This window comes from Oligoflexus sp., from assembly GCF_035638955.1.
Taxonomy (GTDB): domain Bacteria; phylum Bdellovibrionota_B; class Oligoflexia; order Oligoflexales; family Oligoflexaceae; genus Oligoflexus.
Window position 1 is genome coordinate 57672 of sequence record NZ_DASQYZ010000309.1, and the last position, 103241, is coordinate 160912.

The 103241-nt window shown below is 53.3% G+C and carries 79 protein-coding genes (1 of these 79 only partly in view); 38 read left to right on the forward strand and 41 right to left on the reverse strand.

Features of this window, described 5'->3' with window-relative positions:
• Together VE954_RS28280 and VE954_RS28285 are read right to left on the reverse strand one after the other, a co-directional pair.
• Positions 1–642, reverse strand: the beginning of a protein-coding gene (locus tag VE954_RS28280; RefSeq protein ID WP_324959222.1) for an RsmB/NOP family class I SAM-dependent RNA methyltransferase. Its footprint begins 645 nt before the window's first position; only the first 642 of its 1287 coding nucleotides appear in the window; it begins with the start codon at positions 640–642; its stop codon lies off the left edge, out of view.
• Positions 639–1385, reverse strand: coding sequence for a dihydroneopterin aldolase (locus tag VE954_RS28285; RefSeq protein WP_324959225.1), 747 nt, complete (start codon positions 1383–1385; stop codon positions 639–641). The genes VE954_RS28280 and VE954_RS28285 overlap by 4 nt, the downstream gene beginning before the upstream one ends.
• Positions 1386–1554: 169 nt before the next feature.
• On the opposite strand from VE954_RS28285, the gene VE954_RS28290 reads away from it, so the two are divergent.
• The 3 genes from VE954_RS28290 to VE954_RS28300 all read left to right on the forward strand — a co-directional run bounded on the left by VE954_RS28290 (position 1555) and on the right by VE954_RS28300 (position 4448).
• Positions 1555–2322 (forward strand): methyltransferase domain-containing protein, encoded by a 768-nt coding sequence (locus VE954_RS28290; protein WP_324959227.1) that lies wholly within the window; start codon positions 1555–1557, stop codon positions 2320–2322.
• Positions 2319–3287 (forward strand): tRNA 5-methoxyuridine(34)/uridine 5-oxyacetic acid(34) synthase CmoB, encoded by a 969-nt coding sequence (cmoB, locus tag VE954_RS28295; RefSeq protein WP_324959229.1) that lies wholly within the window; start codon positions 2319–2321, stop codon positions 3285–3287. Before VE954_RS28290 ends, cmoB begins: the two co-directional genes overlap by 4 nt.
• 69 nt (positions 3288–3356) lie before the next feature.
• Positions 3357–4448, forward strand: a complete 1092-nt coding sequence (locus VE954_RS28300) for a D-alanine--D-alanine ligase family protein (protein ID WP_324959231.1) — start codon at positions 3357–3359, stop codon at positions 4446–4448.
• A 19-nt stretch (positions 4449–4467) separates the two neighbouring features.
• Here VE954_RS28300 and VE954_RS28305 read toward each other — a convergent pair whose 3' ends face one another.
• Both VE954_RS28305 and VE954_RS28310 read right to left on the reverse strand, forming a co-directional pair.
• On the reverse strand, positions 4468–5160 hold the full coding sequence (locus VE954_RS28305) for a leucine-rich repeat domain-containing protein (protein ID WP_324959233.1): 693 nt from the start codon (positions 5158–5160) through the stop codon (positions 4468–4470).
• A gap of 183 nt (positions 5161–5343) precedes the next feature.
• The gene (locus tag VE954_RS28310) at positions 5344–5871 is read right to left on the reverse strand and encodes a hypothetical protein (protein ID WP_324959235.1); all 528 of its coding nucleotides are present in this window, start codon (positions 5869–5871) and stop codon (positions 5344–5346) included.
• Between the two features lie 100 nt (positions 5872–5971).
• Between VE954_RS28310 and VE954_RS28315 the strand changes: the two genes are divergently transcribed.
• Complete coding sequence (locus tag VE954_RS28315; RefSeq protein ID WP_324959237.1) at positions 5972–6160, forward strand: hypothetical protein; 189 nt, start codon at positions 5972–5974, stop codon at positions 6158–6160.
• The gene (locus VE954_RS28320) at positions 6157–7767 is read left to right on the forward strand and encodes a M28 family peptidase (RefSeq protein WP_324959239.1); all 1611 of its coding nucleotides are present in this window, start codon (positions 6157–6159) and stop codon (positions 7765–7767) included. Before VE954_RS28315 ends, VE954_RS28320 begins: the two co-directional genes overlap by 4 nt.
• Here VE954_RS28320 and VE954_RS28325 read toward each other — a convergent pair.
• Together VE954_RS28325 and VE954_RS28330 are read right to left on the reverse strand one after the other, a co-directional pair.
• Entirely contained in the window at positions 7764–8387 is a 624-nt protein-coding gene (locus VE954_RS28325; RefSeq protein ID WP_324959241.1) for a hypothetical protein, read from the reverse strand. The genes VE954_RS28320 and VE954_RS28325 overlap by 4 nt on opposite strands.
• 91 nt (positions 8388–8478) lie before the next feature.
• A complete protein-coding gene (locus VE954_RS28330) occupies positions 8479–8955 on the reverse strand; it encodes a hypothetical protein (RefSeq protein WP_324959243.1) in 477 nt (158 codons plus the stop codon).
• Between the two features lie 53 nt (positions 8956–9008).
• Here VE954_RS28330 and VE954_RS28335 point away from each other — a divergent pair, with 53 nt between their 5' ends.
• From VE954_RS28335 to VE954_RS28355, 5 genes are all read left to right on the forward strand, one after another.
• Positions 9009–10433, forward strand: coding sequence for a lipopolysaccharide biosynthesis protein (locus tag VE954_RS28335; protein WP_324959245.1), 1425 nt, complete (start codon positions 9009–9011; stop codon positions 10431–10433).
• The gene (locus VE954_RS28340) at positions 10430–11035 is read left to right on the forward strand and encodes a hypothetical protein (RefSeq protein WP_324959248.1); all 606 of its coding nucleotides are present in this window, start codon (positions 10430–10432) and stop codon (positions 11033–11035) included. The genes VE954_RS28335 and VE954_RS28340 overlap by 4 nt, the downstream gene beginning before the upstream one ends.
• Before the next feature lie 73 nt (positions 11036–11108).
• Positions 11109–14015: a PD-(D/E)XK nuclease family protein gene (locus tag VE954_RS28345; protein ID WP_324959249.1), complete on the forward strand. Its 2907-nt coding sequence runs from the start codon at positions 11109–11111 to the stop codon at positions 14013–14015.
• A 101-nt stretch (positions 14016–14116) separates the two neighbouring features.
• A complete protein-coding gene (locus VE954_RS28350) occupies positions 14117–17452 on the forward strand; it encodes a UvrD-helicase domain-containing protein (protein WP_324959251.1) in 3336 nt (1111 codons plus the stop codon).
• Between the two features lie 123 nt (positions 17453–17575).
• On the forward strand, positions 17576–17833 hold the full coding sequence (locus VE954_RS28355; RefSeq protein WP_324959253.1) for a hypothetical protein: 258 nt from the start codon (positions 17576–17578) through the stop codon (positions 17831–17833).
• Positions 17834–17948: 115 nt separating this feature from the next.
• Here VE954_RS28355 and VE954_RS28360 read toward each other — a convergent pair whose 3' ends face one another.
• Both VE954_RS28360 and VE954_RS28365 read right to left on the reverse strand, forming a co-directional pair.
• Positions 17949–18371 carry a hypothetical protein gene (locus tag VE954_RS28360; protein WP_324959255.1) on the reverse strand — a complete coding sequence of 141 codons (423 nt, stop codon included), beginning with the start codon at positions 18369–18371 and terminating at the stop codon, positions 17949–17951.
• Positions 18372–18561: 190 nt separating this feature from the next.
• Positions 18562–19356, reverse strand: a complete 795-nt coding sequence (locus VE954_RS28365) for a response regulator transcription factor (RefSeq protein ID WP_324959257.1) — start codon at positions 19354–19356, stop codon at positions 18562–18564.
• A gap of 225 nt (positions 19357–19581) precedes the next feature.
• Between VE954_RS28365 and VE954_RS28370 the strand changes: the two genes are divergently transcribed.
• Positions 19582–20244 (forward strand): response regulator, encoded by a 663-nt coding sequence (locus tag VE954_RS28370; protein ID WP_324959259.1) that lies wholly within the window; start codon positions 19582–19584, stop codon positions 20242–20244.
• Positions 20237–22390 carry a response regulator gene (locus VE954_RS28375; RefSeq protein WP_324959261.1) on the forward strand — a complete coding sequence of 718 codons (2154 nt, stop codon included), beginning with the start codon at positions 20237–20239 and terminating at the stop codon, positions 22388–22390. Before VE954_RS28370 ends, VE954_RS28375 begins: the two co-directional genes overlap by 8 nt.
• A 103-nt stretch (positions 22391–22493) precedes the next feature.
• Here the strand turns inward: VE954_RS28375 and VE954_RS28380 are convergent, their stop codons facing one another.
• The 3 genes from VE954_RS28380 to dusB all read right to left on the reverse strand — a co-directional run bounded on the left by VE954_RS28380 (position 22494) and on the right by dusB (position 26754).
• The gene (locus tag VE954_RS28380) at positions 22494–22967 is read right to left on the reverse strand and encodes a hypothetical protein (RefSeq protein WP_324959263.1); all 474 of its coding nucleotides are present in this window, start codon (positions 22965–22967) and stop codon (positions 22494–22496) included.
• Positions 22968–23111: 144 nt separating this feature from the next.
• Entirely contained in the window at positions 23112–25508 is a 2397-nt protein-coding gene (locus VE954_RS28385) for a hypothetical protein (RefSeq protein ID WP_324959265.1), read from the reverse strand.
• Between the two features lie 127 nt (positions 25509–25635).
• Complete coding sequence (gene dusB / locus VE954_RS28390) at positions 25636–26754, reverse strand: tRNA dihydrouridine synthase DusB (protein WP_324959267.1); 1119 nt, start codon at positions 26752–26754, stop codon at positions 25636–25638.
• Between the two features lie 162 nt (positions 26755–26916).
• On the opposite strand from dusB, the gene serS reads away from it, so the two are divergent.
• The 5 genes from serS to VE954_RS28415 all read left to right on the forward strand — a co-directional run bounded on the left by serS (position 26917) and on the right by VE954_RS28415 (position 34598).
• Positions 26917–28236 carry a serine--tRNA ligase gene (gene serS / locus VE954_RS28395; protein ID WP_324959269.1) on the forward strand — a complete coding sequence of 440 codons (1320 nt, stop codon included), beginning with the start codon at positions 26917–26919 and terminating at the stop codon, positions 28234–28236.
• A gap of 69 nt (positions 28237–28305) precedes the next feature.
• Positions 28306–30684 carry a response regulator gene (locus VE954_RS28400; protein WP_324959271.1) on the forward strand — a complete coding sequence of 793 codons (2379 nt, stop codon included), beginning with the start codon at positions 28306–28308 and terminating at the stop codon, positions 30682–30684.
• Between the two features lie 111 nt (positions 30685–30795).
• Positions 30796–33009 (forward strand): MBL fold metallo-hydrolase, encoded by a 2214-nt coding sequence (locus tag VE954_RS28405; RefSeq protein ID WP_324959273.1) that lies wholly within the window; start codon positions 30796–30798, stop codon positions 33007–33009.
• Positions 33010–33065: 56 nt separating this feature from the next.
• Complete coding sequence (locus VE954_RS28410; protein WP_324959275.1) at positions 33066–34070, forward strand: NAD(P)-dependent alcohol dehydrogenase; 1005 nt, start codon at positions 33066–33068, stop codon at positions 34068–34070.
• Between the two features lie 393 nt (positions 34071–34463).
• A complete protein-coding gene (locus tag VE954_RS28415) occupies positions 34464–34598 on the forward strand; it encodes a hypothetical protein (protein ID WP_324959277.1) in 135 nt (44 codons plus the stop codon).
• An 89-nt stretch (positions 34599–34687) separates the two neighbouring features.
• On the opposite strand, the gene VE954_RS28420 is transcribed toward VE954_RS28415, so the two are convergent.
• From VE954_RS28420 to lysS, 5 genes are all read right to left on the reverse strand, one after another.
• Positions 34688–37399 carry an amidohydrolase family protein gene (locus VE954_RS28420; protein WP_324959279.1) on the reverse strand — a complete coding sequence of 904 codons (2712 nt, stop codon included), beginning with the start codon at positions 37397–37399 and terminating at the stop codon, positions 34688–34690.
• A gap of 96 nt (positions 37400–37495) precedes the next feature.
• Positions 37496–38386 carry a hypothetical protein gene (locus VE954_RS28425; RefSeq protein WP_324959281.1) on the reverse strand — a complete coding sequence of 297 codons (891 nt, stop codon included), beginning with the start codon at positions 38384–38386 and terminating at the stop codon, positions 37496–37498.
• 184 nt (positions 38387–38570) lie between these two features.
• Entirely contained in the window at positions 38571–39509 is a 939-nt protein-coding gene (gene rfbD / locus VE954_RS28430; RefSeq protein WP_324959283.1) for a dTDP-4-dehydrorhamnose reductase, read from the reverse strand.
• Between the two features lie 22 nt (positions 39510–39531).
• Positions 39532–40023, reverse strand: a complete 492-nt coding sequence (locus VE954_RS28435) for an LEA type 2 family protein (RefSeq protein WP_324959286.1) — start codon at positions 40021–40023, stop codon at positions 39532–39534.
• Positions 40024–40052: 29 nt separating this feature from the next.
• Positions 40053–41642: a lysine--tRNA ligase gene (lysS, locus tag VE954_RS28440; protein ID WP_324959288.1), complete on the reverse strand. Its 1590-nt coding sequence runs from the start codon at positions 41640–41642 to the stop codon at positions 40053–40055.
• Between the two features lie 129 nt (positions 41643–41771).
• Here lysS and VE954_RS28445 point away from each other — a divergent pair, with 129 nt between their 5' ends.
• Both VE954_RS28445 and VE954_RS28450 read left to right on the forward strand, forming a co-directional pair.
• Positions 41772–42086, forward strand: coding sequence for a DUF1820 family protein (locus VE954_RS28445; protein WP_324959290.1), 315 nt, complete (start codon positions 41772–41774; stop codon positions 42084–42086).
• Positions 42087–42234: 148 nt separating this feature from the next.
• Positions 42235–43647, forward strand: coding sequence for a hypothetical protein (locus tag VE954_RS28450; protein ID WP_324959292.1), 1413 nt, complete (start codon positions 42235–42237; stop codon positions 43645–43647).
• A gap of 6 nt (positions 43648–43653) precedes the next feature.
• Here VE954_RS28450 and VE954_RS28455 read toward each other — a convergent pair whose 3' ends face one another.
• Both VE954_RS28455 and VE954_RS28460 read right to left on the reverse strand, forming a co-directional pair.
• Positions 43654–45369: a GMC family oxidoreductase N-terminal domain-containing protein gene (locus tag VE954_RS28455; RefSeq protein ID WP_324959294.1), complete on the reverse strand. Its 1716-nt coding sequence runs from the start codon at positions 45367–45369 to the stop codon at positions 43654–43656.
• Complete coding sequence (locus VE954_RS28460; RefSeq protein ID WP_324959296.1) at positions 45366–47150, reverse strand: alpha/beta hydrolase; 1785 nt, start codon at positions 47148–47150, stop codon at positions 45366–45368. Before VE954_RS28460 ends, VE954_RS28455 begins: the two co-directional genes overlap by 4 nt.
• A 275-nt stretch (positions 47151–47425) precedes the next feature.
• Here VE954_RS28460 and VE954_RS28465 point away from each other — a divergent pair, with 275 nt between their 5' ends.
• Positions 47426–49369 (forward strand): sensor histidine kinase, encoded by a 1944-nt coding sequence (locus VE954_RS28465; protein ID WP_324959298.1) that lies wholly within the window; start codon positions 47426–47428, stop codon positions 49367–49369.
• Here VE954_RS28465 and VE954_RS28470 read toward each other — a convergent pair.
• The gene (locus tag VE954_RS28470) at positions 49366–50094 is read right to left on the reverse strand and encodes an FHA domain-containing protein (protein ID WP_324959300.1); all 729 of its coding nucleotides are present in this window, start codon (positions 50092–50094) and stop codon (positions 49366–49368) included. The genes VE954_RS28465 and VE954_RS28470 overlap by 4 nt on opposite strands.
• 234 nt (positions 50095–50328) lie before the next feature.
• Between VE954_RS28470 and VE954_RS28475 the strand changes: the two genes are divergently transcribed.
• From VE954_RS28475 to VE954_RS28490, 4 genes are all read left to right on the forward strand, one after another.
• On the forward strand, positions 50329–51465 hold the full coding sequence (locus tag VE954_RS28475; RefSeq protein ID WP_324959302.1) for a hypothetical protein: 1137 nt from the start codon (positions 50329–50331) through the stop codon (positions 51463–51465).
• Complete coding sequence (locus tag VE954_RS28480) at positions 51410–51955, forward strand: hypothetical protein (RefSeq protein ID WP_324959304.1); 546 nt, start codon at positions 51410–51412, stop codon at positions 51953–51955. Before VE954_RS28475 ends, VE954_RS28480 begins: the two co-directional genes overlap by 56 nt.
• Positions 51956–52259: 304 nt before the next feature.
• A complete protein-coding gene (locus VE954_RS28485) occupies positions 52260–53963 on the forward strand; it encodes a hypothetical protein (protein WP_324959306.1) in 1704 nt (567 codons plus the stop codon).
• 128 nt (positions 53964–54091) lie between these two features.
• Positions 54092–55570 carry a hypothetical protein gene (locus VE954_RS28490; protein WP_324959308.1) on the forward strand — a complete coding sequence of 493 codons (1479 nt, stop codon included), beginning with the start codon at positions 54092–54094 and terminating at the stop codon, positions 55568–55570.
• 902 nt (positions 55571–56472) lie between these two features.
• On the opposite strand, the gene VE954_RS28495 is transcribed toward VE954_RS28490, so the two are convergent.
• Both VE954_RS28495 and VE954_RS28500 read right to left on the reverse strand, forming a co-directional pair.
• On the reverse strand, positions 56473–59760 hold the full coding sequence (locus VE954_RS28495) for a hypothetical protein (protein ID WP_324959310.1): 3288 nt from the start codon (positions 59758–59760) through the stop codon (positions 56473–56475).
• 707 nt (positions 59761–60467) lie between these two features.
• Complete coding sequence (locus VE954_RS28500; RefSeq protein WP_324959312.1) at positions 60468–60647, reverse strand: hypothetical protein; 180 nt, start codon at positions 60645–60647, stop codon at positions 60468–60470.
• Between the two features lie 269 nt (positions 60648–60916).
• On the opposite strand from VE954_RS28500, the gene VE954_RS28505 reads away from it, so the two are divergent.
• Entirely contained in the window at positions 60917–61750 is an 834-nt protein-coding gene (locus VE954_RS28505; RefSeq protein ID WP_324959314.1) for a M23 family metallopeptidase, read from the forward strand.
• A 23-nt stretch (positions 61751–61773) separates the two neighbouring features.
• On the opposite strand, the gene VE954_RS28510 is transcribed toward VE954_RS28505, so the two are convergent.
• Genes VE954_RS28510 through VE954_RS28520 form a run of 3 tightly spaced genes read right to left on the reverse strand, consistent with a single transcriptional unit; the run spans position 61774 to position 63040 of the window.
• A complete protein-coding gene (locus VE954_RS28510; protein ID WP_324959315.1) occupies positions 61774–62100 on the reverse strand; it encodes a hypothetical protein in 327 nt (108 codons plus the stop codon).
• Entirely contained in the window at positions 62097–62591 is a 495-nt protein-coding gene (locus VE954_RS28515) for an RNA polymerase sigma factor (RefSeq protein ID WP_324959317.1), read from the reverse strand. The genes VE954_RS28510 and VE954_RS28515 overlap by 4 nt, the downstream gene beginning before the upstream one ends.
• A 5-nt stretch (positions 62592–62596) precedes the next feature.
• Positions 62597–63040 (reverse strand): Spy/CpxP family protein refolding chaperone, encoded by a 444-nt coding sequence (locus VE954_RS28520; RefSeq protein WP_324959320.1) that lies wholly within the window; start codon positions 63038–63040, stop codon positions 62597–62599.
• Between the two features lie 234 nt (positions 63041–63274).
• Between VE954_RS28520 and VE954_RS28525 the strand changes: the two genes are divergently transcribed.
• Positions 63275–65152 (forward strand): adenylate/guanylate cyclase domain-containing protein, encoded by a 1878-nt coding sequence (locus VE954_RS28525; protein ID WP_324959322.1) that lies wholly within the window; start codon positions 63275–63277, stop codon positions 65150–65152.
• Here the strand turns inward: VE954_RS28525 and thrS are convergent.
• On the reverse strand, positions 65142–66929 hold the full coding sequence (gene thrS / locus VE954_RS28530; protein WP_324959324.1) for a threonine--tRNA ligase: 1788 nt from the start codon (positions 66927–66929) through the stop codon (positions 65142–65144). The genes VE954_RS28525 and thrS overlap by 11 nt on opposite strands.
• A gap of 362 nt (positions 66930–67291) precedes the next feature.
• Here thrS and nadA point away from each other — a divergent pair, with 362 nt between their 5' ends.
• Positions 67292–68338, forward strand: a complete 1047-nt coding sequence (gene nadA / locus VE954_RS28535; protein ID WP_324959326.1) for a quinolinate synthase NadA — start codon at positions 67292–67294, stop codon at positions 68336–68338.
• Between the two features lie 162 nt (positions 68339–68500).
• Here nadA and VE954_RS28540 read toward each other — a convergent pair whose 3' ends face one another.
• From VE954_RS28540 to VE954_RS28550, 3 genes are read right to left on the reverse strand one after another with little or no spacing between them, the layout of a single operon-like run.
• Positions 68501–68959 (reverse strand): LEA type 2 family protein, encoded by a 459-nt coding sequence (locus VE954_RS28540; RefSeq protein ID WP_324959328.1) that lies wholly within the window; start codon positions 68957–68959, stop codon positions 68501–68503.
• On the reverse strand, positions 68956–70557 hold the full coding sequence (locus VE954_RS28545) for a GMC family oxidoreductase (protein ID WP_324959330.1): 1602 nt from the start codon (positions 70555–70557) through the stop codon (positions 68956–68958). The genes VE954_RS28540 and VE954_RS28545 overlap by 4 nt, the downstream gene beginning before the upstream one ends.
• Positions 70557–71132, reverse strand: a complete 576-nt coding sequence (locus tag VE954_RS28550; protein ID WP_324959332.1) for a hypothetical protein — start codon at positions 71130–71132, stop codon at positions 70557–70559. The genes VE954_RS28545 and VE954_RS28550 overlap by 1 nt, the downstream gene beginning before the upstream one ends.
• Positions 71133–71294: 162 nt before the next feature.
• On the opposite strand from VE954_RS28550, the gene VE954_RS28555 reads away from it, so the two are divergent.
• On the forward strand, positions 71295–72134 hold the full coding sequence (locus VE954_RS28555; protein ID WP_324959334.1) for a hypothetical protein: 840 nt from the start codon (positions 71295–71297) through the stop codon (positions 72132–72134).
• Position 72135: 1 nt separating this feature from the next.
• Positions 72136–73536, forward strand: a complete 1401-nt coding sequence (locus VE954_RS28560; RefSeq protein WP_324959336.1) for an MBL fold metallo-hydrolase — start codon at positions 72136–72138, stop codon at positions 73534–73536.
• On the opposite strand, the gene VE954_RS28565 is transcribed toward VE954_RS28560, so the two are convergent.
• A complete protein-coding gene (locus tag VE954_RS28565; RefSeq protein ID WP_324959338.1) occupies positions 73531–74853 on the reverse strand; it encodes an SLC13 family permease in 1323 nt (440 codons plus the stop codon). The two genes, VE954_RS28560 and VE954_RS28565, sit on opposite strands and share 6 nt — an antisense overlap.
• Before the next feature lie 169 nt (positions 74854–75022).
• On the opposite strand from VE954_RS28565, the gene VE954_RS28570 reads away from it, so the two are divergent.
• Positions 75023–75478, forward strand: coding sequence for a YaiI/YqxD family protein (locus VE954_RS28570; protein ID WP_324959340.1), 456 nt, complete (start codon positions 75023–75025; stop codon positions 75476–75478).
• 25 nt (positions 75479–75503) lie between these two features.
• Here VE954_RS28570 and VE954_RS28575 read toward each other — a convergent pair whose 3' ends face one another.
• Complete coding sequence (locus VE954_RS28575; protein ID WP_324959342.1) at positions 75504–76556, reverse strand: serine/threonine protein kinase; 1053 nt, start codon at positions 76554–76556, stop codon at positions 75504–75506.
• A gap of 243 nt (positions 76557–76799) precedes the next feature.
• On the opposite strand from VE954_RS28575, the gene VE954_RS28580 reads away from it, so the two are divergent.
• Complete coding sequence (locus VE954_RS28580) at positions 76800–77441, forward strand: SH3 domain-containing protein (protein WP_324959344.1); 642 nt, start codon at positions 76800–76802, stop codon at positions 77439–77441.
• Between the two features lie 57 nt (positions 77442–77498).
• On the opposite strand, the gene VE954_RS28585 is transcribed toward VE954_RS28580, so the two are convergent.
• Positions 77499–80753 (reverse strand): DEAD/DEAH box helicase, encoded by a 3255-nt coding sequence (locus tag VE954_RS28585; RefSeq protein WP_324959347.1) that lies wholly within the window; start codon positions 80751–80753, stop codon positions 77499–77501.
• A gap of 443 nt (positions 80754–81196) precedes the next feature.
• On the opposite strand from VE954_RS28585, the gene VE954_RS28590 reads away from it, so the two are divergent.
• Together VE954_RS28590 and VE954_RS28595 are read left to right on the forward strand one after the other, a co-directional pair.
• Positions 81197–83197, forward strand: a complete 2001-nt coding sequence (locus VE954_RS28590; protein ID WP_324959349.1) for a M13 family metallopeptidase — start codon at positions 81197–81199, stop codon at positions 83195–83197.
• A 133-nt stretch (positions 83198–83330) separates the two neighbouring features.
• A complete protein-coding gene (locus VE954_RS28595; protein ID WP_324959351.1) occupies positions 83331–84710 on the forward strand; it encodes an AarF/ABC1/UbiB kinase family protein in 1380 nt (459 codons plus the stop codon).
• A gap of 14 nt (positions 84711–84724) precedes the next feature.
• Here VE954_RS28595 and VE954_RS28600 read toward each other — a convergent pair whose 3' ends face one another.
• From VE954_RS28600 to VE954_RS28625, 6 genes are all read right to left on the reverse strand, one after another.
• The gene (locus VE954_RS28600; protein ID WP_324959353.1) at positions 84725–85825 is read right to left on the reverse strand and encodes an amidohydrolase family protein; all 1101 of its coding nucleotides are present in this window, start codon (positions 85823–85825) and stop codon (positions 84725–84727) included.
• Positions 85826–85937: 112 nt separating this feature from the next.
• A complete protein-coding gene (locus VE954_RS28605) occupies positions 85938–86471 on the reverse strand; it encodes a GNAT family N-acetyltransferase (RefSeq protein WP_324959355.1) in 534 nt (177 codons plus the stop codon).
• A 50-nt stretch (positions 86472–86521) separates the two neighbouring features.
• The gene (locus VE954_RS28610; protein WP_324959357.1) at positions 86522–88411 is read right to left on the reverse strand and encodes an LTA synthase family protein; all 1890 of its coding nucleotides are present in this window, start codon (positions 88409–88411) and stop codon (positions 86522–86524) included.
• Between the two features lie 114 nt (positions 88412–88525).
• Positions 88526–88912, reverse strand: a complete 387-nt coding sequence (locus VE954_RS28615; RefSeq protein WP_324959359.1) for a DUF2784 family protein — start codon at positions 88910–88912, stop codon at positions 88526–88528.
• Complete coding sequence (locus tag VE954_RS28620; RefSeq protein WP_324959361.1) at positions 88912–89289, reverse strand: CoA-binding protein; 378 nt, start codon at positions 89287–89289, stop codon at positions 88912–88914. Before VE954_RS28620 ends, VE954_RS28615 begins: the two co-directional genes overlap by 1 nt.
• 15 nt (positions 89290–89304) lie before the next feature.
• Complete coding sequence (locus tag VE954_RS28625; protein WP_324959363.1) at positions 89305–92076, reverse strand: 7TM diverse intracellular signaling domain-containing protein; 2772 nt, start codon at positions 92074–92076, stop codon at positions 89305–89307.
• A 323-nt stretch (positions 92077–92399) separates the two neighbouring features.
• Between VE954_RS28625 and VE954_RS28630 the strand changes: the two genes are divergently transcribed.
• Entirely contained in the window at positions 92400–93152 is a 753-nt protein-coding gene (locus VE954_RS28630; protein WP_324959365.1) for a GGDEF domain-containing protein, read from the forward strand.
• Here VE954_RS28630 and VE954_RS28635 read toward each other — a convergent pair whose 3' ends face one another.
• From VE954_RS28635 to VE954_RS28645, 3 genes are all read right to left on the reverse strand, one after another.
• The gene (locus VE954_RS28635) at positions 93153–93713 is read right to left on the reverse strand and encodes a c-type cytochrome (protein ID WP_324959367.1); all 561 of its coding nucleotides are present in this window, start codon (positions 93711–93713) and stop codon (positions 93153–93155) included.
• A 34-nt stretch (positions 93714–93747) separates the two neighbouring features.
• Positions 93748–95799, reverse strand: coding sequence for a cbb3-type cytochrome c oxidase subunit I (locus VE954_RS28640; RefSeq protein WP_324959369.1), 2052 nt, complete (start codon positions 95797–95799; stop codon positions 93748–93750).
• Between the two features lie 198 nt (positions 95800–95997).
• On the reverse strand, positions 95998–97407 hold the full coding sequence (locus VE954_RS28645; protein WP_324959371.1) for a sigma-54 dependent transcriptional regulator: 1410 nt from the start codon (positions 97405–97407) through the stop codon (positions 95998–96000).
• A gap of 240 nt (positions 97408–97647) precedes the next feature.
• Between VE954_RS28645 and rlmM the strand changes: the two genes are divergently transcribed.
• From rlmM to VE954_RS28665, 4 genes are all read left to right on the forward strand, one after another.
• Positions 97648–98733 carry a 23S rRNA (cytidine(2498)-2'-O)-methyltransferase RlmM gene (gene rlmM, locus VE954_RS28650; RefSeq protein ID WP_324959374.1) on the forward strand — a complete coding sequence of 362 codons (1086 nt, stop codon included), beginning with the start codon at positions 97648–97650 and terminating at the stop codon, positions 98731–98733.
• Between the two features lie 144 nt (positions 98734–98877).
• Positions 98878–100068: a glycine C-acetyltransferase gene (locus VE954_RS28655; RefSeq protein WP_324959376.1), complete on the forward strand. Its 1191-nt coding sequence runs from the start codon at positions 98878–98880 to the stop codon at positions 100066–100068.
• Positions 100069–100116: 48 nt separating this feature from the next.
• Positions 100117–101142 (forward strand): L-threonine 3-dehydrogenase, encoded by a 1026-nt coding sequence (gene tdh, locus VE954_RS28660; RefSeq protein ID WP_349263843.1) that lies wholly within the window; start codon positions 100117–100119, stop codon positions 101140–101142.
• Positions 101143–101439: 297 nt separating this feature from the next.
• The gene (locus VE954_RS28665; protein WP_324959380.1) at positions 101440–101814 is read left to right on the forward strand and encodes a PilZ domain-containing protein; all 375 of its coding nucleotides are present in this window, start codon (positions 101440–101442) and stop codon (positions 101812–101814) included.
• A 179-nt stretch (positions 101815–101993) separates the two neighbouring features.
• Here VE954_RS28665 and VE954_RS28670 read toward each other — a convergent pair whose 3' ends face one another.
• Positions 101994–103127: a WD40 repeat domain-containing protein gene (locus VE954_RS28670; protein ID WP_324959381.1), complete on the reverse strand. Its 1134-nt coding sequence runs from the start codon at positions 103125–103127 to the stop codon at positions 101994–101996.
• Positions 103128–103241 lie beyond the last annotated feature (114 nt).

The following is a 103241-nucleotide window of genomic DNA, read 5'->3' on the forward strand; positions in this document are numbered from 1 at the left end:
ACGGGCCTGATCCAATTTCCAGGCGGGACCGTCTTCCACCCATGTGATGCCCTGCTCTTTCAGTTCGCGCCGCGCGAATTCGATCCGAGTCGGTTGATTGACCCGCAGCCAAAGCGGAGCCTTGGCATTTTGGGCAGCAAGAAAGGCTTGGCGCTCATCCGGTGACCATCCACTCATGGTGGTTCGACGTTCCAGCATCGGTGCATAAAATGCGGGAATGCCCCAGCTGGCCAGCGTCTGCGCCTGTTTCAAAACTTCGATACGCTGCTTTTCATCGGGAAAACGCTCGTCCAGTGGATCCTGACGTTCCACACTCAACCAAAAAAAGAGTCGTTCGGTTGGCAATTCACGGAGCTCATTCCAATCCCCAGCCCCCGCAGGAGCTGCAGCAGGAGATGCTGCAGCAGCTCCTGCTGCAGCATCGGCTTCAGCCAGCACGGCTAAAGGTCCCAGGCGCAAGGCAGCAAACACAGCATCGGCATACCACTGACGATCTTTTTTCCCGAATCGCTTTTCACCGCGAAAGACCTGCGCCAGCCACCGATCCACCTGGGGCAGCGTGCGGCTTTCGCGCAACTGATTCCAAATGCGATAAAGATGCATCGTGCGAAGATTTTCGCTAAAAAAAAGTCGCGCTGTCATAGAAAGGAGGATTGCAGAAGACTGAGGGAAGCTGTGGCGCCCGAAAGCTGACGAGCTTTAGGATCACGACGCGCCAGAGCCAGGAAGGATCGCGGCTGTTCCGTATCATTCGCTAAAAATTGTTCGCCCAATTCCTCGCCGCTGAGTTCTTCGGCCGCTGTGAGCGCTCGTCCTGCTACCTGAAGGCCCGCACTCCCAGCCATGACTGCTGTTACATTCCAGCCGGGCAACCAGGGCCGTAGATTGGTCTGTGGCGGTACAATCCCACGGAAGAGCGAAGTCTCGGGCGCGGCGAAGATCATGTCCCAAGTGGGAATATCCTGGGTCGACACGGCTTCACTCTGTTCGCGGAAAACCCGAATGGAAGGAATGCTCAAGCCGCGCAGAGCTTCCGGCTTCACAATCTCAACCTGGACAGCTTCACAGCTGGCCCGCAGGATATCCAGCGGGTGCGTAGACAGTATAAAGGACGCCAACGCTTCAGCAGCACTTTCGATGAGGCGAAAGTGTCCTTGCGTCAAAATAAAATTTATTTCTTTAATAAGAGCTGCGTAATCAACGCTCTGGCTCAATTGCCCTGATTTTGCCGCCGTGCTGGTGTCAAGATAGAGCACCAGATGCAGACGCAAAGGCTGTGTGCGCAGCTTTTCTTCCGGATAAATGCCAATAGTGCACGGAACGACAAAATCCTTCAAACGAATTTCGTCGAGTATGCGACCGGTTTTTTTTGAGCGTACGCGCATGAAGCCTCTCCCAGGGCCATGGTTGTATTACGCCCCTTCCCTATTGGCAAGCTGACCTTAATCAGGCTTGTGAAAAAGTCAGCATGACAAAGGATCAGCTGACTAGGCAAGTCGGGAACGCTGTGATAAGTTGCCGCCGCATGCTGCTCAAAGATGGAGGCCAACATCCATGGAAACCGCACCAAGACCGGATATCAAGCTCATCAGCCAGGATGATCGCATTTTTGCCGGCTCCAGTTACCCCAAGCCCTTTGCCTTTAACAAGGAAGTCGCGCACGTCTTTGATGACATGGTGCGCCGTTCCATTCCACTTTACGTGGATGTGGTCCGTGCCACGGCCGATTGGGTTCAACACTTCTATAAACCCCAAACCGCCATCGTCGATATTGGCTGCTCCACCGGCACGACGACTCATCATGTCGCGCAGATCTTGCAAAAGCCAGCCCAATTCCTCGCGGTTGACCTTTCTGCATCCATGGTTGAAAAGGCCCGGGAGAAACTCGCCGACCTGCCGCCACGCCATCAGCTCACCCTGCTGTGTCAGGATATTCGCGAGACGCCTCTGCCCCGGTCGTCGGTTGTGATCATTAACTATAATTTGCAATTTTTACCGGTCGCGGACCGTCTCAGCCTGCTGTGCCGCATCCACGAAGCCCTCGTCCCGGGCGGCATCGTCATCATTAGTGAAAAGGTGCGATCCGCAACGCCCCAGTTCCAGGAACTGACAACCGCCATTTATGAACGATTCAAAGAGGAGCAGGGCTACAGCCGCACTGAAATCGAAAGAAAAAAGGAAGCCCTGGACCATGTCCTCGTGCCGTTCACCGAGCAGGAGCATCGGCAAAACCTGACTCTCGCGGGCTTTACAGCCATGGATTCCCTGATGAAATGGAATAACTTTCTCACCTTGATTGCTCAAAAGGAGCCCAAGCCTTGAAGTCTGCCTCAGAAACTGGCTGGTGGTCCCTGATTCAGGATGTGGGCGTTCGGCAGCAGATTGCCGACCTTCGCGAAACCACTAGACCGCGCCTTCTGGAGCCACGTTGGGCCGCAGAGCGGGCGGCGGTCGCCTCGATTCAGGATTTACGGGCCGCCTCTATCAAGACTGACGGCCCCTCTGTTACCATTGGCGGCGCCTCGGAACTCGGTCCAGCCGAGCACGACCGTCTGGACCAAGCCCTGCGGGCTTTCATTCCTTGGAAAAAAGGTCCTTTTTCAATCTTTGGTCATGATATTGATGCGGAATGGCGTTCGGATTGGAAGTGGGATCGCTTTTGGCCTTACATTCGTACGCTGAAAGATGAAGTCGTGGCGGATATCGGCTGCAACAATGGCTACTTCATGTATCGCATGCTGGACGCTGGCGCCAAACATGTGGTCGGCTTCGAACCCATGGCCCGTCACGCTTTAAACTTTGAGCTGCTGCAAAACCTCCATCCCACGCCGGCCCTTGATTTTGAAATGCTGGGGGTGGAACATATCGAACTTTTCCCCGAGGTCTTTGACACCATTTTTTGTCTTGGCATTCTCTACCATCACACCGATCCAGTCGGTCTTTTGCGAAAGTTGGCCAAGGCCTTGAAATACCGCGGGCGTCTTTTCATCGACTGCCAGGGCATTCCTGGTGACGATCCCGTGGCCCTGACCCCAGCTGGCCGCTATGCCGGTGCGGGTGGCGTCTGGTTTTTGCCGACCCGGAGTTGCCTTGAAAACTGGATCAAGCGGGCTGGCTATACGCGGATCCAATGGATTCACGCCGCCCCTCTTTCTCCAAGCGAGCAGCGGGCCACAGAATGGGCGCCTCTGCGGAGCCTTCCGGAATTCTTGCAGACCGATGATCCTACGAAAACCATCGAAGGGTACCCCGCACCCGAACGTTTTTATGTAATGGTGCAGCTCTGACTCCAGGTTTTCATTGAGCCTCCTGGCTACTGTTCGCTACAATGAGCTGTTGATCAGGAGGTTGACCCGATGCCGCAAAAAATCAAGGCCGTTCTTATCTATGGTGGGCAGTCCACAGAGCACGAAGTATCCCGCCGCAGCGCCGCTTATATTTGGAAGAATATTGATCGGCAAAGGTTCGACGCCTTTGCCATCGCCATTGATAAAGATGGCCGCTGGCATGCTCAGAACCGCCAGGAATTGGAACGTTCGTTGCCCACGGAAATGCCTCTGCATGCAGGCGATCGAGCCGATCCTGAATCGAAGGAGCTGCTCAAAAAAATCTGGACCCAGGGCGGGGATAACAGCGACCTCGTGGTCTTTGAGATCGTCCACGGCACGACCGGTGAAGATGGTATGATGCAGGGCTTCTTTGATCTGCAGCGCATCCCTTACGTGGGACCCGGCATTCTGGGTTCGTCCGTGGCCATGGACAAGGTCGTCGCCAAGCAGTTGGTGGAACATGCCGGCGTTCCTGTGGTGCCTTATGTCTCCCTGCGGCTTCATGAGTGGCTGGAGCGGAAATCCGATGTGCTGAAGGAAGCCGTGCAGAAGCTTCAATTCCCGATGTTTGTGAAACCGGCCAGCCTTGGCAGTTCGGTCGGAATCAACCGGGTCGAGAATCAAGCGTCCCTGGAAAAAGCCATCCATCACGCCTTGGAATTTGATGATCGCGTGCTGATTGAAACCGGAGTGAACGCCCGTGAAATTGAGTATGCCTGTCTTGGGGGCTATGCGCCCAAGCTCACCTTTCCGGGTGAAGTCGGAGTGGCCACGGGATTCTATAGCTATGAAGAAAAATATTCGTCTGGCAGCAAGGCCGAGGTTTTGGTTCCAGCCCCTCTTTCCAAGGAACTGGCCGATCAGGGTCGCGAGATCAGTCGCAAGGTTTTCCAGGCATTGAATCTTTATGGGCTGGCTCGGATTGATCTCTTTCTGGATAAAACGACCCAGAAATTTTATTTCAACGAAGCCAATACTCTGCCAGGTATGACAGCCATCTCACAATACCCCAAGCTTTGGGAGCATGAAGGCATGACCGGCAAGGAGCTTATTTCGCAGCTCCTCGACACCGCCTTGGAACGTCGAAAAATTCAGGTCGGATTGAAGCGTAGTCTTTAAGAGAAAGCGGGCGCCGGCATCAGTCGGCGTCCAGGGTCATGCTCTCCGCATCGGCCTGCACAGGCGGCGCGACCGGCGCCTGCAGAATAACCTTCATACGTTTCTGCAGTTTCTTGACGATGGGATCCTGGGCATCAATCGGGTTCCCGGTCAAATCCAAGGTTTGCAGATGCTGCAGGCTTAACAGAGGCTCCAGGTCATAGACATCATTATGGCGAAGGGAAAGTTTTTTCAAACGCGGTAGCTTTTGCAGAGGCTGAAGATCGTTGACGCGGTGACCATCCAGATTCAGTTCTTCCAAAAATGGCAAGGCGCGTAGAGGCCGAATATCCTGAACCTTGAGAACGCCTGCACTCCGTAGAGTGAGTTTACGACTCTTTTGCAGGATTTGCTCCGCTTCCTCACAATCATGAGCATTCAAATCATTGAGTATGCGTGAAACAGTGTGTTCCTGTTCATAATCCCAATTATGCTCACGACAAAAGGCGCTGAGCGTGACCGGGACACAGGCTTTGCTGGTGGCATCGAGTTGCTGCCCGTCGGACCAACATTGCTCCCGGGTTGGTGGCAGGGTGCGACAGGTTTCGCTCTCGGCATCCCAAACAGCCCGGGTACCGCAGGCTTTTTCCAATTTCGGGGCGGGGGCTGGGGCCTGCTGAGGCGCCAGGGTCAACTGCGTTGCAAGAAAGAAAGCCAGTGAAGTCGGCAGCATGTTGGTTCAATCCTCGACAAGGGAATCTGATATCGGCTGACTTAATAATGATGCCAGACACCCCATGATTATTGCATGAGAAAATGGAAAAGACCGAAGGCTCGTCCTACGAACAGGACGTTCCAACTCAGAATTTCATGCATGGATCAACAAACTGGCGGGGATTAGTGGGCCAGGGTCGTTTCAGTCCAAGGATAGCACATATTGGGGTTCGGTCATGGCTTCATCGGTGAGGGTATTGCCCCAATTGATCTTGATCAAAAGAGTCAAATCCTTGGCTTTCTCAACGGTAAATGCCTGGGACAGAGTCAAGACGGGGTTACTCAGCGTCATGGTGAGAGACTTGTCTTCGGAATCACCGCCGATCACGTCCGGAGCAAAGGTCAGCTGAATGCTGCTGTAACTGGTTCCTTCGAGTTCAGCGATTTTTTTCGAATAGATCAGCTGCTCACGATCGACGATACGAAAAATCTTTTCTTCTTCGCTATCAAAAAGATTACTGCTCGTGGCGCCATCCTCACTGACAATATCGATTTTCAAAAGCTGGTAGGTTTGAAAATTCGGATCCTGGGTTCCGGTGGCACCTTCTGGCGATTTGCTCACGCCGTACATTTCCACGGAAAGAAGCTGATCTTCCGTTAAACTCCCACACCCCAGCAGCAGCAGGTTCATGCATAAAAACAGAAAATTGGTTATGGTAAGTTTTGTCACATCAGCCCTCCTCCTCTCCTATCGGCCGGATCAGCAATCAATTGATAGATCTGCTACAATACCCCAGGAATTCCGATGTTTTTAAGGGAGCAGCACAACCATGCAATCCGCCGTGAAAAGCGTTTGGATCCTGGTTTTTATCATAGCGGCCTTGTCCTTGGGACATTGCGGTCGCAAATCAGGCTCGTCCAAAGACGACGAAACCCAGAATATTCCATATATTCCAAACGCTTGGGACGGTGAAGAAGACTGGTCCGGCAACGCGCTTCAAGTCGAGGACATTCCATGAAAATACTAGCTGGCAGCCTGATGCTCCTATCGCTGACCGCAAGCGCCGCACCTCTACGTTTGGAACCCAGACACCCAAGCAGCAAAAACCTGATCTGGACCGATGGTGTGATGCAGATCACAAGACCGAACCCAGCCGACGTCCCCAAGGTTGGTTACGCCATCGTCAAAGCGCGCCCTTCGCCAGCTCTGCATCGTCTTCTGCCCAAGGGATATTCCCTCGCTCCCCTGCCGCAAACCTGGGATCTGAATTATTATGCGGTCCCTCTCGATTCCGTGAGCCAGCTGCAGGACCTTGCGATCTGGGCTCATGAGAGTACAGGCATGTGCGGCAGCATTGAATTCGTGCGTGGTCATTCGCTCATCACAGCGTCCACCCAAATTTATCCACCGATCTATGGTTCACGCGCTGTCTTTGATGAAGCCAAAACCTGGATCGAAACGGTTTCGCTCGCCGCCATGGATCAAACCATCGATGCGCTCACAGCCCTGCCCTCGCGCCATTTCCGGCACCCTCAGGGCGAGACGGCTCACACCACGGTGCGGCAGATCTGGGAATCGCAGATGGTGTCCGCACGATGGACGATCACCGAGGAAACGCAGCCTCTCAGCAATCAAAAATCCGTGGTCGCGCGCTTGGAAGGGCTCACGAAACCCGAAGAAACCATTATCATCGGTGCGCATCTGGATAGTATCCTTCGGTCGGGCAGTAATTCGGTGGATCCTTCTCCCGGAGCTGATGATGATGCTTCAGGTGTCGCAGCTTTGACTGAAATTCTGCGGGTGATTGAAGCGGGCCAATTGAAGTTCGATCGCAGCATTGAACTGCAGGCCTATGCCGCGGAAGAAGCCGGCCTGGTGGGCAGCAAGGAAATTGCTGTGCGTTACGCAGCTGCCGGTAAAAAAATCGCGGGCATGTATCAAATCGATATGGCTTATTACAGCAAAGCCGGCGCGAGCGGCATCATTCATCTGCTCCAGGATTATACCAGCCGTGACCTGCGGCGGCAGGCGATTGACTGGATTCGCCTTTACCTGGGACCTGTTTATAAGCTTGGCTTTCTACCGCGCGGGTCGGCGTCTGATCATAAATCTTTTTACGATCACGGTTATCCAACCATTTTTCCTTTTGAGGATCCTAGCGGTCATAATCCCTATATTCATAGTGGGAATGACACCAGGGCTCAATTCGATGATGGTCTCCTGCAACGTCGCGTCACGCAACTCGCCCTCCTCTTCACCATTCATCAAGGTGGGCTCCAATCCTTGGCAGCAGCCTATGAGCCTTTGAAAAAGGACCAATTGCCAGAAGACCTGCGGCAGGGTCTGAAAATCGCCATTCAAAATATTGATGCGCAATACTATGTTTCCGTCAGTGGTCCGCTCAACGCCAGCACTCTGGAGTTTTGTCAAATTGATGATGGCGGGAATCCACACTGCGCGCAGGAAAGAGCCACGTTGGGGGCAGAGGCCAGTGGATCCGCGCGCAAGTTTTTTTACAGCACAGCGGCTTTACCGCTGGCGGCGGGACAGAAGTGGCGAGTGCTGGCTTATGATGCTGCTGACGATCTGATCGCATGGCGACAATTCAGCTTGAAAGCGCCTTAAAAATCCATCCAAAGTGCGAAGTGCGGCATGATAAAGTCGTCGGATTCCTTCGAGGGCAAGGACTCCGTCGCACCATTGTAAATCCGCTTCTTATAGTCCATGTGCAGGACGCTCAGCAAAGGGCCCACGCGCATGTTGCCAACCTTAAAACCGTAACCAAGATCCAGAAGATAGGCTGACTGCGCTGGGTAACGCGTCCCTGTGGAGCTGCTGCTGAAACTATTGCTGAGTTTGTCGGTAATTTTCTTTTGGCCACCGATCAAAAATGTAGCGTGAGCCACCCATTCGTTCACCGAAGCACCGAGCGAAAGACCCGGTCCGCTATACGTTTCCGTTGTGGTGAGTGATGTGCTGTTGCTGGAATCGCTTGTGCGTTGTTCCATGCTGCCCTGCAAATACTTCAAACCGACACAGAACCAATCCATCCGGTAGCAGAAGCCCAGCGCCGTGAAGGTATAATTAGTTTTGGTTTTCACAGTATAGGGCTGATCATCGTTATCGGTGAGGCTCCGCTCACCGCTATCATTCATATAAAAGAGAGCTAATTCACCCGTCAGGCCATCGGCCCGAGCCATGGGTCCCCAAGCGATACAGAACAAGGCTAACAGCCACCGCACCATCGATTGCATCCTCCATCAAGAATCTGATGGTGCATCGGCACGCTGGTTGGATTCCTTGACAGGCAAATGGTGCCTGGTCGTCAGGAGGATCTTACGGAAGATCCTGTGGACCCGAAAGCGGAACCGGCTGCTGGATCAACCACTGGCGAGCCTTGTCGGGATCCGTAAAAAACCGCTGATCGGAGCGGCCGATTTTCATTTCATACTGGCCCATTTTATTCTCGTCATGATGGACGTTGGCAAAGGCAAAGCAGCGTTGGCTCCGCTGCAAGGTCACCGAAAGCTTCCCAGGATCATCGAAAAGATCAGCATAGGCAGGACGCATGCCATGACTTAAGAGAATATGGGGAATCACCAGCCGCATGGCCTTATGCGCTTCGATATCCACCGGCTCGAAACCTTTGAGATCCAGCAAGAGCCGAAAGGCACGACCATCAGGAATGCGCTCCAGCGCTGCATGCAGGTTTTTTTTCCACAGTAGGACATCCTCCCGTGTCACCGAACCCTTGAGTTCCGTTTGCAGAATGGACAGGGTATCATCCCAATGTGAGGCATGATGGGATTGCATAAGCGGTCTCCTCCAGCAGAGTGTTGCCTCACACTATCTGATCAGGGGGTCTGATGTCCATACATCGTCGACGGCTTGGCATCAGCATCGCCTCCGGCCTTCTCATGGAAGGATTGAATAAAATCTCGCCACTGCTGATTCTTTATCATGCGCAGAAATACCTGGGACTGGCGGCCTTTGGTTCCGCACAATTTGGAATGGCCTGGCTGGAAATCATGCAACCCTTGGTGGCTTTTGGTTACACCAGCTACGCTGTGGCTTCCATCAGTCGCGGGCACGAGTCCGCTCCCCTTCTGTCCCATATTACAAGCTTGAAACTCGTCCAGATGCTGCTCGTTATGCTCGGGGCCTTTACCTTTGGTCTTTGGCAAAACTCCGGGCATCCTCTGCAGGAATATTTTTTATTGCTCGTCCTGCTCCTGACCGGGACGGTTCTGGATGCCTCATGGCTGGCGCTGGCGCGACAAAAATTGGCTTATTTTTCAGCGTTGGGCGGTTTGTTAAGGCTGGCGAGTCTCTTGGCTATTTTTATGTGGGTCCGTGCGCCCGAAGACAAACAGCTCTTCATGTTACTCCAAATCATACCGAGCGTTCTGATGGCCATGGCCACAGCCTACTTTGCGTGGACCAGGCTCGGCTGGTCCCCCATCAGCAAGACCTCGCTGCCCGCCATTGTACGCTTTGCTCTGCCGTTTGCCGGGATCAGCCTGCTTATGGCCGTCTATGATCGCTTTGATTTATTTCTCATGGAACGCTGGTTCGGTTTGGAAGCCGCCGGAGCCTATGCCGGTCCCGCAAAAGTTGTTCAGAGTCTGGCGGCCTTGGGTACCTCGGTTGTCGCCGCTTTTTCAGCTGAAATGGTCCAGGTCAAGGATCGTGATTCCCTGGCTCGTCATACGGCCTTGAGCCTTTGGTGCATGCTGGCGATCGCCACCCCGATCGTCTTCGGATCTCCCTTTGTGGAAACCGAAATCATGGGTCTTCTGTTTACGCATGAGTCGGCCGCCGCGCACGGAATTTTCAGTTGGCTTACCCTTGGCATCATCGGTCAGGTCTTTATCACAGTTTTCGGTCTTCAGGTCTTACAACTCAAGGGCGAACCCTGGCGGCTTTTTCTCTGTCTGCTGCCCGGACTTGCGCTGGGTCCGATGTTTGCCTGGTTTCTGCGAAATACTTACGGCTGGCAGGTTATGGCCTGGGCCGCGGTGGCAAGCAAAGGACTTGCTGCCCTTCTGGTGGTGAATGCCGCTCGATCGTTCGTGGGACCTGTGCCCTGGTCACCTATTCTGCGCACTCTTGCAGCTGGTGCTTGCATGGCCCTGGCGTTATATGGGATCGTGCTGCAAGGAATCATCCTGAATTTGATAGTCGGCGGAATCGTTTACGTGAGTTGTCTGGCTCTTTTGAATCGACAAAAGGTTGCCTGGGTGCTGAGTCACCCGAAAATAGCCCGCACCTGGCGAGGAATACTTGGATGAAACAGGTTGCCGTCTGCCTGATTTGGCAGAATGGAGACGAAGCGGATCTTCAGCACGTGCTGGAATTCACCGAGGTTGTCCCACGCGTATACGTGGTCGATCGACGAACCCGCGGTGAAGCGTATGCATCACTGGACGACCCGCGCGCGCACTATGCTCCTTTTCGGCAAAAAGTTTCCTTGGGCACTGCCCTCAATCGAGGACTGAGCCTGGCTTATGAAGAAGGTCGGCACTGGCTGTGGATATTTGATGGCGCCACTCTTGTGTCCCGTGAGCAGCTTCAGGTCTGGAGTCAAAAGGCCTCAGCTCCCACCGAACTCTACCGTCCGCGCGATGCCGAGGAGACGCCGAACCTTTTACGCAGGCCGGGTTGCGGACTGCTGGTTTCGGTACCTGTGGCGCGTTCTCTGGGCGGCTGGGACCCTCAATTGCCGGCGCAGCTGGTCCTTGCGGATTTTTATGCGCGCTTCAAAGCGGCCGGTTGGGCCGCAGAAAATGTCATTGAAGTCCAGTATAAGCAGTCTGGACTGGGACTTGACCCTTGGGACACGGCGCAAAGTCTGTGGATATTGATGCAGCGGCGATTTTTTCGCAGGTCATAAAAAGCCGCTGATGATGTCCCACGCTTCTGTTATCGTGGGTCCCTTATAAGCACAATCGGGAGTGCATTCGGCTATGGCAGCGAGCCTTCACATATTTTCGCCCGAAGTCTGTTTGGCCACGGAACTGATCCACGAGCTCAGCCAGTGGAACCAGGAACGCCTGGCCCAGACCCTTCTGATTGTGCCCACCCAAAGGCTTGGCACGTATATCCTGGCGGGAATTCTGGAGCACCATGCGGCGATACGCACGCCTGGGATCATCACGCTCGAAAAACTCCTGAGCCAGCAGGCTCAGCTGCCCAACGTGGCTTTGGTGCCCGATAGCGCTGTGGAATTGATTCTGCATCAGCAGCTGGATAAAGGAAGCTACACCCAACTGCAGGTTGGTCACGAGCGGGAGCTTCGGCTGCTCCATAACGAACTCCATGAACACGGGATCCGCGATGAGGCTCTGGATACTCTGGAGCGCGTGATCGCTGAGGATATTTATAAGAGCGAGGACCATCTCGGTTCCCTGCATGTGCGGGCTCGCGAAATCAAAATGATCCTTAAGACTCTCGACGACATGCTCCAGGAACGTGGTCTGATGACCCGAAGCGCTCTGCTCGCGGCCTGTGCTGAAAACATCAGCAGCTCCTGGTCCGAGCAAAGTCTGCAGCCCTATCAGAACGTCTTGTTTTGCGCCTATACGAGTGTGGCCAAAAGCTGGCGCTCCGTTTTGGAAAAACTTCTGCAGGATGATCGCGCTTCGTTTTGGCTTCATGAAGCGCCTGACCTTTATCATCATACAAGTCCGCTGAAGGAACTGGTGGCCTGGATTCGTAGCCAGGTCGGTGCCGTCCCAACCTCCACCAGCCGCGTCCCACCGCGACCACCTATGCTGCCGAAAGCCTGGACGGCTGTTTCACCTATGGAAGAGGCTCGCTGGGCCATAAGCCTGGCTCAGCAGTGGATTCAGTCCGGTTTGCCCCCCCATGAAATCGCGATCCTGATTAGCAAGGAAAGCACCTATGCCGGACCTCTGCGGTTTTTCGCGCGTGGCATGGATCATTGCAATATTGCTTTGGCGCAAAGTTTTGCATCGCTGCTGCCTGGCCGATTTTTACAGCTGGTGCATAGCCTCTTTCATGGAGAAGAGGAATGCAGCCATCTTCTGGCCCTCATTCAGCACCCTGCGGTTGAACAGTGGATCCGTGACAATTCCAATGCCCCGCACGTTCTGGAGCGCTTGCGCGAGGGCCTTCTGAAGGCTGGTATACCAAGTGAATTTGCTTTAATCAGTCAGGAGCTCCCTGATTCGCTTGGCGAAATCATTAAAAAGCTGTTGAATCTATTTGCCGTCTTCAAGCCCGAGCGCCAGGCCAAGGTTAGCGTTTGGCAGCATGACCTGGATCAGATGGTCAAGGATTTCGATATTTTTCATTGTTCCGAAGAGGCCGACATTCTGCAGTCCGCCGAGGATCTTTACGCCAGCTTCGTCGACTCCCTGCGGGTTCTTGATAGCGTGAGTCATGGCCTCATGAGTGGCCGTTTCTTTTGGGACCTGGTCACGCGTCACCTTCTCGGAGGGGATGTGCGGGGCACCGGGGAACCGCTCGCAGGGCTGCAGATCCTGAGCATACCGGAAGCGCGGTCGATGCCTTTCACTCGGGTGATTCTGGTCGGCTGCCAGGAGGGATTTTTCCCCCAGGCCTTGCCTCAGGATGTGTTGCTCGATAACTATTTGAAAAAATCGATGGGGCTGCCAGGCTGGGAAGTTTTGGAATCGATGGAAGATCAAACCTTTCATCTTCTGCTGGCGCGCATTTCGCAAATGGTGCTTCTGCGTTCCAAACGCCGCGGCGATGAACTTGTGGTGCGTTCGCGTTTTACCGAAGGGCTGATGGTGCAGCATCGTTTGGAAGAAGAAGATCTGCCGCTTTGGATTGAAGCCTTTGCTGTTTCCACCGAAGGCCTGCCGTCCCTGCCGGATGAGCTCGAAGGCCAAATACCCGTCGATTATGAAGAGATTTGGGCCAACATGAGCGCCAGTCGTTTGGAAAAACTCATTCGCTGCCCCTACGCTTTCCTTCTCCATCATTTGCATGTTCAGGATTTTCGCCCTCCCCCTTGGGACGGTGATGCTCGCCGGGAAGGTGTCTGGCTTCATGCTGTGCTTGAAAGTTTTTTCAGCGGTGTTTACGAAGGCAAAAGACTTCTACCGCCGTGGGATGTCACCGGTGAGGGCTTTGCCGAGTCGGCTTTGACTCGCCTGATGACTCTGACGGAACTTCTTTCTCCCACCGAAATGAAAGACAGCCCAATCAAGCGGCATCTGGAGCAGCATGCCTGGCCGCAATTCATCGCCCATCTGCAGCTGCTTGGCGCCGATAAACCAGGCAAGCGCAGGGAAAATCGGCGTGAGGTTGGATTTGGACCTGGCACCCAGCGGGAAGTCAAAATTCAGGTCGGCGACCGCTGGCGTCTTCTGATTGGTCGGATCGATGCTCTTGATCGTTTCGATGATCTGACGGTTATCACCGATTACAAGCGACGCAAAACACCGGCGATCAGCGCTTCGGAACGGGGGCTGTCGCCGCAGCTCGGCATTTACGCTTTGGCATTATCCTGTTTTGACCCCATGTTGAACGAGCAGCCTCTGGTGCTCGGCTACTGGAATATTTACGAAGGCCAGTGGAAATCGCATGGCATGAATCAGGCCGCCCGCGATCATGATCTGGCGCGACTGCTGAGTTCCCGGCAGACGCCGGATGTCGAGGCTTTGAAGGACGGAATTAAAACCAACTGGCTGTGGCGCGAAGATGAAATCCGCCGTCGCGAACGCTTTTTCGCCGATCCCAGTGCCTGCGAACTTTGCATCTATGATGGTATCTGTCGCAAAGAGGACCCTCGTTCGCGGCGGCGCATCCAGCAGCAAAATTCCTGGGCGCAACGTCTCAAAGGTCAGGTTCACGAAAGGGACGCCGATGCTGCTGAATAATCCGCAGACTCCGTGGGCGCACGCGTCTCACAAAAGCGACGTTAGTCTGGTCGGTTGCATGCAGAATCCGTGGGCGCTCGTCCATCACGAAAGGGACGCCGATGCTGCTGAATAATCCGCAGAATCCCTACCGCAGTTTTGTTGTGCGAGCTTCCGCGGGCAGTGGCAAAACCTGGCAGCTATCCCGACGTTTTTTGCAGCTGGTCGCTGCCGGGGCCCATCCTGGATCCATTCTTACGGTGACGTTTACGCGCAAGGCTGCGGCTGAAATGCGGGAACGGATTCTCGATAGCGCCGCGCAGCTGCTGATGGATGAGGAGCAGCGGGAGTCCTTTGAAAAAGACCTCTTCAGTTTTTATGAGCATATGGACCGCACCGAACCAGGCCGCAAACTGCCTCCACCGCGCGGGGCGGAAGCGGCCGCTCGCCTGATCCTGGCCAGCACCCAGTCCTTACGCATTGCCACCATCGATTCGATCTTTCTGGAATGGATCCGTAAGTTTCCCTTCGAAGCTTCGGCAGGCGGAGCGCTGCGCATTCCAACTGGGTTTGATCTTTTGAGCCCGCGCGGTGAGGAGCGCCTGCTCAGCAAAGCCTGGTCGGCGCTGATGAAGGAAGCACAGAAACAGGGCCTGCTCAAGGAGTGGCTGCCCCATCTGTCCACCGATTTTCACCTGCTGGATATTCATAATCGCATCAAAGAGCTGAGTCGCCATGAATCCTTTCTGTGGCTCGTGGAAAAACAGATCAAGAATGTCTACCTGCAGCATCCCGTGCCGGAAGTCCTGCAGACGAGCTATCTGGCAGCGGTCCGGAGTGCCCTGGAGGAAATCGCATACCAACTGCCACCGGATCGCATGAGCCAGGCGCTCGCCGCCATCCATTCTGATGATCTACCGCAACTGCAGGAATTGCGGATTTTGAAAGGCGACGGGACGGTTCATGGCGGTACCTTTCGAGGCAAAAAAAAGGAAATGCTGGCGACCGCCATCGAAACGGTGGACCGTGCGGCTCTTGAGTTCCTCGCCGAGCAACAGAAGTGTCTCCTGAATCAACGCGGTGACCTGCTGTTTCGAATCTTTCAACTTTTTGATGCCGAACGGCGACGTGGGAAAGAACAAACACGCAGTCTGGCGTTTACCGATCTGATCAAAGGCGGCTACCACCTGTTCAGCGAGGCCGAAGCCGCTGGTATCAGGTTTCTGCTGCACCGCAGCATTCACCATCTTTTGTTGGATGAATTTCAGGACACCAGTATTCTCCAATGGACAGTATTTCGTGCCATGGCTACTGAGATGCTGTCAGGCAAAGGCCTCGAAACCAAAGATTTGCTGCCTCCGTCTGTCTTTATTGTCGGTGATGCAAAACAATCCATTTACGGTTTTCGCGAAGCCGAAGCTCTGATTTTGGATGAAGCGGCGCAGCATCTGAGTCAGCGCTCAGCCGCAGCTATTAACCTGAGCGTGAGCTACCGCACAAGTCCGCTGCTCTTGAATCTGGTCAACCGGGTTTTCTGCGATCGCATGCGCGACTTCCCCGAACATGCAACAGCAGTTGATCCGAAAACGCAGGCCGTCCTGGTTCCTGGGCCGGCGAGCGTGACTGTGGTTCCGCTCTTTTGCAAAAGTGAAAGCTGTGAGGATCCCGTTCAGGCGGAAGCCCAGTTCCTGGCCGAGCAACTGGCAGAATGGATTCATGGCCCACGACCCAAGATCATCTACGACAAAAAGCAGAAAGGTCTGCGACCTTTGCAAGCGCGTGACTGCGCTGTGCTGTATCGCGCCTCAACCCAAGCAGCGATCTATGCTGAGGCCCTGCGTTCAGCGGGGTTTGCTGTGCGCATGGAGGAAGGCCAGAGTTTTTTTGAAAGACTCGAGATTCGTGACCTTGTGGCTTTGTGCCGTTACATGGCCAATCCCTCCGATACGCTGAGCCTGGTTGAACTCCTGAAAAGCCCGCTCATGGCCATTCCCGATACCTTGCTGCTGGAAGGGCTGAGCCTGTTTCCCGCGCACAAGGATGAAAGTCGTGTCGAGCGGCACCAGATGCTTCTTGAGTGGTTTATGGAGCGTGGACAGGCGATGGCCGGACAGCTGCTGAATGCTTTGCAGCGACGTCAAACGCAAAGACCCGCTCTGTTCTTGCAGGATTGGATGCAAGCCATTGATTTTCCGCGACGCTATGCCACTGCCTTCGGTGATGAGGAAGGAACCCTGGCTCAAGCCAACGGTGCCCGTTTTGCCGAACTCCTGTTCGAATTGGAAGGAGCAGGCGTTTATGATTGGTATCCGCTACTCGATCGTCTGGAACAGCTCGCGGCGGAAAAAGCCATTGGCCTGGCCGAAGTGTCGAGTGACGCGTTGCAGCTCATGACCATTCATAAGTCAAAAGGTTTGGAGTTCCCTCTGGTCATGGTAGTGGGAACGGGTGAAGAATGGGATCGCACCGATCCTTATTGGGCCAAGGTGAAGGATCATTCCTGTGGAACCGGTGTTTTTTATGTGGGTCGTAAGACCGACCAGCCTGCTCAAGATGAGCATATGGAAGGGATTCACCGGCAACTCTTGCAGGAATCAACCGCTGAAAATTTGCGGCTCCTTTATGTAGCTCTCACGCGTGCCCAGTATAGTCTGGTTATCTCGGGTCATCAAAGAAGGCCGCATAAACCAGTGGATCTCACCTTTCACAATCTCATCGATTCGGCCGCTGTGGCGCTGGGTGCCATCCAGAAAAAGCGCGGCAGCATCGAGGTCAAGGAATTGACACATGCAGGGAGTGTCCCTGCGGACACACCTATGGCCCGTCCCGAAGAGAAGGACATTAAAAATTTTTGGGCCTTGCCTCCGCTTCGGGGTTTGGGTCGTGATGAGATCCGAACGCTCGCACCAGCCCGCCTTCTCCAGGAAGGTGGCTCGCATTCTCATAAAGAAGCTCATCCTTATGCCACCAGCTTCGGAAGCTTCGTGCATATGGGTTTGGAAGCTGAATTGAAGAACCAATTCTTCGATGCCGAGGCGGTGTGGATGAGCCTGCGGGCGCAGCATCCCTTTACTGAATATAAATTAGCATTAGGCATGGCTCAGGCCAAATTGGAAAAGATATTGCACTCTCAACTCTGGAAGGCTTTGATCGCTGATTCTGTACAGACCTGTGCAGAGATGCCCGTGGCCTTCGTCAAGGATCGACAGTTGGTTCGTGGAGTCATTGATCTTCTTCTCATAAAACCAGACGGCTCACTTTTGATTGTCGACTACAAAACGATTGCAGACGTACGCTCGGGTCAGGATTTTACGGCTCTGATTGCCGAGAAAAAATATGATCAACAGCTTGCCCTGTATGCCGAAGCTGTCAAGCGTCTCAACCCCGGTAAAGTTGTTCGTGCGGCACTTTTATTCACGGAACTTCCGGAAATTGTAGCGATGGACAATCATATTTAGCAGGAAGGTTTTGAGAACGGACTTGTCCTGGGTGGGTGACCACCCTAATATGTCACCACTAAGATCAAATCACACTAAGACGAAACTCGCCGCCAGCCGGCGCGCCTAAACCGTGAGGAGACTATGGAAGGTCGCGTCATTTTAAAAAATCAGGATATGGTTGCAGTCCGCGTGATCGATGGAACGTACAGCGTGTTTCGTTTGAAATCGCCATGCTCCGTCGAAATCGGCGATGTCTTCCTAGGTCCTCTTTCTGCACTGGGTTATCAACTTCTATTACACAGTGGCACTGATGCCATTGTCGAAGCTCAGGTTAAATTAGCAGGCAGTCAGGTGGCCGCCAAAACCAAGCAATTGGTCGGCATGCGGCGTCGCAGTTGAGTGTCAGCTGAGCGACCTGGATTCTTTCGCTCGCTTACGCAAGCCATCCATGCAAAGGGCCCGGGGTTTTCGTCCCGAGCCCTTTTTTTTGCAAAAGATGATGTCGTCCGCGCGATCAGCCGCGCTCCAAAGCCATCAGAAAGCGGGTACGGGGTTTCAGCGGTTGCTGGAGAGCCTGGACCATACGCTCAAGGACGACATGGGCTTCCTCGGACACACGATAGCTGTCCACCACACTATTCGGAATCAGATGACGAGTGTCATCCGAATCATCGTCGTGCGTGAGCAGGATCATCGGCAGGGATTGAAAGAGCTTCTCCAGATATTCAGCCAATTCCAGGCCGGATAAGGGCTGCATATCATCATGCACAATCGCGGCATCATACTCACGAATGCGGCCCAAATAGCCAACGTCATGCATGGATGAAAAGTAATCCAAACGGTGCCCCTCAAGGGCGGCGGCTGCCATGTAGTGAGCGGCAGTTTTGCCGTCACCACCGAGCAACATGAACTTCCAGGGAGTCTCACTGGGTCTCATGAACGTCTCCTCTGCGAAAGGGGCTGGACGCACCCTGCCCTGAGTTATGGAATGATCTGCTTAGAGTTTTAGGCAACAGGGGCCGACCTGTCCACGATAAAGGGGACGGAATCTGCATCTGAGGCGATCTTAATTCCTACCGTCCGGTAGATATTTTCAGTGGAATTCCCTAGAGGTGGGAAAGACCAGCTCAGTAGCTGGTCGTCTTTGCTTTGCGGGTGGACTTCAATTTAGCGTCGAAATCGTTGAGTAGCGTGCGCTCCGCTTCCTGGTTACGCATGCGCAACACCATGCCGATACCATAGATGGAGTGGAGTTCGACATTATCACTGACTTCACGCAGCGCCCGACGCACTTCAAATATTTTGCGATCCAAGGCGTTGTCGCTCACAGCCAGGGAACCCCAAAGCTCGCGCTTCAAAACGTCCTTGGGTACGATGGTGCCGTGAGCACGAATCAATTCGGCGAGCAAATCGATCTCACGTGCTGAAAGAATCAATTGGCTTTTGCCGCCGCTAATCGTTTTGTGCTTCAGATCCACTTTGAGATCGCCGAACTTCAAAAGATTCATGCGATTCTTATCGTTCAGATCTTCAATTCGAACGCGCAGACGGGCTACAACTTCCGCCGGTGATATGGGCTTCCGCACAAAATCATCGGCACCTGACGCCAGAGCCTGGCTGATGCTCGCATCCGACTCATCACCACTGATAACAATAATGGCCGTTGTCGGCCAAAGCGCGCGTAAACGCGGAATGGTGTCGAGCCCGCATTCGCCCTTGAGGTGAATATCCACAAACGCGCCAACTGGCGACATTTCACCCGCACACTCAAGGAGCTGCTCACTCTGGGTAAAGGCAAAATTTTTCAATCCCAAGGTTTCCTCAATGATTCTGGCCATAACCGGATCATCATCAAGCGTCACAATATAGGGTATTTGTGAAAGATCCTTGAGTCGCGACAGCATGTGCTGCTGGTTTGCCATATAAAAAACCCTCATTCTTGCAATCACCACCTCTGTTCTACAGGATTCCGAAGCCGAGTTCCAACCCTTTCAACCTGACAAACCGGGTGCCTAACCCAGGTTTTTCCTATTCTTTGCAGCCCTTACCAATACAGGGTTTCGCAGAACCGATGCGGCGCTTATCAAGTCCCGGCCTTCCATGCCGATACTATAATCGAAATGGTCTATCCAATGAGAGGACTTGCCATGACCGAGGCCGACCTGGAAACCAAAGCTGCGGAAGGGGACACAGAAGCCCAGTGTTCGCTGGCTTTTCTCTATGAAATCGGCATAGAACGTGAGCAGGACTATCGAAAAGCCGCGCATTACTGGCAGATGGCAGCCAACGCGGGCCGACAGCTTGCCATTGATAAGCTCGAGTTATTATTGGCAGAAGGAAAAATTCAGGCCTCTTGGTTGGAACCCGCCCAACCCCAGGCCGCTGCACCTCGTGCGCCGGCTGAACATTGGGCTGGGCTTGAAATGGCGCCGAAAGTCCTCATGGCCGATGATGAAGAAGAATTCCGAATCCTTATGGGCGAAGTTCTGGAAACATCAGGTTTTCGCGTCGTTCACGCGCTTAACGGTGAGGAAGCTGTTCAGAAAGTGTTGGCCAACCCTGACATCAAGCTCATCATCACCGACTTGAAAATGCCAAAATTAAATGGTTTGCAATTTGTTAAGACCCTGCGGCGTATGCAGCTGGCTGAATCCGCCCGCATCATCGTCATGACAGCCTTTTCCCAGCCCGCTTTGATTGCCGAAGGTAAGAAACTGTCCATCGACGCCTGGCTGGTCAAACCGGTTCGGCCCGAGTCTTTGGTCGAAACGGCCAAACGTCTTCTGGAAAGGAAATCCAACGTTGCCTAATCGCTTTGAAGAAAAAACGATGCGCTGTCTCGCCATTTCGGCGAGTAGTTCTCAGCGTCAGTTGCTTTCTTCAGTGCTGAAGGAACTGGGTTTCAGCAATGTGGTTGTGGTCAGTGATATCAAGACCTGTTTGGAAATGATGGAAGCCGAGGAAGTCGGTTGGATCATAGGTCCACTCCAGGACGCCAATGATTGTTCCATTCTGCAGTTGCTGGACGTCATCAATCAGCAGCCTGTTCTGCGTCATGTGAAAGTTTCCATCCTTCGTGATGAGGATCAAGAGCTATTACCCAAAGCCTTTGCCATGGGGGCCTTGTCCTGCCACAAATTTTCCATGACACGTGAAGCGTGTCATCCCGAGTTGAAGAAACTCCTCGAGCGGCTCATTTCATATGAATATGACTTTATTAAAGTGGCCGCGAGCTACCTGCAGGAATACCTGCAGGAAGTGCGTGAGTTCGGTGATCTGCGCACGTTGTTCTCGGGGCTTCTGCAGCTTTATCCTGGCAATCTTGATTATATGCTCTCTCTGGCCCATGCCCTGCTGTCGATGGGTGAAATGGATAGCGGCCGCGTAGTTCTTCATCAGGTCAAGGTTACCGGCACAGACAGGTTGCAACGCGTCCAGGAGCTGACTCAGGAATTTTTCGGCAGTACTGACCTGCCCGATGAACCCGAAGTTATCCTGGCCGAACACTTTGGTTTCCGTACATGCCTCGTGGTGGATCCTACGCCCGAATCCCTGGAATTGATGAAGAATACGCTTGAGAGCCTCGGCTTTGCTGAGGTCGTTTGCCATCGGGATCCTCTGAACGCCCTGAAGTGGTTGCGTCAAAACAAAAAAGTGGATCTCATCGTCTGTGAATGGAAACTCCCGAACCTGCCGGGTCCGGTGTTTCTGTATAAACTTCGTAATCGCCTGGGATTGAATATTCCCCTTTTGGTGATCAGTGAATCGATCGAACAGCGCGAGGTCCCCTTCCTCAGCGAGCTGGGCGCCAGCCGCCTGTTGCAAAAGCCGATCGATTCCAGAAAATTGAACGAAGGCATCATCTGGACGTTGCAGCAACACACCAACCCGACTGATCCCTTTGTGATCAAACAGAAGCTCACCATTGCCTCGAAACGCCATGATGTGGCCGAGACGAAAAAGCTGAGACAACTTTATTTTGATCTGCCTACGCTATTGGAGGCGGACAAGCAGCTTATGGAAGCGCAGCTGGCCTTTGATGCCGGCTGTTTCTTGCATGCCAAGAAACATGCTCTGGATGCCCTGCGCCTGGGAGCAAGTTCCAAAGAAAGCATGGAAGTCCTCGGTAAATCGCTGATGAAACTGCGAGAATTTGAAGCAGCCGAGCGCTGCCTTGCGAATGTGGCTTTCATTTCGCCTCTGAATGTCTCGCATCTGTGCAACCTTGCAGAATGCCATCTGGAACAGGGCAACGAAGAGGCCTTTGATCAGATGATGAATAAGGCCCAGTCCATCGATGACGAAGCCGCCCAGGTCCTGGAAACCGCTGCGAAAGGCGCCATCAAACGGGGGCACACCGAAACCGCTAAAAAGTTGATGAGCCGACTCAAATCCTTTAAGGAAGTTTTGGCCTTCATGAATAACCGGGCTGTGTCTTTGATTCGGGTTGGGAATTTTCAGGAAGGCGTTGATCTCTATAAACGTACCCTGGAATCCTTACCGGATAATCAGCAGGAAATGCGAGCCCTGATTCATTACAATCTGGGCCTTGGGCTGGCCCGTTCCAATCGATTGGAAGATGCCCTCCAGGCCCTTGCCGAAGCCGAACGCAGCCAGAACCGGCAGCGCATGATCAAGGCCAAAAGCTTGAAAACCAGGATTGTGGCGGCCGTGAATTCCGGGGAAGAGATCGCCCTGAAGTCCGATCCGCCGATCAGCGAAAAGGCAGAGAAGGAAAAGATGGAGCAAATGAAGCAGATGGAAGCAAGCCTGGCGGCTGCCGAGAAGATCAGCCGCACGGATTACTGCCTGATCAATATTTTCCGCACCGTGCTGGGTGAAAATCGCGCGAACGATTCCCTGGGGAAAAAACTCACGTTTGCCCCGCGCGGCAAGCTGGTCAAGGATTATCATCGCGGTTTGGTGCTCGAGGATCCGTCCAAGGAAGCGGGCTAAGTTCCCGGGCTTTGCCCCAGACCCTATTCCGCCCTCAACACAGACCAACGCGACAAGACGAAGGTCGGTCACCCGCCTTCGTCTCATCGAATCATCTTATTCATTAAGCAACTTCGGACAGAAACGAGAAGTAGAGCTCGGGGTTATGGTCGCATTCCATATGCTCGCCGCATTCCGAACACTTCATTTCGGGGCTTTCCATATAGGATTCCAGACCAGCCTGGATGTCCTTGCCGACGACCAGGATCATGCTGTCTTCATGCCCGCAGCTCGGACATACGAACTGGGTTTCAAACGATTCCACTATACCGTGGCGACCGATGAACTCAGGAATCATCGAAAACTGAGTGACAATCACGGATGAACAGTTAATGTAATGAATCTTCGACTGGTTTTTCACAATCGCTTTGATCCATTCCCGCACGCCGCAGCTGTTGATACGTGCCACGTCGCGTAAGTCGATCCAGACTTCCTCTTTGAACTTTGGCAACTCCTCATCGATCGAGAAGTTCTCGTCGATTGTCCCCGAGATCTTCAGGGTCCGGTCGTTGATCCATCGAAATTCACAGCGGCTCATGGTTTTCCTCAAACTAGGCTACAGGCTCCAATTTCTATCGGTTCCCCACTTCAGGACTTTATCCCGACGTGCTATAAAAACCCAACCATCTGCCTATCCATCGAAAATCATTCCTGTTTAACCCGGCCCTTGCCGGGTTGCGGGTTACATGCAGGTGAGGGTCGCCGTATCAAAGGTCTGGGTCACTGGACATTCGCATGAAGCACTGTTGGGGGATTGAAGCCCACCGCCCACGCATTTACAGGAGTTGATACGGGGCAGCTCCAGATAGGTGGACATCGTCGTATGAGTTGCATCAATGGCGGATCCCAGCGCGGGCTCAGTCACCGAGAGTTTCACAAAACCTGACCAGCCCAAACAAAAGTGGCCCGGATCGGTGGGATTCACCGCGCCCGTGCAGGGACGGGAACACTGCGGGATCGCAATCTGCCCCATAATGGGGTAACCGTAATCCTTGGACGGATGATCGATCGCATTGAAGTTGATTTCCGCCTCGGTCCGTTCACTGGCATTGACGCGGTCACTGTTGGTCTTCTTAAAGAGCCGCCTGGTGGGCTCCAGATAATAATCTTCCGGTGGTGACACAAAACTGATGGCAGGATAGCGGGAAAAGGAGGTATCCACATCCAGGTCGTTATTCACCTCTTCGAGCCAAAGCGAGAGTTTGGTCCCACCTGGCAGAAGCGAACCGCACAGATCATGCGCATAAAGAGTAAAGTTCCAGAAAGAGGAATTGGAGTAGAGAGGCGCCGAAGCCCAGAAATCGGCGGCCACCAATTTGTTTTTCACACCAAAAACATTGTACGTGCCCCAGGGCAAAACAGCCGTTTGATCCGTGATGGTATAATCGGTGGTATCGATTTTATAATGCTGCAAGGAATATGGGGAAGGCCCCATGGAAATCGGCAACACGTCGTACTTCCAATCGGTGGTATCCGCATCCCGTCTGCCGTTGGGCGCCTCATAGACTTCACCGATCAAGACATCAATCGAGGCGTTATACGTCCGGTCTTCGTCGACGTCGATGAAAGGCGTGGGCAAATCGATAAACCACTCCCCACGGCGATCCAATTTCCCATCATTGCCGGCATCATAAGTCAGGATATCTTCTGAATCGTAATAGCCGTTCTGATTGCGGTCCCAGAAACCGTCACCGCCGACATCATATTTGCCGTTGCTGTTGGCGTCATTATAGTGCTCCTGGCCCCGGGTGTAATAAACCAGAGTGGAGCGCCAGTTCTTGGCAACGTCGGTGTATTTCACATGAGTGTCGCCCTTGGCCAGGCCCCATTCGGCTATTTTGCCAGGATGACAGCGCGTCTGAGCCTGGGTCACGTCTTCGAACGGGTAAACCATATAGGGATAATTATCAACGGCGTGCAAAGCTTGAACCGTGAATTTCACGGTACCCGTTTCGGGATCGATTTGGCCGCCATTGGCCATGGTCACCCGCCCCGTTTCCGTAGCCACCATCAAGGGATACTGTTTGATGGGCATGCCGTCCATACGGGAGCCAATGTTGGCCGTAATGGGCAGTTGATACTTGCTGTTCGTGTTGAAATACGCCCGCAGGGTACGACCGTTGTTTTCATCAAACATCAGGGACATGTTGATCCAGTTGGTCAGGCCACCCACAATACGCACCACCGGCGAGTGCGACTCGTACTTGCGACTTTCCTCGTCCACATAACTAGCGGCCACATCCAGGCTGCCCAGGAACACACCGGCACAGACGGGAACCGCCGCTTCGCCGGAACCATTGGTAAAGGTTTCAAAGCTTAGATATTTTTTGTTGGTCAAGGGATCCAAAGCGGTTTTAGCAGCATCCGTTTTCTTGGCAAATTTAGCTCCCGACGGAAAATCGATCTGGGAGCGAAAGGCCAGCTTGGTTCCGACGACCGGTTTTTCGGCTTTGGTCAGCTTGAAATAAACACTGGTACAATCCTGAGGACCCGAGTCGATCAGGTTCAAATAAATGGCGTCCGTATCACCCAAACCTTCGGTCGGACTCATCAAAGGATCCGCATCCGTTCGAACGTAGGTCAGCTTGTAAATAGGTTTGACCGTGACACGAATCGTTTCCGAGTTGGTGATAATGCCGCTGAGTTCAGCTGCAATCACGACCGAACCTTCATTGTCACCCGAGCAGTAAGTTCCTTCAACAACCCCGGCTGCGTTCGACTTGGTCGACACGGCCAGCACTTCACCCAGATCCTTCATCACCGTCAGGGGGCTCAGGGTAAAGACGATCGTTGCGCCTTCCAAGGCTTTGCCGTCGTTCGTCACGTTGAGTTTGAAGGGCAGACAGACGTTCTCGGCAGTGGACTGCACGAAAACAGTTGGGGTCACCGTGAAGGCTTCAAAGGTCAGTTTCACCTTATCGCGGGCCACACCTTCCGGCAAACTCGATTGCGTGGGCGTGGAACCCGGAGTTGTGCTCGGATTGGCGGTGCCTGTGGACTCATTGCGACCACCAGCGCTTTGATTACAAGCAGGCAGAATGGACAGAAGACTCATGGCCATGAGTAATGATTTGAACATGGGTTACTGGCACTCCTAATCGGTGACTCTAACCCGATCGTAGGAGGCCATGAAAACCTTGAGTTTATCGCAGATAAGGAAAATTTACCCAAGTCGCGCAGGGACTTGGACTTTCTGTCGGGAGGAATTAAAAGGTCAGTTCTTCATGCACAGCCAGGGTTTCCAGCCCATCATCGCCCACGCCCCGATCCAGCTTGCGATCCATTTCATACTTGGGATCCCAGGCAAAGCGTGCGCCGGCTTCATTTTGAACGAGAGCCGCTCGGACCAGGTACTGGCTTTTTCGCAGCTGCTCGGCAAAATTCTGCACGAGCTCCCCGGCCCGACCCAGGCTGCCGGCTTCGTTGACCGCTTCACGGAAAGGCTTCACGCCCTGCCAGCCCTTGGCGTACCAGAGCAGATGTTTACGCATGCAGACAGCGGCTCCCGCCTGATCGCCGTATTCTTCCTGCTGCCAGGCCAGATGGCGGAGGACGGTTTCTTCCCACTCATCGACACTCACCGTCTTGTCAGCCCGCCGGATTTCCTTGAAAAGCCAAGGATTGCCCATGGCGCCACGACTGATCATCACGCCATCGACACCGGTGACGGCTTTCATATGCTCGACGTCTTCACGCTGAAAAAGATTGCCATTGCCAAGGACGGGAATTTTTAAAGCACTTTTAATCTGTCGAATGCCTTCCAGATTGACCGGCATTCCATAATCATCGGCCCGCGTGCGACCGTGAACGGTAACCCAGGCCGCACCACCGGCTTCCGCGGCTTGCGCCACCTCCAGACCGTTCAAGGATTGGTGATCCCAACCCAATCGAATCTTGGCCGAGATGGGCTTGTCCGTCGCTGAGCACGCGGCTTTTACAGTTTTCATCACGCGCTCCGGGTCACGAAGAATGGCCGAACCGCAGCCGGTCTTCACAACTTTTTTAACCGGACAGCCCATGTTGATGTCGATGGTTTCAAAATTTTGGCTGGCGAGAATTTCCACCGCACGACCCATGTCGTCAGCGGAAGCCGCGGTCACCTGCACGCCCAATATGGATTCCGAACTATGACGTTTCAACATGTCATAGGTTCGACGACTTTCATAAAGAAGAGCTGTGGCCGAGATCATTTCCACATAAGTCAGATCCGCACCATGAACGGCACAGCTTCGCCGGAAAGGATGATCCGACACTCCAGCCAAGGGCGCCAGCAGCAAGGGATCCCGGGGCAGGCCCAAGGCTTCAAAAGGATTTAACTTATTCATAGGAGCCTCTTTCGACACGGATTTCCATTCGAGCAGGATTTCTTAGGTGAAAATCGGCAGATGGTCCAGCATTTTTTGACCGCCCTCGGGCGCGAGGGTTTGGGCTATGCTTCCAGACTTTCCATGCCCCACTGCCTTCTGTATGATGGGCGCCTAAGTTGAGTGGGCTATGAAGAACCCGCAGCGTTTGCCAAGGAAAAGGAAGCTGAAGATACCATGCTCGACATCAAATTCATTCGCGAACATCAGGACAAAGTACGCAAGGCCATACAAGACAAACGCATGGGCGTCGACCTCGATCGACTGCTGACCGCGGATGAGCACCTGCGCAAAAAACAAGTCGAGATGGAACAGCTTCAGGCCGATCGCAATCGTATTTCCAAAGCCATCGCCAGTGCCAGCCCCGCCGATCGCGAGGGCCTCAAAGCCCAGGTCGGTGCGCTGAAACCACGTTTGGAAACTTTGGAAGGTGAAGTCCGCGAGCTGTCCTCGGAGTTCGAACAGCTGATGCTGCTCGTACCAGCCCCGGCCCGTGAAGATGTGCCACTGGGCAAGGATGATACGGAAAACGTCGAAGTCAAACGCTGGGGTGAGGTGCCCCAGTTTGATTTCAAGATCAAGGATCATGTGGAAATCGGCGACAAGCTCGATCTCTTCGACGTCGAGCGCGGCGTGAAACTCGCGGGCAGTCGTTCGTATGTCCTGCGCGGTCTCGGCGCGCAGCTGGAGCAGGCGATTCTGCGTTTGACCGTCGATTATCTGAATAACAAGGGCTATACCCAGCTGGCGATTCCGGTTCTTGTGAAAGAGGAAGCGATGATCGGCACCGGCTACTTCCCAGTCGGTCGTGAGCAGGCTTACCTTGTGGAACGCGATGAAATGGTGCTGGTCGGAACCGCCGAAGTTTCGTTGACCTCGTATCATTCTGGGGAAATCCTGAAGGATGAGCAGCTGCCTCTGCGTTATTTCGCCCAGAGCACCTGCTTCCGCCGTGAAGCAGGGACCTATGGGAAGGACGCGCGTGGCCTTTATCGCGTGCATCAGTTTCAAAAGGTGGAGCAGGTGGTCATCGGGCATGCTGATCCCGCGGAATCGGAACAGCTGCATAGCGAGATTTTGGGCAATGCCGAATCTGTTTTGCAGGCGCTCGAACTTCCCTACCGCGTGGTCTATGTCTGCACCGGTGACCTGGGTCAGGGTCAGGTTCGCAAACACGACATCGAAACCTGGATGCCCTCGCGTCAGGCCTATGGTGAAACCCATAGCTGCTCGACCTTTTACGATTTCCAGTCGCGCCGCTTGAAACTCCGGTACAAGGATAAAAATGGACAGAATCTCCACGCTTATACCTTGAACAACACCGCGATCGCGACCCCGCGGGTGCTGATTCCCTTCCTGGAAAATCACCAAACAGCGGATGGAAAGGTACGTATTCCAAAGGCTTTGCAACCTTACCTCGGCGGCCGAAGCTTCATCGGCTGAGGTTTTTACTGGGACTGCCGATAATCGACTCAGGATTTCCTAAGGAAGATTGAGTCGATGAGGCGGTTTTTGACACAAAGCGCAAAGGTGATGTCCGGGGCAACCCTGGGTAGCCTGCCCGCCTATGCCAGTGCCGGCAGCACCTCACCGCTTTGGCCCTGGATCTGTCTTATTCTCATCCTCCTGCTCGGCACAGCCATCTTCTTCTGCTTTTGGCTGCAGCATCAAATCACGCGCCTTCAGCATCGTTTGCGTGAGCAGGTGCTTAAAACCAATGAAGCCGTGAAACAGTTGGAAGATGTGGTGGCCGAGGATCGCTTCCGGACCACATTTTTTCACAGCAGTTCTCATGAATTACGCACGCCTTTGAACGGTATCATAGGGTTTCTGCAGCTCATGTTCCAGGGACAATATGGAGCCTTACCCCAGGCAAGCCGGACGCAAATCAATAAATGCATCATGCTCGCGGAATCGCTCAAGCACCAGATCACCACCATTCTCGACCTGGCAAACGGCCGGCGCGGCAAGCTTCAGTTGCAGAATTCCCGCATCACCCTGCCCCAGCTGATGCTGGAAATTGAAACGATGGCCGAGAGCATGCGCCTGCGCTATCCCGATTGCCAGTTTGAAACCAAAACGCTTGGGATGAATGATGATCCTGGTTTTATTCATGATAGTGCCAAGCTTCTCATGATCCTGCGCAGCCTCGTCGGCAATGCCTTTAAATTCGGCAAAGCCCAGGAGCGCAACCATGTGGTGCTCACCATCACCAAACGCAATCGAGCCCTGACCATTGAAGTCAGTGATCAGGGTGTGGGCTTGACCTCAGAACAGATCAGCCGCATTTTTGATGACCAGCTCCCTGCTACCGATTCCAGCGGTTTGGGTCTGGCCATGGTTCGCATTCTGCTGCGGCTTATGCAGGGTGAAATGAAGATCAGTTCGGAACCTGGTCTTGGCAGCAAATTTACGGTGGTCATTCCCGAGCAAAGCGCCATTCACCTCGATACCGCGCCCACGGAATATCTTCGTCTGTCGACCACGGTGCCGCCCACGGACAATCCTTATGGGACGCCGCAGGACAGTCCTCCGCCGAGTCATAACCTGATGAAGATGGATGGTTATGCCGCGCATATTCTGGTGGTCGACGACAATGAAATCAACTGCGAGATCATCCAGGAAATTCTCATGCCGCAGGGGTATCGGGTCAGCCTTGCCTATGGGGGCCGGGAAGCTCTGAGCCGCATGCGTTCCGATCGGCCCGATCTGGTCCTGCTCGACCTCGCCATGCCGGAGTTTTCCGGTGAGCATGTGATGCAGGAAAAACAGCTCGATAGCAGCCTGGCTGAGATCCCCGTGATATTAATTACGGCGCGCGCCTCAGAAGAAGATCGGATTCATGGCCTGGATCTCGGGGCGGATGACTACCTCACCAAGCCCATTATTCAGCAGGAACTCGTGCTGCGCGTGCGCAACCTCTTGAGTCGTCAACGCTTGACCAAACGGATCGCCCTGATGGAAGAACGGGAAAAGCTGGCTCAGCTGGGCGAATTGATCACGGATTTAAGTCGCGAGGTCAAGGAAATTTATTCCGAACGCCACACCATGGCAGCGGGCCTTGAACTCTGTCAGCAGGCCATTAACGCTCTCCCGGATGCGGAGCGTATGGGACCACGATTCAGCACAGTCTTTCTAGGCGACCAGGAAAGTGGCGAGGACATCGATATGGAGGCTCTGCCACTGCCGAAAACGGACAGCCCCAGTCTGGGTCTACTGCGTTCCCTTCGGCTGCAGCTGGCTCCAGCCTTTTTGCCAGCTGATGAAAAAGTCAGAATATGGCAAACCTTGCAGGAACTTCCTATCGCGCACCTGCAGCTTTTGCAGAAAGTCACGGTCCTGGCATCGACCCACATCCATATGATGAAACAATCGCAAAAGTCACGACGCTTGATGGATGGTATTCTTGAGTTTCACCAGAGGCGTGGGACCCAGAGGGTTTGTCGCGTGGATCAGACTCTGGCGAAAACCGCGAACCTTTTAGGGCCTCGCTTGCGTTTGACCGGCGTGCGGCTTACCCTGGAAGTGCCCGCGCAGACACTGATGATTCATCCGGCTGACCTCATGCAGGTGGGCATCAGTCTGATCACCACGCTCTGCCATCGTCTGGAGATGCTCCTGGATCAGGATAAGTGGCTGAAAATCAGCGCAGAAACCCATGAGGATCACGTTCTCTTGCGCTTCAACTGCGGTGGGCCACGCCTGACCGAGGCTCAGGCCTTGCGCCTCTTCGATCCGGTGGCCGACAGTTCCGAGGCCCCCTCAAATAATGGCTTGCATGTGGCGCGAAGAATTGTGCTCCGTGCCCCCGGTCGACTTGATTTTAATTTAAGTGAAGAGACGACCTGCTTTGAGCTTGAATTGCCTAAAGCTTTAACGGGAATTTATTGATGGACCAGGTTGCGCAAGACGGGAATTGTACCTTAAGGTAATTGAACGGCAAAAGATGCCGCTCAACTCCGAGCAAGTGGGGCCGATAGGCTGAGTGGAGATGGGAGTTTCATGGGCTTAATTGAACACAAAAAGATTGCTCCGGGCCTTTACTGGGTGTCGATTCCCAGCAGGAAAGTGTTCCTGCAGGCGGGTTGCCCAGCAGACAGCGTGAAGCATCTGATCAAACACGGTGTGATTCGCAACCAGGCGAATGGTGGCGCTTTGCATGAAACAGGTCCCAACTGTCTCCTCCTATCTGATCTGGGTATCCAGAATGGACAGTTCGCCAACCTTGCTGAATTTACCATGCTCCAGATGTTTTATCGTCAGGGCATGCTGATCCCGAATCATCCCGGTTATTCCAAAGATAAGCCCGTGATGATCGGTAACCCCGAGCAGATTAAAGCTCAGCTGGATTATGTTTTCCGCGGCAACTACGGCCTTATCGATGAAAATGAATTGGTGGAAGCCGGCATGCCTCGCGAGCAGGCCATGGAAATGATGCGCCTGAAACTGAAGTTTGCCTTCGGCCGGATTCAGGCCACTCACGATCTGATCGACTGCCGTCATCTTTCTGATGACGCTCTGGATATCGGTGGCGGTGTCCTGGTGAAGCGCACCGGCATCAATAAATTCCGTATCAGCGTCGAGCAGGAATTCATCGACCTGGATCTGAACCTGGCGCCGCATGAAGCGTATCAGCCGACCTATAAGCTGAATTTCCAGCGTTTTGCACCCGAATTTTTCTCGGTGATTCACAGCGGTGAAGGCGACGGTTGGGATATTCATCGCCCCGCCATGGCCAGTATCATTTGCTATGGACCGGATGTGTACCTGATCGATGCCGGTCCGCATATCACTCATACGCTGCGGGCCCTGGGTCTCAGTTTGAATTCGATTCGTGGGATTTTCCAAACGCATGGACATGACGATCACTTTGCAGGCCTCACCGAACTGATGCTGGGCGATCGCAAACTGGAATATTATTCCACCAGCGTCGTCCGTCATTCCGTGAATAAGAAAATGCAGTCGCTGCTGTCGGTGAAATTCCCGGTTCTGGAGCGTTTCTTCACGATCCATGACCTGGCGCCCGAGCAGTGGAATAATATCGATGGTTTGGAAGTGCAGCCCAGTTATTCACCGCATCCGGTGGAAACCAATACCTTCCAATTCCGGACTGTGACTGAAAATGGTCACCGCACCTATCATCACCTGGCGGACATCTGTTCCATGTCTGTTCTGCAAAGGATGATTGAACCGGATCAGCAAAAGCCGGGCATCTCGCTGCAGTACTTCCAGCGCATCAAGGACCTTTATCTGCAGCCGGCCGATCTGAAAAAGATCGATATCGGTGGCGGCATGATCCACGGCCAGGCCGAGGACTTCCAAGGTGATCGCAGTAAAAAAATCATTCTGGCCCACACCGCGGACGAGCTGACTCCAAGTCAACTGTCCATCGGAACGCGGGCTCTCTTTGGTCAAATCGATCATTTGGTGAAGAGCCATATCGATAACCGTCATGAAGTGGCGGCGCGTTCCCTGCACCACTACTTCCCTACAGTGCCTTTCAGCTCGTTCTATGAACTGTTGAATCAGCCCATCGAATCGCTGGAACCGGGTTCGGCCCTGGTTCGTCAGGCCGGTCACGCCCAGGATATCTTCCTCGTGCTGAGCGGAATCGTGGCAGCTCCGAAGAGTGAAGTGCCTTTCGGTCTGGAGTACGTGGCAGGTTATCTGGTCGGGGATGATCCCGACTGTCCCTTGCATCAATTGATATCAAAAAGCTTTGCCGAGATTCTGCGCATTCCAAGGCGAATCTTTGATTCGTTCCTGGAGCGTTACAACCTCAAGGAAAGTTTCAGCAAGAATATCAGCCGCCGGCGCATGCTGCAGAACAGCGACCTGTTCCAGTCCATCAAGTGGTCGCCGCTGCTGAATAAGATCGCCAAATCCGTGTACGAAATCCAGATCAAGGATCAACAGGTGATCTCCCACTTTACGGGTCACTTTGTCTTTATCCTGGAAACGGGTCATCTCTCGCTCTTCCGCGAGGGCTATGCCGAGGAACTCAAACCCGGCCAGTTCTGTTACGAAGACAACGTCATTACCGATCATGCTCCGCTGGAATTGCAGCTGAAAGCGCTGGAAAACAGCCGCGGCTATTTGATCCCTCATGTGGTCCTCAAGGATATTCCGGCTGTGGAATGGAAGCTCCTTGAAACGTACAAGCGGCGGTCCCAAGCCATTCAGAAGGCGCCGGTCCTCCACAAAAATGCATCTTAAACAATTTAATTTTACGCTATACATTGTCGGAACACATTTCCTCTCAGGAGATTTCCATGACAATCAAAGCGTATGCGGCCAGCCAGGCGAAAGCCCCTCTCGTTCCTTATACTTATCAGGAAAAACCGCTCGGACCTCACGACGTTCGCGTTAAAATCAGCCACTGTGGCATCTGCCATAGTGATGTTCACCTGGTTGATAATGACTGGGGCTTTTCCAGTTACCCTCTGGTAGCCGGTCACGAAGTTATTGGCACTGTGGAGGCTCTGGGAACGTCCGTAGGGCATCGGAGCCAAGGTCAACGCGTTGGTATTGGTTGGTCCAGTGGCGCGTGCATGGAGTGCGAATACTGCGTGCGCGGGGACGATAATCTCTGCTTGCGAAGCCAGGCAACAGCGGTCGGTCGTGAAGGTGGTTTTGGCGACGCCATCATTGTTGATAGTCGTTTTGCTTTTTCGATTCCCGATCAACTGACCTCGGAAAATGCGGCACCCCTGCTTTGCGGCGGCATCACCGTGTATGCTCCGCTTCGCGTTTTTGGAGTCACACCGAGCATGAAAGTTGGTGTCATTGGCATCGGCGGACTCGGCCACCTCGCACTTCAGTTTGCTCGGGCCTGGGGTTGCGAAGTCACAGCGTTTTCCTCGTCGGCGGACAAAGCCGCTGAGGCCCGCGCTTTCGGCGCTCATCACTTCGTAAGTTCCATTGACCAGGCGGCCATGGCCAGCCGCAAGAATTCACTCGACTTCATTCTCTCGACTGTCCACGCCGACCTTGATTGGAATGCCTACCTCAATCTTCTAAGACCTGATGGCAAACTCTGTTTCGTCGGCGTGCCCCAGTCGCAGATTCAGATCGCTGCGTTCGGGCTGATTGCCGGTCGACGCTCCATCTGTGGCAACCCCACAGGCTCGCGCCATCAGATTCAGGAGATGCTGAGTTTTGCCGCGCGCCATGGAATCGAGGCGAAAACTGAAGTTCTGCCCATGTCGGAAATCAATCAGGCGCTTGACCGGGTCCGCTCCAACCAGGCGCGCTATCGCATGGTTGTAAAGGCCTGACCGGCGAGCCAGTTAATGGTTTTGACGACTGAAACCGTTAACTGGCCGCTCATTCAGCGGTTCTTGAGGACGCTTCTGAAAAATTTTTTTTGACGATTGGATCGACAGCCAATCATTTTTTATCCTGCCGCTAAATCCTTTTCTTTCAGGATCTTCGCCAATACTCTTAGCATTATTTCATCGATTAACCGGCTGGCCAGAAGCTCGTCCGTGGAATAAATCGCAATTCTCGCGCTTGATTCATCGGAAAAAAAGCATAGATTGGAGTTGTCAGCAGATGATGCTGATGCAATAAAAGGGCGACTTGATCGTCTGACAAGAGGAAGCAGATTTCATCCATGCGCTGCTTCACAAACATAAGACCAGCGCAGTACTCAATAAGGAAAGAATTTTATGAAAACCATCACTCACACACCCGCACAACACAATCTCGTCGAAGTCATGTCGGAAAGCGTTATGGCGACATTGATCATCGGGTTGTCCGTCGCGGCAACGCTGGTCGCTGTCATGATGGTTATTGCCGCCTAATCATTCGGAACGGTTTGTTCCTGTGACTTTATACAAGCATCTTCTCAGCCGGTTTCTCGGAACCGGCTTTCTTTTTGTCCTCAAACGCTCTACTTCGGTTGTGGCGCCCCCGCGGAAACCTTGGGCAAGTATGCCCGCGTCAGTTCCTTTTGCCGATGATTGAGGCCCATATCCTGGCCGGCGATCCAAAGTTTCTGCACTGCACTTTGGGGTTCGAGCGGATCACCTGACCAAAGGACAAGGTCAGCGCGCTTGCCGACTTCAATCGCCCCTCGATCGTTAAGACCAAAGACACGAGCCGGCACACTGCTTATGGCAGCAACAGCGGACGCATAAGGCAAGGAAAACGCCACCGCACGCGCCGCCTCCTGACGCAATCGTCCCGCCCGCACATCATCCGTGCTGATGATCACATCCACACTGGCCTGCATCAGGAGTGTAGCCTGATCATCGCGCACGCGCAGTTGATCGAGTGTTCTTGGCATTTGTCGCGAGGGAGTCACAATCACCGGTATTTTCGCTTCTGCCAGCTCCCTGGCCGCCAGCCACGCTTCACCCGCCCCGCTTAGGATCAACTGAACAGGGAACCCTTTGCTGGCCATTTCTTTTTTCCATTGAATGGCCGTCAGCACATCTGATAGTCGGTGCACCGACAACACCAAAGGCAGACGGCCTTGCATCACCTCCTGAAGGGCTTCGAGATGCATGGGCCGCAGACTGAGCTGCTGTGTTACGGCTGTTTTTGTAGCACCCTGCTGTTTGTAAAAACGAGCGTCCTCGAACGCTTCGCGCAATTTCAACCAGGTCTGACCTCGATTTTTGCCGCCTAGAACTGAAGCGAACATAACAGGAGCCGCGGGTGTTTGCAGAGCGGATCGGCTGGTGGAGAGATCCAGAGCTACGCCTTGACCTGATATGATTCCGCCACTGGGTTTGGCGATAATGGTCGTCACACCCTGTTCCCTGGCAATCGGCATTCGCATGGAAAAAGGATCCCAGCCATCCAAAGCATGAAAGGCTGGATTCAATCCATCGCCCGCATCATGGTCCTGCCCCGCCTCTTCCAGTTCCACCACCAGAGCGCCGAGCTGCGTTTGACTTTCAATCCATCCAGGCGTCAGCACGCGGCCCTGGGCGTCGATCCGCGGCCGATCCTTGGGCGCCCCTGCCCCACCGATCGCCTGAATGATACCCTTTTCGACCCAAATCGAAGTATCGGTCAGACGCTGGCCCGTACCAGTCTCAACCGTGGCATGTTCAATCACAAAACTGTCCTGCAAGCGCGGTTCGGCAGGCAAAGCGGGCCGTATCGGGCTCTCCGGAACGCCGGTACCAGGCAGCGCATCCTTTTGGTTGCCACGATCACCCAGACCGTAGTCATGAACGCCGCGTTCCAGATCGCCGAGTGGAAAAAGTTGCGTGATGCGATCAAAAAGCATTTCGCCACCGACAAATACTTTTTCGGGTTTGGCATAAGCCGAAAACGGATGACGATCCCAGAGCACAACGTCAGCCATTTTACCTTCAGCAATGGTGCCGACTTTGGATTCGATGCCTAAAGCGATGGCAGGATTGCGCGTGATCCATTGCAGAATTTCGTCGTCGCTGACTTCAATTCCGAATTCACGTCCTGCCGTTTGCGCTTTCGCCGCTTCCAAATTCAGATAACGAATTTCGTCCTCGGAATCCGAATGAATCGTGGCGAGGCCGCCGGCTGCATGCAGCATCGGGGCATTGGCTGGAATGCCATCAAACGCTTCGAGTTTAAACCCCCACCAATCCGCCCACGTGGCAATGGCGACTTTTTCGGCCGCCAGGCGGTCCCTGATCTTGTAAGCTTCGAGCGCATGATGAAAGGCTTGAATATGAAACCCGTACGTCCTGGCGAGATCGAGCATGATGGACATTTCATCAGCTCGATAGCAGTGCACGTGCACCAGAATTTCTCCATTCAAAACTTTGGTGATCGTATCCAGGGCATGATCACGCTTGGGCGAGCCCGGACGTTCACCATCCCCGCTCTTATTCCAGCGTTCCATGGCGTGATCGTGATTCAACCAGCTTTGCCGATATTCCCAGGCTTCCTGAAAGAGTCGTCGAAAGCCCGCTATGTTACCCATCCGTGTGGAAGGACCATTTTTTTCGCCGTAAACGCGTTTGGGATTTTCACCGCAGGCCATTTTAATTCCCTGCGGCGCTTCCGGAAAGCGCATGGCGGCCACCGATGTCGCGGGTTTGACGTGCAGCGTGACGGTGCGGCCACCGATGAGGTTCGCTGAACCCGGGAGGACATGAATGGTGGTCACACCCGATGCAAGCGCACGCCAGAGAGCAGGATCCTGCGGCCAAAAACTGTGTTCTGCCCACACATCGGGCGTGGTCGGAGCCGTGGCTTCGTTACCATCCTGATGAGCCTTGGCACCAGGTAGCGGATAAACACCTATGTGCGAATGCATATCAATAATACCGGGCGTCACGACCTTGCCCCGTCCCTCAATTTTCAGAACATCCTTGACCTCAGGTGCCTCCCCTTCCCCAACTTTTGCAATCTGGCCGGCCTCGATCAGAACATAACCTTCCGGGATGGTTTTGCCCGCCGCGGTCATGATGCGAACGTGCTCGATCAGAATGCGCGGCAACGTTTGAACATCAGGCCCGGGCACGGGATAAAGAGGCTCGGCGAGTCGGGACCAGAGGTCGGGCTTTTCCGTAGCCGGGTGTTTCTTCTTATTCAAATTGCAGGCAGGCAGAATCATGAGAAGGCAGAGAAGGCTGAACTTTCGGGGTAAGGTACGCTGCATCGGCGACATCCATGGCAAGGGAAATTGGGTTCCCCTCTTATCCAATCAGTTGGAACTGATGTCAATGACTCCATGGATGCTGCATACAGGAACACATCAAAGGTGGTTTGCGGTTTCCAGAGGCTCGCTTAAAATTTGATCCACAGAGATGGGACCTTCGCGACTCACAAGGCTACTGAGTTCGGGATCAGCCATGATTTCCTTCATGGGCACCAACCGACCGTCCAGCATGCCCCAGCTGCCTACGAGTCGCAGGCCATGACTGTAATCGACATAGCGTTCGCCGTGCCAGGTGGAGAGCGGCTGGATATTTTCACCAGCGCGAATATTCTGCCAGCCATAAATTGCGATCTTTTTTCCCTGACTTTTTAAACGGGGCGAGAGGACTATATCTTTCTTATGGCCTGCTGCCAAACGGGTGAAGTCAAATTCCAGCAGGCGTTGCGAATGAATCAGATCACTGTGCGCTTCCAGCCAGGCGACGCTGACCATGGCGGCGGAGGGCGGAAAAATTCGGGGCCACATCACACATTCCGCCTGACCAAAGATGGCATCCACCATGCGCGTTGTCGGTAGAATAAAGCCCCAGCTGTTCGCCAGTTTACGAGCGCTGACGAAACTCAAGGGAATGAGCACATTATCATCGTTGTTGCCGATCGCCACATAATCCGGCATCACCCAAAACGTCAGCGTGTGCCCCTTATCCCGGATGGTCACGGCTTTTAATTTACGCATGACGTCGGGAAAGTAGCCGCGATTCAGGGCATCCAACACGGCTTCTTCGCGTTTGGCAATCGTCGTATCGTGATACGCAGCGAGCAGAGCCTTGCCACCAGGAATGGGTCCTGTGGGTCGATCCGGGAGTTTGCTGCTTAAGTATCGAGACATGCTTTCATCGAGGCCATCCGCAGCCAAAGCGGTCTGAGGCGCAAAAAGAGCAAGTCCAATCGCCAGACTGGCCACGATACGGCCGATAGGAATGTTCATGTTGCTGACTCCGAGCAAAAGCTTTCATACCTCCTCGGAAGGCTTGCCCCAGGACTTGAGAAAAACCTCATTTTGCCTTGAAGTTTTAGGATCTTACAGTGATTTCGAAATGTGCAAAAAAAGGGCAGCAAGGCCTGAATCAAGGCCTTCTGCGTTCGATAACCATAAGTTTAACTAATGAATATCAAAGACCCAGGAGTGGGGCCATCATCGCACCCAAGGCATCCTGCCAACGCGGGGGTTGGAAGCCAAAACTTTCCTCGATACGGGACAAGGAGAGTCGCGAGTTTTGCGGACGTTTCGCGGGAGTTGGATACTCTGAACTCGCGCAGCCCTCGACAGTCTTGACCGCCAGATTCACACCATAGGCACGCGCCCTTTGGAAAATTTCCTCGGCAAAACCCTGCCAGTGGGTGCAGCCGTGATCGGTCAGATGATAAACGCCCTGATGCGCGCTCAAGGTCGCAGGAAATCCATGAATGCGGCCCAGGGTTACGAGGTGTTGCGTGAAGTTGGCGAGCGTTCGCGCGCTCGTGGGCGCTCCATGCTGATCATTGACGATCTTAAGGTTTTCCTTTTCACGTCCCAACTTCAGCATCGTTTTGACAAAGTTATGTCCATAAATGCCATAAACCCAAGACGTCCGCAGCGTAATGTAAGCGGCTCCACTGGCCATGAGATTGGCTTCACCCTGCCACTTGCTTTGCCCATAAACATTGTTCGGGGCAATGCGTTCGTCTTCATGATAGGGACTATGGCCTTCGCCGGAATAAACATAATCGGTGGAGAAATGCATCACAGCGGCTCCCACCTCACGCGCCACACGACCGATAATCCCAGGTGCTGTGGCATTGACCAGGAAAGCCCGCTCCTGCTCACTTTCGGCCTTATCCACAGCTGTGTACGCCGCCGGGTTGATAATCAGATCAGGGCGCAGAGACCGCACAGCCTGTTCAATCGCGGCGGCATCACAGAGGTCCAGGGATTCGGCGGGAATGGCCGCCGTGCGATCATGGGGACCTTTAAAAGCGGTAACATCCGCCAGCGGGGCCAAAGCTTGCCAGATTTCAAATCCCACCTGCCCGTTAGCGCCTGTCAGAAGTATGCGTGGCCGCTTTTTCATGATCCACCTGCCCGGCTGCAAATTATTGTACGTTTAAACCCTTGATCAGAGTCTTTTCATCTTCGAATTGCATATCCATGGAACCAAAGGCCGTCCCAAGATGCAGACTGGCCATGAGTTTCAGCTTCAGATCCTTGGGATTTTTAAGGTATTTCTTCATCAGATTGAGCGCCACATCCGGGTCCACCGAAAACGGCAGACGCGCGGTGCTATGTTCCTTGGCCTCCAGCACGATCTGGTCCGTATGCTGACCTTTGCCCAGTTCCATGTCCAGACCACGGACCCGATAATCGAGCTTCTCGATATCGACACGAAAAGCATTGGGATTGACGATATCCAGGACAAAGACGAGTTCAATGCGATGCACGCTGAACGATTGAACCTCGACCTGAACCAGCTTGATTTCGGGCTTTTCCGCGACCCATCCGATCATCTGACGGAAATAAGTGCAGCCGCCGATCACGACCAAGCCCGACAATGCAATCAGGATACCCAAACGCCGGCGGTCCAACATCAGCCTCTCCTCGATTATGGAGCGATGGGCTAAACGTCTGCCAGAAGTTTGAGAACCCGATCGTTGCCCAGTTCCTTAAGGAAACCTGGCAACCGTGGCCCCTGATCGCGACCGATAATCTTCTGATAGACGGCGCTGAAGAATTCCTTCCCATCGCAACCCGTCGTATGAATGATATCATCATAGAGGCGTTGGTTTAAATCCTTAGGTTCGATGGCCGCAAGGTCGAGTTTTTGCAATAGACCACGCAAGGCCAGGACCGCTTCTTTCTGCTTCTCCGATAATTCGATGCCCACTGGCTCCTTATGAATCGCATAGCGAAATTCTTCCGGAGCATAGTCCTGAACCCAGGTCCAGGCCCGCTCAGCCCGGCTGATAAAGGCGGCTTTGTCATCAGGCGTGATCGCCTTATCCTGATAATAAGCGGCCCATGTGCGCTCAATATCGCCGTCACAGAGCTGAAGGCGTCCCGTCAGTTCGCGGAACGGTGCTCGATAAGGAGGCTGGGCCGGAACTTCGCCACTCAGGCAGGAAAGCTCATAAGCCCGGCGCGTGACCGGCCATTTACCAGGATTTTCGGGCATAGGCTGCAAAGCAAAGAGTTCGGCGCGATCAAATTCATCATAGACCTTGATCACATCGGTATCGAAGGCTATGGAAAAATCGGTATTGGGTCTTTGGTTGGCAAAGATCCAGCGCACCATCTGCGGCTCATAAACCTCGATCGCTTCCGACAGAGTGATGAGTTCGCCTTTCGATGACGACATTTTCCCCGTACCGCCTTTGATCGAAACAAAATCATACTGCAGATACTGAGGCGCTTCACGACCCCACACCTCTTTTACGATCTGCTTGCCGGTGTCATACGAACCACCATCGCTTGAATGATCCTTGCCGCCTGGCTCGAAATCCACGCCTTCATAAGCCCAGCGCATGGGCCAGTCGGTTCGCCAGTTCAGCTTGAGATTCGAGGTTTTGCGAATATCGATCACTTCCTCGTGACCGCAGCTGCTGCATTTATAAGCGTAATCATAACCGCCTGGATAACGCTCGTAATCCATGCGGTCGCGCGTGCACTGGCTGCAGTAGATCGTGGTCGGCAGCCACTCGGCAGCCAAAGGTTCGGCGCGATAGGCGTCCAAAATCTTGCGGATCACATCGCGCTTCTCCAAAGCGACTTTGATTTGCTCGGCATAAAGTCCAGCGCCGTAGCGATCGCTTTGATAAAGGAACTCAGGGTCGATGCCGACCTTTTTGATTTCCTGCTCGAATACGCGGCTGTTGTGCGCTGCATAACTTTTATCCTCGCCATGCGGATCGGGAACCCGGCTGATGGGGCGACGCAGATTTTCGGTCAGCATCGCCTGATTCGGCAGATTCACGGGAACCTTCCGGAGTGTATCAAAATCATCCCAGCTATAGATGAAGCGCACCTTTTTTCCCAAGGAACGGAGGGCTCTCGCGACCAGATCGACCGTGATCACCTCACGGAAATTTCCGATATGGACAACGCCGCTGGGCGTGATACCACTGGCCACGGTATAAGAGTCTTTGTTGCCGCATGCTGCTGCCACGCGTGCGGCAGCCTGGTCGGCCCAATGGGGGGTCAAGGGCTTCATGAATTACCTTTGTGCTGGAAATGCGTTTACGAACGGAACCGGTTAGTTTTAGCATACGAAGGGCTCAAGGCAAGAGAAAACCGGGCTAGACCGCCGCCTTGAAGCCTTTGACACGTCATGAGGACTTGGATGAAAAAAGAGCATATTTATCGCGTGCGATTTGTGGAAAAAAGCCAGTCGGCTCCTATCGAGGCTCTGGTTCGACACGTCGAGCCGAGCACGCTGCCCGGTTTGGTTTGTCTCAGTGAGTTCGTGTTCAAGGACGCCACGAAAATGATTATTCTGCCGGAAGAGGATGCGGCCAGCAAACGCTTTCGCAACACAATCTCCATGCATATTCCCTATCACAATATCCTGTTCGTCGAGGAATTTCATGAGGAACCTGTGGATCTGAAAACCCTGCCGTTTCTGAAGGAAGTGACGAATCACGACACGGACCAATAATGCCTTTGGTTGGTCCTGCAAAAAGTTAGCTTCGGGATCGGTCTTTCGCTGACTTGACCATCCCGTGTTTCGTGGCTGGCAGTTTTCCCGCTCAGTCCCGAACGCCCAGGTGCCGATATACCCCTGGGACTATCCCTCAGGAGCCGTGATGAAACGTTCCAGCGTCTATTGGCTGCTACCAAGCGTGGATGATCACCATCACCGCCGCGCCAGCATTCTGGATGACATCGGCTATCATGTTTATTTCTTCGAAAATTTCGACACACTCATGAAGGAAATCAGCATCAAGCGTGCGCAGATTTTGATTCTGGGTGATGAATGGACCAGTGCGGAAGCCATCAGCTATGCGCACGCCTTCGCCAATATTCCTGATATCAATGCGGCCCGTCTGCTGGTTTCCAATTCACGCAATGACTTTGAATTGATGGATGCGGCCATGAACGAGGGCTTCCGCGATATTATCCCGGCGGACCTCGAAGATCATGAGTGGCTCCAGCGTTTTGAGTTCGCCACCTCGGGGGTCGAGTCGATCCTGTCTCAGCACAGCGATCTTGATGAAGTGGCGGAACCGATTGATATCGTCGTGCCCGCGCGTTTGGTTTGGGTCGGAGCCCAGCAGGTCTGGATGGAAACACGCTGCTGCCCGCGCGTGGGTGACACCTTGAAAATGGAAGGCGGCTTTGCGTCATCCCTGGGACTTGACACATTAAATGCTCAGGTCATGCAAAAGCAGCAAACCAACCTTACCTATCGGTTCTCCGAAGCCATCATCGCCACCTGGTATCAGGATGCCGTGCTCAACGCCGACCCACAAAAGATCATTGATACGCTGGATACCCTGCATCGTGTCGACCTTGGGCAAAGGCCCAAAATCTTCCTGGCCATTCAATCGCCGGCCCTGCGCACGACTTTGCTGAAGTATCTGGATAAGCGCAAATACGAAGTGCATACCGCTCTGCAAAAACAGAGTTTGATCTATGAACCAAAGTTCTTCAGCCCCGATCTCGTCTTCATTGAAGAACGGCTGACCCAAGGGGAATCGAAACGCAGCTTCTATGATCTGCTGCGTTATATGCCGGAACATGCTTCGATTGTCACCATAGGTGGCAAGGAAACCGCCTCGTCCAAAAACCGGGATGCCCCACGCCGCACCTGGACCATCAAGCATGTGCCCGTGAATTTGTCTGAATTGATTGAACGGGAATATCTGGCAGGGCTTGCGCAGCGTAGGCCAGGTTCAAACGATAAGCAGGCCTCATTTCCGCCAGCCGACCACTCGTTTTCGTTCGCCCATTTGCATATGACGGCGGAACTCGTAAAAGCTGATTACCTGCAATTCAATCTGCGAACCACAACCCGCATTGGTCCTTACTCCCTGATCAAGATTATCAGCCCACGCTTTCAACAAAAACTGGGCGGCCCGCTCTATGTCAAGGTCATCGAAAGCCTCGATACAGCGGGAGCCGGCCCTTACCTTTGCAAAGCACACATCTGCAATCTCACGCAGGAGCTGCGCCGCAGCTTGCCAGGACACACCGACCAGGTGGCCGGTAAATCTTAATTCAATCTAAAGTTCATCGGTTGGCATTTCACCGGTAATACCCTGCGCGACGCGTTCTGAGAGCGCCGTGATGGTCGCTGCGGGGTTGGCCCCCACGGCTGTGGGGAAAAGACTGCCATCCGCCACGTAAAGATTCCGGTAATTATGCACGGCTCCAAATGTTTCCGGCAAACTGCTGGTCACACCCTGATCCGCGGTGGGCCCAAGTCTGCAGCCGCCCAGCGGATGTACGGTCACGTTGCGGCGCAGAGGCCAGTTCCAGGTCGGCATGTGGAACATGATCCGACCGTTGGTCACCTTTTTAAACTGATGCATGGACTCATCAATGGCTTGATACAGCTTGCGACTGTTTTTGGTGGGCCAATGAATGGCCAGCTTCCCCTGCTCATCCAGTTTCATCGTGCCGTCGCTCTTATCAAGCCCCATACAAAGATGAACGCTGGCCTTGTAGGACAGATCATTGCCAAGGAAACGGCTCAAAATGGTGCCGACGCGACCCAGGGTCGGATACCGCACCAGCGAGTAGACCGCTTCTCTTACACCTTGCCAGATGGCCTTCAGTTTGAAAATGGTCGGCTTTTGACCTTCAATGAACCAGGCGAGAATGTTGGGATAGGAGGCGTCTTCCATGATGAAGGCGCGTTCCTTGTCAAAATTCTCGTAGAGGTTGAAGTCAATTTTTTGCGTGATAACCGGACCATAATTGGGATTGGCCGGCCGATCCGCATCGACGATAAAGGACAGAAAATCCCCGTTGCCGGAAAAATTGTGACCAAGTCTGGAGCTGATCTTCGGCAGCGTTTTCATTTTATTCCGGCACTTCAGCAGAAGTTCATTAGTCCCGAGGGTTCCGGCCGAGGTGATGACCCGCCGCACGCGGAAGGGCCGCAGGTTACCGTTGGTCAGATCACGCACCAAAACTTCATACCCGTACTGCCCATTTTCCTGAGGATCGACGTGCCCCGAGGCATTCAGGGGCACGATGCTTTGCGCTTCATGTTCGGTCATGATGCGCGCGCCGTATTTCTTTTCGGCCACGTGAAGGTAGTTCATATCCGTCGAGTTCTTGGCTTGCACGTTGCAACCCACATCGCATTCCGCGCAGTAGTTGCACGAACTCTGCAGGGCCCCATAACGGTTGGTTTCCTGCAAACCAGGCGCCAGTGGCTTCGCGGGATCTTTGCCGAAATATACCATCAGCGGCACAAGTTCTGACTTGCGGCCCATGGCTGTGGCGGCCTTGGCGAAATACTGCGTGCGGGTCATGCTCCGACGTGGGTCATTGTCGACCGGAATCGTCCGCGCATTGAGTACTTTTTTGGCAACGGCGTAGTAAGGCGTCAAATCTTTTTTCTTAACGTTAGCGGGCCACCTTTCATCGAAGATTTCCTCGGGTGGTTCCAGAAAAACGCTGGCATAAATCAACGAGCCACCGCCGAGTCCCGCCGCCTGCACCACATCGATGTGATCATAGCTGCGAATATCAAAGAGACCGGTTGTGGAATCCTTCGGCACGAATCTGGGACGACGATGCCCGTCCTCTTTTTGCACGTAAAAGTTGATCGCCATATCATGCGGCGACCGCGGAAAGGCGCCAAAACCATAGCGTTTACCACGTTCGATCACCATGACGTCCTGGGGCCATTTTTTGGCCAGACGACAGGCCAGCACGCCCCCGCCAAAACCGGAACCGATCACTAACGCTTCGGCATCAAATTTCATACGGCCACCTCCTTGCCCTTCAAAAATGCAAGAATCCCAGGGAAAACATCACGAGCGGCGTGCTGGCCCATAAAGATATCCTGATGACCATAGCCAGGGATTTCCCAGTATTTGACCGCCATATCAGCCCGTCTTTGCTTCAACTCTTCGTAAAGGGCGCGATTGGCTCCTGGGAAAATATGATTCTCCCGGCCACTGATAAGGAGCAGACGCGGCTGTTTTTTCTGGCAAAAGGCATCCAGGTAAGACGGCGGGAGCGTAAGGTCGCCGCGTGTGCCTGGCTTCATGGGACAGGCAAAGCCGGCACTCACCATTTTGGAAATGTGACGGTAGAAATTCATCGAAGTTCCGCCAAACAGATCAGCAAGGCGGCTGTGCGTCAGCACACTCATATTGGAATGCTGATACGCAGCGGGATGGCCTGAGCCCCACATGAAGCTAATGAAGTGACAGGCCGGGTCACGACATTCGCGGTGAAAGAGGCCCAGAACCGGTACCAGCCATTTGCCCAAGGCGAACCCAGGGAACTGAGGGATCCGTGGACTGACATAAGGATAGCGCAGAACTTTTTCGACCAGAAAAGGCGCCACTTTCAGCTTGAGACCCGACCAGGTGCTGACCCTTGGCGTCAGGCCCACGCTGTTGATGGTCACCGATTCCAGCCCTGGATAGGAATGCAGGGCCATGCTCAGCATGGTACTGATCCCGCCCACACAGTGCGCGATGATATGCAGGCGAGCCTTGGGACCCACAGCGGCGCGAATTTTTTCGAAGGCAGGCGGCAGATCATAGGCCGCTACATCATCAAGCGTAAAACGATGCGGCTCCAGATTGTAATTGAAGCGGCCACTGCCCCGCCAATCCAGGGACCACACATCACCGAAGCCATTGTCGAGCAGATGCTCCACAAGGTTCTGGTGCTCCGGCATGATAAACATGTCCGTGGACGTGGTCAGACCGTGGAGGAGCACCACCACATCCTGCCCTTCTTTGCGGACAAAACGCTGCAAATCCAGGGTCAAACCATCACGGGTATCGAAACTATGATGGGTAATCGTCGCTTCCGTGACACCGCGGTCCGTGTGCACAGGAATGGCCACCCGCGACCAAAGCTCAGGCTCGGATTGCATGAATCCCGGTGCATAGGCTTGCCAGAGGTTGCCTAGAAATTCACCACCAAACAGCGTCAGGGCACGGGCGCGCTCCAGAAGAGTCATACCCGAACTGCGGAACGTGGTCAGCTGACGCGCGAAATCCTCGGCCGTCAGATGCAGGATGCCCTGAGCCGCGACCTTGTCAGGCGCTTTCTCGGAATGGCCCTGCCACATCCTTGTATAGAGTGTCGTCGTTTGATTCCAGGCTTCCGTCATGGCTCCATCCCGAACCGTCTTATAACCATAAAAGGTCCAGGGTTCGCCCTTTTTATTGCGGAGATAGAGCGTGTAATGCATCTCACGGGCAATGGTGCTGGCCTGATCCTTGGCCGGCTGCACGAACAGATTGAACGTGCCTTTCTCGACTTGCAGATCACCACCAGCCGCATCCGCTTCGACTTTGCCGATCGCTTCCGCGCGCAGGGAAGGATCTTTGACAAAGCGATCGATATCCGGAATCTGAATCGTCAAACGGAATTTGACAGCCCGTCCCTGGGACTGGCCCTGCTGGAAGGCTTTCTCGTAGCACTGGAGATCGTCTCGACCGAAATCCTGGGCGCTACCATCAAAGTTACAGAATCCATGCATGTCTTCGGTAAATGCGAGGGAAACAGGCGCGCTGCTCATAGCCGTCCTTTATCAAATATCCATTCATTTTTTACTGTGCAATTTATTATAAACAATTTTTTCGCGATTCGGCAGAACCCTTGCCCGGCAAGAACTACAGGTACATAAAATCACCTGTTATGGGGCTTGGTACGTGCCCTAGAATGCAGGTGAAAAGAAGACATTTCACCGACAAAGCCGAAACCAGCATGAGGGATGCTTCAAGTCTCGACCTTGACGGCCTCAACATTTTCATGCAAAAACCGAGAACTTCTGAGAATCAATGGGATTAGTTTATGCGTTTCGTCTTCCAAATGGGGATCCTCTTTGGTCTGCTACTGGGGTGGATACAACCCCTGTCAGCCAGCACGCTTGTCCTTTCCGAGGACCAGGGTCGCTATGATCTGGCGCCTTATGTCAGCGCGTTCGAGGATAAGGAAAGTCGTTTTTCCATTGAGGACATTCGTAATATCGATCGGGCCGGATCGTTCATTGCGGCCCAGGATCTTCATAAGAGCGGCTTTGGCTTCACGCGCAGCACGATCTGGTTCAAGGTCAATATTCGCAACGAAAGTCCGCGACTCAGCTGGATCCTCGGATCGTTGCGACCGGATTTTTATATGTTCGACGTTTTTGTGTTTCAGGGAGATACCCTGCTTGAAAACCGCAATATAGGCACTCTAATCGTGCCTCGCGATCCCTATACCCGCATGCCCTTCGGCCGATTTGAAATGCCGCAGGAGCAGGACCTGACCTTCTACTTCCGCATTCGCAGTGATCTGCAGCTGGCCATCAATTTCGTGGTGATGGATGATCAGCATCACCTCGATCAGACCATCTTGGAAAACTCGCTCTTCTATTCCTACTACGGCTGCCTCTTCGCGCTGCTCGTCTACAACCTCTGCCTCTTTATCTTTATTCGGTATAAAGACTACCTGATGTATGTGTTCTTTTCCGCAGCCATGCTGATCAATGCGATCATACAGGGCGGCTACGCGGAAATGTGGGGCCTGCCCTGGCCCTTGGCTTCGACACGGGATGCTCATTTTGTAATCTGCCTGCCGGCCATCGCCGCCATGCTCTATACACGAAGTTTTCTGAACCTCGCTCGAATTGCCCCGCGTCTGGATAAACTGATCCTGCTCGTCGTCTGCGCGGCCATTGGCTTTGCCCTGGTGCTGATGACCCCTTGGGGCTTTCCCTTCTCGCGTTTCGTGAGCCTTTTTGATGTCTGCTCGCTCTTCTTTGTTTTCCTGGGGGCTGTGACCGCGATTCGCAGTGGCGACCGCACCGCCATCGTTTTTTTAATCGGCTGGGGATCCCTGGCCAGCAGTGTTGCGATCTGGGTGCTGGGTAATGTCGGGGTCATCAACAAAACAACCTGGGTCGCCATCTCGCCTTTGATCGGCAATATGCTGGAAATGGTGCTGATGTCGATTGCCCTGGCCCTCCGTATCAAGGAAATTCAGCAGAGCAAGATTGAAGCGGAGATGAAAGCGCGGGAACGGGATAACCTGCAGCACCTTCTCCGTATGGTGTGCCACGACATCAGCAACCCCATCTCGATTATCAAGACGGTCTTCTTCCTGGCGTCGCGCCGGAGTCAATTGAAGCCTGATGAACTGAAGCAGTGGGAACGGATCAAACGGGCGGCTGATTCCATCGAGGGCATTATCAATCAGGTTCGGCGCTACGAAGCCTTCCGGTCCGGGAAACTGGCCTTTGAAATGCGTCCCTGCTCCCTGCGCAAGGTCTTTGAGGACATCGACTTCTTCTTTCAAACCAAGGCCATTGAAAAGGGCGTGAAGCTGTCCTGGCGCTTTATTGAGGAAAACAACGACATCCTCGTGCTGGCGGATAGCACCTCGCTGACCCATGAAATCTTCAATAACCTTGTGTCGAATGCCATCAAGTTTACGGCGGAAGGCGGCTCCGTGACTTTGGATGCCGAGCGGGTCGATAATTATGCGGTGGTGACCATACGCGATACGGGCATTGGCATGCCGCGGGATATTCTGCATCTGCTGTTTGATCCCAAGGCCAATACTTCACGCCGGGGCACCAATAATGAGATAGGAACCGGCTTCGGCATGCCCCTGGTCAAAACATTTTTGGAAATGTTTGGCGGCAGTATCCATATCGAGTCAGTGGAACAGCAGACGAGCAATATGCATCACGGCACCACGATTGAAATTCGGCTCCGCATGGCCGAAAATGATGTCGCCCTACCTCGTTCCTAGTTCTTGGCAATAATACGTAAGATGCAGCGGCCGACCCGCACTTCATCGGTGGGCTGCACACGATGCATGCCGGTCATGCGCTGACCATTCAGGAAGGCACCGTTGGTGGAGCCCTGGTCTTCAACGAAGACTTCGCCGGTGTCGTTGAGTTTAATCATCAGATGCTTGCGGGAAATTTCCGAATCCTGATCGAAATGCCCAAAACTCGAGGCACGGCCGATATAGGCCACTTTCTGATGCAAATGAATGGTTTCGCGGCTGCTATTGCCATACTGCACAATAATTTCCAAATGGACCTTGTGGGCTTGCTTGAGTTCCTTCTCGATCAGGGTATCGACAAGGCTGTTGCTGCGGTCCTGCTTTTTCGTGGAACTAAAGAGCGTCGGGATATGACGGACGTTCTTTTCGTCTTCCAGCGCAAAACGAAAGACGGTCTTGCCGATTTCGATGACATCGCCTTCCTTGAGCTTGGCTTTGACAATGCGCTGACTGTTGACGAAAGTCCCGTTGCTGCTGTTCATATCAAAGATATGGTAGGAATCATCAATGCACTGGATCTGGCAGTGCGTCGCCGACACCTCGGCGTCCGAGACAATAATATCGGCTTTTTCACGGCCGAAAATAGTATTATCCCGCCGGAGTTTTACCAGCTCATTTTGACTCTTGCCAGAAATACAGACGAGGACGCCACGCTTGTCTTTGTCCGATTTCCCTTTGGTCGTCATGTGTTCCTCGGTATGGTCTTCCGTTAATGATACCTAAATGACTTGGCCCATACCAGCAAAACTGAGCTGCTTGGTATCAAAATTAAACCTGTCACTATTGCCAGGAGGTGTTCTGCCAGCTCCTAACCCGCATGAAACAGGCAATTGCTGTGAACGCCAAGGCTTTCGTCAACTGGCATGTTCCGTGCTTGTCTCCTTCAGTAGCCACCACGAGCACTTGAGGATGACGTAGCCATGGACTGGAATGCTAGCATCGCAGAAATCAAGGATCTCTACTATCAGTGCCAATTCAAGCGCGTCAACCAATCTGTGGATCTGCACTGTCAGAACAACCCTTCGGTTGACGACTTCTTCACGCTGCAGCTCTATAAATCCCAGGCTCTCTGGGAAACGCACAAGGTGGCTGAATCGCGTGCCCTGCTTCGTGAGCTAACGCAATATCATCAAAAACAGTCCGACTCTTATCTTTACACCACAGCGCGCCTCGCTTATGTGGACCAGGAATACGAAATGGCTGAAAGGCTGTTCCGTCTTTTGGCCGATCGAAGCGAGACGGTGAAGGATTACTTCAAAGCTCTGCTCGGCCTCGCGAACGTTTATTATTCACTGAAGAAAACCCAGGATATCGGTCGACTCGTCCGCGAAATGGAAGAGCTGGAAGATCTGGTGAGTGTGGATCAGCGGCTGAGCCTTTATTTGCTGAGAGCCAACGTCGCTTATATCTTCCAGCAGGATATACCTCTGGCCAAAAAGTTTTTCCAGGCCGTCATCAAAGAATCGACTTCGCGGCAGTGGAACTACTTCATTATCAAGAGTCTCTACGGCATGGCCTGCATGTACAAGGATCTCGCCAAGTATGATGCGCTTGAAGTCAGTCTGGATTTGTTGGATTGCTATCTGGATCCCGAGGAATGCACGTACCTCACCTATTTGGTGAACGAGAAATTCAAGGACCTCGACTACTCCTTGAGTTGTTCGCTGCAGATGGATCCTGACTTGCGCCGCATCTGTGTTCAGGGGAAATGGGTCGCGCTGCATGATAAGCCGCTTATTTATGACTTTCTGGAGCTGCTATTTAGTCGCGGCAGCTTTGTAAGCAAGGCTGACATTGCGGCACGACTATGGCCGGAAGAAGAGTATAAGCCCAGAACCCATGATCCGCGTATTTTTGACCTTGCACGCCGGATCCGTGCTTTGATTGAACCCTATGAGAATCAACCTCTCTGTTTGCTTTCGGGCAGACAAGGTTATAAACTGGCTGGACGAGACCAGTCGCAACACAAGATCGACCAAGATATCGAACGGAGACCTCATTATGAAGTACATGAATCACCTGAGGAAGCTGGCGCTACTCAGCAGTTTGGCGCTTAGTTTCAGTCTGACGGTTCAAGCAGATGGTACTCTGCCGCTACCGATCGATCAGAGTAAAGAAAAACTGCCGATGAAATTCGAAGCAGATTCGTCGGATCTGACCCTAAGAATCGAAAGTATGATGGCTGCACCAGCAGGCAAGTTGCCAACTCCAATCCAGCCTTGCGGGAGCTCGGAAACGCTTTATTCCGCAAGTGGAACTGTGAAGCAGGGCATCGAAGAGCTTTATGTAGTGGGTATCTGTAAACCAGGCACCAACAGCCTAAGTCGGACTGTAGTCACTGTTGACGCGAAAACGTTGACCAAAGCTACTCAGTTCGTATTGTTGCAGGGCACCCTGGGCGTGGAAACGGACCAGGATCCTATAACAGGCGCAGTGGTGAGTTCCACCAGATCGTTGACTGGAGTTATGAATGTTAAACCATTCTCAGGATTGGCTCCTGTTGGCCCCGAAGCCTTGACTCCGTTTGCGCTCTATCGCACACAGTAAGAACTTCGTTTCTTACTAATATAAATCTGGCCTGGTCCCCTTTCGAGGGACACGGGCCTTTTTTATGTGCTTTCTTTGCAGACGCCTTAAACTTCCACCTGTTGGCTCCTGGGCCAAACGCATTCTTACCCACGAATCACACTTCTCATTTGCACGAAAATTCTGACTTTTATAGTGCTGAACCAGCGCGCGTAAGCGTGGGAGCTCAAGCTATTAAAGTGTACGAGCCGGACTCCGATGGAATTCCCAAGGCGACACAGAAGCCTGCCTTGGAAAAAGATTCTGTCAATCAAGAGGTCCTAGTATGAAGACATCCACCTTAATAAAATCCTTAGCTATCTGCTTACCCCTGTTGGGCTCGCTGGCATCTTGCGGCAAGAGCAAGAGTTCTGATGAAAGCGCAACCACCACGATGGACCCGACAACTGCGGCCGTTTCGAGTGGATTCGCGGAAGAAGGCGTTGCGGCTCTGGTAGGTCAATTGCAAATCTCAACCGGCTTGCGCCTCGCGTCAGCCGCGGTGAAGTTGTATGCGTTCCCATTGGTTGGCGGCAAGCTGCCAGGCAAGAACGATATGATGGAAATTGAAGTGGCTGAAGACGGCAGCTTCGAAGCCAAGCTCCCCAAAGTTCCGCCCCTTCTGGATGCCTTGAAAAAAGCGAAGAATGCGGATGGCACCTACGATCGCAGCAAGATCACCGATATCATCGGCGAGAATGTCGATGACTCCGTTACTGATGCGATGATCACCGAGTACCTGGACGAAATGGAAGCCGAAGTCAAGACCAAGGGAGTTTCCTGGGCCCTTGTCACAGTTGAAGAAACCGGCGACGCGATCGCTGATGCCGAAACCATGAAATTCATTTCCATCGGCACCGCAGGCAACTCGATCTCGGCTATTCCAACGAATAAAGTCAAAGGTGACCTGAGCCTTGGCGCTATCACCCTGGGCAGCTCATCAGAAGTGTACACTGACCTCGATGCCTCCGAAGTTTTCGATCTGAGCAGCGATGTGCTGTCGGGCATGGCAAAACTGAACGACACCACCAAAGCCATCAAGAACGTCTACATCAATGGTGACACGTTCGAGCCAACTCCCTTCTATATGTGGTATCTGCCCAACCTCAGCAATCTTGATGATTTCACAGCTCCAGAAACGATCGCAGCGAAGTATAATGGTTCCGGCTTTTATCTAGGTGTCAGTTTGCCTGATTTGACGTTCAATAATGTCTGCGGCACCAGCGCTAAACTCGTCGAACTCTACCCAGCATCAGGCGAGCTCGATGCCGGCGTGTATGGCAAGATCACTCCAACTCGTCCCTTCAACAACAGCAATCGCTCCGCTATCCAATCTGAGTCGAGCCGTTACAACTGCGGTGGAAGCGATACCGGATTCTATGCTGCCAGCCGCAACGATGATTCAGACTACCTGACCCAGACGGATCTGATGATGAACTGGGGCGCTGGTGGATCCATCACCGGTGCCATTACTGAAGGCCTCTGGAAATTTAAAGTTGACGGCGTCACCAAGGGTGCCTTTGACTTCGCTTCCAGCGCTCCGTTCGGCGCTGACGGCACACCCAAAGTTTTCATCCCTTCCGTCAAGCTCGTTAAGGATGCTGATGGCAACATCACCGACGCTCAGGTGAAAATTTATGCCAAGACCGCTGACGGCTGGGTTGCCTTGTCTGACCTTACCCAGTTCAAAGAAACTGTCGGCGCCTTTATGATGGAATTCGAAAACCGGGGCAACGACAACAGCACCACAGGCAACGCTTTTAACCTGTTCAAAGATGGTACCACGACCGCTGGTGTCGTTACCCACGACCTGTCGAAAGCTGGTGGCCATGGCGAAGAAGAAACGGCTTATACCTGGAAGGGCTTCGGCTCGACAGCAAGCGGCGACACCAAGGTACTCACCGGCGTGGCCGTGTACTACGAGATTTTCGGATCGAGTTACCGCGTTGAATTCCGCGGCGAAACTGATCAATCAGCTAGTCCTCAATAAGTTTTGAACCTGGCCCCCTTTATTGGGGGCCTTTTTTTTTGCATCGACATAAACGCAATAAGTCGTGTAAACATTTGTCGCTCCTAAGGGAATCAGCGTAGAGGCTTGTGTGGTTGAGGAGCACGACTTTGAAGAAATTACTGTTATTAACCCTGCTATTGGCATCGCAAGGCTGCGTCACTCCAGCAATTTGCACCCAGGAAGGCGCCTTTGACCTAGGCCGCCAGCAGGCTCTAGCCGGCAAACAGGCTGATCCGAGTCAGGGGCAGGTCTGCGAAGGTGAAACTTCCGAAACTTTCCGCACGAACTATAAAAAAGGTTATGACACCGGCTTCCAGTTGCTCTGCAGCGCGCAGAATGCGACCGACGATGGTCGCGATGCCGGACTCCAGGGTCAGAGTTTAACGGGTTTACCCCTGCGTTATCAGCTTTGTGTCAAGGATCGCACCGGGCTCGAAAAGTCATTTATGTCAGCCTATCAGCGTGGTCTTGAAGAACACTGTTCGGCTGATACCGCCAAAAACCGCGGGGATCAGGCCGGCCGTAAAAATCAGGCCACCCTGGATATCGACGCGACTTATATCAGCTGTCCCCAGCCGCAGCGCAGCAAGCTGAAGCAAGCCTATCAAAAAGCTTTTATGCAAGGCCTGCGAGCTTATTGCCAACCCACGCAACATCTCGAAACTATCCGCAATCTAGCAAAAACCGCAACGCAACCCAGCCATGATCCACAGACCTATGGATCCTGTGCTCAGCATTTCCCGGATCTCCTTGAGGAGTACCACGCCGTGTTCTATCGCGAGCGCGATGGTGTGGTACAACGCCTTTGCACCTATGAAAATGGCTTGAATGATGGTCAGACGGATGCGACGCAAAGCAATCAGCGACGTCACGGCGTTCCCGACTTCTGCGATGATAGGCAATCAAGCGGCTACATGCGTGGCTATGACCGCGGCTGGAGTGACAAAAAACGCGAGGTATGCCTGCAGCAGGATCTGCACGAACAGGGGTTCCGCGATGGAGCCAATGGTCTGGCAGCCAATCCGCACTTTCCTGAACTCTGTCCATCCGATTATTATCGGGTCATGCGCAACCGTTATGATGCTGGTTATGAGCGCGGCCGACGTCAAAGTTCACACCGGCCTCATCAGGAATCCAAGGGCGAGGATGTGGTGAGAGCCTGCGGTCAGGTTTTTAGCTTTGACAGTGAAAAACTCGAATGCATTCAGCACAGCCGGAAGATCCGATACGCACCCTCGGATGTGGTCGAGGCTTGTGGCCAGGCATTCTCATTCAGCTCAGATCGAATGAAGTGCATCATCAGCGCCACAGGTCGGTCGTACAATAGCGCGACAGTGGTGCGAAGCTGCAAGCAGGCGACAGCTTTTGCCTCGGAGCTGCAGAAATGTATCACCACTGTCCAGGATGCTCGTTATGAGCCGTCACGAGCCATCAACGCCTGTCAGGCAGCCTTTTCTATGAATAGCGATCGACAGGAATGCTGGAACGTGATTGCCAAGGAACCGCGGGATCCTTCGGCAAAGATTCAATCGTGCCAGCAATCCTTTAATTTTTCGTCGGACATTCTCAGATGCATCCGCACCTAGAAGGCAGGAACGTATTCTCTAGATTTACGTCTGGGTGATTCACACCGTTTCAAATGGTATGGCTCCGTATTCTCTTTGGAGCCATACCGATTGTTATTTTCGGCTTCTAACTGAAGCGCATTCACTCGCTCTTTGCGTAACGCGGTCATTCCGCTTATGAAGCAATTGGTTATCAACCCATAGGTGGTTCATTGTCCTGGAGTGACCGCTCTTGCAATGGCTTCAAATCATGTATTTCACCAAATCTGCTCCGGGCCTTTATCGCCGGCCTTTCTTTCTAGCGTCTCGTTGCGCGTTTCGCTTCTTCTTTCTGCGTTATGCTGCCTTTTGAGGTTGGTGCTAAACTTCTTCGACTACCCGGATTGTTGTCGCTCAATAGTCGGCTGACTGGTCGGAAGTTAGTCTGTTTAGCGGAAGACTCATCGTCTTTCAACCAATGTAAACGAACCACCGAAATTTTCTTCCAATCTCGGTTACTCCCAGACCATCTTTGGGACTTATTTTCCCGCGCTTTCCGATAAATCACTGTTCCAAAGACGCTGAGCTGAGTGTCCTTCCATCGATCTCACCTAGAGGCGCCCCAGGCATGCCCACGTGCTTCAGATAACGGCGGATCTTAGCAGGATCGACCACAGGGCGGGCACCTTGATATGTCCACTGAGAAAACAACACGCAAGAGTCGAGCCCAGCTCCCGGCACCCATCCTGGTCTTTTTCAACTTTCCTCCAAAAAACGTCAACCCCGAGGGAGACCTTTAGTTTGCGCCTGCCACGAGGGAGGATGATTGCAGAATTTCACCAGCATTTATGGTGCCATCTCCGAGGGTTTATCCTGGCGGTGAAACTCAACTTCAGGCAGCGGTTAATGCCTCAATTTTTCAATACCGCCCACCCCGGAATCCGTTAGAGGTCGATTGGCATATGGTACATTGGGCTCTTTTGGAGTTGCCGCTCGATCCAGTCAGTGTCGGCACGAGCAATGGACATCGTGCCCTTGAATTCAATGAATTCATTCCGGGAGAGGTAGCCGACCACGAAGGGGTCTGTGGTAGCGAAGAGGCGGTAGCCGGACGTGTCAAAAGTCTCGCCCCAGGGATCGCGAAGGCCTCTTATTACATAGGTGGCGCCATTGATCATGAGGGGCGTCGCAGGAAGGTCGTGATAGGTCTCGACGATTTCACCTGTTTCGACGTTCATTCGCTTGGCGTTATCCCGTTCCCCCGGGCCGATGAGTTCAATCCAGGCACGACCGTCAAATCTGCCCGCCCTATAGCCGTCTGGTAGGGATTTGACTGGGCGTGGCTCGCCTGTGTCGAGATCGAAAGCAAGAAGGGTCTCAAGGCACGTTGAGTAAAACAGCCTCTCCTGGCTGCTGACTGCGATATGGTCCTCTGTGTAGGCGAGCGCCGCAACCTGATCGCTGCTGCTCAGGTCGACGCTAGGAAGCTTCTTAATGGCAGCGTATCTTTCGAAAGTCATGTGTTCCATGGAGTTCACAATTTCGCCCTGCTGATCCAGCAGCTCGACTGAGATCGCGTTCTGGCCCACTCTGCCGAAAAGAAAGACAGGCGATGCGGAGTCCACCAAAGGAAGACCGTCCCGGACACCAGAGCTTATCCAGGAATCGTTCTCCTTATGCAGAATCATCGTTTTTGGAGAAACATCCTTTTCCCTGTCTGGCATGCCGAGCATGCTGTTGGCATAGAACGGAGTTGAGATAGTGATCAAGCCAATCCCTGGAAAGTGGCGAGCATAGATATCGCCAGGCCCATCAAAGGTGGCCACGAGCCTGATTTCGTCGGTCTTATGGCTCCATTGAAACGCCTGCTTAGCCTTTGTGGTGAAGAAGACATCGCCGCTGTCGAAGAGAATCCAGCTCGTCATTGGGCTGCCGGCCTTGACAGTTTTCTCCTGCCGGTGGATGACATCAGACCATATGATCGATGATTGAGTGTCCTTGGCCAATGCATAATTGCCATTCTCAGAGATCCTGCAGTCGTTGCTGCATTGGAAAGGTCGGTCAGAGAGGTTGTTGTCAGGCTGAAAATTTTGCAGTTGAATGCGGTTGGCACTGAAAAGAAGAATTCGCGAGGGATCAATTGTCGGGACCATCACCCATAGGTTCCGTTCCGCTTGCTCCAGATTGATCGTTACATGCTCCGGTTCGGATGGAGGATATGTGGTCGCTCCTACAGTTTTTTCCAGAATGTTATCGGCCCGGATTACGATCTGAGTTATGGAGTTGGGGGAATCGATGTAGAGCACATCCCCCTGCGTTGGATGCTCAATTAATTGCGAAATCTCGATATTCATATAGAGGCGCATTTGGGTCGATGATCCGGACTGGGGGTCGGTTGCATGAAGACTGTGGCCATTCGTATGTAGGAGCATGGTTTTTCCCTCGACTTTGGCCAGTGCAAAGCTCTTAACATCGTCATTCTCGCTTTCCGGAATGATGTTGACTCTTGATGGCACCCCATCCTTCCAGTTGATCTTAAACATCTTCTGGCAGTCGTCTTTTCCACTCCACCCCGGGCCCACCGAGTAGACGATCTCATTCGCCGCGATGACGCGGAATTTTTCGATCCAACATCCGTCCGGCTCGGAAAAAACAGAGATGCCAGGCATGTCTGGATCAATTCGAGCGATTGCATCGTTGTGGGAGACGAAGTAAAAACGCGAATCAGGGGTGATGAGCAGCTCCACATTAATATATCCGGCCGAAGGGAATGTGAGACGGATGGGCTTGGCGTCATAGCTATTGTAGTTGACGATCACGATCTGCTGCCATCCGACCACGACAACGGACTCGCGATGGTGATCGATGACCGTATCTTCGAGATAGCCCTCGAATTGCATGCTATGAACGAGACGGCCTTTGTCAAAGAAATCCAGTGTGGTCTCTTCACTATTGTATTGGTCGGTGATCCGGATTCCAACCATCCTGTCCGCGTCGATGAAATCGAACTCAATGTAGGTCTTGTCAAGCACGATCAGCTGTCCACCGATCGAAGCGTATGATTTGTGGTCATTGGAATTGCTGCCGACGGCCCAGTCGTCATTATAGGGAGACGCTGCGACAGATTCGGTCAGCAGAAACGCCTCGGGCATGCGTCTTTCCCAGATCAGATGCTTCTCGGCAGCAGCCCAGACGTAATGAGCGATGAGGGGCCAGTAGATATCCTGAATCTCCGCTTTCAGGACCAAACCCTTGGCGAGCGAGACGAGCTTCTGGTAGCTCTTGAAAGCATTGAATTCCTGGTTCGTTTGAATGTAGTTCGTGACAAGTTTGCTCACCGCCCGGATCTCGGCGATAAGGCTATCCTGGTAGACGATGAAAGACGTATGCAGTGGCGCGGACCGATTGCCGGCCCTGTCGACGGCAAAGGCATAGAGATCCCAAGCGCCCCGATCCGGGGCGTTGTACTCGCGGCCGATGTTCTTGAATTCTGCTTCGGTGCAACCGTCCGTCTGGATGTCCTCGTCCTGGCGCTGCTGCATGCAGATGTGGATATCGGCGGCACCGCTGTCGTCGGATTGAAAGGTGAGTTTGGCACCAGGAGTGATCTTCAGGTTGTAAGGAGCCCTCTCGACTGCAGTGAGCGTCTCATCGTTGAGCCTGAGCGTGGGACGTTGGCTATCGACCGTCAACGTACAGGTTTCAGGAGGAGAGAGCGCAGCCGGTGCGGGTTTAGTATCGAAGGCGTCGTAGTTCTGCATTTCCAAGGTGTAGGATCCGTCCGGGATATCGACGGGAATCGGCGGAATGATGTTGCCAAGAGCGATGTGCCGCTGAAGTGCTGCCTTGCGCTCGTGATTGTAGACGATGATTTGGGTCATAGGAAATGAGACTTCCTGAGTCTCAAGACGTTTGAGTAGCGGCAGGAACTCATGGGCGATCTGAACGTCAGAGGACGGGCAACGCGATTCCGCTGTGAGGCGGTTCAGGCCGCTGTCAGTGCTTAGGGCATGGCGAGTCAAGCCGGGAGCCAGGAACTGGAGGTCCAGGGCAAGGCCTTTTCGTTTGGTCGCTGTGTCCCGCGCGATCAGTTTAAAGGCCTTTTCCTCGGGGGAAATGACAATGCAGCCTTTGCTGGTCATCCGCACGGGTTGGATATGCTCATGCTTGATGAGAAACGCATCAATCTCCAGGGCCTCGTCTATCTGGAGGAAAGAGTAATCATTTTCCATGGATTGGCCGCAGGCAAGTTCGGCCCTGTTGTAATTATTTTGAAGGTTGGAACAACTAACGGTCAAAGTCAATGACACGCAGTTCAAAAAACTCTGTAGTATTCTTGTGTATTTGTGCAAGCGAACCTCTACGCATTCTAATTCCTCAGCGCGAGAGACCATAGCTGAACAGATGTCATTAAGCAAGAATTGGGCGGGGGTGCGGGTCGTGGGCTTTACGGGTAAGCTTTTCGTTTTGGTAATGGATGTTAAGGTAAAAAAACCTGCGCCCGAAGTTAAAAGCGCACGGAGGTTCAAATGCTTAGGCAAGTGTCGCTTCTGCTGTTTTTACAGTGAAATTGTCGGCTACGGGAACAATGATTTTTGAGTTTATTGCAGTGGCAGGAAAGAAGGCTCGCGCCCTAAGTACTAGGATTGGCGAGCCTTGACCTGGATCAAACTAGAGATGGTTCAGATTCCCGTGCCTGCTTGACCAGGGGATCCACCAGCCGCTGCACCTACCACCGCTCCGTAACTGAAGTTTTGGGTTATCGGCTGCCCACTGGCCAAATTTCCCAACCATTGCCCCAATGCACTCGACGCCGCTCCAAGGGCCGAATTGGCTGCTAAATTTCTGACAGCAATCGAAGCTGCGATGCCCAGCTCAGCGGACACCATAGTCGCGAAGGGATTCACAAATCCCAGAGCTCCACCGACAGCGGCTCCGATCAGGTCCGAGTGTGTCCCCCTGAAATCAGATAGGCTCCGGGGCCACCCGATACGGCGCCGACAATCGCTCCAGGTACAGCAAATCGTCCATCCGGAGCCACATGGTTTACCGGATCATTGCCGGCATAAGTATAGAAATTCCAGCCAGCACGGAAAGCCAAGGGATCTTTGTCGTCCAACGACCTGCTGCTGGATCATAGTCCCGTACCCCAAAGCGTACGAGACCGACTGATCGTTGCTTGGAAATACTTATGAGTCTAACTCCCAGCGCTTTCTAGAGTGGGATGAGCTTAACAAGGGATAAAAGCTAGATCATGACCAAACCTTGTCGACAAGTTCTTGCAGAACCGTCTGCAATCCATCGTAGAAAACGAAACTAAAGATTTCTGCCACTTTTACCGATAAGTACAAATCCGGGGGCTGACCCACTAGTTTGGGTGGGAATTTGATGCTTGTTGTGCCTTTTCTTACATGCCTGATTCTCTTGGCCTCAAGCTGCACGCCATCTGCTGATAACCATGATCAGACAGAACCGCGTCCTCAGCCGACCGCGTTGGCTTTTCGCATCATTCCCAAAAAAAGAGAAAACTGGGTGCAACTCGGGCGTCGCCTTCGGGTCGATAGTGAACAGCTCAAGCGTTTTAATCATTCCACCAGCTCCCGTCCTCGGGGCCCCATCTATCTGCCCATCACTGATAAAAAAATCTTAGGAAACAAATCGCACAGGTCTAAAGAAATCGTTGTCCTCGAAAGGGACCGCTTCCTTCGGCCCGCTTTCAAGCGCCCATGGCGGGCACCAGAGGCGATCTATACGGTTTCTCTGAAGCGATGGTTTGAAGTCGACAGGAGTATGCTACTGCATGCCCCTGTGAAAGGCCGCATCTCGTCGTTATATGGCCCGCGTTGGGGAACATCCCATAAAGGATTCGATATCGCGGCGCGGCGCGGCGCAAGGATAGAAGCCGCAGCATCCGGCCGTGTCCTGTTCACGGGAATCAAGCGAGGCTTTGGGCGAGTCGTCATTCTTGAGCATGAAGGTATGCGAACGCTTTATGCTCACTGCAAAGTCATTTCAGTTCAGCAGGATGATTGGGTCGAGCAGGGGGATAAGATCGCAACAGTCGGCAACACCGGGCGATCAACAGCTCCTCATCTGCACTTCGAACTTCTCGATGACAGATCTCAGGCCGTCAATCCGATTCCATTCTTTCTGCCTCACTGTCTGGAAGATAGCTATTCTGGATTTTTCTCTTACCTTTTCGAGGAAGATGACTGCCCATAGTTTCTGAACAGCCTCCTGGACCTTTATTCACCGGTCTCGGCCGCAACTTCATCGGCCAGCCAGAGCCAGTCCTGGTAGGCTCCGTTCTCGGTGATGTCATTTCTTTCCCGATATATAACCTCTTCAGGCTCCAACCAGGCGTCCGCTTCAGGAGGCTGGGGAGAAAAATTCAGAAAAGCCATCAAACCCGCAGCAGAAAGCGTGGCAGCTGAAATATAGACCCAGAGCCTATGCTGCCGCGAATGACCCGCCTTCCGTGTGCGAGCCATAATACGGCTCCACTCATCCCCCGGCGCGGATGACACAGGCGGTCGATGCTTTTGCATATACTCACGCAAGGGATCGTTCACAGCACTTCCCCTTCCCGCTCGAGCAAAGTTTGAAGTTTTTTTCGAGCAATACTCAGGCGCGACTTGACCGTGCCTTCGGGAATCTGCAGATGCCTGGCAATGTCCTCTAGACTCTGATCTTCCCAGTAAAATAAAACCACAACAGTCCGTTCCTTAAAACTTAATTTTTGCAGACAATGGTGCAGCACCTGATGATCACCGAGCTGCATTTCAGCGTTGGGCCGCAGGTCGCTGTGATCATGAACGGTCGCGCCTGGTTTCCACAGCCTCTGCCACGTTTGGCCACGATGAATATCCTGCGCCGTATTGTAGCTGATGCGATAGACCCAGGATTTGAGCGACGCCTCCCCGCGAAAACCATCGAGATGGCGATGGATTTTCAGAAAGACCTCCTGCACGCCGTCATCCACTTCAGAAGCCGGCACAAGGCCGCTCAGGACGCGACGCACGAGGCCGGCATAATTTGCATAAACTTCAGCAAATTCACTCATGAAGTTCACTCGCGGCGTGTGTCGGATGGTCCCGGTGCCCGGTTCGCGGCACGTGATTTCTGCCTTAAGTTTTGAAAGGCCGAACGCTGCTGCTCAGACAGAACGCCACGGATGGCCAGCATGCGTTCAAAACGAGCCTTTTCCAAGGCCATTTTGGTCGTCTGCAATTTTTGAAAGGCCTGGCGAACGGTTTCGTCATCACCGTTGTGATCCAGCTGTTGATTCAGTTCCTCACGGCGTTTATCCAACTCATCGCGGAGGCTCTGCAGCCGGTTGCGACTGCTCTCACGGATCTGCCGCACCCTTCTCTTTTGTTCCTGATTGAGTTGAACCGTTTTTAAGACCTGCTGAATTTGTTTCTCGGGATTGCCGTCCGGAGGCTGGGCCAGGGCTACTTGAGAGTTCCAGGATCCCATCAACAGAAGCATGGTCATAATCAGAGAGCGCATACGATGTCCTCACAAGAAATCTCAACAACACCTCCTTAGACGGGATGGGTCGAGGCAAGGTTCAGGGGTGAAGGAAAAATATTTGTAGTCACAAAGACATGGAATACACAGGCCAGGACCGCAGGATTTCGGGCCATTTTCCCGCTTTTTTCCAAGATACCAGAGCACTTGTTCCACGGCTTGATTCAATGCCCCATCCTTACTGGCCGACAAGACTCCTGGAGGAGCACAACCTTGACGCTCAGCATCACCCAGATTTTTCACCCGACCGAACTGGCGCAATATGAAAGCCAGGGCGATGTTCTCAGCCATGAATTTATCGTGGCTGAACCCATCGAGAAGGTCTGGGCTGTGATCTCGGATCATGACCATCTGCGCCGTAAATTAGGCCTTAGTTTGGTCGATTTCACATACCATCCGGTCACGGAAGGTGGAACGATGCTCGAAGGCGAGTACAGAGTTCCTTTCGGCAAAGCCCATTTCTATGAAAAGCCTTTTGAGTGGATTGCCGGCTCCTACTGCCTGGGCATTCGCCTTTTTGATAAAGGCCCTGTGCGCTATGCTTCGCTTGGCTTTTACGTGGAATCCGTGGGTGCCGGGCAGACCAAAATCAAAGCCGTCATGAAAATCGTGCTGAAAGGGCCACTGAAGGGTGTTTTCCTGCACAAACTGAATAAGTCTGCGGCCAAGTTTCCGCGTATTATTCAAGAATTGGTGAAGAACCTGGAATCCATCCAACCGCAATCCTTTGAAGCCTCGATGCGGCCGAAACCCGATCGCCTCAAACTCCAGCGTGCACGCATAGCCTTGAAAAAACTCGAACCTTTTCATGCGCAGATCGAAGCACTCGCTGATTATCACGCCCGCGCGGCGGATCGCTTTCTGCAGCGCTTGCGTCCCTATGAGATTGCCGATCATTACAAACTGCCTCGGCAAAACACGCTGGCCTTTTTTCTGGAAGGCACACAGGTTGGCCTTTTCGCTTTGAACTGGGATATTCTCTGCCCTGCCTGTCGCGGCGCCAAGAAACAGAACAAGAGTCTGCGTGAAATCGAGAAGAAAGTTCACTGTGAAACCTGTGGCCTGAACTTCGACGTCATTGAATCCAAGGATGTGGAACTGTCGTTTGCGTTTGCTGGCGACCTGAGCGTGGAGCCCGCGCCTATTTATTGCATCGGTAATCCCGGTCGTAGTCCCAACATTCACGTCCAGCTGCCGTTTGCACCGCACGAGACGCGCAAAGTTCAGCTGCGTTTGCCAGGTCTCAGCTATCGCCTGCGCGACATGAAGCAGGGGCATATCGTGCGCTTGGCCGTGGATCCTGAAGGGCTCTCGACCCTGTCCCGCCGCGACATGGAAAGCTTGAGGCTGCAGTCGGAGTTACGAGTCCAGCCCCAGGTGATGCTAGATTGGGACAATCCCACTGACCAATGGCAGGTTTTACGGTTCGATTGTCTCGATCCCAACCTGGACGCTGCCACGGCTGATCAGGTGGCCTCCCTTCCCGCCTATCAACATTTGTTTGGAGATGACGCCTTACGCCCCGGCATGCAGCTGGGTGTTGGGCACCTGGTGTTCCTCTTTTCCGATATCCGCGGCTCGACTCAGATGTATCGTGAAATGGGCGATTCCAAAGCTTTCCGCCTCGTCCAGGACCATTTTGCAGCCATGGAAAAATTTATTCGCGACGAGCAAGGCAGCATCGTGAAAACGATCGGTGATGCTGTGATGGCCAGTTTTAACAGCGAAACGTCGGCCCTGGCCGCGGCCATCGCCATTCAAAAATTCTATGCAATCCGAACCCAGGGCTATTCTCTGCATGGCCTGAAAATTGCCTTGCATAGCGGGCCCTGCATTATGGTGAACCTGAATGATCGCATGGATTATTTTGGGACCACCGTGAACATCTGCTCGCGTCTGCTCGATATGGCTTCGGACGAGGATATCATTGTATCAGGGAGCCTCCTGGAAATGCCCAAGGTGCAGGAGTTCCTGAGTCAACAGAATCTCACGTGGACTCAGGACGAGCAAGTTCTGCGTGGCTTCCAAGGCACCAAGACTTTCTACCGCCTCAAGCTGCAGCGGCAGATGCCCCAACGTCTTATTTCATAGCCTTGCTTTGAACTTCCTCCCCAAGCTTCTGCAAGAGTTCTTCCATCGAGAGCGATTGAAGGCCTTCCTGATCGCGCGAACGTAATGAAACGCGTTGGCTGGCGACTTCCTGATCACCAATCACAACTGCGTAGGGGATACGTTCCAACCGAAATTGCCGAATGCGATGGCCCAGGCTTTGCGCATCCGCATCAAGTTCAACGCGGATTTTGGCTTTCTTCAATCGCTGCTGCAGCTCGCGAGCAAAGTCGTCATGACGATCGGCGATGGGCAGGATGCGCAGTTGAACGGGCGCCAGCCAAACCGGGAATTTTCCTTCGCAATGTTCGATCAGGATTCCGATAAAGCGCTCCATCGAACCATAAATCACTCGGTGAATCACCGCCGGATGCTGCTTGCGACCGTCCCGATCCACATACTGACAATCGAATCGCCTCGGCAGTTGGAAATCCAACTGCAGGGTTCCCATTTGCCAATCCCGACCGAGGGCGTCCTTAATGAGGATATCAATCTTGGGACCGTAAAAGGCTCCATCACCTTCGGCAACTTCGTAAGCACCCTGGACATGCCGATCAAGAATACGTTTGAGCGAGGCTTCGGCTCGCTCCCAGATCGCGCCTTCCCCCATCGCATCCTTGGGCTGGGTGGCGAGACGAAACCGGTAGGACAGGTTGAAGACGCGGTAGAATTCATCGACCAGCTGCAGAATGCGTGCGAATTCCCGATCGATGGCCTGATCATCGTCTTCCACAAAGATATGGGCATCATCCTGCTGAAATTTTTGCACACGCAGAAGCCCATGCAAGGCCCCCGACCGCTCATGGCGATGCAAGGCGTCACAATCCGACAAACGCAGCGGCAGGTCGCGGTAACTGTGATGCTCATGATTGAAGACGATCATGGCGTTCGGACAGTTCATGGGCTTGACGCCATAGACTTCGTCCTTATTCAACTCCATGACAAACATGTCCTCACGGTAGTGCTCCCAATGCCCCGAAATTTGCCAAAGTTTCTTGGAATTGATCAGGGGGCTGGAAATCTCCGCATAATCCTCGCGCTCGTGCACCTCACGCCACCAGTTGATCAGCTGATTGAGAACCGAGAATCCATGCGGCAACCAATAGGGCATGCCAGGCGCAGTGTTATGAAAGAAAAACATTTTCAATTCCTTGCCCAGCTTGCGGTGATCCCGCTTTTCCGCCTGCTCCAAAAGCTGCAGGTGGTCCTGGAGCGCCGCCGCCGATGCGAAAGCCACAGCATAGATGCGCTGCAACATGGGACGCTTTTCGTCTCCTCGCCAGTAGGCTCCCGCTATTTTCATCAGCTTAAAGGCATTGTCCGGAATTTCGCGGCACGAACTCACATGGGGGCCGCGGCAGAGGTCGATGAAATCATCGTGTTGATAGATCGAGATCGGGTCGAGGGCGTCCGCTTGGGATTTCTCGCCGTGATCATCGTAGGCGCCTTGCAGAAGGCCCTCGAGGAGTTCAAGTTTATAAGGCTGATCGGCGAAGATACGGCGGGCTTCATCCGCTTCCAGTTCCTGGTAACGGAACGCGTGATCGTGCTGCAGAATAACCTTCATCCGGGCTTCGATGCCCATCAGATCCTCGGGCACCAGGGCACGAGGCAAATCGAAATCATAGTAAAAGCCATCCTGAATCGGAGGGCCGCCGGCAAAATGCACGGGCCCTTCCTTTTGAAAGTGATGCCGGACGGCCTGGGCCATCACGTGGGCAAGACTGTGGCGCAGACGATAAAGCTGTGCGGATTCCATGGGTCGACTCCAATCTCTTGAATCCCAGGCCCCTGCGCCAGCACCAATGCCCGGACACACAGGGTGCCTGGGCATTTGTTCCAAAAACAAAAAACCCAGGTCGGGGGACCTGGGTTGGTTCGAGCTATTGTCAAAACAAGCTCAAGAACGCCGAGGCCCTGCCTTCGTTGTTTGCGTCGTTGTACTTGTCGTATTCATAAGTTTCATAAAAAACTCCTCACTCTCTCCATCTCTAACACAAACCTCTTCGGCGCGCCAGTGTCAGGACTTGAGTCTTCGTCCTCGCGGGCCTTTGAACTTGCTTTTTGCCAGTTTTTTCGCAAGACTTCCCGACCGAGCCGCTACCGAGGGAGGGCCCTGATATGTCACTATCACTTGATGCCACCTATGCTCTGATGAAAGAGAAATTGCATGGTCTGGTGCCAGACTTTGAGTTGGAGCATAAAGCCGAATTAGCTTATGAAATCAATAAGCTAAAGGAAGAACGCAACGCGATTATCCTGGGCCACAACTATATGGAACCGGCGCTGTTTCATGTGGTGGCGGACATTACGGGGGATTCCCTGGAGCTGTGCCGCAAGGCCGCCGCGACGGATAAGGACATTATTGTGTTCTGCGGTGTGGAATTTATGGCCGAAACGGCCAAAATTCTGAACCCGACGCGGAAGGTCCTGATTCCTTCCAAGAAAGCCGGTTGTTCCCTGGCCCAAAGCATCACCGCGGCCGACGTGCGGAAACTGCGCGAGCAGTTCCCAGGGGTGCCGGTGGTGACTTATATCAATAGCTATGCCGATGTGAAGGCTGAGACCGATATCTGCTGCACGTCGGGCAATGCCGTGAAAATTGTGAATCAACTGGACAGCGACACGGTCATATTTATTCCTGATGAGTTCCTGGCGAAGAACGTCGCGAAGCTAACCGGGAAGACGATTATTTTTCCTGAGACCGATCTGAACAAAGCGGTGCAGCCGAGCGGCGACTTGAAGAAGGTCTTCGTTGGCTGGCACGGACGTTGTGAGGTGCATGAGCTGTTTACGGTCGAAGATATCGCGGATGTTCGCAAGCAGTATCCCGATGTCGTGGTGCTCGCGCACCCTGAGTGCCCGCCTGAAGTGGTGGATGCTTCGGATTATTCAGGAAGCACGTCGGCGATGATTAAGTATGTTCAGGAAGTGAAGGCTTCGCGTTATTTGCTGCTCACCGAGTGTGCGATGGCGGATAATATTATTGCGGCCAATCGCGATAAGGAAGTTCTCCGGATGTGCAGTCACCGGTGCCCGCACATGGCGCAGATTACGTTGGAAGATACTTTGGCTTCGCTGCAGAATTTGCAATATGAGATTCATTTGGAAGAAGAGCTGCGCATCAAGGCGAAACGGTCGATTGATCGGATGCTGGAGATGTCGTGAGGACAAGAGGCCCCAGCTGACGCTGGGGTTCCACTCGCTGTGGCTCGTGGTGGAAGGGACGATCGTGGCAGAATGGGCTTGAACCCAGCTCCAATCGGCACCCCGCGCAGCGGGGCTTCATTCCACCACCGGTCGGCACCCCGCGCAGCGGGGCTTGAATGTTCACGGCGCCTTTTCTTTAATATCCTTCACATCCTTAAAATCCAAACTCAAAGGCCCGACTGGTGAATTCACTTTCACCGTCGCCAGCAGCGTCACCGGCAACTGCTTCTGAGCCTGCGAATAATACGCTTGCCCAAACTTAATGGCCGAAGCCGTGGTCAACGTCAAAGGCAGCTTCACCGACTGCTTGACGCCCGGCGCCAGGCGTATGGCTTCCAGACTACTCCCCTTGCCCAGGGTCATGCCCAACGCATCCACCTGATAGTCAATAGCGGAAAGGTTCAAAGCATAGTCGTTTGGATTCAAAACATCCAAGGTCGCATGCAGCTCCACTTCCGTCAGACTAATCTTGCCCAGCGAAACATTTTTCAACTCCACCTGCGGTTTTTGCGGCACAAGGCCCACCGAGGTGCAGGCGGTCATCAAGAGAATGATGAATCCTGTAACTATGCGTTTCATGCTTTTTCCTTTCCCATGTTTTCCACAAAATGCGTCGCCATTTTCGAGACGATGCCATAAATCGAAAGCTGAGGGTTGGCCCCAATACTAGTCGGAAACAGCGACCCATCCCAGACATGAAGATTTTCCAGCTGATGATGCTGCCCTTGGCTATTGACCACACCGTGACGAGGATGTTCACTCATCCCACAGCCGCCCATCACATGGGCGCTGCCTAGCCTCATCCGAAGTTTTTCAAAAACAAATCGATCCAAACCCTGCCGAAAGTCTTCCAGATTCGTGTAGTCCTCGGCATCACCATGCCCAGGGAAAACCGCAGTGGCGCCGGCTGCGAAATAAATTTCACCAATAGCCGCATAGGCTCTTTTCACCCCATCCAGCACATAGTCGGTCAACGGATAATCCAAAACAGGCGAACCGTTTCCGGTCAACATCACGGATCCACCAGGGCTGCTTTCATGAAAGCCATCGCGAAGCAAAGCCAGCGAGCCCGCCGTATGATCCAACTGCTCCATCCTTTGCCGATGGCGACTCCCATGGCCGCGCATGATCACCGACGCAAAGACTGGCTGCAAAGGTGCAGCCTCTATTTTAAAACCCATGCGTCCGCTGACCCCGTACTGCCATTGAAAATGGTCAGTATAAATGGATTGAGGAGCCCCATGATAAGGATGGGTTTCGTCAGCGAAACGAGCGAAGGCAAAAACGGATGGATGCAGAAATGTCCGTCGACCCAAGGTACGATAGGGATCCGGCGCTTCCGACCGTAGTAGAATAGCAGGACTGCCGATGGCACCAGAAGCCAGGATAAAATGCTTGGCTCGCACCCGGAGGGTTCGACCCGTCGGTTTTTTCCCGTCGGCACCCAGAGCCTCACCCAACAGTTCCTCAACACCATGGGGTTTAAAAAAAAGCTTTTGCACCCGCAGCCTATGCACAAGCCGGCTGCCCTGTCTTAAAGCTTCCGGTATGGTGGTGACCAGCATCGACTGCTTCGCGTTGGTTGGACAACCCAGGCCACAGTAACCAAGGTTCCAACAGCCTTTGACATTCCGATGAATGGCTTTCACGGGAATTCCCAGTTTTTCACACCCAAGCAAGAGAACTTCATTATTGCGATTCGGCGCCAGCCATTCGGTGATGCTGAAGCGTTCTTCCATGCGTTGAAACCAGGGGGTCAGTTCATCGGGACCAAGACCCTTGACACCAAACCGTTCCTGCCAGTAATGGAGGGTCGGATCAGGCGTACGAAAACTGGACGTCCAATTCACGGTGGTTGATCCCCCCACCGTGCGCCCTTGCAAAATGCCAATCGCGCCATCCCGCGTGGAACGGGTCATGCCTTCCTGATAAAGACCGGTATAAGCTTCGAGTTCTTCCAGCTGGAAATCCTGCGAGGTCCGCAGTGCACCTTCCTCGATCATCACCACGCGCAGCCCAGCCCGGCTCAAAATTTCTGCAGCTGTTCCGCCTCCGGCGCCGGTGCCGATAATAACGACATCGGTCTCCCAGGTCTCATCCTGTTCCAGGCGAGCGCCGTCGAGCACCTGCCACTTTTCATCGTGCATGGCCTGAGAAAAAAAATCCGGCAGACGCATCAATGGTCTCCTGCCGAAAAACGCCGGAGAAAAGGTTGCATCACCGCCGGCACGTCCGGATAGCGAATGTTTTTGGTATTGGTGCGCACACCATAGAACGCAAATTCCATCAGCTGCACCAAAGATTGATAGCCAACGCGCTTCAAACTCAACGCGCTGCGTTCCCACTGATCCAGAAATCCTACGACTTCATCACGGGACGCTTTTTCCCATTTGGTCCAAAGGCCCAAAAGAGTTCGGGTCAAGGGCATCGACAGCAGATTCAAAAGCAGCATCAGGTCGTCCCGATTGCGATCGGAAAGTTGATCGATGATGTGGTCCATACCCTTCAAGGTCAGCACCAGAATCCTTTGATCGTCAGGCTGCAAGGGATTTAACTCTACGCCCAAAGCGATCGGCAAAAGGATCACGAGGATCGAGTTATCCTCAGGACGCAGATGTTTAAATGTGACACCAGGGGCGATATCGGGAGTATCCGCAGCCAGGAGCCAAGGGGAGCTGAGAAGGGTTGGCAAGGCCCCTAGCGTCTGAGCACTATGAGTCAAAAAAACACGCCGCGAATAAGGAGAATCCATGCAAGCCTCATGTTTGACAGGCGTTGGCGGTTGATTTTAATGCAGACCCGGGAAAATTCCCAGCTGCGAAATGGAAGCGACCACGGACTTCAGCTTGCCAGCGGTCTGCGCTTTGGTTAGCAAGAGACAGTCGCGTTCCCATGATCTCGGCAAGGAGCACCCATGTCTGATATGCAAAATTTTATCGCTGTCCCCTCTGCACCCCAACGCTTTGCCCCACGTGTCCGGCAAAGTTTCACCACCGCGCTGGCTTTTATCAGGGATCAACGCTGGGCTTCCCTTATCTTCCTGCTCGTCTATTTAGGACTCATGTACTGGGATTATCTAAGCGTACGACTGTTGCCCAGTCCCCCACCTCCTGAATGGACCAGCAACTGGCCTGAAGCCCTCGACCCGCTGAAACTGCAGCTGGGGCGACAGGCGCTTGGAACCTGGCGTTCTCTGCTCGCTGGCCTTGTGACACTGCTTTACTGGGGCAATGCCTTGCTCTATATCGCCGATCGAGCCGACTCATTTGAAAAAGAATCCGTCGTGGGTTTGGGTCGCTACCTGGTACGCGGGTTCGTCATTGCTTTACTGCTGGCACTGCCTCTCGCCATCGGTCTTGTGCTTTTATTTATCCCGGGCCTCCTGGTCGCGGCGATCTTGATTGCGTCCGCGACCGTCGCCATGTTTCGCGAAAACGGTATTTTCAAAGCCATCGGCGAAGGCTATCGCCTGGTCACGCGAAGTTTGCCCGGACAGACTCGCATCTTCGGTTTCAGTCGCAGCTTTGCGCATATTGTTGGGGCGTATGGCCTGGTCATCCTCGGCACGATCCTATTTGCGGGAACTGCCATTTTTCTGGCTGCTGGCCTCGCCCACTGGCTTCCAAACCTGGCTTTACCGCTGAGTTATGCGCAAGGCGTGGTGTCGGATCTGGTCGGATCATTTTTGAATCTAAGCTTTTCGATTTTTGTATTAAGGTTATATGCTGAATACCGAACACTAGTGCGGAGCTAGCATGACCTTTCCGATCCGTTTGCAATTCCTTGGTGCCCATTCTGGTGTAACTGGTAGCAAAACCCTTCTGGAATGGAACAAACAGCGTTTTCTCGTCGACTGTGGACTCTTTCAAGGCCCGTCCGCCGTTCGGCAGATGAACTGGGTTGACCTGCCCGTCCCTGCCGATTCCATTGCCGCTGTTTTCATCACCCATGCGCACCTGGATCACATCGGTTATCTTCCCCGGCTTTATCAACAAGGTTTTCGCGGCCCAATCTACTGTTCCGAGGGAACCTATGATCTGGCGCAAATCATTCTGTTGGATTCGGCTCATCTGGAAGAGGAATCAGCAAGGTTCGCCCGTGAGACTCAGTATTCGAATCACCAGAATCCACTGCCGCTTTTTACCACGCAGGATGCCGAAAATGTCTTGAAAAAATTCAAACCGATCCCTCGTTATGAATGGACGACAGTGGGCGATGGCATCAGCATTCGCCTGCATCGCGCGGGTCATATCATTGGCGCCAGTCTGGTTGAAATCCGCATGCACAGCGATCGGCACTCGAAGACCGTGACCTTTTCCGGCGATGTGGGTCATGAAGATTCCCTGACCCTCAAGGGTCCCGATCCCCTGCCACCCAGTGATATCGTGATCCTGGAAGGGACTTACGGCGATCGTCTGCATGAACGGGTCGATGCTACGGAAAAACTCGGCACATTCCTGAAGCAGGCTATCGACCGCCAGGGTGTGGTCGTGATTCCGGCATTTGCCGTGGGCCGTTCGCAGGAAATTATTTACATGATCGCCCAGCTGGAACAGCAAGGCGTGATTCCCGTCGTGCCGGTCGTCCTTGACAGTCCCATGTCGGACAAGGCTCTGAAGGCCTTCTTCAGTCATGACGAGGATCACCGCGTCAACAGCTCATTCAATCGGCATACCAACTTTTATCCGCAAAATTTTGAGACCTCGACCAGCGCGGATCAGTCCATGCTCGCCACCATGCGCGATGGTCCCGCGATTGTGATTTCAGCATCAGGCATGCTCGCGGGCGGTCGCATTCTGCATCATTTGAAAAAGCGTTTGCCCGACCCTCGCAATATGGTGGTCTTCTGTGGCTACCAGGCTGAGGGCACCAAGGGCCGTTTTTTACAGGACAACAGCGCAACCTTGAAAACGCTGCGCATCCATCACAAGGAAGTGGAGCTCGCCGCCGAGATCGTGACGATCAGCAATCTGTCCGCCCACGCTGATTATGCCCAACTCTGCGCCTGGCTGAAACAGACTCCACACAAGCCCAGGAAGATTTTGATCAACCACGGACAGCCTGAAGCCCAGGGCTCCCTCGTGGAGCACATCAAAAAGGAACTCGGCTGGGACGCCGCCGCGAGCAGCGTGCAAACAACCTGGGATTTTCTATAGGAGCAGCCAGCCCACAACCCATTTCACAGTAAAAAACAGGAGCAGGCAGCCCAGGATCAGAATCGGGGCACCCACTTTCACCATATCGCGATTGCTCACCTCATAGCGACCGGCCACCAGAGCATTTGCCGGCGTGCTGATGGTAAAGAGCACACCTAAGGAACAGGCGGCCGCCACAGCAATGACAGCATAGGGTTCCGGGATCAACTGGACCGCCATCGGCACGAGCAGGATGGCCGTCGCGGTATTGCTCGATATCGCACTGCCGACAGCAGCCAGCAGAATCAAAAGGCCGAGTTGCCAATCCACGGACATTCCGGAATTTTGCAGAGCCAGGGTAGTGCGTCCCATCCATCCATGAGTCTCCAGAAGGTTGCCGAGCAAAAGTCCACCTGCAATCAAGAGCAGAACATTCCAATCCACCTCATTCAAATCCTGCGGCTGCAAAAGCCTCGTAGCAAAGGCCACACCGGCCGCTCCAAATCCAACAGCCAAGGGATGAACTCCATGAAAACTTTCTGTGAGCCATAGCAAAACAGTACCCAGAAAAAGGCAGAGGACGCCGCGATGCAAAAATGTTTCGGACGTCGCCTGGGCATCCGTGGTGTCAGTCATCACAATGCCTTTAAACCGAAAGAATTTTACAACAGCCCAGTCACAGGCGACGAGTAACAAAAATGCCAGGGGGAGCATCAGGATCATCCAGGGGCCAAATCCAATAGGAAAGATCGGTTCCAAGGCTGCAATGGCAATCGCGTTGGGCGCTGTGCCGATCGGCGTGGCCATGCCCCCGAAATTGGCCGCCATGGCTAAACCCACAAGATAACCCCTGGCCTGCAAAGGATGGGATCGCATGAGCTGCTGAATCGTGCCACCAAACGCTGGCAGACTGATAGCCATGGCTGTACTATTCGTGGTCCACATGGCAAGGCCAGCGGTCATGAGCATCGCAATACGCAGATTATGGGCCAATGATCCATGACTCAGACGCCAGGATAGGCGGGCTATGGCTTGATCAATTCCATGTTTGCGCAAAGCCAGCCCTAAACACATCCCACAAAAGAACAAGCCCAGAACGGGATCGGCCATGCGTTTAAAAACCTGCGATGCCGCATCACCAGGGCCTTCATGGGGCAAGAGCAGAGTTCCGGCTATCAGCAGGAGCGTAGGGACAAAGGCCGGCAGGGCCTCACTCAGCCAAAGGATCAGGACACACCCGACCAGCGTCAATGCCAGGACGGGCACGCCACTGCCAAACAGTAGCCAGCAGCCCAGGCTCCAGGTGAGTAAGAAACCCAGCATTATCCAGAACTTCATGCGACACTCCCTGTTGATTCGTCGATGAGTTTCTAGAAAGGTCGATCCTTACGCAAGGGCTATTGATGAGCTTTGGAGTGGCACATCCCTTAAAGTCTTTGGTAGTCTGCCCAGGAAAAGCCAGGAGTATCCCTGGCTGAAATGACTGCCAAACCAGGAGTCGCCCTAGGTGAAGATTTGGATTGATGCCGACGCGTGCCCAAGATCCATCAAGGACGTGGTGATTCGAGCGGCCGAACGTTTAAAAATACCGACGTGTTTTGTGGCGAACAGCTTTCAACAGCTGCCACCTTCCAGCGTTCTGAGCTTTGTCCAGGTTCCCAAGGGCTTTGATGTGGCTGACAGCTATGTCCTCGCCCACTGCGAAGAAGGCGATGTGGTCGTGACTCAGGATATTCCCTTGGCTGCGGAATTGGTGGGGAAGAAAGTTCACGCTTTAAACCCACGCGGGGAACACTATACCGAAAGCAATATCCGGGAGCGCCTCAATATGCGGGACTTCATGGATTCGATGCGAGGCGCTGGCATGGCGACGGGTGGTCCGCCGCCTTTTAATGAACAGGACGTGCGACTCTTTTCCAATAGTTTCGATCGGCTTTTGACGAAACTCATATCTAAAAAATAATCAGCGAGTGCGCATCGTCATCGATTCAGTTCGTCCAGTCGTGAATATTCCACGCATTGGGCCTGTGCATCCACTCTTCCTGCTCAACCAGATCCCGGTACAGCTGCTGCCAGTAGCGATCATGGCCAAATTCCGGAAACGCCCTTTGAAAGGCGGGATCATCCCGCCGATGCGCAATCCACGCCGCAAAATGCAGCATGCGCATCGCCCGTAGTGTTTCAATCAAACGCAGACTTTCCCATGGAAAAGGTCGCATCTGTTCATAGGCCGTCAGGAGATGCTGCAAAAGCTGCTGCGCATATTGATCGCGACCTGGCAGGAGCAGCCAGACATCCTGGACAGCCGGGCCTCGCATGGAGTCGTCGAAGTCCACCCAAAAAAAGTGGCTGCCATACTGCAAAAGATTGCCTAGATGACAGTCGCCGTGAATCTGGATCGATTCGGTTTGGGTAAAGAGTTGCTTCGCCTGTTCAGCGAGGCGGTGCACAAGATCGGTAAACTGCGAGCGCAGCGTCTCGGGGATCAGGTGCTCGCCCTGCAGATACTGATAATTTTTATTCAGAAAAATCTCGGGGCTGATCTGAATGCGATGCTTCGCTTTCATCTGCGCCCCTACATTATGCATGCGACCGAGCAGACGCCCGATCTGTTCCACATCCTCGGTGGTCAATTCCTGCGGCGAACGGCCACCGATCTTGGGGAAGATCGCGTAATAAATATCGCAGTCCGGCAGCTTGTGCAAAGTTTCACCATCGACCAGCACGCGCGGAGCAACGACCGGAACCTCCACATCCATCAACTGGTGCAGAAACTGATGCTCCTCGAGAATCTGCTCACGGGTCCAGCGGCCGGGACGGTAGAACTTGGCGATGACCAGATGATCGAAGGATTTGCTGCGACGCGGCGCTTCATCCAGGTCCAATTCAATCTCATAGACCCGGTTTTCCATACTCGCATGCGCCATCGTCCGGCCTGTACAGCGCAAACCTAATGATTTTTCCACAGCATCAAGCACGCGCTCGGGCGTCAAACCATAAAAATACTGTGTTTCCTGGGATCCCCACGCTGATTGCACCATTCCCGTCACCTCCAACCTATGACACTTACTTAGTCAAAATCCTGTTTTTGAGCCAGCACCAAAGCGAATTCGGAAATAAAATAACTCAAAAGTAAGTCTCGCGCGGCGACTCAGCACGACATCATACGCAAATAATACTTAGTGGTTTCATGACATTAACAGGAGCCCCCTCAATCTACGGCGGGGACGGCCGAATCATTCAACAACGAAAGACGTGAGCCTAGTATGTTGAAAGGACTGCAAATGAGAACCAGCCACTCTGTCAAATGGATTTTGGCCGGAGCCTTGATAATGCCGGGGCTCACGGGATGTTCGTTCTTCGGTGGAGGAGACGAAACAGCAGAAGTCACTTCCGGCGAAGAAACAACGGAAGCATCCCCTGAAGGCCAAGCGGAAGCCACCGAAGGCGCCGAAACACTTGGTGCTGAAGGTAATGCTGCAGCCATGGAAGGCGCGGAAAGCGACGCGCTGAACGATGCCGCTGTTGCTTCGGCAGCAGAAGCAGCCGCAGGCCCAGCCGGCGGCGGATTACCCGGCAGCGAGATTCCCCCTGAACTGCTTGCCAACGGTGGATCACCAATGGCAACGGATCCAACAGCCGGTGCCACAGCAATGGAATCAGCCCCTGGTTCAGCACCAGCCGGCGCAGGATTCTCGGCACCACCCAGTGATGTTCGTGTGTACTATGTAAACGCTGAATCAGCGAACTTACATAACAGTCCGGATGCCACCAGTCAGTCCGTAGGCGCTTTGAAAAAAGGCGACCCCGTGCTGGTGAAGGTGGAAGGTAATTGGGCCAATGTCATCAATCGAGGCTGGGTAGAACTCGCTTCGCTGTCGATGGGTCCTGTCGGTCGCAGTAAACCGGCCAAAGCCTGGAACTAAGAGTGGACAATACGGGACGGACTCCAGGGTCAGTCCCGTTTTTCTTTCTACCCTGCCTTATGCGTCTGCCGAATGAGTGGTTCCGCCCAAAGCGGGTCGTGCCGGTTCCGTAAACAGACGCCACACTTCATCCCAATTAAAACGTGCCTTCGGATCCCGACCTTCCAGTAACGAATCCACCAATTCTTTTTTCTCACCATGCAGCGTGTGAATCAGTTCCTCGATGGTGCCTTTGGCTCGCATTTTATACACCGTGACGGCCTGCTTCTGTCCCATCCGCCATGCACGGTCGCTGGCCTGAGCTTCCACCGCGGGGTTCCACCAGGGATCCATGTGAAAGACATAGGACGCGCGGGTCAGGTTGAGTCCGGTGCCCCCGGCTTTCAGCGAAATGAGAAAGACATCGCCTTCACCGGCTTGAAACGCATTGACCAGCTCCTGCCTTTGCGCGATCGGCGTCTGTCCATCCAGATAAAGAACCCGAATGCCGACGCGCAACAGTTCATCCTCGATCAAGCGCAGAAAACCCGTAAATTGACTGAACACCAGAGCGGCATGTCCAGCCTCTTTCAGTTCCAGCAGGCGTTCGGTCAAAAGATCGATTTTAGTAGCCCCACCCTGCCAGTCGTTGTCCACCAAGGTGCGATGGCAAGCCGCCTGGCGCAAGCGGGTCAAAGCCGCAAGCACCTGGATCTTTTGCTTCTGCATCGCCTCTTCATCAGCCGCCAGTGTTTCGACCTTGTCGATCGCTTCACCACGCAAAGCATCATAAAAGGTTTGCTCGTCATCACTCATCTCCACCCACAGATCAATTTCTGTTTTAGGCGGCAGTTCGGCCAGATGATCCTGCTTGAGGCGCCTTAGGACAAAGGGCTGGATTTTACGTTTCAAACGTTCACGGGCTGTTGCGGATTGATCCCGCTCGATAGGAAAAGCAAAGGAGCGACGGAAGCGTTCCCATTCCCCAAACAGGCCTGGCGAAATCGTGCGGAAGAGCGACCAGAGTTCGCCCAGATGATTTTCAATGGGCGTGCCGCTGAGGGCCAAACGCCAGGCCGCGGGCAGCTCCTGCACGGCTTTTGCGGTTTTGGTTTGGGCATTTTTCACCTGCTGCGCTTCATCCAAAACTAAAATATTCCAGGAGGTTTGCGCCAGGTGCTCGCTGTAACGCATCACCAGTCCATAACTGGCAATGACCACTTCCCCTGCGGAAAAGGTGCGGCTACGGCCGCGATCGCCCAATTCACGCAGGATGACGAGTTTTAAATCGGGACAAAAGCGAGCGGCTTCGGCTTTCCAGTTATAGGAAAGAGAACTCGGTGCAATCACCAGGGACGGGCCGCGATCCTTATATTTCAAAAGAATGGCCAGGGCCTGCAGTGTCTTGCCGAGTCCCATATCATCCGCAAGGCACGCTCCAAGTCCCGAGGCTGCAAGATGATTCATCCATAAAAAACCGTCTTTTTGATAGGATCGCAGTTCGGCGTTCAAACCCGCCGGGAGCGAGGCATCGGCCTGACGACTGCGCCTGGCTTTTTGCACGAGTTTCCAAAAACCCTGCGACGCTTCCGTGAAATCAAGTTTTTCCAGAGCCTGGAGCTGTTCATCCGACTCCAGAGCCGCCAGATTCAGATGGCAACCATCTTCATCTTCATCAATGCTCTGAACCAGAGGCTCCATCTTTTGGCGAAATTGTTCGGTGATCACCGCCCACTTGCCATCGGTCAGACGCAGATAGCGCTTCTGTTGACGGCATGCGGCGAGCAATTCCCGCAAGGCAATTTTTTGACCATCATCCATTTCCAGCCAACCATCGACCGAAAACCAATCCCGCTTTTCACCGGCGCTGACCCGCAGCGGCTGATCCTTGACCAGAGCGCTCACGGCATAAGGTTTTTCCTTGCCTGCAAGGAACGCTGGCCATTCAATCAGAAGATCGAGAGCCTTTTTATGCTCCTCGATACGGGCCATCAAAGCGAGTGCGACTTCGTCATTATAAGCGATAAAAATCGAACTATCAGGCTGAGGCAGGATATCCAGATCCAGCATCGATTCCACGCGTCGCGCCAACTGTCGTTCGGCGGCGAAGTCTCGAATAAATTGTCGTAAAGCGCCGCGTCGGCTGCGTTCCCGCAATTCCTCGGGCCCTTCCCCGGCGCGCACCGCGGTTCCCGGACTCAGCTGGATCCACACCTCGACCTTCATGCCTCCCCGTTGAAAGGGACTGAGGCGCAGCATCGGTTGGGGGTCAGAGGCGGCTACGCGTTCGACCGGTCGATCGCTCCAGAGAACTGCGATTCCAGGATCCAAATTTTCGATAAAACTGAGCATGGCATCGCGATCCTGCAGGGGAATCAGCTTATTCTGCTGATGCACACCCGTTACGAGGCCCTCGCTCCTTTTATCCATAGGACAGAGAAAAAGGATTTGCGCCGCGGCATCAAACGCAATCAAACCGCACCCGGGCACCAGCTTCCACGGTGGCAGTCGACCCAGTCCGACTTCAATATGCAGACGGTAGCCATCCGATTCTTCACGGATCCCGAGCTGCCAGGTCGCCAGACGCACCTCGATAGGATCACGAGTGTCCCTATTTTCCAGCACAATGGAGTTATGACCTTCGACCAGGCGCAGCACTTCAAAAAGTTCGCGATCCGGTCGATTGCTACCTTGCAGAAGTGCAGTCCGGAGACTCTGCGAAAGGGAATCTTTAAAATCAGCCAGGGCATGGATCAGTTCGGTTGACGGCCAGCGCCCGTGTTTTTGCCAGCTCGCATCTTTTTCATAACGCGCTTTGGTATAACGCTCCGCGCTGAGTCCGCCGGTCGACGGTTCCCAAAGAAGCAACCAGCGCTGATCCAGGAGCAGTTCTTCCTCGGCGGCAAGACTGTCGCCATCTGCCTGCAAAAATTTTTGCAGCTGGGTCAAGGTATCGTCCGGTTTGTCCTGCTGCTGAATGATATCGAGTCGATGAGCCACTGTGGTCTGGGCCATATACATATGATGACAGCGCAAAGGTTCAAGACTTAAGGCATCACGCAGGCAGCTGCATTGAATTAATGTAAAGTCGCTATCCAAATCGAAGAGTGGAAAGGTCATATCCACCTTCTGAACCTTACCCTGTTCGCGCACCAGGACCTGCAGGTGTTCGCCTGATAAAATCAGCTGCTCCACAGCCTGTGGCCCCAATTTATTGGCTTTGGTGCGATGTTTGGGTTGATATTCGCGTTCCAGGTCGCGGCGGAGATATTCGCGCAGATTGACGCGTACGGTAGGTTCCAGATCAACCAGAATAGGATCAATGGGTTCCAAGAACAAGCTCCGGTACAAAAGATGCCAAGGACTACGTGGCCGCAGCCAAATCCAGGATGCTTGATCGGTTAAAATTTGGTAAGGATAAAAAAACGAAAAGAAGAAGAAAAGGGGGGATCGGGGTCGATCCTATAGGTCGGGGAGCTCGCCCTAGCTCCACCGACACTAGAGGGGATCAATAACTCGAAGGAGTCATTCACAGTTTTAACAGCCCCCATCAAATTCATGAAATTATTTATTCTTATAAGAGGGGATCAATTTCACTGTTGCAAACAATGGAAAATGTTCGCTGAAAGACCCTGTGTTCACACCTTAATATTTCATAAGTTCCTCTGAGTTCATGCACAACAACCGCTTGGCAAACGCAACCATACCTGGCTAGAACTGTCGGCAGAGTCGACAATCGAATGTGTTTCAAAAGCGTATTTTTGACGGAGTAAAGTATGCAGTTCAGGATTCCAGCTGTGCTGGCGGCCACTCTTTTGGCCCAATTTGCACCGGCTGCCACCCCCGCGGCCGTGACGCCATCGAGCGCAATCCCGGATCGTCGGGAATTTCCAGTCAATGCCAACGTCAATCCCTGTGAAAACTTCTATGAGTATGCCTGTTCCAACGCGATCAGCTCGTTCAAGCTGCGCGATGATCGCAGTTCGCATACGTTTGCGTTCTCCGATTCCCGCGAGCGCATTCTGGACAAGAAAAAGGCATTTTTGCAGGACCTGGATCAGCAGCTGCGCACCGGCAAAGCCATGTCGGAACGTTCGAAAACGTTAGCGACCGTGTACGGCGCGTGCATGAGCGAAGACAGTCGCAAGAAGGAAGAGCAGGAACTGGTGAAAACCACTCTGGCTCAATTGGATAAGATCAAAACCCGCGAGCAGTTTCTGAAATACCTCGCGGAACAGCGGGAAGCCGCCTACCACACCTTCGTGGATGTCGGAAGCACGGCGAATCAGGACAATTCCGATCTTTATGATTTTATCTTCATGGGCAATCTGATGACTCTGCCCGAGCGTTCGTACTATATGAAACCTGAAGTTTCGGGTGATTATCAGAAAGTGGTCGAGAAATTCTTTACCACCATTGGCGACAAGAAGGCGACCGAGAAGGCCAAAACAGTTCTGGCGCTGGAAACGGACTTTGCCAAGGTCTATCCTTTGCCGGCGGAAATGCGTGAAATCTATACACGCAAGACCTCGATCAAGAAGGCCGACGTCCTGAAAAAATATCCGACCTTTCAGTTGGCGAAGGAACTGGAGCGCGTTCCTGATTCGACCAACATTCGCCACTTCGTGCCAGAAACCTATGATTTCCTGGAAAAAACGCTCGCGAAGCAGGATCTCGACAAGCTCAAGACGCTGTATGCATACCAGGCACTCGCGCCGATGATGGACGACGCTTATCCCGATTTTTTCAACACGCGCTTCGCCTTCCGCCAGAAGCATCTGGGGGATTCGAAAGTCCGTCCCGAACGTCAGGAACGTTGTACGCAGCTCGTGATGCGTTCGTTCAATAAGGAGCTGGACGCTGAAGTTCTGCCCCTGATGTTCCCGAACTTTCCTGAAGACAAGTTCATTGCCTTGGCCGAATCCGTTCGCAATTCGATCATCGAAGGTGTGAAACAAAACCAGTGGCTGACAGCCGAAGGCAAAGCCGGCGCCATTGCCAAAATGAAAAATGCCAAACTGCAGCTGGTCAAGCCCCGCAATGACGATGAGTGGTACTTCAATCCCAACGCAACCTACGCGCTGACCACGCCACTGGCCAACCAGATCGCTCTGGAACGTGCCCTCAACGAGCGTATGTACAAAGAACTGGGTCAGAAACGCAACAAAGACCGCTGGGGCATGGGTCCTCTGACGGTGAACGCTTACTACAGCCCGTCTGATAACAAATTTGTAATGCCGATCGGCATCCTTCAGTATCCTTTCTATGATCCCAGCCTGCCTGTCGAAGTCAATCTGGGTGCAGTCGGCGCGGTCATTGGTCACGAATTGGGTCATGGCATTGATGATCAAGGTGCCAAGTACGACGACACCGGCAAGCTCCGTCAGTGGATGAGCAATCAGGACGTCGACAACTTCAAAAAGCGCGGACTCGCGTTTATCGAACAGTTCAACGCCATTGGTCATAACGGCGAATTGACCCTCGGCGAGAACATCGGTGACCTGACCGGCGTGACCTTCGCCTACCGTGCCGCCTTCCCGGACGGCAAAGGCGCCAAGGAAAAGAAACGCGACTTCTTTCTGCAGTATGCGCGCGTCTGGTGCGGCATCGAGCTGCCAAAAATGGCTGAAGCGATGCTGAAAACCGACCCCCATAGCCGCGGCTGGGCCCGCGTCAATCAGCAGATGAAAAACCAGCCAGCCTTTGCCGAGGTCTTCTCCTGCAAGAAGACGGACGCCATGGTGCTGCCCGACGACAAGCAGGTTAAAATCTGGTAATTCCGCCAGCCCCTGGTTACACAAGGGTTCCCCCACGGGAACCCTCTTCCCTCGCCTCCTTCAACCCGCTGTCATTGTTTTCTCATCTGGAATCTGGTTCAATGGAAGCTCCATGCTCGAGAGGAGCCCGCCGTTGACCAAAAAAAAAGATCTCAAAAAAATCAAAACCGGGTTCTTCGATCGCAGCTTCAGCCTGACCAAGCTGGCCATACGCTCCAGTGCCGGGATAGCCGTGAGTGGCATCAAAGGCATGCTGTCGGATGCAGACACCAAGGACCTGCATTTTAAGATCCTTTTGGAAAGTCAGGCCCGCCTCCTCGCCAACGAACTCGGCATTCTGAAGGGCAGTCTGATGAAGGTCGGCCAGATGCTGGCCCTTTACGGCGAGCATTTTTTCCCCGAGGAAGTCGCACGCACCCTTAAGACTCTCAATGAACAGGGTTCTCCCGTCGCCTGGCTTGAGATCCAGAAAATCCTTAAAAAGCGCCTGACCGAAGAGGTCCTGAGCGAACTCGAAATCGACCCTGAGCCTTTGGCCGCTGCCTCCATGGGTCAGGTCCATCGCGCGCGTATCAAGGCCACCGGCCAGGAAATCTGTCTGAAGATTCAATATCCCGGCGTCGACAAGGCCATTGATACCGATATCAAAGCCCTGCGCTCGATCCTGGGCATGATGAAAATCATTCCCACGCATAGCGATGGTTATGAGCAGCTGTTTCAGGAAATCCGCACCATGCTGAAACAGGAACTCGATTACGAGCGTGAACTGCATTTTACCGAACAGGCGCGCGAACTCCTCAAGGATCAAAAGCAGTTTATTATTCCCCAGTGCCATGCGCGCTATTCCGCGAAACGCGTCCTGGCCACGACCTATGAGCCTGGTTTTAATATCGACAGTCCCGAGGTCCAGGGCCTGCCGCAGGATCGTAAAAACCGCCTGGGAGAAAATTTTTCATGGCTCTTTATCCATGAACTGTTTCACTTCCGCATGATGCAAACCGATCCCCACTTCGGCAACTACAAGGTCCGTATTCACGAATCTGGCGAAGACCAGCTGGTGTTGCTCGACTGGGGTGCCGTCCGGAATTTTGAAACGGAATTTGTGAATAGCTATCGCCGCATGCTGGAGGGGGCTCTGACTCAAAATCGAGAGATGATGATTCAGGCCGGCCTTGAAGTGGGCTTTTTACGGGCCGATGATAATGAAAAGTTGCGGGATTCTTTTGCCGAGATTTGCTCGGTTGCCACCGAACCCTGGCTGCCGCCGGCCGATCCACGCGTACCGGCGCCTCTGGTGGATGGCAAGGGCTGTTATCTTTGGTCGCGCAGTGACCTTCCGACTCGCATTACCCAGCTGGCGACGCGATACGCCTTGTCCTTTAAAATGCGCCCGCCGCCTCGCGAGGTCTTGTTTTTGGACCGCAAGATCGGGGGCGTCTTTATAATACTCAAGATTCTCGATGCACGGTTTCAAGGCCACAAACTGCTCGCCGAACTGTTACCAAGGGGCTGATGCCCCCTTGCCTCTTACATCAAACCATCCAGCTTAAAGATACGAACGGTGTTCCTGGTCAGCAAGGCTTCAGCCTCTGCATACGAATAACCGGTTCGCTCCAAACTTTTCAAGACGGCATCGATATACTTCTCGGTGCCGCCTGGGGAACCAGGGCCATCCGATCCATAAATCGCGCGATCGATCAGACCTTTGGACTTAATCGTATAAAGAGCCAGATCCATATTTTTGCCATCAGGATCATTGGAAGCTCGACCAAAGGCCGAAATTTCGAGATAAACATTAGGATAACGTTCCGCCAGATCATAAACGGTCTGTGAAAAATCGTAGCCTTCCTTGTTAAAGTCGAAACCCATGTGACCCAGGACGAACTTCACCTTGGGATGCGCGGCGATGGTAGCTTCCAGGCGTGAAGGATCGTAGCTGGAGATATATTCCTTCTGGGCGTCTTCGTCGCCAAAATCCACCAGTTTTTGCAGCGGCGAGGAGCCGACATGATGATACACGGGTACATCAAATTCTTCGGCGACTCCATAGATGCTATCGTACTGCGGATCATCCAGCGGGATCGAATTATGAATAAAAGCCAGCTTGATGCCACGGTACCATTTCTGCTGCAAGGCCTGCCGCAGGTTGGCTAATTCGGTGGCCTCGCCCATATTCCAATTCTGCATGCGAACGCTGGCGAGCCCGAAGAACATCGGCTTGCCATCACTTTTTTTGTTCTTGGCGTCCTGCAGTTTTCCCAGCACGTACTCATTGCTGGCCACACCCCATGTCTCAGGTGCATAGACGGCGAAGAGTCCGCACATCTTCATCCCGGACTTTTCACATTCAGTTTTGATGCCGATAAAAGCCCCATACGGGTCGAGCATCAAATTGCCAACAGTGCTGAGGGAAAGACCTTTCAGAAAATCAGGCAGGAAGTCCGGCAGCGCGGCCTTCACAAAAGCCTGACCCTTGGGTCCCATCGTCTGATAAGTGCCTGGATGCATGTGCAGGTCGATGGGCTCGACCGGCATGCCCAGATAGGTTTTGCTGGCACCATAGGCTGGTGCGCTCAAAGCAGCCGTGCAGGCTAGCGCCGCACAGCCATAAATCCAATGTTTTGACATAATCATCCCTTCTGCAGATATTCGAGCTTCAGAAGTAGTTCTTCCGCGGCTCACTCGCCAGCTCGAAATGCGGAGGGAATTTTCGAAAACATGAAGTCAACGTGGTCTTATTTCACGACTGAAGCGCTCGCGATAAAGCATGCAGGTCATCCCAGACCAGAGCCCGTTCCCGATAACCTTCGCAGACTTTGATACGCTCGCTTTCGATGGCTCCAAATCGATGATAGAACTGCATGGCATTGTCATTGCCGATGACGCAGTAGAGATACATGTTCCGCGCGTTCTGCTGAAGACAATGCTGCACGCAGGCTTTCATGAGGACATAACCCACGCCCATTTTTTGAAAACGGCTTGGAACGTTAATCGCCCAAAGTTCACTGTCATAACCCCAAACCTCACGCGGCTGGCCAGCGCTGGCAAATCCCAGCAGTTCGCCCTCGCGAAAGGCGCCCACGCTTTGCAAACTCTTGGGCTGCGTGCTATCGCTCAGGCTGCGTTGCCAATTGGCATGGGAACGCTCCAGGTTGAGTCCATTCAATTGACTATCGGGAAGCAAACCATGGTAGGTATCCAGCCAGGTTTGAATATGCAGGGTGGCTACCGCAAGGGCATCAGCTGGCTGCAAAGGTCGAACGATTAGGCTCATGGCTCTGAAAACCTCCTCAAAGATAACGGGGCCGCAACCCAATTATTGCATCAGTGTCCGGTCAGCTGCCAGGTTTCACCCGGCCGGGCTTCAAGATAGTAGTCGACGACCGACTGCAGATAGGCCTGCGCTTGTTTTTGCGCGGCGGCTCTTTGTTCCAGAGGAAAGCTGCTAAAGAGCACACGATCATTTTCCTGATCATAGACGAGTTCGCCACGTTCGGTGACCCAACCCACCCCACGGCCGATTTCATAGTAGGCATACGAAGGCGCTGTAGGATCAAAAAGGTCGTTGCCCCAAGGATAAGCCGCACTATCCAGCTTCATTTGATGCAAAAGCGTGGTGGTTAAATCCACCTGACTACCAACGCGATCCCATAGCTTGCCGCGGAACTCGGAACGGAGGGCACCACCCCAGAGCAGCAGGGGAATGCGACGGTAACCTGGCTGCCAATTTTCCCGCAATTTATAACTGCTGTGACTATGATCGGCGACCAGAACAAACAAAGTATTGGCAAACCAAGGTTCCTGACGAACCGTGGCAAAGAACTGACCCAAGGCCGCATCCGAATACATGGCGGAGCATACATAAGCCGCTTCACGACCCTGCCTGGTACAGTTCTCACGGCCTGGGAAATCATAGGGCGCGTGCGTGCTCAAGGTGAAAAAAGCCGACAAAAACGGCTGCGGCAGGGTTTTCAAATGCTCGGCATAGGCCGGTGCTACCACGCTATCGGGGGCTCCCATCGACCCCTGCGGGAGTTGTGGAAGGTCATCATCCTCGTGGATGGAACGGAACCCGTTATTTAAAAGAAACGCTTTGATGTTGCCATACTCCAGCTGCCCGCCGTAAAAGAAATCAGTTTGATAACCCAGAGCGCCAAAGGTGGCGGCAAATCGTGGAAGGGTCTGACTCTTCCCTGGGTTTTCTGTGATGGTTACGACCGGTAAAGCAGGAAATCCCGCAAAGATGGAGGCAATACCCTGTTGCGAGCGATTGCCGTTAGCATAAAAACGGGTAAAGAGCAGACCATCCTTCGCCAGTGCCGAAAAATTCGGCGTGATGCCCGCGTCGCCACCCAGCTCCTCGACCAGGTCGGCGGACCAGCTTTCCAGCACCACAAAAACCACATTGGGCCTTTTGCTCTTCAAGATGGAAAGTGGCGCCGGCCGCCGTTGGACCGGTTTGCGCAGCGCCTTGAGTGTGGCACGGGCCTCCTCGCGACTCATGCTTTGAAAAGGATTTTCACCTGATAGAAATTTTCGATTGTGACTGATATCGAGCAGAAAAAACCATAGCGTGTTGGTCGCCGCATCATTCAGAACAGCGTCCTCGGAAAAGTACACTCGACTGACGTTGATCGGGATGGCCTTGATCCCACCTCGGGCCGTGACACCCAGGATTGCCGGCCAGATCACCAGCAGCAGAGCCGCATTCAGGCTGAAATGGGTTTCATACATCGGCAGCCTCTTCTGATGTCGATAGAGGCCAACGATCAGAAGCAGGGTCACCCCACCGGCCAGTCCGAAGCCAAGGAAGAATTGCGACGCTGACGTCACCTTCCAGACTTCACTCGGCCGCTGAAGACTCGAGAGCGCGAGGCTATTGATCTTGGTTTTCCATTCCGGATAAAGCAGGGCGTCCGCGACAGCCAGGAATGTGGCCGCCGCCAGCAGAAGGCTGGTCACGGCATTGGCTGCCGTACGGGCCTTATGCCTGGGGAAAGGTAGACTTAAAAGGACCAGCAGCCAGGCGATGACCGTGGTATAGGCCGCCATCGATACATCAAGCTTCAACCCATTGAAAAAACTGTTGAGCAGATTCGGGACATCCATATCCTGAGGCGACACCGCACCGACGTTGATGATCAGAAAAATAAGCCGATGCACCGCAAAGGCTACGAGCCAATAAAGGTAAATAAAGAGGAGATAGAAATGCATGCGCCACCGTCCCTGGAATACAGGCCATCGCATCTCTATTCGGTTATTAAGCGGGATAATTAATGCCGATTCCGCTAAGAATCGGCTAATATTCAGGAAACACTGGCACTATGGTTACGCGGCGGATCGCCTGGACCGGAACATCTGTCCGACAGTGATCAGGAGCAAAAGCACAAAGACGGTTCCGGTGCCGACGTCGACCCAATAGTCCGGAAAATTAAACCCGAGTTTGTTATGCAGAATATATTGAATATAAGAGGGCGGCAGGGCACGCTCCCCAAGCTGACGTTTCACGGACCAATGCCAATCCGTTAAAAAACAATAGCCTAATCCATAAAATGCCCCGAGACCCACCCAGGACAGGGTGGTCAGGAGCAGAACCCAACGCTGGAGCGGCCGCGTGCGGAGCCAAATCCACCCGAGCACATTGATGCCAATGATGACCAGATGGAACATCATCAGACCGTGGTCGCAAAGAACCAGAAGCCATTGCGGTAACATTAAAACTGCCGCGTGCGCAGGAGAACGAGCGTGCAGGCTTCTTCCACTTCGATGCCTTTATCCTGAGCCGCCTGCGTGAGTGCGCGTGATTCGGTTCCTGGGTTCAGGATGATGCGTTGGGGGTTGAGTTGCACAATGCCTGGAATCATGGGTTCGAGTCGACGGGGATTGACGTAAACGGTCAGAGTATGGGGACGGTTCGGGATATCTTCAAATTTCGCTACAACTTTCACGCCATCCACCTCTTTCAAAGTGGGATGCACCCCGATGATATTCTCGTAGCCGTATTTTTGGAGAAGTTTCATGGCCATATGGCTGTAACGGTCGGGCTCGTCTGATAAACCCAGAATCACCATCAGGTCGTTGGCTTGCGGCATGGGAAAGCTCCTAGATTAAGAAGCTGAAGCCACGCCCTTGACCCCCACACTCTGCATCAGCTCACAGACACTGGCTGGCAGCGTGATATGAAAGCGGAAGGATACGCCCTCGGATACGCTGGAACGCGGCCCCAACTGGATTTCGATATCGCCGTTATACTGTTCCAAAAAGTCTTTAACAGCATCCAATCCTACGCCGCGCCCGGAAATTTCTGTCACCTGTTCCTTGGTGCTCAACCCCGGGGCAAAGATGAGATTGGCCACCTCATACTCGCTCAGCACGGCGCCGGATGCAATAAGCCCTCTTTGCCGGGCACTTCTCTGAATCGCAGCCAAATCCAGGCCCCGCCCATCGTCGCTGACAAAAATTTCCAGCAGGGTTTCGTCAAGGCGCAGCTCAATAATGATGCGTCCCCGTGTCGCTTTTCCCAGGCTACGACGTTCAACTGGCGTTTCCAGTCCATGATCCAGAGCGTTTCGCAGCACATGGGTGAAGGTATTTCGAAATACGTCATACGCATGATGTTTAATGCTGATCCCCGGATCACGGATGATGATATCGGGGTTATCCTTACCCAGCTCCTCGGCCAGCCGCGGCACATCGGCGATCAATGCATGGAGTAATTTGGGCAAAGGCATATAAACCAGGGTCAGGAAAAGACGCGACAGATGATCCACTCGATGTTGCGCATCCCGACTGAGATGACTCAGATCCAGACTGCGCAAACTCTCCATATTTTCTGCAAGCACGGACCGATCAATCATCAGCACATCCGAGCCAAGCCCTTTACGCCCCAGCTTGGTCCGATGAATCCCATCGTAACGTTCCAGATAGAGGCCCACATGATCGCCGACCTGAATCAGTTGTTCCTTGCTGACTGCCTGGCCCTCACGCAGGAGCGCAAAGACCTCCTCGGCCTGGTGCGCGGCTTCCGCCAGATGGGTGAGGCCATAGGACCGTGCGATGCCTTTAATCGTATGCATACTGCGGAACATCCGATGCGTATCGCTGCTCTTTTGATGCAACTGATTCAGAACGTCACGCAAAAATTTTTGACAGGACAGCATGAGTCCATCGAATTTTTCCGTGGGGACGTTGAGGACCTCGCCGATGAGTTCCAGCTCCTCCTGTTTGCGGAGCGATTCCTCCTGCAAAACACGCAGGTCCGTGACATCGCGAAGGCTGACCAGGATCTTTTCAATCCGACCCGTATGATCGTTCTCAATGGCATTCCAATCCAGTTCCAAAAGCCGTTGTTCATGATCCCGTTTCAGGCGCAATTCGCGGGGCAAAAGATGAGCATTCATCTCGAACGCGATAGCATCTTCACCGGCCGCCGTACACAGGATCATTTTAATTTGATGGAGCCGGTCACCATTCAGATCCGCTTGTTCAAAAATCTTTTCAATAGGCTCCCCGCCTTTAAGATCAGGGGCTCCGATCATCAAGCGCAGGTGATCTGAGAATTCCGCCCCAAGGCGAACGCCATCGCCCAGAACGGTGAAGATGCCCTGCTTGATGTTTTTCATAATGGAACGGATGTCGCGGGTTTTCTCCTCGACCAGCGAATCGAGAATGGCATTTTGATTCTGCAGTTCTGCGTTCAAGGATTGAATCTGCTTTTCATTGACTTCAACAGCGTGGAACGCCCGTGAAAAGCGGCGAGCCAGCAGAATCGATTGACAGAGGATCATCAGGAAAACCCCATAGGGGAACACCATCGTCGGTATCGGCGCGTTGCGGTGGGCATGCAGAATGTCATTGACGCTGGAGAATATCAGGATCGCCGTCCCGATCAAAAGCAAACTAATCCCGTCCCGACGGTACTTCACCGCGCGCCACATCTGAACGCATACAATACTGCAGCCAAAGAGTGTGATGACCTGAAAGTATTCGATAAAATCCGTAAAGATCCGAACCGGAAAGACGAAAGTCGTAAGAGCAAAGGCAAGACCCATCGACCACAGAAATCGGCTCAGCCAGGTCTTGAAATCCTCCGGATAAAGCTCACGCACAAAAGCGTAAAAGGCCGGCACACCTAGATAGAACGCCGCGTATTCCAAGATTTTTTGTACGTGTTGGGGCATGTTGGGGAACACCATGATATGCAGATCACCAATTCCCGAAACGGAAGCACGGATCGCGATGAAGCTGCAAAACATCGCAAAAATTAAAGGCGTCCGATACTGAGGCCGCATGAGCCAGAGCCCGAAGTGATAAAATGCCATAATGAAAAGGCAGCTGAGCGCAAATCCATCTAGAGCCGCACCAGCCGCACGGACCCGCGTGATATAATCGGCTCGCCCTATCTTGATCGGCCACCACATGCCGCCATCACGGTGATGAAAACTGGAGACCTGAATGACAATGTCCAACGTACTGCGATCCGCGACGAACGTATGAAACGTGGAACCATTGCCCGGAATTTCTGACTTTTCATCCCGCCCGACTCGACCGGACTCCAAAACCAGGGCCCCGTTCAGCCAAAGCTTATAAGCACCTGGCAGGTTGGCCATCCATAGCGTAAGGGGCGTTGTATGCTGCACAACGTTCTCGGGCAGTTGAATGTGGGCCCGATAGGTTGCAAAGTGATTGGCCTGCAGCGCAAGATCGCCAATCTTCATCCGATTCCAAACGGCTGGGATGGTCAGGGCCAAGGGTTCTTCCTGCACGCGTCCCTGACTGAAATCCTGCGGCGTCCAGAGCTGACCCCAGTAAAAATCCCAGGCACCTTCCATGGCAATCGTCCCGTGCTCATCCGCATTCCATTGACGCAAATCGAGCACGGCAGCAGCCCCTGGGTGCGATCCCAGAAGAAGCCATAAGATGAGAATTCGCCAGAGCGCCATGGACTGACCTTTATACCTTGAGTCCATCTGTTATCGGCACTTCAGTGGGCAAATTAATAGGCTAAATTCCTGATTTAATGAAAACTTTACCAAACTTGGCTGTTCGTAAAAAAAGCCAAGCGTGACCCATAAATTTCGTGCTTTGAAGAGTCAGGCCAGGAACGCGGCCACCATCGTGCTGTCCGATTACACGGTAGGCGGCGCATCCTAAAGGCTGCTATCATTTTCACTAGTGATTCACGCCAAGGCCGGGAGGCTTCATGTTTCCATTTCTGCACGCCCTGCCTCGTAGCATTTACTTTTTGCTGCTCGGGGTGATTGTAGCCCTGGGCGCACCCTTGGGCTGGTGGATATGTTCGCAATTCGTAGCCGCTGACGACATGCAGGTCGCGGTGTATCTTTACATGGCGATTGGAACAACGCTGACGTTCGGCAGTTTCGGCTTTCTTATGGGACACTCGCAGGACCTGCTTTACAAGCTTATTGAAAAAGATTCGCTGACCATTCTTTTGAATCAGAAAGCCTTTTACCGTCACATGGAAGCCTATCATCAGATCGGCCTGCGGTATAACGATAGGATCGGTGTGATCATGCTGGACATCGATCACTTTAAACAGGTCAACGATCAAAACAATCACCTGGTCGGCAGTGATATCATCAAGCAGTTTGGTCAAATCCTGGCCGTGATGACCCGCGAAACGGATATCGTGGCTCGTTATGGTGGGGATGAATTTATCATCGGGATTCCGCGTGTGGATAACCCGGCGGATGCCATGACCCTGGCTGAGAGGATTCGTTCCACGATTGAATCGCGCGTGTTTAATTCCCGTGGCGCCAAGGTGCAGATCACCATCAGCATGGGCGTTGTCGTGAGTCTCTGCAGCAGCTCGAATAATGTCGACCAGCTGGTCCAGGAAGCGGATCAAATGCTTTACAAGGCCAAGCGCAACGGTCGTAATCGCGTCGAGGCTTTGGTGAACGTCGGTGACGCCACACCCGCCTCGGCATCCTGATCAGTACTCGTCACCCTGAGGTGCTTTGCCATTGGCTGGCTTCGTGCCCTGCAGACTCAAAACGAAAGCGGTCACTGCCTCCACTTTCTGCTGCCCCAGAATCGGTCCCCACGCGACCATGCCCATCGCGGGAATGCCTTCGGTGATCGAGCCCAGGATCATTTCCGGAGTCCCGCCGTGGATCCAAAATTTATCCGTGAGATTGGGGCCGACAGTGCCCTCACCATATTGTCCGTGACAAGGCGAGCAATGCGCGGCGTAAAGGGATTTGCCTTCCTGAATCAACTTCGGGTCCTGCAGACGTGCGACGGCATCCTCGGGAGTTAAGGCCACTTGTTCGCGGGCGGCCACCAGCTGCTCATAGGCCTTGCGATCCTGAGCCAGCTCCTCCTTCAATCCAGGCTTGCTTAAGAGATGAAACCACATAAAGTAACCCAGGCCAAAAATCATCGAAAAGTTGAACAGGGCCACCCACCAGGTTGGAAGTGGGTTGTCGAGCTGGCCAATCCCATCGATCTGCTCGGGACGCAATTCATCCTTCTTTTTCCGATCTGCCATCATCCTTCTCCTTCAGTCGCGTTGCCCATGGTGATCCCTATTTACCTTCCGTCCCAAGCTTTTGTAGATAAGCGATGAGAGCGATGATTTCGGCCTCTGCATCCACTTCAATCTGAGCTTGAGCCAGGCTTTCCTGAATTTTTTTCGCTTCAGCCTGATAGAGTTCGATCGGATCCCCGGGGCCATAGACCGCACCCACTTTTTGCAAAGCGTTCTGCCGCTCGGGCAATACTGTGAGGTCCACTTTTCGTTTCGCGAGCCAAGGATAAGGCGGCATCAAGGAACCTGGCGTCGTCGCCTGCGGGTCGATCAGATGCTGATAATGCCAAAGATGCGGAAATTTGTTGCCGATGCGATGCAGATCGGGGCCGTGACGCCTTTGCCCCCAAAGCGCGGGACGATCCTGCTGGAATTCCCAGCCCTGGGAAGCGTGACCGTAACGCAGCTCCTCTTTCAGAGCCATGCGAACCGTTTGCGTATGACAGCTCACGCAGCCTTCCCGAACATAAATATCACGCCCTTGCTGAACCAGAGGGGAATAAGGTTTCAGATCTGTCTGCTGGTTGGGCAGCGGTAGAAGTTGGGCCAGACTCCCCAGAAGGACCAGCCCCAGGATACCGAAGGTGATTGGCCCAACCTTGCGTTCCCAACGTTCCCAGCGACTGTTGGGGGGCGGCATGGGATGCTCTTCCAGAGCGCGTGTTGAATCCTGCAGCTGACCGCCACGAGCGGTTTTATAGAAATTATAGACAGCAACCAGCGCGCCCAGAAGATAGAGCAGGCCACTGATCATGCGCACGGTGTGATAGGACTCCAGATGCAGCAGTGTGCTCAAAAATTGAGGATGAACCAGCAGGCCATTCTCCTCGACCGAAAACCAATGGAAGCCCTGGATCAGACCGGCCGTGGCGAGCGAGAAAAAGAGCAGGCCCAGACTGACGAAGCTGATCCAAAAATGCCAACGACCGAGACAGCGACTGTAAAGTGGCTGCTGCCAAAGTTTGGGAACCAGAACATAGGCCATCCCAAAGATAAAGGAACCGATCCAGCCGATCGAGGCAAGGTGGGACTGGGCACTCATCCAGTCGGTATACTGCAGTCGCAAATGAATGGATTTAAAAGCGACCATGGCTTCCATGATGACAAACAACCCATAAGAAACCAGAGCGAGACTAAAGAAGAGAACCGCCGGATTGCGAAAGATTTTTCGATCCTCGGTCCCGATCGTCAGAAGTCCATTGATAACAGCACCAAGACTGGGGGCCACCAGCATGAGGCTGAAAATGAGGCCCAGCGACTGCATCCATTCCGGAAGACTGGTATAAAGGAACCGCGACGGTCCTATCCACACGCTGAAAAAGATGAGCGCCCAGAACTGTAACACCGCGAGTCGATAGGAATGCAGCGGTTTTTTCGAGGTTTTGGGCACGAAGTAATACATCAAACCCAAAAAAGGAATAGTCAGGAGGAAGCTTTTGATATTCTGCTCATACCATACCTGAATCACAGCATCAGCAAGGCCTACAAACATCGGGTAGCTTTTCCAAGCACCCGCGGGCCAGGCCAGGGCATTGACGACATGAAACAAGGCAAAGCCGACCAGGCCTGCAATAAAAAACCATAGACTCACATACAAAAACTGCGTGCGCCGCTGTTTAAGGGTCATGAACACGTTGAAAGTCAAAAGGCCCCAAATCAAAGCGAGCGCAACATCAAGCGGCCATTCCATTTCCGCCAAAGGTCGCCCCTGACTGATACCCATAGCCAGCGTGATCAAACTCGCCAACTGAAGGGTCTGCCAGCTCCAAAAATGCACCAGCGCCAGCCGATCCGACCAGATACGAACCTGGCAAAGACGTTGAACAGCATGATACATTCCTGCAAATAAGGCATTGGCAGCGAAAGCAAAGATCATCAGATCGGCATGAATGGGACGCAGGCGGCCAAAGCTTAACACCGCCTGACGAGCGTTGGCGGGCCAGAACTGAAGCTCCAACGCAGCATAGAGCCCGATCAGGAGGGCAAGCAGGCCCCAGCCCAGAGTCGCCTGCAGAAAACGCCCGGCAATCCGATCATTGTATTGAACCAAAGCAGGCTCCCCCTCAACATCACGCTATCCATGAAAGTTCGATCATTATAACGCAAACCTGCGGGGGATGCTTCAGTGTTTGATGAGGCTCCGTATTTGGAGGCGGCAGCGGCGCCCCAGTGTTTGATGAGACTGTGCATTTCCGGGTGGCAGCGGCGCCCCAGTGTTTGAGTCCGTATTCCAGGCGGCAGCGGCGCCTCAGTGTTTGAGTCCGTACTTTTCCAGGCGGTAGCGAAAGGTGTGACGTGAAATGCCAAGCAGGTCGGCGGCTTTGGTTTGATTATTGTGAGCGCGTTCCAATGCCTGGAGCAGAAGATCACGTTCCAGCTCGTCAAGGTTAATGCCCTGTGCCGGCAGAACCATGGACACAGGATCACCCTGGGGCATGGCATGGGACAGGGGCTCCTGCATCACATCCAATTCAATATGCTGAGCCTGAATTTCGCTGGGTGCGTGAAAGACCAGAGCACGCTCCAGAATATTTTTCAATTCACGCATGTTGCCAGGCCAGCTGTGAGACCTTAATTTTTCGCGGGCCGAAACACCCAGGCTCGGGCCTGCGATGCCCAGGTCATGAGCCATGCGCATGACAAAGAATTCAGCCATGCGGTCCAGATCCTCCATCCGTTCCCGCAATGGCGGCAGATAAACCGGCAAAGCACTTAGCCGATAGTAAAGATCACTGCGGAATGTTTTCAGCTGAATCTCTTCCAAAAGATTACGGTTGGTGGCTGCCACAATGCGAGCCGAGAACGAGATGTCTTTGGTTCCACCCAGGCGCTTAAAACGCCGATACTCCAAAGCGCGCAGCAATTTGGTCTGCAGCTTCATGGGCATCTCACCAATCTCATCGAGAAAAATAGTTCCATTTTGAGCCAGCTCAAAGAGCCCCAACTTACGGTCACGGGCATCGGTGAACGCCCCCTTCTCATAGCCGAAGAGCTCACTTTCCAAAAGGTTTTCCGGGATGCTGGCGCAGTTGATTTCCACAAAGGGCTGGTTGGCTCGATCCGACCATTCATGCAAGGCGCACGCGGCCAATTCCTTGCCTGTTCCACTTTCGCCTAAAATCAAAACCGAGCTCGCCTTCGAACGCGCGATCCGCTCAAGTTGTGTGCGGACGCGCTTCATGGCCGGCGACTCACCCACCATCTGCAGCGGCTCCCGCACCGCCTCATGGCCTGTCAGCTGGCTCACCTTCTGCCGCAAGAGGGACAGCTCGGCGCCTCGATTCACGGCCGCCACCAGGACTTTCAGGTCAAACGGCTTCTGCAGATAATCAAAAGCGCCCAGACGCAGGGCATCGACAGCCGATTCCACAGCACCATGCGCGGTAATCAGAATGATCGGCATATCCGGTTTTTCCGAACGCCATTTTTTAAGCAGCTCCATGCCGCTGCCATCGGGCAGCCGTAAATCACAGATGGCAAGGTCTGGATTGAAGCCTGAAAAACTTTCCAAAGCCGTTCGGAGCGTATTGCAGGACAGGACCTCGGCCCCGTGGGATTTCAATTCGGTTTCAATACTCCATGCCAGGATTTCTTCATCATCGATGATGAGAATCCGCGTCCCATTCAAAGCATGCCGAGGAAATTTGCCTTTGGACATGAGGGGTCCTCTCGCCTTGTGTGTCATGCGTCACTCTCAAGAAGCATACCACGCCATTTTTACCAATTTTACTGAATAATGTCTCAGACTTGATGCAATAGGCCCGGCCTACTGCTTAATTTCACGCAGGTGACTGTGGGTTATCACGCGCCGGGATTCCTGAGTCAAGTTGATAATATTACTTCCTTTCTGGGCTGGAATGCTCTAAGACACGCAAGATCTTGTTCAAGGAGTCTTTGTATGCGTTCCTTCCTTCTTTATTGTCGGGCCGGTTTTGAAAAGGATTGTGCGGCGGAAGCCCATGATCGCTTTGCTGAAAAAGGTTGGAACGGCTACCCACAGATAACCGAAGGCAACGGCCTCGTGATATTCAACGCCGAGCCTTTTGATCCGACCGATCGCACCATCCATCCCCCTTCCGGCCAGGATTTTGTGTTTGCACGGCAGATGGTCGAAGACGCGCAATTGGTCAAAGGTCTGGCCGATGGGGATCGCGCCACGCCTCTGGTGCAGGCGCTGCTGCCCTTGGCTCCCAAAGGTGTCTATCGCGAACTGCGCCTCGAATACCTGGAAAGCCAGGAAGGCCTTGGCATCGCTCCTTTTTATAAAAAATTTAGTCCGGCCCTCTTTAACGCTCTCAAGCGTCAGGGCCTCAAACATGATCGCAATGATGCCCGTGCTCCGATCCTGCACATCCTGATGCCTTCGTACGAGGAAGCCTGGGTGGGCCGCAGTCTGCCTTCGCGCACATCCCCTTGGGTGAACGGCATTCCCCGTCTGAAATTTCCCAAGGACGCCCCCAGCCGTTCAACTTTGAAGCTGGATGAAGCGTTCCTCACCCTTCTGGATGACGAAGGTCGGACCAAATTTCTCGAGAGTCCAGGCACGGCTGTGGATCTCGGTGCAGCTCCAGGCGGCTGGACGTTTCAGATGGTTCAGCGGGGTTATTTCGTCACGGCCGTGGACAATGCCGACATGGATAGCGCGCTGATGAACACCGGTCTTGTTGATCATAAGACCCAGGATGCCTTTAAATTCCGGCCCAAGCATGCCGTGGACCTGCTGCTCTGCGATATGGTGGATCGTCCGCAGAAAGTCGTGCCTCTCATAGCCTCCTGGTTCAAGGACAAGCTCTGCCGTTGGGCGGTCTTTAACCTTAAATTACCGATGAAAAAACGTTTCGAGGAATATGAAACCTGCCTGCAGCAATTTTGGGAACTGAGCGGCCTCAATCCGGAAAATTATGTTCTGCGCGCCCGCCAGCTCTACCATGACCGGGAAGAGATTACGATCCTGGTCCGCCCGAAGATTCGCACCCGCGGCTAAGGCCCTTCATTGCGACAGGGAGGCACTGTCGGGAGGACGGTTACGCAACCCTTGCGTCCCGCCTTTCTCGTAGTTTCTGCCAGGGAAAATGATTATAGTCCTTCTTCCATGCCGTTGGATCGGAGTGAAAAGGGGGATTTTCTCATGCCACAGGACTACCTGCACTATCTGCAAGGTGAAATTCAAAATCTGAAAGATTCGGGTCTCTATAAGCGGGAACGCGTGATCACCACCGCCCAGCAGGAGCGTATTCAGACCGAAGGTCAAAACGTCATCAACCTTTGCGCCAACAACTATTTAAGTCTGGCCAATCATCCTGAATTATTGAAAGCCAGCCGCGAGGCGCTCGAACGCTACGGTTACGGTATGGCTTCGGTGCGTTTTATCTGCGGAACCCAATCGATTCATAAGGAACTCGAAGCGAGTCTTGCTTCGTTTCTAGGCATGGAAGATAGCATCCTTTACAGCAGCTGCTTTGATGCCAACGGTGGTCTGTTTGAAACTCTGCTTGGTCCCGAAGATGCGATCATCAGCGACGCCTTGAATCACGCCTCCATTATCGACGGCATTCGTCTGTCGAAGGCGCAGCGTTTCCGTTATGCGAATAACGATATGAATGATCTGGAAGCCAAACTGAAAGAAGCCTCGGGCTGTCGCTTCAAATTGATTGCGACCGACGGTGTTTTCTCGATGGACGGTTATATTGCCAAGCTCAAAGACATCTGTGATCTGGCTGACCGTTACGGAGCCATGGTCATGGTCGATGATTCCCACTCCGTCGGCTTCATGGGCGCCAAGGGCCGCGGCACGCACGAGCATTGCGGTGTGCTGGGCCGCGTGGATATCATTACCGGCACCTTGGGCAAGGCTTTGGGTGGAGCGTCCGGTGGCTATACAGCAGGCAGGAAGGAAGTGATTGAATGGTTGCGGCAAAGATCCCGGCCCTATCTCTTTTCCAATAGCCTCGCCCCGGTCATTACCGCAACGTCCCTCAAGGTGATTGAACTCCTATCCAAATCCGACCAACTGCGCGAACGGCTGCACGAGAATAGCCGTTACTTCCGAGCCGGCATGACCAAACTCGGTTTCAAGCTCCTGCAGGGCGAGCATCCGATTATCCCGGTGATGATCGGTGACGCGGCGCTGGCCACGCGCATGGCGGATGCCCTTCTGCATGAAGGAATTTACGTGATCGGCTTTTCGTATCCCGTTGTGCCCCAGGGCCAGGCGCGGATCCGCACCCAGATGTCCGCGGAGCTGACCCGCGAGCAGCTGGATCAGGCCATCACAGCTTTTGGCAAAGTTGGACGACAACTTGGGTTGATTTCAGGTTAGGATATTAGACCAGGATCCAGTAAGGGGAGAGAAACCGTGACGAAACTTATGCGCGCTCTTGTGAAACGTCATCGCAAACCCGGTCTTTGGATGGAGGAAGTTCCTGTTCCCGAGCTGGGTGCGGACGACGTTCTCATTCGCGTGACTAAAACCGCGATCTGCGGCACTGATTTGCATATCTATAATTGGGACAACTGGGCCCAAAAAACCATTCCGGTTCCCATGGTCACCGGTCACGAATTTGTCGGCGTGATTGAAAAGCTGGGCACCAATGTCAGCGGTTACAAGGTGGGGGACCGGGTTTCCGGTGAAGGTCATATCACCTGCGGGCACTGCCGTAACTGCCGCGCCGGGGCTCGACACCTGTGCCGCAATACCGTCGGCGTCGGCGTGAACCGTCAGGGCTGTTTTGCCGAATACCTCGCCATTCCCTATGGCAATGCTTTCAAGATTCATGAATCCATTCCTGATGATGTCGCGTCGATGTTCGACCCTTACGGCAACGCTGTGCATACCGCGCTGTCGTTCGACCTGGTTGGTGAAGACGTCTTGATTACGGGCGCCGGCCCTATCGGGATCATGGCTGCAGCCATCGCCAAACACGTCGGAGCCCGGCATGTGGTGGTCACCGACATCAATGACTATCGCCTGGATCTGGCCAAGCAGATGGGCGCCACCCGTATCGTCAACGTCGCTCGGGAAAATCTTACGGATGTGATGCGTGAGATCGGAATGGTCGAAGGCTTCGATGTGGGTCTTGAAGTATCAGGCAACGCCAAGGCTTTCCGGTCCATGCTGGATACCATGAATCATGGTGGTAGCATCGCCCTCCTTGGTATCTTTGCTGAAGAGGTCGCGATCGACTGGAGCACTGTGGTGTTCAAAGGCCTGTTTATCAAGGGTATTTACGGCCGGGAAATGTTTGAGACCTGGTATAAGATGAGCGCCATGCTGCAGAGCGGCTTGAATATCGCGCCTGTCATCACCCACCGTTTCAAAGCGGAAGAGTATGAGCAGGGCTTTCAGATTCTGAATGCCGGTAAGTCGGGCAAAGTGATTTTGGACTGGACTTGAGTTTTTGGGGTCCCGCTGAACGCGGGGCCCTTTGCAAATTTTCTGGAATTCTGAAAACCTGCTCGCCGAATTTTCCTCTTTTACCTCTCATCACTATCGTTCTTACGTACTTTAATACGCCGAAAAAAATACTATGTTTTCCGTGCCTTTTCTGTGGTCCTCAAGTTCATGAAACATGGCTCGCCCTACCCTCTTCTGTAAGTTACGGCAATTGGCTGCTTATCCAATTTTACGAATTCAAGCCAAACCCCGTTCCGGGCGATAAGCATTTTAAGCCAAGCACTAGGGAGAACGAGCATGACCATGAACTGGTCCGACAAGCGCCGAGAGTTCCGTTTTCAGCTAAAAGGTAGCTTCGACGGCTATAACTTTGCAATCGGCACCCACAACGTGGCTGTCGAGCCCATCGATATCAGTCGCAGCGGTTTGGGCGTTATTGTCGACACCCATCTGCACCAGGACGAAGAAGTTGAACTGAAGATCCATTTCCCTGACTCACGCCCTCCAGTTACCTTGCATGTCCGCTTCCGGACCTCGGAACGGGACGCGGCGACCATGAACGCCCGCACACGTTGCGGTTTGGAGTTGAGTGATAAGGACAAGCGTCGGGGTATCGACCTGATTGCGCTTCTGAGCGGAACGCCGAAACTTCGTTTGCTTTGTGCGAGCTAAGCTGAATCTCGGGTCGAGACACTAATAGAGTTATCTTGCCCCTATCCGTCTTTCAGCTTAAACGAATCGACTTTTTTCTGGACTGATCTCCATCATATTGAATAGAGCCCGGGTTGCCGGGCTCTTTTTTTGTATTTGGCCACTTCCTTAGCCTTGGAAAAGCATTGGCATTCGAGACTTCAGCGAGCAGCCTGCAGCGCTTTACAAACTGTAACCTGCTCAGGATACTGTTCTCGCATATAATGCAAGTAAGCCTGAACAGCTTCGCAGGTACGCTTCAGGATCGCTGTGATGGACTCTAGCCGATAGTGGAACATATGAGAATCATTAGTCTCAACAACAAATTCATTACGGTTCGGAACAACAGCAATATTCTTAATTCGTTTAGCCAATCCAGGGAAGAAGGTCACCGCAGGAATATCCGGGTTCTTTAAGTCCCAAATCTTTAATGCGCCCTGGACGGAACCGGAAACCACCAATGATGAATCGCCCATTAGCGCCATATCCCTAACCCAGCTAGAATGCTCACTAAAGGTTATTAGGCTGAGATCTTCAGTATCCCAAATCATAACGCGGGAGTCTTCCTCCGAAGAAGCCGCCAGATACTTCCTATTTCCAGACAGGATAGTCCTTTCCAATTCGCGCGGAATTGCACTGATTGCTGCCAAGGGTTTGGTTAAATCATCGATGTCCCATATCTTGATTGGCTTTTCACCACGTAATTCAGTTGTGTAAAGACGCCTTCCGGCTTCGTCGTAGGTCATTTTTGCAATGTATTGATCAACCATTTTCACAACTTTATTGAAGGTCGGCTTTTCCTGCCCTTGTAGTGTATAAAAATGCACTGTCCCTTGATTGGTCCCTACAAGCAGCTGATCATTCAGCAGCAAAATACTTGTGACTCTTACCCCAGTATCGATGGTTTCGACAAGCTGAGGCGGATTTACAGAGAGGTTCCAAACGGAGAAAGAGGTTTCACCGTTGCCACACATGTGGAATAGCATCTGATTTTCTTCACGGAACTGAAAATCCCCGGGTTCACTCATGCGGCCACAAATCCAGAATTGAGTAAAGAGATCGAACTCGTCCTTGTCATTTCTTTTCCAAGCTCTAACATGTCCGTTTTGAGAACCGCCTTCTGTTGGATGCCGTTCCGTTGATCCGCTAAACATCCACCGACCGGAATCGGTGATGAATCGATCTGAGGAGTAGTCAATCGTATCCGATGGAAGTTCAGGTTTCAAAACAGATTTGCGAAATGACGCGGAACCAGGCTTGTATACAACAACTGCATTGTCGCCTTCTCCTTTCATCCAGACATCGCTTCGGAATAAATCAGCTATTTTGAGACAGTCATAAAAAGAGTTTAGTGTACTTTTCTATCCAAGCACATACATGGATTGCCGTGTGACCGGGATGTTGATCCC

What these genes read in the sequence shown, in the direction of transcription:
- VE954_RS28285 (WP_324959225.1), bottom strand. Translation starts at nt 1,385, where the DNA reads ATGCGCGTACGCTCAAAAAAAACCGGTCGCATACTCGACGAAATTCGT.
- VE954_RS28290 (WP_324959227.1), top strand. Translation starts at nt 1,555, where the DNA reads ATGGAAACCGCACCAAGACCGGATATCAAGCTCATCAGCCAGGATGAT.
- VE954_RS28300 (WP_324959231.1), top strand. Translation starts at nt 3,357, where the DNA reads ATGCCGCAAAAAATCAAGGCCGTTCTTATCTATGGTGGGCAGTCCACA.
- VE954_RS28305 (WP_324959233.1), bottom strand. Translation starts at nt 5,160, where the DNA reads ATGCTGCCGACTTCACTGGCTTTCTTTCTTGCAACGCAGTTGACCCTG.
- VE954_RS28315 (WP_324959237.1), top strand. Translation starts at nt 5,972, where the DNA reads ATGCAATCCGCCGTGAAAAGCGTTTGGATCCTGGTTTTTATCATAGCG.
- VE954_RS28320 (WP_324959239.1), top strand. Translation starts at nt 6,157, where the DNA reads ATGAAAATACTAGCTGGCAGCCTGATGCTCCTATCGCTGACCGCAAGC.
- VE954_RS28325 (WP_324959241.1), bottom strand. Translation starts at nt 8,387, where the DNA reads ATGGTGCGGTGGCTGTTAGCCTTGTTCTGTATCGCTTGGGGACCCATG.
- VE954_RS28330 (WP_324959243.1), bottom strand. Translation starts at nt 8,955, where the DNA reads ATGCAATCCCATCATGCCTCACATTGGGATGATACCCTGTCCATTCTG.
- VE954_RS28335 (WP_324959245.1), top strand. Translation starts at nt 9,009, where the DNA reads ATGTCCATACATCGTCGACGGCTTGGCATCAGCATCGCCTCCGGCCTT.
- VE954_RS28340 (WP_324959248.1), top strand. Translation starts at nt 10,430, where the DNA reads ATGAAACAGGTTGCCGTCTGCCTGATTTGGCAGAATGGAGACGAAGCG.
- VE954_RS28345 (WP_324959249.1), top strand. Translation starts at nt 11,109, where the DNA reads ATGGCAGCGAGCCTTCACATATTTTCGCCCGAAGTCTGTTTGGCCACG.
- VE954_RS28350 (WP_324959251.1), top strand. Translation starts at nt 14,117, where the DNA reads ATGCTGCTGAATAATCCGCAGAATCCCTACCGCAGTTTTGTTGTGCGA.
- VE954_RS28355 (WP_324959253.1), top strand. Translation starts at nt 17,576, where the DNA reads ATGGAAGGTCGCGTCATTTTAAAAAATCAGGATATGGTTGCAGTCCGC.
- VE954_RS28360 (WP_324959255.1), bottom strand. Translation starts at nt 18,371, where the DNA reads ATGAGACCCAGTGAGACTCCCTGGAAGTTCATGTTGCTCGGTGGTGAC.
- VE954_RS28365 (WP_324959257.1), bottom strand. Translation starts at nt 19,356, where the DNA reads ATGGCAAACCAGCAGCACATGCTGTCGCGACTCAAGGATCTTTCACAA.
- VE954_RS28370 (WP_324959259.1), top strand. Translation starts at nt 19,582, where the DNA reads ATGACCGAGGCCGACCTGGAAACCAAAGCTGCGGAAGGGGACACAGAA.
- VE954_RS28380 (WP_324959263.1), bottom strand. Translation starts at nt 22,967, where the DNA reads ATGAGCCGCTGTGAATTTCGATGGATCAACGACCGGACCCTGAAGATC.
- VE954_RS28385 (WP_324959265.1), bottom strand. Translation starts at nt 25,508, where the DNA reads ATGTTCAAATCATTACTCATGGCCATGAGTCTTCTGTCCATTCTGCCT.
- dusB (WP_324959267.1), bottom strand. Translation starts at nt 26,754, where the DNA reads ATGAATAAGTTAAATCCTTTTGAAGCCTTGGGCCTGCCCCGGGATCCC.
- VE954_RS28405 (WP_324959273.1), top strand. Translation starts at nt 30,796, where the DNA reads ATGGGCTTAATTGAACACAAAAAGATTGCTCCGGGCCTTTACTGGGTG.
- VE954_RS28410 (WP_324959275.1), top strand. Translation starts at nt 33,066, where the DNA reads ATGACAATCAAAGCGTATGCGGCCAGCCAGGCGAAAGCCCCTCTCGTT.
- VE954_RS28415 (WP_324959277.1), top strand. Translation starts at nt 34,464, where the DNA reads ATGAAAACCATCACTCACACACCCGCACAACACAATCTCGTCGAAGTC.
- VE954_RS28420 (WP_324959279.1), bottom strand. Translation starts at nt 37,399, where the DNA reads ATGCAGCGTACCTTACCCCGAAAGTTCAGCCTTCTCTGCCTTCTCATG.
- VE954_RS28425 (WP_324959281.1), bottom strand. Translation starts at nt 38,386, where the DNA reads ATGAACATTCCTATCGGCCGTATCGTGGCCAGTCTGGCGATTGGACTT.
- rfbD (WP_324959283.1), bottom strand. Translation starts at nt 39,509, where the DNA reads ATGAAAAAGCGGCCACGCATACTTCTGACAGGCGCTAACGGGCAGGTG.
- VE954_RS28435 (WP_324959286.1), bottom strand. Translation starts at nt 40,023, where the DNA reads ATGTTGGACCGCCGGCGTTTGGGTATCCTGATTGCATTGTCGGGCTTG.
- lysS (WP_324959288.1), bottom strand. Translation starts at nt 41,642, where the DNA reads ATGAAGCCCTTGACCCCCCATTGGGCCGACCAGGCTGCCGCACGCGTG.
- VE954_RS28445 (WP_324959290.1), top strand. Translation starts at nt 41,772, where the DNA reads ATGAAAAAAGAGCATATTTATCGCGTGCGATTTGTGGAAAAAAGCCAG.
- VE954_RS28450 (WP_324959292.1), top strand. Translation starts at nt 42,235, where the DNA reads ATGAAACGTTCCAGCGTCTATTGGCTGCTACCAAGCGTGGATGATCAC.
- VE954_RS28455 (WP_324959294.1), bottom strand. Translation starts at nt 45,369, where the DNA reads ATGAAATTTGATGCCGAAGCGTTAGTGATCGGTTCCGGTTTTGGCGGG.
- VE954_RS28460 (WP_324959296.1), bottom strand. Translation starts at nt 47,150, where the DNA reads ATGAGCAGCGCGCCTGTTTCCCTCGCATTTACCGAAGACATGCATGGA.
- VE954_RS28465 (WP_324959298.1), top strand. Translation starts at nt 47,426, where the DNA reads ATGCGTTTCGTCTTCCAAATGGGGATCCTCTTTGGTCTGCTACTGGGG.
- VE954_RS28470 (WP_324959300.1), bottom strand. Translation starts at nt 50,094, where the DNA reads ATGACGACCAAAGGGAAATCGGACAAAGACAAGCGTGGCGTCCTCGTC.
- VE954_RS28475 (WP_324959302.1), top strand. Translation starts at nt 50,329, where the DNA reads ATGGACTGGAATGCTAGCATCGCAGAAATCAAGGATCTCTACTATCAG.
- VE954_RS28480 (WP_324959304.1), top strand. Translation starts at nt 51,410, where the DNA reads ATGAAGTACATGAATCACCTGAGGAAGCTGGCGCTACTCAGCAGTTTG.
- VE954_RS28485 (WP_324959306.1), top strand. Translation starts at nt 52,260, where the DNA reads ATGAAGACATCCACCTTAATAAAATCCTTAGCTATCTGCTTACCCCTG.
- VE954_RS28495 (WP_324959310.1), bottom strand. Translation starts at nt 59,760, where the DNA reads ATGGAAAATGATTACTCTTTCCTCCAGATAGACGAGGCCCTGGAGATT.
- VE954_RS28505 (WP_324959314.1), top strand. Translation starts at nt 60,917, where the DNA reads ATGCTTGTTGTGCCTTTTCTTACATGCCTGATTCTCTTGGCCTCAAGC.
- VE954_RS28515 (WP_324959317.1), bottom strand. Translation starts at nt 62,591, where the DNA reads ATGAGTGAATTTGCTGAAGTTTATGCAAATTATGCCGGCCTCGTGCGT.
- VE954_RS28520 (WP_324959320.1), bottom strand. Translation starts at nt 63,040, where the DNA reads ATGCGCTCTCTGATTATGACCATGCTTCTGTTGATGGGATCCTGGAAC.
- thrS (WP_324959324.1), bottom strand. Translation starts at nt 66,929, where the DNA reads ATGGAATCCGCACAGCTTTATCGTCTGCGCCACAGTCTTGCCCACGTG.
- nadA (WP_324959326.1), top strand. Translation starts at nt 67,292, where the DNA reads ATGTCACTATCACTTGATGCCACCTATGCTCTGATGAAAGAGAAATTG.
- VE954_RS28540 (WP_324959328.1), bottom strand. Translation starts at nt 68,959, where the DNA reads ATGAAACGCATAGTTACAGGATTCATCATTCTCTTGATGACCGCCTGC.
- VE954_RS28545 (WP_324959330.1), bottom strand. Translation starts at nt 70,557, where the DNA reads ATGCGTCTGCCGGATTTTTTTTCTCAGGCCATGCACGATGAAAAGTGG.
- VE954_RS28550 (WP_324959332.1), bottom strand. Translation starts at nt 71,132, where the DNA reads ATGGATTCTCCTTATTCGCGGCGTGTTTTTTTGACTCATAGTGCTCAG.
- VE954_RS28555 (WP_324959334.1), top strand. Translation starts at nt 71,295, where the DNA reads ATGTCTGATATGCAAAATTTTATCGCTGTCCCCTCTGCACCCCAACGC.
- VE954_RS28560 (WP_324959336.1), top strand. Translation starts at nt 72,136, where the DNA reads ATGACCTTTCCGATCCGTTTGCAATTCCTTGGTGCCCATTCTGGTGTA.
- VE954_RS28565 (WP_324959338.1), bottom strand. Translation starts at nt 74,853, where the DNA reads ATGAAGTTCTGGATAATGCTGGGTTTCTTACTCACCTGGAGCCTGGGC.
- VE954_RS28575 (WP_324959342.1), bottom strand. Translation starts at nt 76,556, where the DNA reads ATGGTGCAATCAGCGTGGGGATCCCAGGAAACACAGTATTTTTATGGT.
- VE954_RS28580 (WP_324959344.1), top strand. Translation starts at nt 76,800, where the DNA reads ATGAGAACCAGCCACTCTGTCAAATGGATTTTGGCCGGAGCCTTGATA.
- VE954_RS28590 (WP_324959349.1), top strand. Translation starts at nt 81,197, where the DNA reads ATGCAGTTCAGGATTCCAGCTGTGCTGGCGGCCACTCTTTTGGCCCAA.
- VE954_RS28600 (WP_324959353.1), bottom strand. Translation starts at nt 85,825, where the DNA reads ATGTCAAAACATTGGATTTATGGCTGTGCGGCGCTAGCCTGCACGGCT.
- VE954_RS28605 (WP_324959355.1), bottom strand. Translation starts at nt 86,471, where the DNA reads ATGAGCCTAATCGTTCGACCTTTGCAGCCAGCTGATGCCCTTGCGGTA.
- VE954_RS28610 (WP_324959357.1), bottom strand. Translation starts at nt 88,411, where the DNA reads ATGCATTTCTATCTCCTCTTTATTTACCTTTATTGGCTCGTAGCCTTT.
- VE954_RS28615 (WP_324959359.1), bottom strand. Translation starts at nt 88,912, where the DNA reads ATGTTACCGCAATGGCTTCTGGTTCTTTGCGACCACGGTCTGATGATG.
- VE954_RS28620 (WP_324959361.1), bottom strand. Translation starts at nt 89,289, where the DNA reads ATGCCGCAAGCCAACGACCTGATGGTGATTCTGGGTTTATCAGACGAG.
- VE954_RS28630 (WP_324959365.1), top strand. Translation starts at nt 92,400, where the DNA reads ATGTTTCCATTTCTGCACGCCCTGCCTCGTAGCATTTACTTTTTGCTG.
- VE954_RS28635 (WP_324959367.1), bottom strand. Translation starts at nt 93,713, where the DNA reads ATGATGGCAGATCGGAAAAAGAAGGATGAATTGCGTCCCGAGCAGATC.
- VE954_RS28645 (WP_324959371.1), bottom strand. Translation starts at nt 97,407, where the DNA reads ATGTCCAAAGGCAAATTTCCTCGGCATGCTTTGAATGGGACGCGGATT.
- rlmM (WP_324959374.1), top strand. Translation starts at nt 97,648, where the DNA reads ATGCGTTCCTTCCTTCTTTATTGTCGGGCCGGTTTTGAAAAGGATTGT.
- VE954_RS28655 (WP_324959376.1), top strand. Translation starts at nt 98,878, where the DNA reads ATGCCACAGGACTACCTGCACTATCTGCAAGGTGAAATTCAAAATCTG.
- tdh (WP_349263843.1), top strand. Translation starts at nt 100,117, where the DNA reads ATGCGCGCTCTTGTGAAACGTCATCGCAAACCCGGTCTTTGGATGGAG.
- VE954_RS28665 (WP_324959380.1), top strand. Translation starts at nt 101,440, where the DNA reads ATGACCATGAACTGGTCCGACAAGCGCCGAGAGTTCCGTTTTCAGCTA.
- VE954_RS28670 (WP_324959381.1), bottom strand. Translation starts at nt 103,127, where the DNA reads ATGAAAGGAGAAGGCGACAATGCAGTTGTTGTATACAAGCCTGGTTCC.